The 113023-nt window shown below is 70.7% G+C and carries 104 protein-coding genes, 1 tRNA gene and 1 pseudogene (1 of these 106 cut by a window edge); 29 read left to right on the forward strand and 77 right to left on the reverse strand.

The window, feature by feature from the left end; genetic code table 11:
• Nucleotides 1–109 precede the first annotated feature (109 nt).
• The gene (locus AQJ66_RS26350) at nt 110–1513 is read left to right on the forward strand and encodes a maltokinase N-terminal cap-like domain-containing protein (RefSeq protein ID WP_208611464.1); all 1404 of its coding nucleotides are present in this window, start codon (nt 110–112) and stop codon (nt 1511–1513) included.
• A gap of 243 nt (nt 1514–1756) precedes the next feature.
• A complete protein-coding gene (gene glgB, locus AQJ66_RS26355) occupies nt 1757–3964 on the forward strand; it encodes a 1,4-alpha-glucan branching enzyme (RefSeq protein WP_061927316.1) in 2208 nt (735 codons plus the stop codon).
• 52 nt (nt 3965–4016) lie between these two features.
• Here the strand turns inward: glgB and AQJ66_RS26360 are convergent, their stop codons facing one another.
• From AQJ66_RS26360 to AQJ66_RS26370, 3 genes are all read right to left on the reverse strand, one after another.
• The gene (locus AQJ66_RS26360) at nt 4017–6248 is read right to left on the reverse strand and encodes a HelD family protein (protein WP_208611465.1); all 2232 of its coding nucleotides are present in this window, start codon (nt 6246–6248) and stop codon (nt 4017–4019) included.
• Between the two features lie 193 nt (nt 6249–6441).
• The gene (locus AQJ66_RS26365) at nt 6442–6774 is read right to left on the reverse strand and encodes a thioredoxin family protein (RefSeq protein WP_061927022.1); all 333 of its coding nucleotides are present in this window, start codon (nt 6772–6774) and stop codon (nt 6442–6444) included.
• Nucleotides 6771–7199, reverse strand: coding sequence for a MerR family transcriptional regulator (locus tag AQJ66_RS26370; RefSeq protein WP_061927024.1), 429 nt, complete (start codon nt 7197–7199; stop codon nt 6771–6773). The genes AQJ66_RS26365 and AQJ66_RS26370 overlap by 4 nt, the downstream gene beginning before the upstream one ends.
• A 123-nt stretch (nt 7200–7322) precedes the next feature.
• On the opposite strand from AQJ66_RS26370, the gene AQJ66_RS26375 reads away from it, so the two are divergent.
• Nucleotides 7323–10058, forward strand: a complete 2736-nt coding sequence (locus tag AQJ66_RS26375; RefSeq protein WP_061927026.1) for a P-loop NTPase fold protein — start codon at nt 7323–7325, stop codon at nt 10056–10058.
• On the opposite strand, the gene AQJ66_RS26380 is transcribed toward AQJ66_RS26375, so the two are convergent.
• Nucleotides 10048–10812 carry a DUF2127 domain-containing protein gene (locus AQJ66_RS26380; RefSeq protein WP_061927028.1) on the reverse strand — a complete coding sequence of 255 codons (765 nt, stop codon included), beginning with the start codon at nt 10810–10812 and terminating at the stop codon, nt 10048–10050. The two genes, AQJ66_RS26375 and AQJ66_RS26380, sit on opposite strands and share 11 nt — an antisense overlap.
• Before the next feature lie 98 nt (nt 10813–10910).
• Nucleotides 10911–12584, reverse strand: coding sequence for an MFS transporter (locus tag AQJ66_RS26385; protein WP_061927030.1), 1674 nt, complete (start codon nt 12582–12584; stop codon nt 10911–10913).
• Nucleotides 12585–12725: 141 nt separating this feature from the next.
• On the opposite strand from AQJ66_RS26385, the gene AQJ66_RS26390 reads away from it, so the two are divergent.
• Nucleotides 12726–13349, forward strand: coding sequence for a TetR/AcrR family transcriptional regulator (locus AQJ66_RS26390; protein ID WP_061927032.1), 624 nt, complete (start codon nt 12726–12728; stop codon nt 13347–13349).
• Nucleotides 13350–13466: 117 nt separating this feature from the next.
• Here the strand turns inward: AQJ66_RS26390 and AQJ66_RS26395 are convergent, their stop codons facing one another.
• A complete protein-coding gene (locus tag AQJ66_RS26395) occupies nt 13467–14855 on the reverse strand; it encodes a cation:dicarboxylate symporter family transporter (protein WP_061927034.1) in 1389 nt (462 codons plus the stop codon).
• 150 nt (nt 14856–15005) lie between these two features.
• Between AQJ66_RS26395 and AQJ66_RS26400 the strand changes: the two genes are divergently transcribed.
• The 3 genes from AQJ66_RS26400 (at nt 15006) to AQJ66_RS26410 (ending at nt 18141) form a co-directional block, all read left to right on the forward strand.
• Nucleotides 15006–16634 (forward strand): sensor histidine kinase, encoded by a 1629-nt coding sequence (locus AQJ66_RS26400; protein ID WP_061927036.1) that lies wholly within the window; start codon nt 15006–15008, stop codon nt 16632–16634.
• Nucleotides 16631–17329, forward strand: coding sequence for a response regulator (locus tag AQJ66_RS26405; RefSeq protein ID WP_061927038.1), 699 nt, complete (start codon nt 16631–16633; stop codon nt 17327–17329). The genes AQJ66_RS26400 and AQJ66_RS26405 overlap by 4 nt, the downstream gene beginning before the upstream one ends.
• 107 nt (nt 17330–17436) lie before the next feature.
• Nucleotides 17437–18141, forward strand: coding sequence for a helix-turn-helix domain-containing protein (locus AQJ66_RS26410; RefSeq protein ID WP_061927040.1), 705 nt, complete (start codon nt 17437–17439; stop codon nt 18139–18141).
• Here the strand turns inward: AQJ66_RS26410 and AQJ66_RS26415 are convergent.
• A complete protein-coding gene (locus AQJ66_RS26415; protein ID WP_061927041.1) occupies nt 18135–19160 on the reverse strand; it encodes an ATP-dependent 6-phosphofructokinase in 1026 nt (341 codons plus the stop codon). The two genes, AQJ66_RS26410 and AQJ66_RS26415, sit on opposite strands and share 7 nt — an antisense overlap.
• A gap of 191 nt (nt 19161–19351) precedes the next feature.
• Between AQJ66_RS26415 and pta the strand changes: the two genes are divergently transcribed.
• From pta to pyk, 3 genes are all read left to right on the forward strand, one after another.
• Nucleotides 19352–21442, forward strand: a complete 2091-nt coding sequence (pta, locus tag AQJ66_RS26420) for a phosphate acetyltransferase (RefSeq protein ID WP_061927043.1) — start codon at nt 19352–19354, stop codon at nt 21440–21442.
• On the forward strand, nt 21439–22677 hold the full coding sequence (locus AQJ66_RS26425) for an acetate kinase (protein ID WP_061927045.1): 1239 nt from the start codon (nt 21439–21441) through the stop codon (nt 22675–22677). The genes pta and AQJ66_RS26425 overlap by 4 nt, the downstream gene beginning before the upstream one ends.
• 82 nt (nt 22678–22759) lie before the next feature.
• Nucleotides 22760–24184 (forward strand): pyruvate kinase, encoded by a 1425-nt coding sequence (gene pyk, locus AQJ66_RS26430; RefSeq protein ID WP_061927047.1) that lies wholly within the window; start codon nt 22760–22762, stop codon nt 24182–24184.
• A gap of 100 nt (nt 24185–24284) precedes the next feature.
• On the opposite strand, the gene AQJ66_RS26435 is transcribed toward pyk, so the two are convergent.
• From AQJ66_RS26435 to AQJ66_RS26450, 4 genes are all read right to left on the reverse strand, one after another.
• The gene (locus tag AQJ66_RS26435; RefSeq protein WP_208611466.1) at nt 24285–25613 is read right to left on the reverse strand and encodes a hypothetical protein; all 1329 of its coding nucleotides are present in this window, start codon (nt 25611–25613) and stop codon (nt 24285–24287) included.
• Nucleotides 25603–26157 (reverse strand): DUF6114 domain-containing protein, encoded by a 555-nt coding sequence (locus AQJ66_RS26440; protein ID WP_061927051.1) that lies wholly within the window; start codon nt 26155–26157, stop codon nt 25603–25605. The genes AQJ66_RS26435 and AQJ66_RS26440 overlap by 11 nt, the downstream gene beginning before the upstream one ends.
• Nucleotides 26158–26288: 131 nt before the next feature.
• Nucleotides 26289–26921 (reverse strand): DUF6230 family protein, encoded by a 633-nt coding sequence (locus AQJ66_RS26445; protein ID WP_061927053.1) that lies wholly within the window; start codon nt 26919–26921, stop codon nt 26289–26291.
• Between the two features lie 624 nt (nt 26922–27545).
• A complete protein-coding gene (locus AQJ66_RS26450) occupies nt 27546–28517 on the reverse strand; it encodes a tetratricopeptide repeat protein (RefSeq protein ID WP_061927055.1) in 972 nt (323 codons plus the stop codon).
• Nucleotides 28518–28728: 211 nt separating this feature from the next.
• Between AQJ66_RS26450 and AQJ66_RS26455 the strand changes: the two genes are divergently transcribed.
• Entirely contained in the window at nt 28729–29343 is a 615-nt protein-coding gene (locus AQJ66_RS26455) for a TetR/AcrR family transcriptional regulator (RefSeq protein WP_061927057.1), read from the forward strand.
• 752 nt (nt 29344–30095) lie between these two features.
• On the opposite strand, the gene icmA is transcribed toward AQJ66_RS26455, so the two are convergent.
• The 8 genes from icmA to AQJ66_RS26495 all read right to left on the reverse strand — a co-directional run bounded on the left by icmA (nt 30096) and on the right by AQJ66_RS26495 (nt 35815).
• Nucleotides 30096–31796 carry a coenzyme B12-dependent isobutyryl-CoA mutase large subunit gene (gene icmA, locus AQJ66_RS26460; RefSeq protein ID WP_061927059.1) on the reverse strand — a complete coding sequence of 567 codons (1701 nt, stop codon included), beginning with the start codon at nt 31794–31796 and terminating at the stop codon, nt 30096–30098.
• Between the two features lie 121 nt (nt 31797–31917).
• Nucleotides 31918–32256: a DUF3817 domain-containing protein gene (locus AQJ66_RS26465; RefSeq protein WP_061927061.1), complete on the reverse strand. Its 339-nt coding sequence runs from the start codon at nt 32254–32256 to the stop codon at nt 31918–31920.
• A 65-nt stretch (nt 32257–32321) separates the two neighbouring features.
• Nucleotides 32322–32831: a MarR family winged helix-turn-helix transcriptional regulator gene (locus AQJ66_RS26470; protein WP_061927063.1), complete on the reverse strand. Its 510-nt coding sequence runs from the start codon at nt 32829–32831 to the stop codon at nt 32322–32324.
• A 107-nt stretch (nt 32832–32938) separates the two neighbouring features.
• Entirely contained in the window at nt 32939–33604 is a 666-nt protein-coding gene (locus AQJ66_RS26475; RefSeq protein WP_061927065.1) for a TetR/AcrR family transcriptional regulator, read from the reverse strand.
• Nucleotides 33601–34281 (reverse strand): DUF4166 domain-containing protein, encoded by a 681-nt coding sequence (locus AQJ66_RS26480; protein WP_061927067.1) that lies wholly within the window; start codon nt 34279–34281, stop codon nt 33601–33603. The genes AQJ66_RS26475 and AQJ66_RS26480 overlap by 4 nt, the downstream gene beginning before the upstream one ends.
• Nucleotides 34278–35030, reverse strand: a complete 753-nt coding sequence (locus AQJ66_RS26485) for a hypothetical protein (RefSeq protein ID WP_061927070.1) — start codon at nt 35028–35030, stop codon at nt 34278–34280. The genes AQJ66_RS26480 and AQJ66_RS26485 overlap by 4 nt, the downstream gene beginning before the upstream one ends.
• 150 nt (nt 35031–35180) lie before the next feature.
• The gene (locus tag AQJ66_RS26490) at nt 35181–35474 is read right to left on the reverse strand and encodes an MTH1187 family thiamine-binding protein (RefSeq protein WP_061927072.1); all 294 of its coding nucleotides are present in this window, start codon (nt 35472–35474) and stop codon (nt 35181–35183) included.
• Nucleotides 35471–35815 (reverse strand): DUF3817 domain-containing protein, encoded by a 345-nt coding sequence (locus tag AQJ66_RS26495; RefSeq protein WP_061927075.1) that lies wholly within the window; start codon nt 35813–35815, stop codon nt 35471–35473. Before AQJ66_RS26495 ends, AQJ66_RS26490 begins: the two co-directional genes overlap by 4 nt.
• A gap of 168 nt (nt 35816–35983) precedes the next feature.
• Here AQJ66_RS26495 and AQJ66_RS26500 point away from each other — a divergent pair, with 168 nt between their 5' ends.
• From AQJ66_RS26500 to AQJ66_RS26515, 4 genes are all read left to right on the forward strand, one after another.
• Complete coding sequence (locus tag AQJ66_RS26500; protein WP_061927077.1) at nt 35984–36616, forward strand: AIM24 family protein; 633 nt, start codon at nt 35984–35986, stop codon at nt 36614–36616.
• Nucleotide 36617: 1 nt separating this feature from the next.
• Complete coding sequence (locus AQJ66_RS26505) at nt 36618–37268, forward strand: AIM24 family protein (protein WP_061927079.1); 651 nt, start codon at nt 36618–36620, stop codon at nt 37266–37268.
• Nucleotides 37265–38071 carry an AIM24 family protein gene (locus AQJ66_RS26510; protein WP_061927081.1) on the forward strand — a complete coding sequence of 269 codons (807 nt, stop codon included), beginning with the start codon at nt 37265–37267 and terminating at the stop codon, nt 38069–38071. Before AQJ66_RS26505 ends, AQJ66_RS26510 begins: the two co-directional genes overlap by 4 nt.
• A gap of 92 nt (nt 38072–38163) precedes the next feature.
• Entirely contained in the window at nt 38164–38640 is a 477-nt protein-coding gene (locus tag AQJ66_RS26515; protein WP_061927083.1) for a MarR family winged helix-turn-helix transcriptional regulator, read from the forward strand.
• A gap of 88 nt (nt 38641–38728) precedes the next feature.
• Here AQJ66_RS26515 and meaB read toward each other — a convergent pair whose 3' ends face one another.
• Together meaB and AQJ66_RS26525 are read right to left on the reverse strand one after the other, a co-directional pair.
• Nucleotides 38729–39685 carry a methylmalonyl Co-A mutase-associated GTPase MeaB gene (gene meaB, locus AQJ66_RS26520; RefSeq protein ID WP_061927085.1) on the reverse strand — a complete coding sequence of 319 codons (957 nt, stop codon included), beginning with the start codon at nt 39683–39685 and terminating at the stop codon, nt 38729–38731.
• Between the two features lie 31 nt (nt 39686–39716).
• Nucleotides 39717–40916 (reverse strand): acetyl-CoA C-acetyltransferase, encoded by a 1200-nt coding sequence (locus AQJ66_RS26525; protein WP_208611467.1) that lies wholly within the window; start codon nt 40914–40916, stop codon nt 39717–39719.
• 150 nt (nt 40917–41066) lie between these two features.
• Between AQJ66_RS26525 and mce the strand changes: the two genes are divergently transcribed.
• The 6 genes from mce to AQJ66_RS26555 all read left to right on the forward strand — a co-directional run bounded on the left by mce (nt 41067) and on the right by AQJ66_RS26555 (nt 49377).
• On the forward strand, nt 41067–41507 hold the full coding sequence (gene mce, locus AQJ66_RS26530; protein WP_061927089.1) for a methylmalonyl-CoA epimerase: 441 nt from the start codon (nt 41067–41069) through the stop codon (nt 41505–41507).
• Nucleotides 41508–41715: 208 nt separating this feature from the next.
• Entirely contained in the window at nt 41716–45564 is a 3849-nt protein-coding gene (gene scy, locus AQJ66_RS26535) for a polarized growth protein Scy (RefSeq protein ID WP_061927091.1), read from the forward strand.
• Between the two features lie 184 nt (nt 45565–45748).
• Nucleotides 45749–46684 (forward strand): coiled-coil domain-containing protein, encoded by a 936-nt coding sequence (locus tag AQJ66_RS26540; protein ID WP_061927093.1) that lies wholly within the window; start codon nt 45749–45751, stop codon nt 46682–46684.
• A 159-nt stretch (nt 46685–46843) separates the two neighbouring features.
• On the forward strand, nt 46844–47119 hold the full coding sequence (locus AQJ66_RS26545) for a DUF3253 domain-containing protein (protein WP_061927319.1): 276 nt from the start codon (nt 46844–46846) through the stop codon (nt 47117–47119).
• Between the two features lie 111 nt (nt 47120–47230).
• Nucleotides 47231–48496, forward strand: a complete 1266-nt coding sequence (locus AQJ66_RS26550) for an ABC transporter ATP-binding protein (protein ID WP_061927095.1) — start codon at nt 47231–47233, stop codon at nt 48494–48496.
• Nucleotides 48493–49377: an ABC transporter permease gene (locus tag AQJ66_RS26555; RefSeq protein ID WP_061927103.1), complete on the forward strand. Its 885-nt coding sequence runs from the start codon at nt 48493–48495 to the stop codon at nt 49375–49377. The genes AQJ66_RS26550 and AQJ66_RS26555 overlap by 4 nt, the downstream gene beginning before the upstream one ends.
• Nucleotides 49378–49396: 19 nt before the next feature.
• Here AQJ66_RS26555 and AQJ66_RS26560 read toward each other — a convergent pair whose 3' ends face one another.
• Nucleotides 49397–49732, reverse strand: a complete 336-nt coding sequence (locus AQJ66_RS26560) for a hypothetical protein (RefSeq protein WP_061927105.1) — start codon at nt 49730–49732, stop codon at nt 49397–49399.
• Nucleotides 49733–49954: 222 nt separating this feature from the next.
• Between AQJ66_RS26560 and AQJ66_RS26565 the strand changes: the two genes are divergently transcribed.
• The gene (locus tag AQJ66_RS26565) at nt 49955–50983 is read left to right on the forward strand and encodes an LLM class flavin-dependent oxidoreductase (RefSeq protein WP_061927107.1); all 1029 of its coding nucleotides are present in this window, start codon (nt 49955–49957) and stop codon (nt 50981–50983) included.
• Between the two features lie 116 nt (nt 50984–51099).
• Here the strand turns inward: AQJ66_RS26565 and AQJ66_RS26570 are convergent, their stop codons facing one another.
• Complete coding sequence (locus AQJ66_RS26570) at nt 51100–51492, reverse strand: SCO5389 family protein (RefSeq protein WP_014675028.1); 393 nt, start codon at nt 51490–51492, stop codon at nt 51100–51102.
• Between the two features lie 299 nt (nt 51493–51791).
• Between AQJ66_RS26570 and nucS the strand changes: the two genes are divergently transcribed.
• Entirely contained in the window at nt 51792–52463 is a 672-nt protein-coding gene (gene nucS / locus AQJ66_RS26575) for an endonuclease NucS (RefSeq protein ID WP_061927109.1), read from the forward strand.
• Nucleotides 52464–52513: 50 nt separating this feature from the next.
• Here the strand turns inward: nucS and AQJ66_RS26580 are convergent, their stop codons facing one another.
• From AQJ66_RS26580 to AQJ66_RS26590, 3 genes are all read right to left on the reverse strand, one after another.
• Complete coding sequence (locus tag AQJ66_RS26580; protein ID WP_061927111.1) at nt 52514–54973, reverse strand: ATP-binding protein; 2460 nt, start codon at nt 54971–54973, stop codon at nt 52514–52516.
• Nucleotides 54974–55243: 270 nt separating this feature from the next.
• Nucleotides 55244–55567 carry an STAS domain-containing protein gene (locus tag AQJ66_RS26585; RefSeq protein ID WP_061927113.1) on the reverse strand — a complete coding sequence of 108 codons (324 nt, stop codon included), beginning with the start codon at nt 55565–55567 and terminating at the stop codon, nt 55244–55246.
• 193 nt (nt 55568–55760) lie between these two features.
• Nucleotides 55761–56609, reverse strand: a complete 849-nt coding sequence (locus tag AQJ66_RS26590) for a 3-hydroxyacyl-CoA dehydrogenase family protein (RefSeq protein WP_061927115.1) — start codon at nt 56607–56609, stop codon at nt 55761–55763.
• Nucleotides 56610–56927: 318 nt separating this feature from the next.
• On the opposite strand from AQJ66_RS26590, the gene AQJ66_RS26595 reads away from it, so the two are divergent.
• A complete protein-coding gene (locus AQJ66_RS26595) occupies nt 56928–57500 on the forward strand; it encodes a cob(I)yrinic acid a,c-diamide adenosyltransferase (RefSeq protein ID WP_061927117.1) in 573 nt (190 codons plus the stop codon).
• 38 nt (nt 57501–57538) lie between these two features.
• Here AQJ66_RS26595 and AQJ66_RS26600 read toward each other — a convergent pair whose 3' ends face one another.
• The 4 genes from AQJ66_RS26600 to AQJ66_RS26615 are packed head-to-tail and all read right to left on the reverse strand — an operon-like array spanning nt 57539 to nt 60390.
• Nucleotides 57539–57754 (reverse strand): hypothetical protein, encoded by a 216-nt coding sequence (locus tag AQJ66_RS26600; protein WP_061927119.1) that lies wholly within the window; start codon nt 57752–57754, stop codon nt 57539–57541.
• Complete coding sequence (locus AQJ66_RS26605; RefSeq protein ID WP_061927121.1) at nt 57754–58170, reverse strand: hypothetical protein; 417 nt, start codon at nt 58168–58170, stop codon at nt 57754–57756. The genes AQJ66_RS26600 and AQJ66_RS26605 overlap by 1 nt, the downstream gene beginning before the upstream one ends.
• Nucleotides 58171–58225: 55 nt before the next feature.
• Entirely contained in the window at nt 58226–59689 is a 1464-nt protein-coding gene (locus AQJ66_RS26610) for a sensor histidine kinase (RefSeq protein ID WP_061927123.1), read from the reverse strand.
• Nucleotides 59686–60390: a response regulator transcription factor gene (locus AQJ66_RS26615; RefSeq protein ID WP_061927125.1), complete on the reverse strand. Its 705-nt coding sequence runs from the start codon at nt 60388–60390 to the stop codon at nt 59686–59688. The genes AQJ66_RS26610 and AQJ66_RS26615 overlap by 4 nt, the downstream gene beginning before the upstream one ends.
• A 207-nt stretch (nt 60391–60597) precedes the next feature.
• On the opposite strand from AQJ66_RS26615, the gene AQJ66_RS26620 reads away from it, so the two are divergent.
• Nucleotides 60598–62421, forward strand: coding sequence for a glycoside hydrolase family 18 chitinase (locus tag AQJ66_RS26620; protein WP_061927127.1), 1824 nt, complete (start codon nt 60598–60600; stop codon nt 62419–62421).
• A 20-nt stretch (nt 62422–62441) separates the two neighbouring features.
• Here the strand turns inward: AQJ66_RS26620 and AQJ66_RS26625 are convergent, their stop codons facing one another.
• From AQJ66_RS26625 to AQJ66_RS26750, 26 genes are all read right to left on the reverse strand, one after another.
• The gene (locus tag AQJ66_RS26625) at nt 62442–62888 is read right to left on the reverse strand and encodes a DUF2550 domain-containing protein (RefSeq protein WP_061927129.1); all 447 of its coding nucleotides are present in this window, start codon (nt 62886–62888) and stop codon (nt 62442–62444) included.
• Between the two features lie 151 nt (nt 62889–63039).
• Nucleotides 63040–63417 (reverse strand): F0F1 ATP synthase subunit epsilon, encoded by a 378-nt coding sequence (locus AQJ66_RS26630; RefSeq protein WP_061927131.1) that lies wholly within the window; start codon nt 63415–63417, stop codon nt 63040–63042.
• A gap of 112 nt (nt 63418–63529) precedes the next feature.
• Nucleotides 63530–64966 (reverse strand): F0F1 ATP synthase subunit beta, encoded by a 1437-nt coding sequence (gene atpD, locus AQJ66_RS26635; protein ID WP_061927133.1) that lies wholly within the window; start codon nt 64964–64966, stop codon nt 63530–63532.
• Nucleotides 64967–65884, reverse strand: coding sequence for a F0F1 ATP synthase subunit gamma (locus AQJ66_RS26640; protein WP_061927135.1), 918 nt, complete (start codon nt 65882–65884; stop codon nt 64967–64969). It abuts the gene before it with no gap.
• Nucleotides 65885–65905: 21 nt separating this feature from the next.
• Nucleotides 65906–67498 carry a F0F1 ATP synthase subunit alpha gene (atpA, locus tag AQJ66_RS26645; RefSeq protein WP_061927137.1) on the reverse strand — a complete coding sequence of 531 codons (1593 nt, stop codon included), beginning with the start codon at nt 67496–67498 and terminating at the stop codon, nt 65906–65908.
• A 119-nt stretch (nt 67499–67617) separates the two neighbouring features.
• Nucleotides 67618–68433, reverse strand: coding sequence for a F0F1 ATP synthase subunit delta (locus AQJ66_RS26650; protein WP_061927139.1), 816 nt, complete (start codon nt 68431–68433; stop codon nt 67618–67620).
• Nucleotides 68430–68981: a F0F1 ATP synthase subunit B gene (locus AQJ66_RS26655; RefSeq protein ID WP_061927141.1), complete on the reverse strand. Its 552-nt coding sequence runs from the start codon at nt 68979–68981 to the stop codon at nt 68430–68432. The genes AQJ66_RS26650 and AQJ66_RS26655 overlap by 4 nt, the downstream gene beginning before the upstream one ends.
• 39 nt (nt 68982–69020) lie before the next feature.
• Nucleotides 69021–69260 carry an ATP synthase subunit c family protein gene (locus AQJ66_RS26660; protein ID WP_003992984.1) on the reverse strand — a complete coding sequence of 80 codons (240 nt, stop codon included), beginning with the start codon at nt 69258–69260 and terminating at the stop codon, nt 69021–69023.
• Between the two features lie 74 nt (nt 69261–69334).
• The gene (gene atpB / locus AQJ66_RS26665; RefSeq protein WP_482255551.1) at nt 69335–70153 is read right to left on the reverse strand and encodes a F0F1 ATP synthase subunit A; all 819 of its coding nucleotides are present in this window, start codon (nt 70151–70153) and stop codon (nt 69335–69337) included.
• Between the two features lie 225 nt (nt 70154–70378).
• A complete protein-coding gene (locus AQJ66_RS26670) occupies nt 70379–70816 on the reverse strand; it encodes a Cg1360 family ATP-synthase-associated protein (RefSeq protein ID WP_061927145.1) in 438 nt (145 codons plus the stop codon).
• 280 nt (nt 70817–71096) lie between these two features.
• Nucleotides 71097–72434 carry an MraY family glycosyltransferase gene (locus AQJ66_RS26675; protein WP_061927147.1) on the reverse strand — a complete coding sequence of 446 codons (1338 nt, stop codon included), beginning with the start codon at nt 72432–72434 and terminating at the stop codon, nt 71097–71099.
• Between the two features lie 172 nt (nt 72435–72606).
• Complete coding sequence (locus tag AQJ66_RS26680; RefSeq protein ID WP_061927149.1) at nt 72607–73845, reverse strand: serine hydroxymethyltransferase; 1239 nt, start codon at nt 73843–73845, stop codon at nt 72607–72609.
• 627 nt (nt 73846–74472) lie between these two features.
• Nucleotides 74473–75150 (reverse strand): arsenate reductase/protein-tyrosine-phosphatase family protein, encoded by a 678-nt coding sequence (locus AQJ66_RS26685; protein WP_061927151.1) that lies wholly within the window; start codon nt 75148–75150, stop codon nt 74473–74475.
• Nucleotides 75147–75794: an L-threonylcarbamoyladenylate synthase gene (locus AQJ66_RS26690; protein WP_061927153.1), complete on the reverse strand. Its 648-nt coding sequence runs from the start codon at nt 75792–75794 to the stop codon at nt 75147–75149. The genes AQJ66_RS26685 and AQJ66_RS26690 overlap by 4 nt, the downstream gene beginning before the upstream one ends.
• 52 nt (nt 75795–75846) lie before the next feature.
• Entirely contained in the window at nt 75847–76692 is an 846-nt protein-coding gene (gene prmC / locus AQJ66_RS26695; RefSeq protein ID WP_061927155.1) for a peptide chain release factor N(5)-glutamine methyltransferase, read from the reverse strand.
• Between the two features lie 52 nt (nt 76693–76744).
• Nucleotides 76745–77812 carry a peptide chain release factor 1 gene (prfA, locus tag AQJ66_RS26700; protein WP_061927157.1) on the reverse strand — a complete coding sequence of 356 codons (1068 nt, stop codon included), beginning with the start codon at nt 77810–77812 and terminating at the stop codon, nt 76745–76747.
• A gap of 105 nt (nt 77813–77917) precedes the next feature.
• Nucleotides 77918–78139 (reverse strand): 50S ribosomal protein L31, encoded by a 222-nt coding sequence (gene rpmE, locus AQJ66_RS26705; protein ID WP_059301453.1) that lies wholly within the window; start codon nt 78137–78139, stop codon nt 77918–77920.
• Nucleotides 78140–78281: 142 nt separating this feature from the next.
• Nucleotides 78282–79412 (reverse strand): LCP family protein, encoded by a 1131-nt coding sequence (locus tag AQJ66_RS26710; protein ID WP_061927159.1) that lies wholly within the window; start codon nt 79410–79412, stop codon nt 78282–78284.
• Nucleotides 79413–79608: 196 nt separating this feature from the next.
• Nucleotides 79609–81321: a trypsin-like serine protease gene (locus tag AQJ66_RS26715; RefSeq protein ID WP_079060455.1), complete on the reverse strand. Its 1713-nt coding sequence runs from the start codon at nt 81319–81321 to the stop codon at nt 79609–79611.
• 223 nt (nt 81322–81544) lie between these two features.
• A complete protein-coding gene (gene rho / locus AQJ66_RS26720; RefSeq protein ID WP_061927161.1) occupies nt 81545–83557 on the reverse strand; it encodes a transcription termination factor Rho in 2013 nt (670 codons plus the stop codon).
• A 404-nt stretch (nt 83558–83961) separates the two neighbouring features.
• Nucleotides 83962–84879, reverse strand: a complete 918-nt coding sequence (thrB, locus tag AQJ66_RS26725; protein ID WP_061927163.1) for a homoserine kinase — start codon at nt 84877–84879, stop codon at nt 83962–83964.
• A 320-nt stretch (nt 84880–85199) separates the two neighbouring features.
• On the reverse strand, nt 85200–86258 hold the full coding sequence (gene thrC, locus AQJ66_RS38535; RefSeq protein ID WP_061927165.1) for a threonine synthase: 1059 nt from the start codon (nt 86256–86258) through the stop codon (nt 85200–85202).
• Nucleotides 86259–86264: 6 nt separating this feature from the next.
• Nucleotides 86265–87614 carry a homoserine dehydrogenase gene (locus tag AQJ66_RS38540; RefSeq protein WP_061927167.1) on the reverse strand — a complete coding sequence of 450 codons (1350 nt, stop codon included), beginning with the start codon at nt 87612–87614 and terminating at the stop codon, nt 86265–86267.
• Between the two features lie 158 nt (nt 87615–87772).
• Nucleotides 87773–89164, reverse strand: coding sequence for a diaminopimelate decarboxylase (gene lysA, locus AQJ66_RS26740; protein ID WP_061927169.1), 1392 nt, complete (start codon nt 89162–89164; stop codon nt 87773–87775).
• A 50-nt stretch (nt 89165–89214) separates the two neighbouring features.
• Nucleotides 89215–90192 (reverse strand): ArgS-related anticodon-binding protein NrtL, encoded by a 978-nt coding sequence (nrtL, locus tag AQJ66_RS26745; RefSeq protein WP_061927171.1) that lies wholly within the window; start codon nt 90190–90192, stop codon nt 89215–89217.
• Nucleotides 90193–90294: 102 nt separating this feature from the next.
• A complete protein-coding gene (locus AQJ66_RS26750) occupies nt 90295–90795 on the reverse strand; it encodes a response regulator (RefSeq protein WP_061927173.1) in 501 nt (166 codons plus the stop codon).
• Nucleotides 90796–91033: 238 nt separating this feature from the next.
• On the opposite strand from AQJ66_RS26750, the gene AQJ66_RS26755 reads away from it, so the two are divergent.
• Nucleotides 91034–91105 (forward strand) — tRNA-Arg (locus AQJ66_RS26755).
• A gap of 332 nt (nt 91106–91437) precedes the next feature.
• Here the strand turns inward: AQJ66_RS26755 and AQJ66_RS26760 are convergent.
• From AQJ66_RS26760 to AQJ66_RS26825, 15 genes and pseudogenes are all read right to left on the reverse strand, one after another.
• On the reverse strand, nt 91438–92334 hold the full coding sequence (locus tag AQJ66_RS26760; protein WP_061927175.1) for a hypothetical protein: 897 nt from the start codon (nt 92332–92334) through the stop codon (nt 91438–91440).
• Between the two features lie 211 nt (nt 92335–92545).
• Nucleotides 92546–92854, reverse strand: coding sequence for a putative quinol monooxygenase (locus tag AQJ66_RS26765; RefSeq protein ID WP_061927177.1), 309 nt, complete (start codon nt 92852–92854; stop codon nt 92546–92548).
• Nucleotides 92855–93048: 194 nt separating this feature from the next.
• Nucleotides 93049–94422, reverse strand: a complete 1374-nt coding sequence (locus AQJ66_RS26770) for a tyrosine-type recombinase/integrase (protein WP_061927179.1) — start codon at nt 94420–94422, stop codon at nt 93049–93051.
• Nucleotides 94419–94613 carry a helix-turn-helix transcriptional regulator gene (locus AQJ66_RS26775; protein ID WP_061927181.1) on the reverse strand — a complete coding sequence of 65 codons (195 nt, stop codon included), beginning with the start codon at nt 94611–94613 and terminating at the stop codon, nt 94419–94421. The genes AQJ66_RS26770 and AQJ66_RS26775 overlap by 4 nt, the downstream gene beginning before the upstream one ends.
• Nucleotides 94589–95965 (reverse strand): replication initiator, encoded by a 1377-nt coding sequence (locus AQJ66_RS26780; RefSeq protein ID WP_061927183.1) that lies wholly within the window; start codon nt 95963–95965, stop codon nt 94589–94591. The genes AQJ66_RS26775 and AQJ66_RS26780 overlap by 25 nt, the downstream gene beginning before the upstream one ends.
• Before the next feature lie 99 nt (nt 95966–96064).
• Nucleotides 96065–96370: a hypothetical protein gene (locus AQJ66_RS26785; protein WP_061927185.1), complete on the reverse strand. Its 306-nt coding sequence runs from the start codon at nt 96368–96370 to the stop codon at nt 96065–96067.
• A 20-nt stretch (nt 96371–96390) separates the two neighbouring features.
• On the reverse strand, nt 96391–96546 hold the full coding sequence (locus AQJ66_RS38545; RefSeq protein ID WP_107119057.1) for a hypothetical protein: 156 nt from the start codon (nt 96544–96546) through the stop codon (nt 96391–96393).
• Nucleotides 96547–96561: 15 nt separating this feature from the next.
• On the reverse strand, nt 96562–96741 hold the full coding sequence (locus AQJ66_RS26790) for a mobile element transfer protein (RefSeq protein WP_061927187.1): 180 nt from the start codon (nt 96739–96741) through the stop codon (nt 96562–96564).
• Nucleotides 96742–96754: 13 nt separating this feature from the next.
• Nucleotides 96755–97468: a DUF2637 domain-containing protein gene (locus AQJ66_RS26795; protein ID WP_061927189.1), complete on the reverse strand. Its 714-nt coding sequence runs from the start codon at nt 97466–97468 to the stop codon at nt 96755–96757.
• Between the two features lie 88 nt (nt 97469–97556).
• Nucleotides 97557–98923, reverse strand: a pseudogene (locus AQJ66_RS26800) (FtsK/SpoIIIE domain-containing protein).
• Nucleotides 98924–98928: 5 nt separating this feature from the next.
• Nucleotides 98929–99276 carry an SCO3933 family regulatory protein gene (locus AQJ66_RS26805; protein ID WP_061927191.1) on the reverse strand — a complete coding sequence of 116 codons (348 nt, stop codon included), beginning with the start codon at nt 99274–99276 and terminating at the stop codon, nt 98929–98931.
• A 178-nt stretch (nt 99277–99454) separates the two neighbouring features.
• Complete coding sequence (locus AQJ66_RS26810) at nt 99455–100276, reverse strand: hypothetical protein (protein ID WP_061927193.1); 822 nt, start codon at nt 100274–100276, stop codon at nt 99455–99457.
• Entirely contained in the window at nt 100273–101124 is an 852-nt protein-coding gene (locus tag AQJ66_RS26815; RefSeq protein WP_061927195.1) for a sigma factor-like helix-turn-helix DNA-binding protein, read from the reverse strand. The genes AQJ66_RS26810 and AQJ66_RS26815 overlap by 4 nt, the downstream gene beginning before the upstream one ends.
• Nucleotides 101125–101299: 175 nt before the next feature.
• Nucleotides 101300–101692, reverse strand: a complete 393-nt coding sequence (locus tag AQJ66_RS26820; RefSeq protein ID WP_061927197.1) for an ATP-binding protein — start codon at nt 101690–101692, stop codon at nt 101300–101302.
• Between the two features lie 98 nt (nt 101693–101790).
• The gene (locus AQJ66_RS26825) at nt 101791–102642 is read right to left on the reverse strand and encodes a helix-turn-helix domain-containing protein (protein ID WP_079060440.1); all 852 of its coding nucleotides are present in this window, start codon (nt 102640–102642) and stop codon (nt 101791–101793) included.
• 558 nt (nt 102643–103200) lie between these two features.
• Here AQJ66_RS26825 and AQJ66_RS26830 point away from each other — a divergent pair.
• Nucleotides 103201–104421 carry an IS110 family RNA-guided transposase gene (locus AQJ66_RS26830; RefSeq protein ID WP_061927199.1) on the forward strand — a complete coding sequence of 407 codons (1221 nt, stop codon included), beginning with the start codon at nt 103201–103203 and terminating at the stop codon, nt 104419–104421.
• A gap of 312 nt (nt 104422–104733) precedes the next feature.
• Here AQJ66_RS26830 and AQJ66_RS26835 read toward each other — a convergent pair whose 3' ends face one another.
• The 4 genes from AQJ66_RS26835 to AQJ66_RS37785 all read right to left on the reverse strand — a co-directional run bounded on the left by AQJ66_RS26835 (nt 104734) and on the right by AQJ66_RS37785 (nt 107591).
• Nucleotides 104734–105366, reverse strand: a complete 633-nt coding sequence (locus AQJ66_RS26835) for a hypothetical protein (protein WP_159052643.1) — start codon at nt 105364–105366, stop codon at nt 104734–104736.
• Nucleotides 105344–105811 (reverse strand): hypothetical protein, encoded by a 468-nt coding sequence (locus AQJ66_RS26840; RefSeq protein ID WP_159052644.1) that lies wholly within the window; start codon nt 105809–105811, stop codon nt 105344–105346. Before AQJ66_RS26840 ends, AQJ66_RS26835 begins: the two co-directional genes overlap by 23 nt.
• 397 nt (nt 105812–106208) lie before the next feature.
• On the reverse strand, nt 106209–106658 hold the full coding sequence (locus AQJ66_RS39050) for a hypothetical protein (RefSeq protein ID WP_159052645.1): 450 nt from the start codon (nt 106656–106658) through the stop codon (nt 106209–106211).
• Nucleotides 106659–106664: 6 nt separating this feature from the next.
• The gene (locus AQJ66_RS37785) at nt 106665–107591 is read right to left on the reverse strand and encodes a ParA family protein (protein ID WP_079060441.1); all 927 of its coding nucleotides are present in this window, start codon (nt 107589–107591) and stop codon (nt 106665–106667) included.
• Nucleotides 107592–108175: 584 nt separating this feature from the next.
• Between AQJ66_RS37785 and AQJ66_RS26845 the strand changes: the two genes are divergently transcribed.
• Nucleotides 108176–109153, forward strand: coding sequence for an HNH endonuclease (locus tag AQJ66_RS26845; protein ID WP_244162944.1), 978 nt, complete (start codon nt 108176–108178; stop codon nt 109151–109153).
• A gap of 485 nt (nt 109154–109638) precedes the next feature.
• On the opposite strand, the gene AQJ66_RS38550 is transcribed toward AQJ66_RS26845, so the two are convergent.
• Together AQJ66_RS38550 and AQJ66_RS26850 are read right to left on the reverse strand one after the other, a co-directional pair.
• Nucleotides 109639–110088: a very short patch repair endonuclease gene (locus AQJ66_RS38550; RefSeq protein ID WP_107119058.1), complete on the reverse strand. Its 450-nt coding sequence runs from the start codon at nt 110086–110088 to the stop codon at nt 109639–109641.
• Between the two features lie 311 nt (nt 110089–110399).
• Nucleotides 110400–111728, reverse strand: a complete 1329-nt coding sequence (locus tag AQJ66_RS26850) for a DNA cytosine methyltransferase (protein WP_244162945.1) — start codon at nt 111726–111728, stop codon at nt 110400–110402.
• A 493-nt stretch (nt 111729–112221) separates the two neighbouring features.
• On the opposite strand from AQJ66_RS26850, the gene AQJ66_RS26855 reads away from it, so the two are divergent.
• Nucleotides 112222–113023, forward strand: partial view of an ATP-binding protein gene (locus tag AQJ66_RS26855; RefSeq protein ID WP_061927205.1) — the beginning only. Its footprint extends 1571 nt past the window's final position; only the first 802 of its 2373 coding nucleotides appear in the window; it begins with the start codon at nt 112222–112224; the stop codon falls past the right edge of the window.

The raw sequence follows: 113023 nt of genomic DNA on the forward strand, positions 1-113023 counted from the left end.
TTGCGGCGCGACGCCGCGTAGACCAGGCCCGGTGGGGCGGTTTCCTCCGCCCCACCGGGGGCACGCAGTAGTAATACCCCCGACGACCCGGGGAAAGGACATGACGCCCATGGCGGAAACGGTCACCCCCTCCGGCACCACCACCGCGACCGGTCACCTGCTGGCCTCGCTCGACCCGCTGCTGCGCGAGTGGCTGCCGAGGCAGCGCTGGTTCGCGGGCAAGGGCCGCCCGGTCACCGGCTTCACACCGGTCGCGGTCACCGAACTGCTGCCCCCCGACGGCCGCATCGGCCTGTACCACCTGCTGCTGCGCGTCCACCAGCCGCCCGTGCTGGGCGCCCCGCCGCACCCCGGCGACTGCTACCAGCTCCTGATAGGCGTGCGCGAGGCGCTGCCGCCCCGGCTGGCGCCCGCGCTCATCGGGCATGTGACGGACGGGCCGCTCGCCGGGCGCACGGTGTACGAGGCCCTGTACGACTCCCGGCCCGCCGAGGTGCTCCTGGAGGCCCTGCGCACCCGGGCGCGCGTCGGCGGGCTGCGCTTCGAGCGGGACGCCGAGCAGGAGATCCGGGAGGGTCTCGTGGCCCGGCTGATGACCGCCGAGCAGTCCAACTCGTCGATCGTCTACGGCGATACGTTCATCCTGAAGCTGCTGCGCCGGGTGGTCCCCGGGGTCAACCCCGACCTGGAGATACCCCTCGCGCTGGCCCGCGAGGGCTGCCCCCGGGTGCCCGCGCCGACGGCGTGGCTGCACGCCGACGTGGACGCCGAGTCGTACGTGCTGGCCGTCCTGCAGCCGTTCGTGAACGGGGCGAGCGACGGCTGGGAGCTGGCGCTGCGCGAACTGGCCAAGGGCGAGGACTTCGTCGCCGAGGCACGGGCGCTGGGCCGCGCCACCGCCGAGGTGCACACCGCGCTCGCCCGCGCCCTGCCCACGGTGACCCTGGGCCAGGCCCAGCTGCGGTCGCTGGTGGACGGCATGCTCGAGCGGCTGGAGGCGGCCGTGCAGGCGGTGCCGGTCCTGCGGCCCTACGAGCAGGGGCTGCGCTCGGCCTTCACGGCGCTGGACGACCTGGCCGCCGAGGGCCGCACCTGGACCGCCCAGCGCATCCACGGCGACCTGCACCTCGGCCAGTGCCTGCGCTCGCCGTCCGGCCAGTGGTCGCTGATCGACTTCGAGGGCGAGCCGTCCCGGCCGCTGGCCGAGCGGCGCATGCCGCAGCCACTGGTGCGGGACATCGCCGGGATGCTGCGCTCCTTCGACTACGCCGCCCACTCGGCGAGCCCGCCCGCGCCGGAGTGGGCGCACCGGTGCCGGGCCGCCTACTGCTCCGGGTACGCGGAGGTCGCGGGCCGCGATCCGCGCACCGACCCGGTGATGCTGCGGGCCTACGAGACCGACAAGGCCGTCTACGAGGTGGTCTACGAGGCCCGCCACCGCCCCGACTGGCTGCCGGTACCGCTCTCGGCGATCCACCGCCTCGCCACGTCCGACCCGTCCGACCCGACCTGACCTCGCCCGGGAGACCCGTCCGTGACGTCCAAGAAGTCAGCCACCGCGAAGAACAAGTCCGGCCCGAACAAGTCCGGCCAGAACAAGGCGGACAAGAACAGGGCAGACACGACCAGGGGCGAGGAGGCCCGGGCCGGCCGGACGGCCGCGCAGGAGAGCGCCCGCGCCGGGATCCCCGGTGCCCGCAGCCCGGAGCCGGCCACCCGGCCGGCCTCCCCACCGGCCGCGCAGCCGGCCGCCCCATTGCCTCCGCTGGAGGTCGCGGTCTCGCCCGCCCTCGACGCCGGTGACCGGGAGCGGCTGCTGCACGGCACCCACCACGCCCCGCACGCCGTCCTGGGCGCGCACCCGGTGCCCGGCGGCATCGCCTTCCGCGCCTTCCGCCCGTACGCGCAGTCGGTCACCGTGGTCTCCGGCGAGCTGCGCGCGCAACTGCACGACGACGGCGACGGCTTCTTCTCCGGGCTGCTCCCGCTGACCGAGGTCCCGGCCTACCGGCTGCTGGTGACCTACGACGGCACCGAGCACGAGACCGAGGACGCCCACCGCTTCCTGCCCACGCTGGGCGAGCTGGACCTGCACCTGATCGGCGAGGGCCGGCACGAGCAGCTGTGGCGGGCGCTCGGCGCGCACGTCACGACCCACCAGGGCGTGACCGGCACCCGCTTCACCGTGTGGGCGCCGAACGCGCGGGGCGTGCGGGTCGCGGGGACGTTCAACTTCTGGGACGCGGGCGCCTTCCCGATGCGCTCGCTCGGCTCGTCGGGCGTGTGGGAGCTGTTCGTGCCGGGCGTCGCAGAGGGCGAGCTGTACAAGTTCGAGATCACCCGCCCGGACGGCTCGCGCACCCTGCGCGCCGACCCGCTGGCCCGCCGTACCGAGGTCCCGCCGGCCACGTCCTCGATCGTCACCGCCTCGCACCACGAGTGGGGCGACGCGGAGTGGATGGCCCACCGTGCCGACACCCCGGTGCACGAGGCGCCGTTCTCGGTGTACGAGGTGCACCTGCCGTCCTGGCGCCCGGGCCTCGACTACCGCCGGCTGGCCGAGCAGCTGCCCGCCTACGTCAAGGAGATGGGCTTCACGCACGTGGAGCTGATGCCGGTCGCCGAGCACCCGTTCGGCGGTTCCTGGGGCTACCAGGTCACCGGCTTCTACGCGCCCACGGCCCGGCTCGGCACCCCCGACGACTTCAAGTACCTGGTGGACAAGCTGCACCAGGCGGGCATCGGGGTGCTGATGGACTGGGTGCCGGCGCACTTCCCGCGCGACGACTGGGCGCTGGCCGAGTTCGACGGCCGGCCCCTGTACGAGCACCACGACCCGCAGCGGGCCGCCCATCCCGACTGGGGCACCCTGGAGTTCGACTTCGGCCGCCCCGAGGTGCGCAACTTCCTGGTGGCCAACGCCGTGTACTGGTGCGAGGAGTTCCACATCGACGGCCTGCGCGTCGACGCGGTCGCCTCGATGCTCTACCTCGACTACTCCCGCGAACCGGGCCAGTGGACGCCGAACGAGCACGGCGGCCGGGAGAACCTGGACGCGGTGGCCTTCCTGCAGGAGATGAACGCGACCGTCTACCGGCGCTGCCCGGGCGTGGTGACCATCGCCGAGGAGTCCACCGCCTGGGACGGCGTCACCCGGCCCACCCACCTCAAGGGCCCGAGCGGCTTCGGCGGGCTCGGCTTCGGGCTCAAGTGGAACATGGGCTGGATGCACGACTCGCTGGAGTACATGAGCCACGACCCGGTGCACCGCAGCTACCACCACCACCGGATGACGTTCTCGATGGTGTACGCCTACAGCGAGAACTACGTCCTGCCGATCTCCCACGACGAGGTCGTGCACGGCAAGGGGTCGCTCGTCTCCAAGATGCCGGGCGACTGGTGGCAGCAGCGCGCCAACCTGCGCGCCTACCTGGGTTTCATGTGGGCGCATCCCGGCAAGCAACTGCTGTTCATGGGACAGGAGTTCGCCCAGGGAGCGGAGTGGTCCGAGGCGCACGGGCCCGACTGGTGGCTGCTCGACCCGTCCTACGGCGCCGAGGCCGACCACAGGGGCGTGCGGAACCTCGTGGGGGACCTCAACGCCCTCTACCGCGCGGCCCCGCCGCTGTGGCAGCGGGACACCGACCCGGCGGGCTTCCAGTGGATCACCGGGGACGCGGCGGACGACAACGTCTTCGCGTTCCTGCGCCTGGACGCCGACGGCAACCCGCTGCTCGCGGTCTCCCACCTCGCCCCGGTGGTCCGCCACGACTACCGCCTCGGCGTCCCCGAGGACGTACCGGCCTGGCACGAGTCCCTGAACACGGACGCCGCCCGCTACGGCGGCAGCGACGTCACCGCCCCCGACATCGTCAAACCCGAGCCCCAGCCCTGGCACGGCCGCCCGGCGAGCATCCGCCTCACCCTGCCCCCGCTGGCGACGGTGTGGCTGCGGCCGGCCTGACCGGCATGCCCTTCGCAGGGGGCCTGGAGCGGTTGCTCCAGGCCCCCTGCCGTCATTCCGCCCCGGCCAGGCCCGGCGGCAGCGTCCCGGTGTGCAGCACCCCGAGCCGCTGCGTCGCCCGGGTCAGCGCCACGTACAGGTCGCTCGTGCCGTAGCGGCCGGGCTCGACCACCAGGACGGAGTCGAACTCCAGGCCCTTGGACTGGCGGGGGTCGAGGAGCACGACCGCCTGGGTCAGATCGGGCTCGGCGCCGGCCGTGACGCCGTCGAGCCGCGCGGCCAGCGCGCGGTGCAGCTCGCGCGGGGCGATCACCGCCAGCCTGCCCTCGGCCGGGGCGAGTTCGGCGACCGCCCCGGCGACCGCGCCGGGCAGGTCGCCGCCCGCGTCGCGCACCCAGGGCCGCTCCCCCGTCGACCGTACCGAGCTGGGCGGCCGGAAGGACGGGTCCTCGGCGCGGACCACGGCCGCCGCCAGGTCCATGATCTCGGCCGGGGTGCGGTAGTTGACGCCCAGGCGGGTGTGCTCCCAGCGGTCCTCGACGTACGGGGCGAGGATGTCCGCCCAGGAGCCGACACCGGCCGCCTCGGCGGTCTGGGCCGGGTCGCCGACCAGGGTCATGGAGCGGGTGGGGCTGCGCCGCATCAGCAGCCGCCAGGCCATCGGGGACAGCTCCTGCGCCTCGTCCACGATGATGTGTCCGAACGCCCAGGTCCGGTCGGCCGCCGCCCGCTCGGCGGCGCTGCGGTGGTCGGCCTCCTCCTGGCGCTCGGCGAAGCGTTCGGCGTCGATGATGTCGTGCGCGGACAGCACCTCGGAGGCCTCCGGGTCGCTGTCCTCCTTGTCGTCGAACTCGTAGGTCCGGGAGGCGTACGACACGTCGAGGACGCCCTGGGCGTAGGCGACCTGGGTCTCGCGCTCGCGCTCGGCCCGGGCCCGCGCCACCCGGTCGTCCTCGCCGAGGAGTTCGGCGGCCTCGTCCAGCAGGGGCACGTCGGCGACGGTCCAGGCGCGGGTCACCGGACGGCGGATCGCGTCGGCGTCCGCCTCGGGGAGGTAGCGGTCGGGTTCGGCGAGAAAGTCGGCGACCAGCCGCCGCGGGGTGATCCGGGGCCACAGCAGGTCGATGGCGGACCACACCTCGGGGTTCTCGGCGAGCTCGTCGCGGATCTGGGTGAGGTCGGCGGGGTCGAGCAGGCTGCTGCCGTCGTAGGGGTCGGTGCCCACGCGCTCGGCGTACAGCTCGGTGAGCGTGTTGAGGATGTGGCCCTCGAAGTGCTCGCGGGCCTCGTTGTGCGGCAGCCCGGCGGCCCGCGTGCGCTCGCGGGCGACGCGTACCAGGCCGTCGTCGAGCATCAGCACCTCGCGGTCGTGCTCCACGGTGACGACCGGGTCGGGCAGCGCCTGACGGTCGCGCACGACGGCGGCCAGCACGTCGGCCATGGCGGCGCGGCCCTTGACGGCGGCCGCCTCCGGGGTGTCGGTGGCCGTCGCCCGCACCCCGGGGAACAGCTCGCCGACGGTGGCCAGCAGCACCCCGGTCTCACCGAGGGAGGGCAGCACCTCGCCGATGTAGCCGAGGAAGGCCGGGTTGGGGCCGACGATGAGGACCGCCCGGCGGGCCAGCAGCTCCCGGTACTCGTAGAGCAGGTACGCCGCCCGGTGCAGCGCCACCGCGGTCTTGCCGGTGCCGGGACCGCCCTCGACCACCAGTACGCCGCGGTGCGGTGCGCGGATGATGCGGTCCTGGTCGGCCTGGATGGTCTGCACGATGTCGGTCATCCGGCCGGTGCGCGCCGAGTTCAGCGCGGCCAGCAGCACGGCGTCGCCCGTCGGGTCCTCGTGGCCGGTGCGGGTGGCGTCGCCGAGATCGAGGATCTCGTCGTGCAGGGACGTCACGGTCCGGCCCTCGGTGGAGATGTGCCGGCGGCGGCGCAGGCCCATCGGGGTGTGCCCGGTGGCCAGGTAGAACGGGCGGGCGACGTCGGCCCGCCAGTCGACGAGGACGGGCGTGCGCTCGGCGTCGTCCTCGCGCAGCCCGATCCGGCCGATGTGGTGGCTCGCGCCGCCCGCGAGGTCGATGCGGCCGAAGCAGAGCGAGCCGTCGACGGCGTTCAGCGCGGCGAGCAGCCCCGAGCGCTCGGCGACCAGGATGTCCCGCTCCAGCCGGGCCTGCATGGGCTTGTCGCCCTGGGCGAGCGCGTCCGCGACCGAGGACTCGGCCTCGCCGCGCAGCACGTCCACGCGCGCGTACAGCCCGTCGATGAATTCCTGCTCGTGGCGCAATTCATCGTCCCGAAAGTCGATGTTTGACAATTCCACTCCCGCCCGGATATACTCTGCTCAGTAAACTTCTTCGCGACTCGGCCATCAATTCCGAGTGAAGTCGCGAATCACTGAATATACGCAGAGAAATCCCCCGGGCGCAATTCGCTCGGGGGATTTCCTGTGGGACGGGACGGATTCCCGGCCGGGTTCCCTACAGCACGTCCGCCAGTTCCTCCAGCAGGCGCCGCTTGGGCCGCGCCCCGACCATCGACCGCACCGGCTCGCCGCCGCTGAAGACCATGAGGGTCGGCGTCGACAGCACCCCGTAGGCGACCGTCGTCTCCGGATTGCGGTCCACGTCCAGCTGCACGACCTTCAGCCGGCCGCCCTCCTCGGCGGCGATGTCCTTCAGCACCGGCGCCAGCTGCCGGCACGGCCCGCACCAGTCCGCCGTGAACTGCACCAGCACCGGCAGCCCCGCGTCGATCACCTCCGCCGCGAAGTCGGCGTCCGTCGCCTCGGCCAGTCCGCTCACCTTGCTCACCGCGTCATCCCTCCCAGCTCGCACCCGGGTTCCGGACCCCCCGGAACCAGCGCCTCGGCGGCCAGCTCGTCCCGGGCCCGCTCCGCCCGCCGCAGCTGCCCCGCGACCGTCTCGCGCACCGCGGTCAGCTGGCCGATGAGCGCGTCCAGCTCGTCCAGCTTGCGCCGGTAGACCACGAGCGAGGCCGGGCACGAGTCGCCCTCCGGGTGACCGGCCCGCAGGCACTCCACGAACGGCCGCGTCTCCTCCAGGCCGAACCCGAAGTCCTGCAGCGTCCGGATCTGCTCGAGCAGCCTGAGGTCGCCCTCGTCGTAGGTCCGGTGCCCGTTGCCGTCCCGCCGCGCGGGCAGCAGCCCCCGTGCCTCGTAGTAGCGCAGGGTGCGGGTGGTGGTCCCGGCCCGCGCGGCCAGCTCGCCGATTCGCATGCCTGTGACCGTAGGCGTTGACGTGGGCGTCAAGGCAAGACCCGAGGACGACCCCGGCCTTCGCCACCCGGGTCCGGAGTGCGGGCTGTACGGTTCCGTTGCCGGCCGAGAGGGGAGCGGAGCATGGGGGAAGCGGAGCCGCGCGAGGACGGGTCGTCCGCGGAGGAACCCGGACGTGTCTCGTTCGAGGTGACCGACAAGCCGTGGGACCTGCCCGTCGACGCCGTCGTGCTGTCGGTCGGCGCGGGCCTCGGGAGGCTGGCCGTGGCGGTCCGGGGCCAGTTCCCCCAGGCGCCCTGGGACTCCGTGCCCTTCGACGAGATCACCCCGGACCGGCCCTGGCGCCTCCTCCTGCGCACCCGACGGACGCCCGGCGCGGGACCGTGGCTGGCGGTTCTGGCCACACCGCACGCGCAGGGGGGCAGCGCCCCCACACTTGACTCGATCGCGAGGGCCACGAAGACCGCGATACGGGAGGCCGCCGACGCCGGGGCCACCTCCGTAGGGGTCCCCATGCTGGCCACGGGAAGTCTCGGCCTTCCGATGAGCACGGTCGCCAGGGTGGCGGTGCCGACCGCGGTGTCCGCCTGCCGGCCTCCCCTGCGGCACCTGGTCTTCCTGGTCCAGGACGAGGAGGACGTGCCGGTCCTGACCGCCGCGCGGACGTCGGTCCCCCTGGCCGGCGGTACGTCGAGCGACTGGGTGGACCCGAACGCCGGCATTCCCCTGGCCGAAGACCACCTCGGCGTCGCGCCCTACGTGTCCATGCTCGCCGCGGTGATCAGCGACCGGACCACCCCCACCCCCCTGTCCGTGGGCGTCTTCGGCGAGTGGGGTTCCGGCAAGAGCTACTTCATGGGCCTGCTGCGCCATCAGGTGGACGAGCTGGCCGCGTCCGGCAGACCCGGCTACTGCTGCGACGTCGTGCAGATCGGGTTCAACGCCTGGCACTACGCGGACAGCAACATCTGGGCGAGTCTCGGGGATGAGATCTTCCGGCAGCTCGCCGGGCCGGGACCGACCTCGGAGGAGCGCCGCCGGCGGCTGCGCAGCGAACTGGCCGAGCGGCTGGACCAGCGCCGGGAGCACGACGCGATGACGCGGCAGGCCCGCCTGACGGCGGCGGCACTGCAGGCCGACGTGGAGGCCGCCGCCGCGGCCAGGAAGTCCCGGGTACGCGATCTGATCGAGGCACTGCGGAAGTCGCCGGAACTGGCCCGGCGGATGGACGCGCTGTGGCGAAAGCTGGGTGTCCGCGACGACGCCGAGAAGGCGAAGCTGCTCATGGGGCAGCTCCGGGGCACTCTCACGGAGGCCGACGTCCTGCGCCGCGCCCCGGTGGACCGAGCGGGACGGCTGGCCCTCGGGGCCGCCGCGTTCGCCGTGGCCGCCGGCCTGGTCCTGACCGGCTTCACACCCGAGGTCCGGGGCTGGCTCGAAGGTGCCGGCGGTGTGTTCACCGTGTTCTCCGGAGCCGCGCTGACCCGTGCCCGTGCGGGTCTGCGCACGCTGGGCTCGCTCGCGGAGGACTTACGCAGCGGCCTCGACCAGGCTGCCCAGGACCGCGCGGCACCGGAGGTCGCCGAGGCGCTCGACGCGCTCAGGCAGGCCGAAGCCGACCAGCGGGTGGCCGAGGCGCAGCTCGACGACGTCGTCTCCCACATCGGGGAGCTGGGCCGGCAGCTGACCGAACTGAGCCCGGGGCACCGGCTCTACAGCTTCCTGGCCGACCGGGCGCACGCCGACTCCTACACCGGCAACCTCGGCCTGATCTCCACGATCCGCAAGGACTTCGAGCAACTCGTCGCCCTGATGGCGGACTGGCGGGACCATCCCGAACAGGACGGCGGCGGGCACCGGCCGATCGACCGCATCGTGCTGTACATCGACGACCTGGACCGGTGCGGCCCCAGGCAGGTGGTCGAGGTGCTTCAGGCGGTGCACCTGCTGCTGGCCCTGGATCTGTTCGTCGTCGTGATCGGGGTGGACTCCCGGTGGCTGCTGCGGTCGCTGTCCAGCCACTACGCCGAGATCCTGGACGACGGCCCGAACGGTGCCCCCGCGACGGACCTCTGGCGGGTGACGCCCGAGGATTACCTGGAAAAGATCATCAACATCCCCCTCGTGCTGCCGGGCATACCGTCGGGAGGCCTGCGCCGGTTGCTGTCGTCGATCGTGGACGACGGGGCTGCCGCGACCGCCGCGCCGGCCGCGTCCACGACCCGGCGGACCTCCCCGGCACCGGCACCGGCGGGAGAGCGGGAACGCTCGCGGTTCGCGGCCGAGTCCGGCTCCGAGATCGGCGCCCAGGACGACCCGGCGTCCTGGGGCAGGCCACCGCAGCCGTTGACCGAGCGCGAACTGACCCTGCTGTCCGCGCTGGACGCACTGATCGACACGCCCCGCGAGGCGAAGCGGCTGTTCAATCTCTACCGCATGCTGCGGGCGACACGGGACCTCTCGCCGGCGTCCCGGTTCCTCGGCGAGGACGGCGAGCCCGGCGAGTACCAGGCGGTGGTCGTGCTGCTGGGACTGCTCACCGGGCACGCCAGGCTGTTCGGGCAGATACTGGACACCCCGCCCGACCCGGACGACGGCGTCACCGGCGGGCTGATGCGGCGCTCGCGGGACACCCCGTGGGAGCGGTTCGTGACGGACCTCAGGCCTCGGGGCGGGGCCAACCGCGTCGTCGGCGCGCTGCCCGAGGGTTCCGTGCCGGAATGGTCCCGGCTGTACACCGGCATGCTGCGGGTGTCGGCCGAGGTGACCCTCCACGACGTGTCGTGCTTCCAGCTGTGGGTCCCGAGGATCCGCCGTTTCTCCTACCTCCCGTCCCAGGAGTGCGCCCCTAGACGGTGACCCCCGCCGACTCCTCGACCTCCAGCAGGGAGGCGCTGTGCCGTTCCTCGTCGAACTTCCTGCGTCCGCCGCGCAGGCCGAAGAGGCGCTTGGCGAGGGCGATGTACAGGACGGCGAGGATGTTGAGGACGAGGGTGGCGATCTTCAGCCAGCTGATGTGCTCGGTGAGCTCGTAGATCTCCAGGGGGAGGAAGGCCGCGGTGGCGACCACCGTGAGGTATTCCGCCCAGCGCTTGGCGTACCAGAGGCCGACCGCCTCGACGAGTTCGATCAGGGCGTAGGCGAGGAGCAGGCCGGCGACCAGCAGCAGCGTGGAGTGCCGGTAGCCGAAGGCCTTCTGGATCGAGCCGACGACGGGTGAGTGGTCGAGGTCGTAGTGGAAGTGCCGGAAGACCGGGCGGAAGACGTTCAGGTTCTCGTCGAAGAGCCGCCGCACCGCGTCCTGGCTGTTGCTGAACCTCCACACCGCCACCGCGACCAGGACGATGAAGACGCCCCGGACCGCGCGCTCGACCGCCAGGAAGCGCAGGATGAACAGGTCGCGCAGCACCTTCCCGCGCGGCACGAGCGGCGCGTCGGCGGCCGGGCCCGAGCCGTGCGGCTCGCCCAGCACGAAGTCACCGCAGCGCAGGCAGCGCCACGCGTCCCCGAGCGCCGTCCGGGCGTGCAGCCGCAGCCGCAGCCGCGGATCGTCGGGCGCGTACGTCACGTGGCCCTTGCGCGCGCAGGTCCGCCGGTCCCAGTCCCTCTTCATCCCCCGTGCCTCCATGCAGGTACAGACGCCACGCACGAACGTGCCGTTCCGGTTCGGCCGGAACGGCACGCACGTTAGTGGATGGGAGCGCGGGTACGTCAGCGCGCTCCCGTGTCCGCCAGTTCCTTCTCCGCTTCCGCCACCTCGGGCACGGCGGCCTCGAGGCGCGGGAGCAGGAACGCCACCAGGACCGTGCCGACACCGAGGACCACCGCGCCGACCAGGCTGGTGTGGGCGACGGCGGAGGAGAAGGAGGAGCCGACGGCGTCGGCCATCTGCCGTGCCCCGGTGGCGAGTTCGGCGGCCTGCCGGTGGAGCTGCGCGGCCTGCCGGGGGTCGCCCGCCTGCGCTGCCTGCGCAGCCAGCTGGTGCGCCTTGGTGCCGATGCCCTGGGCGACGGCGTACCCGGCGCCGACCGAGTCGCGCGCGGTGTCCAGGGCGCCCGCCGGGAGCCTGCTGCCCGCCGTGGCGTCGGCGAGGTGGTCGCCGTAGGAGGTGGCGAGCAGGGAGCCGAGGATCGCGATGCCGAGCGAGCCGCCCAGTTCCAGCGAGGTGTCGTTGACCGCGCCGCCGACGCCCAGCTCGGACTCCGGGAAGGAGCCCATGATCGCGTCGGTGCAGGGCGAGAGCGCGAGACCGATGGCGAGGCCCAGGACGACGAGGGGCGCCACGAAGTCGCCGTACGTCGAGCCCGCGTCCACGCGGGTCAGCAGGGCCAGGGCGGTGGTGCCGCCGACCATGCCCGCGGTGACCGTCCACTTCATGCCGACGCGCGGGGTGAGCCGGCCGGTGAGCGCCGAGCCCACGAAGACGGCGCCGGCCAGCGGGAGCATGCGCACGCCGGTCTGCAGGGCGTCGTAGCCGAGGACGAACTGCAGGTGCTGGGTCAGGTAGTAGAAGGCGCCGAAGACGGCGAGGAAGAACAGCGCGACGGCGAGGTTGGCGCCCGCGAAGCGGCGGTCGGCGAAGCGGCGCACGTCCAGGATCGGCCGGGGGTGGCGCAGCTCCCAGGCGACGAAGGCGACGAGGCCCAGGCCGGCCACGACGGCGGCGGTGACGGCCTTGACGCCCCAGCCGAAGTGCGGGCCCTCGATGATCATGTAGACCAGCGAGCCCGTCCAGAGCACCGACAGCAGTCCGCCGACGTAGTCGACGCGGTCGTGGTGGCCGGCCTTCGACGGCGGTACGAGGACGAGGGCACCGACGGCGGCGACGGCCGCGACGGGCAGGTTGATGAGGAAGGTGGAGGACCAGCCGTGGCCGCGCAGCAGGGCGCCGGCGACGACCGGTCCGGCGGCGATGGCGAGGCCGGCGGTGGCGGTCCACAGGGTGATGGCCTTGGCGCGCTCGGCGCGCGGGAAGGTGGCGGCGAGCAGGGAGAGCGTGGCGGGCATGATCAGCGCGGCGCCGACGCCCATGACGGCGCGGGCCGTGATGACCGCCGTGGCGCTGTCGGCGAGGTAGCCGTAGACGGCGCCGCCGCCGAAGACGGCGAGGCCGAGGAGGAGTGCGCCGCGCCGGCTGTGCTTGTCGCCGATCGCGCCGAGCAGCAGCATCAGCGCCGCGTAGGGGACGGTGTAGCCGTCGATCACCCACTGCAGGTCGGCGCCGGTCAGGCCGAGGTCCTTCGTCATCGCGGGCGCGGCGACCGTGAGGGCGGTGTTCGCCATCACGATGATCAGCAGGCTCAGGCAGAGCACGAGCAGCGCCCACCAGCGCCTGGGGTAGGGGCGCTCGGTCGTGTCGACCGGTTCGGTCAGGACGAGTCGCATGGCAGGGGTCGCCTTCCTCGGTTCGCGACGGTTCTTGCACAGCACCGTGCAATTGCACAACACTGTGCAATGTACGACGCTGCACAACGCTGTGCAAGTCGAGTTGCACGGCAGTGCGCAAGACGAGGAGGAGCGGGCAGAATGGCTGCCATGACCACGGGTAACACCAGCCGCGCCGACGCCAACCGGCGTCGCATCCTCGACGTCGCTCTCGCCGAGCTGCTGCGCGACCCCGACGCCTCCATGGACCAGATCGCGCGCGCCGCGGGGGTCGTACGGCGGACGGTGTACGGCCACTTCCCCAGCCGCGAGGCGCTGGTCGGCACGCTCGTCGACGAGGCGGTGGCGGCGCTGGCGGAGGCGGACGCGGGCGCCCGGGACGGCGTGGCCGACCCGGCTGAGGCGGTGGCCCGGTCGGTGCTCGCCCTGTGGCCGATCGCCGACCGCTACCGGCTGCTGATCGCCCTGGCCCAGCGCACGGTCACCGTGCAGGGCATCCGCGAGCGGCTCGCCCCGCTGCGCGAGACCCAGGTGCGACTGCTGCGGGACGGCCTGGAGCAGGGCGTGTTCAGCTCCCCGCTGCCCGCGCCGGCGCTGGGTTTCGTGCACGAGCAGATGCTGTTCGCGGTGATGGAGGCGGTGAACGACGGGCTGCTGGCAGCCGAGGAGGCGGGCCGCTCGGCCACGGTCGCGGTCCTGAGCGCGGCGGGTGTGCCCGTCACCCTGGCCACCGAGCTGGTGGCCGAGGTGAGTGCGCGGACGTGAGAGAGCCGGGCGACCGGGCATCGGGGGATGCTCGGCCGCCCGGCGGCGGTGGCCGGACGCCCGGCCCCGGTTCAGGCGGGGCCGGGCGTCCGGAGCGGGAAGGGGACGGCCTCGGGATCAGGCCTTGGCCAGTTCCTTCTCGCCCTCCTCGCGCGGGCCGGGCAGACCGGGGCCGCCGTGGCCGTCCGCGTCGTCCAGCAGCGTGGTCTCGTCGAAGGGCAGGTGCCCGTCCAGGACCAGCGCCACCCGGGCCTTGTCGATCTCCTTGGTCCACGAGCCGATCAGCACGGTGGCCACCGCGTTGCCCGCGAAGTTGGTCAGGGCGCGGGCCTCGCTCATGAAGCGGTCGATGCCGACGATCAGGCCGACGCCGTCGACCAGGGCGGGCCGGTGCGACTGGAGGGCGCCGGCCAGGGTGGCGAGACCGGCGCCGGAGACGCCCGCGGCACCCTTGGAGGCGACCATCATGAACAGCAGCAGGGTGATCTGCTCGCCCAGGTGCAGCGGCTGCCCCAGGGCGTCGGCGATGAACAGGGACGCCATGGTCAGGTAGATCATGGTGCCGTCGAGGTTGAAGGAGTAGCCGGTCGGCACGGTGATGCCGACGACCGGGCGGCTCACGCCCAGGTGCTCCATCTTGGCGATCAGGCGGGGCAGCGCGGTGTCGGACGACGAGGTCGACAGGATGAGCAGGAACTCGCGGCCCAGGTAGCGCAGCAGCTTCAGCAGGTTGACCTTGGCGACGAACCACAGCATCGGGCCGAGCACCAGACCGACGAAGAGCACGCAGGTGATGTAGAAGGCGAGCATGATCGTGCCGAGGGCCTTCAGCGCGTCCACGCCGGTCTCGCCGACGACGGCCGCGATGGCGCCGAACGCGCCCACCGGCGCCGCCCACATGATCATCGTCAGCACCCGGAAGACCAGCTTCTGGATGTGGCCGATGCCCCGCAGGATCGGCTCGCCGGACGAGCCCATCGCCTGCACCGCGAAGCCGACCAGCAGCGCGACGAGCAGCGTCTGCAGCACCACGCCACCGGTGAAGGCGGACACGAACGTGGTCGGGATGATGCTCAGGGCGAAGTCGACGAGACCCTCGCTGGCGGTCGCGGCCTGGGTGTGGCCGGCCTGCTTGGCCGCCTCGCTGAGGTGCATGCCCGACCCGGGATGCAGCACGTTGCCGACCACCAGACCGATGGCGAGCGCCACGAACGACATGCCGATGAAGTAGGTGAGCGCGAGGCCGCCGAGCTTGCCGACCTTCGCGGCGCTGCGGATCGAACCGACACCGGTGACGATGGTGCAGAAGATCACCGGCGTGATCATCATCTTGATCAGGTTCACGAAGCCCGTGCCGAGCGGCTTGAGCTGCTGGGCGAAGTCCGGCGCGGCGAACCCGACCGCGATGCCGAGGGCGACCGCGATGATCACCGCGATGTAGAGGAAATGGGTGCGGTCCCGCTTGGCTCGGGGTGCGGCTGGTGCCGTATCGGCTGCGCTGCTCACGGCGGCCCTCCTTGACGACGACGTCGGTGATCACCGGCGTGCGGCTCACGTCCGGGATTTCGGGGATGCGGTGACTATCTCCCGCCCTGTGAGGCCGGTCACCCTTCCGTTCATTTAGTTCACGCCAGAACGGAGAGGCAGACTTGCGGCATGCGTCTGACCGTCCTCCCGCGACCTCGCAGCCTGGCGGGCCAGCTGTTCGCCATGCAGGCCGTGCTGCTCGCGCTCGTCGTGGCCGGATACGCACTGTTCACCTTCGTCAGCGACCGCGACCAGGCCGTGGGCGCGGCCCGCCGGCAGGCCACGGCGGTGGCCCGCTCGATCGCCGACTCGCCGTCGGTACGCGCCGCGATCCACACCGCGCGCCCCTCGGCGACGCTCCAGCCGTACGCGCTGAAGGTGCAGCGGGACACCGGGGTCGACTTCGTCACGATCATGACCCCTGAGGGCATCCGCTGGACCCACCCGAGCCCGCAGGAGATCGGCAAGCGGTTCATCGGCACCATCGCCCCCGCCCAGCGGGGGCGGACCTTCACCGAGACCTACACCGGCACGCTCGGCCCGTCCGTGCGCGCGGTCACGCCCGTCGAGGAGCACGGGCACGTCATCGGCCTGGTCAGCGCCGGCATCAAGGTGGAGGCGATAAGCCAGCGGATCCAGCAGCAGGTCACGGCCCTGTTCGGGGTCGCGGCCGGCATCCTCGCGCTCGGCGCCGTCGCCACGTACGTGCTCAACGCCCGGCTGCGCCGGCACACCCACGGGATGAACGCCGCCGAGCTCAGCCGCATGCACGACTACCACCAGGCCGCGCTGCACGCGGTGCGTGAGGGGCTGCTGATGCTGGACGCGCAGTACCGGGTGGCGCTGATCAACGACGGCGGCCGGGAACTGCTGGGCGTGGCCGGTGCGGCCGGCGAGGCGGACCTGGTGGGCAGGTCGGTGGCGGACCTGGGCCTGCCGGCCCCGCTGACGGGCGCGCTGCTGTCGTCGGAGCCGCGCGTGGACGAGGTGCACCTGACGGCGTCGCGGGTGCTGGTGGTGAACACCTCCCCGGTCTCCGGCGGGCAGCGCCGGGGCACGGTGGTGACGCTGCGGGACGTCACCGAGCTGCAGTCCCTCATGGGTGAGCTGGACTCCGAGCGGGGCTTCAGCCAGGCCCTGCGCTCGCAGGCGCACGAGGCCGCGAACCGGCTGCACACCGTGGTCTCGCTGATCGAGCTGGGCCGGGCCGAGGAGGCGGTGGAGTTCGCCACGGCGGAACTGGAGCTGGCGCAGGCCCTGACCGACCAGGTGGTGACGGCGGTCGGCGAGCCGGTGCTGGCCGCCCTGCTGCTCGGCAAGACGGCGCAGGCGAACGAGCGGGGCGTGGAGCTGGTCGTGTCCGAGGACAGCCGGCTGGACGACGGCGTGCTCCCGGCCGGGCTGTCGGCCCGGGACCTGGTGACGATCCTCGGCAACCTGATCGACAACGCGGTGGACGCCGCGCAGGGCAGCGCGGGGGCGCGGGTGACCGTGACGGCGTACACCGGTGGCGCCGAACTGGTGCTGGGCGTGTCGGACACCGGACCCGGTGTCGACCCCGCCCACGCCGACCTGGTATTCCAGCGGGGGTTCTCCACTAAGCCGGCCGGCCCCGGCGGGCGGGGCCTGGGCCTGGCCCTGGTCCGTCAGGCGGTGACCCGGCTGGAGGGGACGTTGACGGTGGCCGAGGCCGAGGAGGGCGGAGCGGTGTTCGAGGTGCGGCTGCCGTTGCGCACGGCGGTGGGTGGCGGCGGATGACGCAGGAGCAGCGGGCCATCCGGGTGCTGGTGGTGGAGGACGACCCGGTGGCCGCCGACGCGCACGTGATGTACGTCGGCCGGGTGCCGGGATTCGTCGCGGTGGGCAAGGCGCACACCGGGGCGGAGGCACGGCGGATCCTGGACCGCACGCCAGTGGACCTGCTGCTGCTGGACCTGCACCTGCCCGACGTGCACGGGCTGCAGCTCGCCCGGTCGCTGCGGGCCGCGGGGCACCACGCGGACGTGATAGCGGTGACGTCGGCCCGGGACCTGGCGGTCGTCCGGGAAGGGGTCTCCCTCGGGGTCGTCCAGTACGTGCTCAAGCCGTTCACGTTCGCGACCCTGCGGGACCGGCTGGTGCGCTACGCCGAGTTCCACGCGGCCGTGGGCGAGGCGAGCGGCCAGGACGAGGTCGACCGGGCCCTGGCCGTCCTGCGGGCCCCCTCCCCCGCCGCGCTGCCCAAGGGCCTGAGCGGACCCACCCTGGAGCGGGTCACCGGGGCGCTGCGCGAGGCCTCGGAGGGCGTCACGGCGACGGGCGTCGCGGAGACCGTGGGCATCTCCCGGATCACCGCGCGACGGTACCTGGAGCACCTGGTCGAGGCGGGCCGGGCGGCGCGCAAGCCGTTGTACGGGCAGGTGGGGCGGCCGGAGCTGGTGTACCGGTGGGTGCGGGGCGACGCGGGCCGCTGAGCGGGCCGACGGAGGAACGAACGACCGGAACCGCGCGCGCCGTGCGTTCCTACAACCGGTGATCCTGTCGAAACGGACCGTAGCCACCGCCGGGCGGCGCCCCTAGCTTGTGCCGGGTGCGCCAAGCCCCCGCCCCGCTCCCGTTCGACGCCCGGGCCGCCCGCAGGCTGCGTGCCGCGCTCGGCATGGGCCCCGAGCACGTCGCCCACGGCATCCGCGCCTCGTACGGGCTGCCGTACGTCACGCCTGACCTCGTCGTCGCCTGGGAGCGCGGGGCCGCCCGTCCCGGGGACGCCGAGCTCACCGCCCTCGCGGGCGTGCTGTGGTGTTCGCCCGGCGACCTCATCGGCCGGCCCCGGACCCTGCGCGAGCACCGCATCGCCCGCGCCGTCGCGCCGCAGGACGTGGCCCGCGCGGTCGGCATGGACCTGCGCGCGTACCTGCGGGCGGAGGAGAGCGGGCAGTGGCGCGGCACCGAGCGGCAGGCGGCCGGGCTGGCCCGGGTGCTGGACCTCGCTCTGCCGGACCTCGTGGCCGTCACGGGCCGCGAGGAGCGGCTCGCCGGGCTGCTGCACAGCGCGGTGACCACCCGCTGGCAGGCGTACGTACGCCCGGTGGCGAGGCTCACGGGCCTCGACCGGGGCGTCCTGGCGGGCGCCCTGCGGGGACTGCACGAGGACTACCAGGGCCACATGGCCGCCACCCTCGGCTGGGGTGGCGGCGGCAGCGGCGCGAGCGAGTCCGGGAAGGCGTTCCTCGACCGGATCGTCGAGAACTTCTGGACGGCGGTCGGGGCCGGGGCCGGTCAGTAGACCGACTCGGCCTCGATCATCCGGTCCTTGGGCACCGTCTTCAGCTCGGTGACCGCCTCGGCGAGCGGCACCATGACGATGTCGTTGCCGCGCAGCGCCGTCATCCTGCCGAAGTCGCCGCGATGGGCGGCCTCGATCGCGTGCCAGCCGAAGCGGGTGGCGAGGACGCGGTCGTAGGCGGTGGGGACGCCGCCGCGCTGGACGTGGCCGAGGATGACCGGCTTGGCCTCCTTGCCCAGGCGCCGCTCCAGCTCGTAGGCCAGCGCGGTGCCGATGCCCTGGAAGCGCTCGTGGCCGTACTGGTCGATCTCGCCCTTGCCGTAGTCCATGGTGCCCTCGGTGGGGTGGGCGCCCTCGGCGACGCAGATGACCGCGAACTTCTTGCCGCGGGCGAACCGCTCCTCGACCATCTTGACCAGGTCGGCGGGGTCGAAGGGGCGCTCGGGCAGGCAGATGCCGTGGGCGCCGGCGGCCATGCCGGACTCCAGGGCGATCCAGCCGGCGTGCCGGCCCATGACCTCCACGACCATCACCCGCTGGTGGGACTCGGCGGTGGTCTTCAGGCGGTCCATCGCCTCGGTGGCGACGCCGACGGCGGTGTCGAAGCCGAAGGTCCGGTCGGTGCTGGAGATGTCGTTGTCGATCGTCTTGGGGACCCCGACGACCGGCAGACCGGCGTCGGAGAGCATGCGGGCCGCGGTCAGTGTGCCCTCGCCACCGATCGGGATCAGGACGTCGATGCCGAACTCCTCGGCCATGTCGGTGGCCCGCTCGCAGGCCTCGCGCAGCCGGTCGCGCTCCAGGCGGGAGGAGCCGAGGATCGTGCCGCCCCGGGCCAGGATGCCGCTGACCCCGTCCAGGTCGAGGGTCCGGTAGTGGCGGTCGAGCAGACCCCGGTAACCGTCCTCGAAGCCGATGACCTCGTCGCCGTACTGCGCCACCGCCCGGTGCACGACCGAACGGATCACGGCGTTCAGGCCGGGGCAGTCGCCGCCTGCGGTGAGAACTCCGATGCGCATCGTGCTGTGTCTCCTGCTCGCTGTCGGTGCCGGTGAGCCGATGTCGATTCTTTCACGTCCGCCAGTGGGGTGACGCCCTGACGGGCGCCTTATCCGGCACGCGGGGTATTGTCAAGAGGGATCTGCTCACCTTGGTGGGCGATTTTTATGCCGACGGCAGCCGCACCCGACATGAGGAACGGAGTCGACACGTGACGCGCAGCGTGTACGTGACCGGGATCGACCGCGGCGACGGCCGCCAGGTCGTGGAGCTGGGGTTCATGGAGCTCCTGACCCGGCAGGTCGACCGGGTGGGGGTCTTCCGCCCACTCGTCCACGACGGCCCCGATCGCCTGTTCGAGCTGTTGCGGGCGCGGTACCGCCTCGCGCAGGACCCGGCGACCGTCTACGGCATGGACTACCAGGAGGCGTCCGCCCTCCAGGCCGACCAGGGTACGGACGAGCTGGTCTCGACGCTCGTCGACCGCTTCCACCTGGTGGCCCGGGACTACGACGTCGTACTCGTCCTCGGCACCGACTTCGCCGCCACCCAGCTGCCGGACGAGCTGGCGCTGAACGCCCGCCTCGCCAACGAGTTCGGCGCCTCCGTGATCCCGGTGGTGGGCGGCCGCAAGCAGACGGCGGAGTCCGTGCTCGCCGAGACCCGCAACGCCTACCGCGCCTACGACTCACTCGGCTGCGACGTGCTGGCCGTGGTCACCAACCGGGTGGCCCGCGAGGAGCGCGACGAGATCGCCGCGCGGCTCGAGGGCCGCATGCCGGTGCCCTGCTACGTCGTTCCCGACGAGCCCGCGCTGTCCGCGCCCACGGTCTCCCAGATAGCCCAGGCCCTCGACGCGAAGGTGCTGCTCGGCGACGACTCGGGACTGGCCCGCGACGCCCTGGACTTCGTCTTCGGCGGCGCGACGCTGCCGAACTTCCTGGCCGCCCTGACCCCGGGCTGCCTGGTGGTGACCCCGGGCGACCGCGCCGACCTGGTCGTGGGCGCGCTGGCCGCGCACAGCGCCGGCACCCCGCCGATCGCCGGGGTGCTGCTGACCCTGGACGAGGTGCCGCGCGAGGAGATCCTCGCCCTGTCCGCCCGCCTCGCCCCGGGCACCCCGGTGATCTCGGTGTCCGGCAACAGCTTCCCGACCGCCGAGCAGCTGTTCTCCCTGGAGGGCAAGCTGAACGCGGCCACCCCGCGCAAGGCGGAGACCGCGCTCGGCCTGTTCGAGCGGTACGCCGACACCGCGGAACTGGCCCGCCGGGTCTCGGCGCCGAGCAGCGACCGGGTCACCCCGATGATGTTCGAGCACAAGCTGCTGGAGCAGGCCCGCTCCGACCGGCGCCGGGTGGTGCTGCCGGAGGGCACCGAGGAGCGCGTGCTGCACGCGGCCGAGGTGCTGCTGCGCCGGGGCGTGTGCGACCTGACGCTGCTGGGCCCGGTCGACCAGATCCGCAAGAAGGCCGCCGACCTGGGCCTCGACCTCGGCGACAGTCAGTTGATCGACCCGGCCACCTCCGAGCTGCGCGACGCCTTCGCCGAGCTGTACGCCCTGCTGCGCGCCCACCGGGGCGTGACGGTGGAGCTGGCGTACGACGTGGTGAGCGACGTGAACTACTTCGGCACGCTCATGGTCCAGGAGGGCCTGGCCGACGGCATGGTGTCCGGCTCGGTGCACTCCACGGCGGCCACCATCCGGCCCGCCTTCGAGATCATCAAGACGCGGCCGGACGCGTCCATCGTCTCCTCGGTCTTCTTCATGTGCCTGGCCGACAAGGTGCTGGTCTACGGCGACTGCGCGGTCAACCCGGACCCCGACGCGCGGCAGCTCGCGGACATCGCCGTGCAGTCGGCGGTCACGGCGGCCCGGTTCGGCGTGGAGCCGCGGATCGCGATGCTGTCGTACTCCACGGGGACGTCCGGCTCGGGCGCCGACGTGGACAAGGTGCGCGAGGCCACCGAGCTGGTGCGTGAGCGGCGCCCCGACCTGAAGATCGAGGGGCCGATCCAGTACGACGCGGCCGTGGAGCCGTCCGTCGCCGCCACCAAGCTGCCCGGCTCGGAGGTGGCCGGACAGGCCACCGTGCTGATCTTCCCGGACCTCAACACCGGCAACAACACCTACAAGGCCGTGCAGCGCTCGGCCGGCGCGATCGCCGTCGGCCCGGTCCTGCAGGGCCTGCGCAAGCCGGTCAACGACCTGTCCCGCGGCGCGCTCGTCCAGGACATCGTCAACACCGTCGCCATCACGGCGATCCAGGCCCAGCACCCGAGCGAGAAGGCGTCCGAGCAGTGACCTCCCCCACCCGAGTCCTCGTCCTCAACTCCGGCTCCTCCTCGCTGAAGTACCAGCTGCTGGACATGCGGCACGACAGGCGGCTGGCGGTGGGCCTGGTCGAGCGCATCGGCGAGCAGACCTCCCGCCTGGAGCACACCTGCGTCACCAGCGGCGACACCCGCGAGCAGGACGGGCCGATCGCCGACCACGACGCTGCGCTGAAGGCGGTCGCCGAGGAGCTGTCCCGGGACGGCGTGGGCCTGGACTCCCCGGACCTGGCCGCGATCGGGCACCGGGTGGTGCACGGCGGCATGTTCTTCACCGAGCCGACCGTCATCGACGACGCCGTGCTCACCGAGATCGAGCGGCTGATCCCGGTCGCGCCGCTGCACAACCCGGCCAACCTCACCGGCATCCGCACCGCGCGGAGCCTGCGCCCCGACCTGCCCCAGGTGGCCGTGTTCGACACCGCCTTCCACACGACCATGCCGGAGTCGGCGGCGCGCTACGCGCTCGACCCCCGGATCGCCGACCGGTACCGGATCCGCCGCTACGGCTTCCACGGCACCTCCCACGCGTACGTCTCCCGGGAGACCGCGCGGCTGCTGGGCAGGGACCCGGCGGACGTGAACGTCATCGTGCTGCACCTGGGCAACGGCGCCTCGGCCTCCGCGGTCCGCGGGGGCCGGTGCGTGGACACCTCCATGGGGCTGACGCCCTTGGAGGGGCTGGTGATGGGTACGCGATCCGGTGATCTGGATCCGGCGGTCATCTTCCATTTGGAGCGTGTTGGCGGAATGTCCATGGACGAGATCGACACTCTTCTCAACAAGAGGAGCGGGTTGTTCGGTCTGTGCGGGGACAATGACATGCGGGAGATCCGCCGCCGGATCGACGAGGGCGACGAAGCGGCCGCACTCGCCTTCGACATTTACATTCACCGGCTCAGGAAGTACATCGGCGCCTATTGCGCGGTGCTCGGCCGGGTGGACGCGGTCGCGTTCACGGCCGGCGTCGGGGAGAACGCGGCGGCGGTGCGGGAGGCCGCGATCGCGGGCCTGGAGAGCATGGGCCTGGCGGTCGACGCCGGGCTGAACGCCGTCCGGAGCCGGGAGGCGCGGCTGATCTCGCCCGCCTCCGCGCGGGTCGCGGTAGCGGTGGTGCCGACGGACGAGGAACTGGAGATCGCCACGCAGACGTACGCACTGGTGGGAACCGGCGGGAAAGAAGAGCTGGGCAATACATCGGAGTAACACGCCTGAGCGCGCGTCCGCCCATTTGTATCTTCCGCCAGACGGAATATTCCGCAGCGAAACAAACCGATAGGATCGCCCCATGCGCCGTTCGAAAATCGTCTGTACTCTCGGCCCCGCGGTCGACTCCCACGAAAAGCTCGTCGCCATGATCGAGGCGGGCATGAACGTGGCCCGCTTCAACTTCAGCCACGGCTCCCACGCCGAGCACCAGTCGCGGTACGACCGCGTCCGGGCCGCCGCCAAGGAGACCGGCCGGCCCATCGGCGTCCTCGCCGACCTGCAGGGCCCGAAGATCCGCCTGGAGACCTTCGCCGAGGGCCCGGTCGAGCTGGAGCGCGGTGACGAGTTCGTCATCACGACCGAGGACGTGCCGGGTGACAAGCAGATCTGCGGCACGACGTACAAGGGCCTGCCGGGCGACGTCTCGCGCGGCGACCAGATCCTGATCAACGACGGCAACGTCGAGCTGAAGGTCGTGGACGTCGAGGGCCCGCGGGTGAAGACGATCGTCATCGAGGGCGGCGTCGTCTCCGACCACAAGGGCATCAACCTGCCCGGTGCGGCCGTCAACGTGCCCGCGCTGTCCGAGAAGGACGTGGAGGACCTGCGGTTCGCGCTGCGCATGGGCTGCGACATGGTCGCGCTGTCCTTCGTCCGGGACGCCAAGGACGTCGCCGACGTGCACCGCGTGATGGACGAGGAGGGCCGCCGGGTCCCGGTCATCGCCAAGGTGGAGAAGCCGCAGGCGGTGGAGAACATGGAGGACGTCGTCGCGGCGTTCGACGCCGTGATGGTGGCCCGGGGCGACCTCGCCGTCGAGTACCCGCTCGAGAAGGTCCCCATGGTGCAGAAGCGCCTGATCGAGCTGTGCCGGCGCAACGCCAAGCCGGTGATCGTGGCGACCCAGATGATGGAGTCGATGATCACCAACTCCCGGCCGACCCGCGCCGAGGCCTCCGACGTGGCCAACGCGATCCTGGACGGCGCCGACGCGGTCATGCTGTCCGCCGAGTCCTCCGTGGGCGCCTACCCGGTCGAGACGGTCAAGACCATGTCGAAGATCGTCACGGCGGCCGAGCAGGAGCTGCTCTCCAAGGGCCTGCAGCCGCTCGTGCCCGGCAAGAAGCCGCGCACCCAGGGCGGTTCGGTGGCCCGTGCGGCCTGCGAGATCGCCGACTTCCTCGGCGGCAAGGGCCTGATCGCCTTCACCAAGTCCGGCGACACCGCCCGCCGCCTGTCCCGCTACCGCGCGGCGCAGCCGATCCTCGCCTTCACCACCGACGAGGCCAGCCGCAACCAGCTGACCCTCAGCTGGGGCGTGGAGCCGCACGTCGTCCCGTTCGTGAACAGCACCGACGAGATGGTCGACCTGGTCGACCAGGAGGTCGTCAAGCTGGGCCGCTTCAACCCCGGCGACATCGTCATCATCACCGCCGGCTCGCCCCCCGGCGTCCCCGGCACCACCAACATGGTCCGCGTCCACCACCTGGGCGAGACGGGCTGACGCCGGCCCGAGGGCACCGCGCAAGGCCGTGGCCCGGCTCTCCCGCCAGGGGAGGGCCGGGCCACGGTGTTGCGGCTCCCGGAAGGGCTTGTGCGACCGCTCAGTCGGTCACGTACTGACGCATACCGGGGATGGTCAGGTTGCCGCCGAACTGGGCCGCCTGGACCACGTGGACCTTGGTCATGTAGATCAGCGGGATGTTCAGCGGGGGCGGGCTGTCGGGACTGAAGGTGACGTGGACCAGCCCCAGCAGGTTCCCCGAGATGCTCTCGGTGTACATCACGGTGTCGCCCCCGCGGATCTTCGACGTGGAGCCCTCCGCCGCCTGCACGTGGTACGTCTTGCCCGACTGCTTGTCCTTCACGATCTGGTGCAGGTCATCGATGTCGGTGCCGCCCGAGATGACGTACTTGAGCACCTTCTTGACAGCGCCGCTGGCGGTCCTGACCTCAACGATGCCCTTGTAGTCCGCGCCCTTGAGCGTCAGCGCACTGGCGTCCAGGTACCACGGGTCGTCCGCCACCCGCACCTTGTTGTCGACGCCGCCCACCGCGTCGGTGGCCACCGGGCAGTCCGCCGCCGGCGTCGTGGAGCTCGCCGAGGGGCTGGGCGTGGCCGAGGCCGCCGCGTCCTTGACCGCCTGGGTGGTGTCCTGGGCCGTCTTGGAGACCTTGTCGGTGGTGCCCTTCACGGTGTCCCCGACCGTCTTGGCCGCCTTGGAGGCGGTGTCCTTGACGGTGCCGGTGACACTGCCCGTGCCCGAGGACGAGGAGTCCGGCGAGGACGACGTGGCGGACGCCGACGGGGACGGGGACGCGGACGGCGTCGGGCTCGCGGTCGTACCGGAGTCCTTGGTGCCGCCGGTGAGCACGTTGCCGATCGTGTCGCCGATGGTGTCCAGCAGGCCGCCGCCGCCGCTCTGGGACGCCGAGGGGGTCGGCGTGGCCGTGTCGCCGGAGCCCGAGGAGCCCGAACCCGGGTCGGAGGACCCGGAGGTCGCCGTCGGCTCGGGGGTGGACTTGTCGCCGGAACCTGAATCCGGCGAAGAGGTCCTGCCCGAGTCCTTCGTGTCCTTGGAGGTCGTCGGGGCCTTGGTGGCGGCGCTCGCCGTGGGGGTCGGCGTCGCCGTGCCACCGGACTCGCTCGCGGACGGCGACGGCGAGGACGAGGAGTCCAGCGCCTTGACGCAGTCCGTGTAGTCCGCGGCCTTCTGGCTGTTGGACGTCCCGGCGCTGTCCGCGATCGCGAGCGACGACGTGAAGCCCAGGCCCATCAGCACGGCCGTCGGCATCGCCACGGAGGCTATCGCCTTGCCGGCCGGCATGTGGAACCTGACGAACAGCGGCCTCCTGGGGGCCGCGTGGCGGGGCCCGGTTCTCGCACGGGAGCCGTCCACATCGGCCCCGTGGGTCACCTCGTCAGCCGGCACTGTGCCTCCCGTTCGCCCCGTTGGCCGGGCTCGTTCCTGACAGGTCGTTCGACTCTTCCACCACGCCCTGGTCCTGGTACGACAGCGGTGCGGCCTCGGGGGCGGCGCCCTCGCCCGGTTCCGCCCCGGCCGGCGGCTCCGGCTGCGGCGGCGCGCCCGGCGCCCAGGAGACGGCCAGCGCGCCGCCCACGAGGGCCAGGAGGAAGCCGACGATGAAACCACCGAAGTTGGACACGGGAAGGGACACCAGCGCCAGCAGGATCGCGGCCACGCCGGCGAACGTCCGCACGTGCTTCTGGAACCAGAGGGTGAAGCCCAGGACGATGAGCAGCACGCCGATGATCAGGGACCCGGCTCCCGCAGTGGTGGACATCGCAAGCGTCAGATGACCGAGCTGGAGGTGGTAGTACGGGAAGTAAATGATCGGAAAGCCGCCGAGCATGACGAACAGGCCGGCCCAGAACGGCCGGGTGCCCCGCCAGGCGCGGAACTGCGACCTCCGGCGATCGAACTGGCCGGATGCGGCAGGAGTCTCGGCGCTCATGGAAAGCTCCCTGGTGCGGCTTGCTGTATTGGGGGGTCGTACGTGCGACGGAGATGTGGGGGGCGCGTGCAGACGCGGGTGACGGTGCAACGGGCGGGAGGTCCGTCGGCCCCCCGCCCGTCACGCCCTGCTCAGTGCAGCTGGCACTCGTCGGTGCCCGACGACAGCGCCATGTGCAGACCGCTGAGCTTGAACGTCGCCGCCGTGGTGGCCCACGCGTGCTGGCTCACGTCGGTCAGCACCGCCTCGTCGGCCTGCTGGGCGAAACCGGCCGGGTTCGCCTTGTCACCCGGGTGTATGCCCTTGGTGGTCTCCCCCGCAGCAACACCGATGTCGATGTTGCTGAAGGTGGCGTTCGCATCGAGGTCGTTGACGTCGATGTAGAGGTTCTCGGCATGCACCGGCGTCTTGCTGCCGGCGGTCAGCTTCAGGGTGACCGTACCCACGAACGGCAGGTTCGGCGTGACCACGGACTGGCACATGTCCGTGATGTCCGCGGAGCTGAAACCGGACACGGCCACCGCGTGAGCGGCGTCCTTCTTGCCCGACATGCTGTAGCCGGTGTCGATGGCCCCGTACTGGACGAAGTCCTTGCCGTCGAGCTTCGAGGCGGTGACCTTGAACTCCTGGCCCGACACACTGAACGACGCGGCGAGCGCGCCCTGCGCGAGTGCCACACCGACACACGCCGTGGCGGCGACGCTGGGCACCATGACCACAGCGAACCGCTTCCATCTGGTCCCGCCACGCACCTGGGACTCCATATTTCCTCCTTCTCGGACGTACATCTCCTGACCCTGACTCGCCCCCCGAGTAGGCGGCTCAGCCAGGCAGGGATGGGAGAAGTGCTACGTCCTCGGGAAGGGGAGCGCCCGTACTCGGAGGCGCGAACCGCGCCCGAATCACCGGCGATCACCCCCGAGCGACAACCACTGGTCGCGCCTGACACACATCACGCACAACCTTCTGGACAGGCTCCACCGATCCGGCGAAGACCCCCCTGCCCTAGAGCCGGCGCCACTGCCGCCGGCTCTGCCCGGTGGGGACCCAGAGTCCCCGCGACCCGGCCGGCTGCCGGGGTACGGGAATGGACCGAGCGTCGCCGATCGTGGTGCATTCTCGGCCCGGACACAAGGGGGTTCGTTACTCGCTAGTAACGGCCGGATAACCGAAGGGCGACCCACTGATCTCGAACGGCGACACTCGGTGGCACCCGAGGGCAGAGCAAAGCCGTTGATCTCTGGACGAATCCAGACAGATCAACGGCCTTGTCTTACTCCGAGTAACAGTCGCCGCTATTACCAAGATTTGGTAAAGCGGGGTCGCCCTGACAGGTCGTCGGCCAATCTTTCACCCCGGCATCACAAGCCGTGGCGTTTAGTGACTGGTCAGAACAGGGCGCGGGCGAGCGCCCGGCGCGCGCCCACCACGCGCGGGTCCTCGGGACCCACGACCTCGAACAACTCCAGCAGCCGGCGCCGTACCGCGTCCCGGTCGTCACCCGCCGTGCGCCGCACGGTGTCGATGAGCCGGCCGAAGGCGTCGTCCACGTGACCGCCCACCAGGTCCAGGTCGGCGGCGGCGATCTGCGCCGCGACGTCGCCCGGCTTCTCGGCGGCCTCCTTGCGCACTTGCTGCGGGTCGGCGTCCTGCACCCGCTGGAGCAACTCGGCCTGCGCGAGGCCCAGTTTGGCCTCGGTGTTGCCCGGGTCGTCGGAGAGGACGTTCTTGTAGGCCTGCACGGCCCCGCCCAGGTCCCCGGCGTCCAGGGCCTGCACGGCGGCCTCGAGCAGGGCGTCGTACGGCCCCGCGGGCGCCTCCTGGCGTACGGGCGCGCCCGGCTGCGCGTCCGGGTCGACGGTCAGGCCGGTCAGCCCGAAGCGCTGCTCGGCCACCTGCACCAGCTGGTCCAGGGTCTGCCGGATCTGCTGCTCGCCGGCGGCACCCTGGAAGAGGGGCAGCGCCTGTCCGGCCACGACGGCGAACACGGCCGGGATGCCCTGCACCCCGAACTGCTGCATCAGCATCTGGTTGGCGTCGACGTCGATCTTGGCGAGGAGGAAGCGCCCGTTGTACTCGACGGCCAGCCGCTCCAGGACCGGGCTCAGCTGCTTGCAGGGCTGACACCACTCGGCCCAGAAATCGATGACGACGGGGACTTCGGCGGACCGCTGCAGGACATCCTGCTCGAAGCCCGCCTCGTCGACGTCGATGACGAGATCGGCCGGGGAGACGGCCCCCGCGCCGCCCTGCCGGGCGGACTCGGCGCGCGCCTGCTCTGCCTTGGCCTTGGCTTCCTGGGCCGCCTTCACCGCGGCGAGGTCGACCACACCGCTCATGGACATGTTCCGTGGCTGCATGCGTCTATCCTCCCCCGTTCCCGCGCATGAAGAAAAAACCGGTGTGGGTGCGGCGCCGGGTCCCCACCCCACGCCAGTGGTCGTCGCCCGTGTACGTCCCTCACGAGCTTTCGCTACGACCCGTAGCGTAATGCCCTGCGGACACCCGGCGACACCACATCCCGGTGATCTCCCTCACGACCGCACAGATCCCGCCGGTTATGGTCGGGACATGCAGAGTCGTACGCCCGCCGGCCGCACCGGACGCCCGCGCAGCGCCGCCGCGGACGCCGCGATCCTGGCGGCCACGCGCCAGGCGCTGGTGGAACTGGGCTGGTCACGGCTCACCCTGGGGGACGTCGCGACCCGGGCCGGGGTGGCCAAGACGACCCTGTACCGCCGCTGGGCGGGCAAGCACGAACTCGTGGTCGACGCGGTGGCGGAGCTCTTCGACGAACTCGAACTGCCCGACAGCGGCAGTCTGTCCGCCGACATCGAGGGCGTGGTGCTGCAGTTCGCGGCGATCCTGGCCCGCCCCGAGGCGAAGAGTGGCCTGATGGCGGCGGTCGCCGAATCGACCCGCGACGACGCCCTGCGCGAACGCGTCCGCACCTCCATCGTGGAACGCCAGAAGCGCCTCGTCATGGAGGGCCGCTCCCGCGCCCAGAGCCGCGGCGAACTCCCCCCGGAACCCGACCCGGCGGAGGCCGCCCGCACGGCCGACCTGATCTTCGACATGGTGGCCGGAGCGGTGGTCCACCGCACCCTGGTGAGCGGCCAGCCGGCGGACGAGGAGTGGGTACGCAGCTTCACCCGGGTGCTGCTGCAGGGTCTGGCTTCGGCATAGGCCTGCGCTCAGGAACCGTCCCCGGCTCCGACCGAAAGGCAGGGCTCGACTCGGGCTCGGGGGTCGTTCCCGGCGCCCCCTGGAAGGCAGGGCTCAGCTCGGGGCCGGGCCCAGGGTCGTCCCGGACGCGCGCCCGGAAGGCAGCGCTCGGCCCGAGGCTGAGCGTTCCTCCCGGACGCCACCCAAAAGTCATGACTCGACCCGGGCCCGTGGCTCGAGGGTCGTCCCGGACGTCACCCGAAAGGCAGCGCTCGGCCCGAGGCTGAGGCTCCCTCCCGGACGCCACCCAAAGTCAGGACTCGGCCCGGACCCGGGGCCCAGGGCTTCTCCCGGACGCCACCCGAAAGACAGGGCTCGGCCCGGCCCCGGGGCCCAGGGCTTCTCCCGGACGCCACCCGAAAGACAGGGCTCGGCCCGGACCCGGGGCCCAGGGCTTCTCCCGGACGCCACCCGAAAGACAGGGCTCGGCCCGGACCCGGGGCCCAGAATCCCGCCCAAGCGCCCGCCCGGCCGCGGTCGCCACCGGGCCCGGGCCCGGTGGCCAGGGTCCGTCCCACCCAGGCGCCCGCACGGCTGGGGTCGCCGCGGGCCCGGCCCCCGATGGCCGGGGTCCGGCCCAGGCGCCCGGGAGGCCGCGGCGGCACGCGCCCGGGACCAGGGGGCCAAGGACCGGTCCAGGCGCCCGCAAAGGCGTCTGGACCGGGGTCAGGGGGCCGGAGCCCCCTGGGTCGCCCGTGGCGGGCGCCGGGCGGCTAGAAGCCGGCCGGCTCCGTGTACACGCCCCACTCGTCCCGCAGCACCCCGCAGATCTCCCCCAGCGTCGCCTCCGCGCGGACCGCGTCCAGCATCGGCTCGATCATGTTGGAGCCGGTGCGCGCCGCGTCCAGCATGGCGTCCAGCGCCGCACGCACCGCGGCGTCGTCCCGCGCGCCCTTGCGCTCGCCCAGGATGCGGACCTGCTCGCGCTCCACCTCGTGGCTGACCCGCAGGATCTCGAGGTCTCCGGTGACGGACCCGGTGTGGACGTTGACGCCCACCACCCTCTTGTCACCCTTCTCCAGGGCCTGCTGGTAGCGGAACGCGGACTCCGCGATCTCGCCGGTGAACCAGCCGTCCTCGATGCCCCGCAGGATCCCGGAGGTGATCGGGCCGATCGGGTGCCGCCCGTCCGGGTGAGCCCGAAGGCCCCGCTCCTTGATCTGCTCGAAGATCTTCTCCGCGTCCGCCTCGATCCGGTCCGTCAGCTGCTCGACGTACCAGGCGCCGCCCAGCGGGTCGGCGACGTTGGCGACGCCGGTCTCCTCCATCAGGACCTGCTGGGTGCGCAGCGCGATCTCCGCGGCCTGCTCGCTCGGCAGGGCGAGGGTCTCGTCCAGCGCGTTGGTGTGCAGCGAGTTGGTCCCGCCGAGTACGGCGGCCAGCGCCTCCACGGCCGTGCGCACCACGTTGTTGTACGGCTGCTGGGCGGTCAGCGAGACGCCCGCGGTCTGCGTGTGGAAGCGCAGCCACTGCGCCTTCTCGCTCCGCGCGCCGTAGACGTCCCGCATCCACCGCGCCCAGATGCGCCGGGCGGCGCGGAACTTGGCGATCTCCTCGAAGAAGTCGAGGTGGGCGTCGAAGAAGAAGGACAGTCCGGGGGCGAACACGTCCACGTCCAGGCCGCGGCTGAGGCCCAGCTCGACGTACCCGAACCCGTCCGCGAGGGTGTACGCCAGTTCCTGGGCGGCCGTCGCGCCCGCCTCACGGATGTGGTAGCCGGAGACGGAGAGCGGCTTGTAGGCGGGGATGCCGGCCGCGCAGTACTCCATCAGGTCGCCGATGAGGCGCAGATGGGGCTCGGGCTGGAAGAGCCACTCCTTCTGGGCGATGTACTCCTTGAAGATGTCGGTCTGCAGCGTGCCGTTGAGCACCGACGGGTCCACGCCCTGCCGCTCGGCGGCGACCAGGTACATGCAGAAGACGGGGACGGCGGGGCCGCTGATCGTCATCGACGTCGTGACGTCGCCGAGCGGGATGTCCTTGAACAGGACCTCCATGTCGGCCGCCGAGTCGATGGCCACCCCGCAGTGCCCGACCTCGCCGAGCGAGCGCGGGTCGTCGGAGTCGCGGCCCATGAGCGTCGGCATGTCGAACGCCACGGACAGGCCCCCGCCGCCCGCGGCGAGGATCATCTTGTAGCGCTCGTTGGTCTGCTCGGCGTTGCCGAACCCGGCGAACTGCCGGATCGTCCAGGTCCGCCCCCGGTAGCCGGTCGGGTGGAGCCCGCGCGTGAACGGGTACTCCCCGGGCCAGCCGATCCGCTCGAACCCCTCGTAGGCGTCCCCCGGCCGGGGTCCGTACACCGGCTCCACGGGGTCGCCGGAGAGCGTGGTGAAGTCTGCGTCGCGCTTGCGCGCGGCGTCGTAGCGGGCCTGCCAGCGCCGGCGGCCCTCCTCGATCGCGTGAGCGTCCATACCCTCGAATTTACTTGGACGTCCTAGTAAATGTCGATGGGCCCCTGCCACTCGGTACTCGAGTGGCGCTGGAGCGACGCCTGTGCGGGTGCCCCGGGCGGGCACCCGGCGACGCGGCGGGTCAGGCCTCGGCGACGGCCGCGGCGGGGTCGGCGACGCGGCCCTCCAGCTCGCGGCTGACCTTGCGCTCGACGAAGAAGGCGGCCGTGGGGACCGTACCGGCCAGCAGCACCCACAGCTGCTTGCCGACCGGCCACTTCGCCTTGGAGCCCAGGTCGAAGGCGAAGACCAGGTAGACGACGTAGAGCCAGCCGTGCGCGATGCCGACGAAGGTGGTGAACTTGTCGGCGCCGTCGATGTGCAGCCCGTACTTGGCGATCACGCCCAGGGTCAGCAGGACCAGCAGCACGCCGGTGACGTAGGCCATGACGCGGTAGCGGGTGAGCACGCTCTTCTTCATGCCGTCGAGCGTAACCGCCCGTTCCGGGAGATCTTGCCCCGGGTCACCCCGCCGCGGGGCCCGTGTCAGCCCTCGTCGAAGTCGTGCGCCGCGATCCGCAGCGGCCGCAGGATGGCGAAGATCTCCGCGCACTCCTCGGCGTCGTAGACCCCCAGGCCGAAGTCCATGGCCATCAGGTCGCGGGTGGCCGCGTCGACCACCTCGCGGCCCTTGTCGGTGATCACGGCGAGGGTGCCGCGGCCGTCGTTGGGGTTGGGGCGCTTGGCCACCAGGCCGGAGCGGACCAGCCGGTCCACGGTGTTCGTCACGGACGTGGGGTGCACCATCAGACGCTCGCCGATCTTGGACATCGGCAGCTCACCGGCCTTGGAGAAGGTGAGCAGCACCAGCGCCTCGTACCGCGCGAAGGTCAGCCCGTACGGCTTGACGACCGCGTCGACCTCGGCCAGCAGGATCTGCTGGGCCCGCATGATCGAGGTGATCGCGGCCATCGCGGGCACGTTTCCCCAGCGCTGCTTCCACAGCTCGTCGGCACGCGCGATGGGGTCGAAGGGGAGGCTGAGTGGCTTCGGCACGTCACCAGACCCTACCCGCCGGTCATATGCCGGTCAGCCCTGTCTCGGGTTTCGGTCGCCCGGGGCCGTCCGGGTGATGTGTGTCACACCCTTCGTGACCTGCCGGCTCAGCGGCGGTTCGTGCGGCGCAGGTGGTGGCGTACGGCGCGCTGGGCGACCGGGCCCAGCTCCTCCAGGGCCGCGACCAGGGCGCCCAGCTGTTCCAGGGCGTCCAGGGCCGCGTGCGCGCCCGCCCCGTCCACGCCCTCGTACAGCTCGATGCCGACGAAGGAGGCGGCGAGGGCGCGGGCGAGTCCGGCCGGGTCGGTGAACTCGCCGAACGGGGTGGTGGCGAGCACCCGGCGCAGCACCTGCTCGATCTCGGCGATCCACAGCTCCAGACCGGCCGCCGTCGCGGGGCCCAGCGCGGCGTGGGTCTGGGCGCCGGCCAGCAACTGGCCGAGCAGGGCCACGTGCCCTCCGGCCCGTTCCTCCTCGTGGATCTCCCGGCCGACGGCGAGGAGCTCGGAGAGCGAGGCGACCGAGGCGAGGCGGGAGCGGTGGCGGGCCACGGAGTTCTCGGCGCCGTAGCGGCAGGCGGCGGCGAGCAGCTCGTCGACGGAGCCGAAGTGGTAGAAGACCAGCGCCTGGTTCACCCCGGCCGCCGAGGCGACCGTACGGGCGGAGGCCTTGGCGATGCCCTGCTCGGTGAGCGTGCGCAGCGCCCCTTCGAGGAGTTTGACCTTGGTCTCCTGGGACTTGGCCGTCTCGGCCTTGGCCCGTTCCGGGGTCATGCGCGCGCCTCCTCCCGCACCGGGCGCAGCCCGGGCCGGACGCCGCACGTGCGCAGGTCGGTGTACGACGCCGTGAAGCTGCCCTCGTAGCCGAAGAGCGGCCCGAAGCGGCGGTTGACCACGCGGACCCGGATGCGGAACCGGTCCGCGGCGTCGTCGTAGGACTCGCGCACCTCCGCCGCGGCGCCGACCAGCTCGGGCACGCGCACGTCCACCGGGCCCTCGCGGAAGCGGTGCTCACCGGAGCGGACGAGGAGGGAGCCGTCGGGTTCGGCGGAGAAGTGCAGCTCGCTGGCGAGGTGCTGGTGGGTGCCGAGGTAGTCGAGGATGCGGTCACCCCGGGGGCCGAGCACCATCTGGGCGTCGAAGCGGCGGGAGCGGCCGGGCAGGTAGAAGGTGCGCACGAACGTCACCGTCTCACGGCCGAAGGTGTCGGTGTACGGCACGTTCTCGATGACGAAGGGCACGTCGCGGCCGGCGCGCGGCAGGAGGATGTTGCGGGTGGCGCCGAGGGCCAGGAACGGCTTCACGAACGCCGGGCCGTGCCAGATCCGGTGCATCACGCCCCGGCCGGTGCAGGCCTCGCCGCTCGCCAGCCCCACCGAGAAGCGGCGCCGGAGCTGGGGGTGGAGGCGGTCGAAGGCGTCGCCCATCGCGGTGCGGAAGATCGAGGTCATACGGGCTTCTCCAGGGTGCACAGGACGCGCGGCGCGCGCGTGGCGGTCACCGGGGCGCGCAGGCAGCGGCGGGCGGCCGGAGTGGCGGCGAGCGGGGCCTTGAACAGGGCCAGGGAGAGGGCGACGACCAGGAGCAGCGGGCAGAAGTAGGCCAGGGCGGGCGCGAGGGAGCCGAAGGGGCTCAGGGAGGGCTCGAGGACGAGGCCGGCCAGGCAGCCGGCGAGCACGAGCGTGCGCACGGCCAGTTCGGCCAGCCAGTTGACCAGGGCGCGCTCGGGGGTGATGCCCCGCTCCAGCCACAGCCGCAGCCTGTCGAAGGACCAGGCGGTCGCCCAGCCCATCAGCGGCCGGAACAGCAGCCGGTCGGCGACGGCGCCGAAGGCGCCCCAGCGGGGGCGGTAGTCGTAGCCGGTGAGGAAGCGGACCCCGTCGGACTCGGGGACGTAGCGCCAGTAGCCGCTGCCCTCGGCGAGCAGGGAGAGGGGGTGCGGGCAGGAGAAGCGCAGGGCGGAGGTGCGGGTGCCGTCGGGGCGCTGCTTCTCGCCGGCGGCGACGCCGGTGCCGGACAGGGTGAGCAGCGGCAGCACGCGCGTGGCGTACCGGAAGCGCCGCGGTCCGCCCTCCGCACCGGGGAGGTAGGTGATCTCGGTGAACCGCAGGTCCCAGCGCTGGTGCTGGGCGGGGTCCTGGGTGCGCGCCCAGAGGTCGTCCAGGTCGGCGCCGATACGTGTCTCTATGTAGAGACCCATGGTGTTCCCCCACGTCAGGATCCTCTTTGAGCGACCGCTCAAATGCTCTGCCGGAGAAAGGTACACCTCTTTGAGCGATCGCTCAAAGAGGTGGGACGGGAAAACCCCGGCCCACGAGGGGCCGGGGTTCGGTGTCGCGGCGCCCGCCGGCTACCGCGCCAGGTGCCGCTCGACGGTCTCGACCTTGGAGGTGAGGCCGCCGGTCACGCCGGGCCGGATGTCGGCCTTGAGGACGAGCGAGACGCGCGGGGCGCGCTCCTCGACGGCGGCGACGGCGCGCCGGACCACGTCCATGACCTCGTCCCACTCCCCTTCGACGGAGGTGAACATGGCGTCGGTGCGGTTCGGCAGTCCCGACTCGCGCACCACCCGGACGGCCTCGGCGACGTACTCCCCCACGTCCTCGCCGACGCCCAGCGGTGTCACGGAGAAGGCGACGATCATGCGTTCACGACCCCTTCCTTGCGGGCCCGGGAGGCGATGACCGCGTCCTCGGCCTCGCGGCGCAGCCGGCGTTCGGCGAAGAAGCCGCCGGTGGGCAGGACGGAGAGGACGAAGTACAGGGCGGCGGTGCCCAGCGGCCACCTGGCGCGGTTCCAGGCGTCCGCCCAGAAGACCAGGTAGAGGATGAACAGCACGCCGTGGACCGCGCCCATCACGGGCACCGCGTTGAAGTCCGTGGTCCGCTTCAGGACCGAGCAGACGAGCAGGACCAGGAAGGACACGGCCTCGGGCGCCGAGACCAGGCGGAGGCGGCGGAGGGAGGTGGCGGTCTTGATGTCCACGGATCACCTTCGGTGGGAGTCGCGACGACGGGCTGTCGTTTGTGAATGCACGCACAAGCGTTCGTCCATTGTGGCAAACGAAGCCCGTAAGGGTGCGCTCAGGGTCGTTCTCCACCCGCCGGGCCTGTTCCCTCCACCCGCTCGGCCGCTACGTTTCGCAGCGTGGCGATGTTCCGACTCCAAGGCAGCAAGGTCCTCGCCGTCGACATGACCGGGGACGCCGTGAAGGCGAAGAACGGCTCGATGGTCGCGTACGACGGGCAGATGGCCTTCAAGAAGTTGACCGGTGGCGGCGAGGGGCTGCGCGGGATGGTGACCCGGCGGCTCACCGGCGAGCAGATGACGGTGATGGAGGTGAGGGGGCAGGGGACCTGCTGGTTCGCGGACCGGGCGTCCGAGATCAACCTGGTCAGCCTGCGGGGCGACAGGCTCTGCGTCGAGTCGAGCAACCTGCTCGCGACCGACGCCGGACTGCGGACGGGGACGACGTTCACCGGGCTGCGCGGCGCCTCGCAGGGCAACGGGCTGTTCACGACGACCGTCGAGGGCCACGGGCAGGCGGCGATCATGTCGGACGGGCCGGCGGTGGTGCTCCGGGTCAGCCCGCAGTACCCGCTGGTCGTCGACCCCGGCGCGTACATCGCGCACCAGGGCGACGTACGGCAGTCCTTCCAGTCCGGTGTGACCTTCCGCACCTTCTTCGGCGAGGGCGGCGGCGAGGCCTTCCAGATCCGCTTCGAGGGGGACGGGCTGGTCTACGTCCAGCCCAGCGAGCGGAACACGATCGCGGGGGACCTGTGAGATGAGCTTCAGAGAGATCAACTCCAAGATGGTCGAGGCGACCGTGCTGCCCGGGCAGCGGCTGTTCAGCCAGCGCGGGGCGATGCTCGCCTACCAGGGGGACGTGTCCTTCACGCCCAGCATCCAGGGGGGCCAGGGCGGGCTGATGTCCATGATCGGGCGCCGCGTGGCCGGCGAGGCGACGCCGCTGATGACCGTGGAGGGCAGCGGCACGGTCTTCTTCGGGCACGGCGGCCACCACGTCCACGTCATCACGCTCTCCGGCGACACGCTGTACGTCGAGGCGGACCGGCTGCTCGCGTTCGAGGGCACCCTGCGGCAGGGGACGATGTTCCTGGGCTCCCAGGGCGGGGTGATGGGCATGGTGCGCGGCCAGGTCACCGGGCAGGGGCTGTTCACGACCACCCTCCAGGGCCGGGGCTCGGTGGCCGTGATGGCGCACGGCGGCGTCTTCGAGATCCCGATCACGCCCCAGCGCCCGGTCCACGTGGACCCGCAGGCGTACGTCGCGCACCACGGCGACGTGCGCAACAAGCTGTCCACGGCGCTCGGGTGGCGTGACATGGTGGGCCGCGGCTCCGGCGAGGCGTTCCAGCTGGAGCTGAGCGGCAGCGGCACGGTCTACGTCCAGGCCTCGGAGGAGAAGCTGTGAGCGCGTACGGAACCCCCGGCGGACCCGTGGTGCACGACCCCATGACGCTGCCCGCCGACGACAACGTGAACGCGTACACGTTCTGCGTCGAGCTCAAGGCCGGGCAGTGGTTCCTGCAGAAGGGGAAGATGATCGCCTACTACGGGGCGATCGAGTTCAACGGCATCGGGCACGGGCGACTTGACCGGCTTGTCCGTACGTCCTTCCATTCGCCACTGCACGCGAGCGACTGGGTCGTCGCGGAGGGTTCGGGCAAGATGCTGCTCGCCGACCGGGCCTTCGACGTCAATTCGTACGACCTGGACGACGGGAACTTGACCATTCGCGCGGGCAATCTGCTCGCTTTTCAGCCAAGTCTCGCACTCAAGCAGTCGATCGTGCCGGGTTTTCTGACCCTTATCGGAACCGGAAAGTTTGTCGCCGCATCTAACGGTCCGGTGGTGTTCATGGAACCTCCCCTCCGGGTGGACCCCCAGGCACTCGTCGGGTGGGCCGACTGCCCGTCGCCGTGCCACCACTACGACCACGGGTACCTCACGGGTGTCATGGGCGGTCTACGTGCGATGACGGGCCTGGGCGGGGCTTCCGGCGAGGAGCACCAGTTCGAGTTCGTCGGCGCCGGGACGGTTCTGCTGCAGTCGAGCGAGGCCCTCATGGCGGAGCAGCCGACGGGGGCCGTTCCGTCCGCGCCGGGTGTGCCCGGTGGTGGCGGAGCGGCACCGGGTGGACACGGTCCGCAAGCGTCGGGTGCACCGCGCCTTCCCGGACAGCTGGGAGACCTCCAGCGTCGCTTCGGGCTGTGAGCGGTAGTCTGCGGAGTGTGACGTCGAACGCGTGCGCACTGTCACACCACCCGAAGTAGTTCGTCATTCAACTTCTTAGGTAGACTTCACTCATGGAGACCGAGACGGCCACGCGCTGGCTGACCGATGCGGAGCAGTGCGCCTGGCGCACCCACCTGGAGGTCAACAGGCTGTTGACGTACCAGCTGGAAAAGGATCTGCAGCCGTTCGGCCTGACGATGAACGACTACGAGATCCTCGTCAATCTGTCCGAGTCGGACGACGTGCGGATGCGGATGAGCGACCTGGCCTCCGCGACCCTGCAGTCCAAGAGCCGGCTCTCGCACCAGATCACGCGGATGGAGAACGCGAACCTGGTGCGGCGCGAGAACTGCGAGTCCGACCGGCGGGGGCTGTACGCCGTGCTGACCGAGCACGGCATGGAGACGATGAAGAAGGTCGCGCCGCACCACGTGGCGTCGGTGCGGCGGCACTTCATCGATCTGCTGTCGCCGGACACGCTGATAGAACTCGACAAGGCGCTGAAGCCGATCGCCGAGCACCTGCGGGGACAGCGGGGGCGTCTCTGAGAGCCGGCCGGAGCCTCCAGGGCGCCGGGTGACCGGCCCTGGGGGCCGCCCGGCCCTCCGGGCCCCCGCTTCGGCCCCCGGACGGGCCTCAGCCCTGTGTCAGCCCCGCCACCAGCTCGTCCGCCGCGCGGTAGGGGTCCAGTTCGCCCGCCACTATGCGCTCGGCCAGGGCGCTGAGCCGGCGGTCGCCGTGCAGGTCGCCGATGCGCTCCCGCAGGGCCGTGACCGCGATCGTCTCGACCTCGCGGGCGGCGCGGGCGCGGCGGCGCTCGGTGAGCACGCCGCGCTCCTCCATCCACGCCCGGTGCTTCTCCAGGGCCTCCACGACCTCGTCGACGCCCTCGGCGCGGGCCGCGACCGTCTTGACGATCGGGGGCCGCCAGTCGCCGGGCCCCCGGGACTCGCCCAGGCTCAGCATGTGGTTCAGCTCGCGCGCGGTGGCGTCGGCGCCGTCGCGGTCGGCCTTGTTGACGACGTAGACGTCGCCGATCTCGAGGATGCCCGCCTTCGCCGCCTGGATGCCGTCGCCCATGCCCGGAGCCAGGAGGACGACGGAGGTGTCCGCCTGGGAGGCGATCTCCACCTCCGACTGGCCCACGCCGACCGTCTCGACCAGGATCACGTCGCAGCCGGCCGCGTCGAGGACGCGGATCGCCTGGGGGGCCGCCCAGGCGAGGCCGCCCAGATGGCCTCGCGTGGCCATGGAGCGGATGTAGACGCCGGGGTCGGAGGCGTGCTCCGACATCCGGACCCGGTCGCCGAGCAGGGCGCCGCCGGAGAACGGGGAGGAGGGGTCGACGGCCAGGACGCCGACCCGTTTGCCCTGTTTGCGGTACGCGGTGACGAGCGCGGAGGTCGAGGTCGACTTGCCCACGCCCGGCGAGCCCGTCAGGCCGACCACGTAGGCGTTGCCGGTCAGCGGCGCGAGCGTCCGCATGACCTCCCTGAGCTGCGGGGACGCCCCCTCGACGAGGGAGATCAGCCGGGCCACGGCCCGCGGCCGGCCTTCCCTGGCCTGGTCCACCAGAGAGGAGACGTCCTGCATCACAGCTCCGTTCACTCGTGAGAAGTAAGGCTCAGGCCTTCGGTACCCGCACGATCAGGGCGTCGCCCTGGCCGCCGCCACCGCACAGCGCGGCCGCGCCGACCCCGCCGCCGCGCCGCTTGAGCTCCAGCGCCAAGTGGAGCACGAGACGGGCGCCGGACATGCCGATCGGGTGGCCGAGGGCGATCGCGCCGCCGTTGACGTTCACCTTTTCCGTGGACACGCCGAGGTCCTTCATTGACTGCACGGCGACCGCGGCGAAGGCCTCGTTGATCTCGATGAGGTCGAGGTCGGAGACCTCCAGGCCCTCCTTCTTCAGGGCGTGCCGGATGGCGTTGGACGGCTGGGACTGGAGGCTGTTGTCCGGGCCGGCCACGTTGCCGTGCGCGCCGATCTCGGCGAGCCAGGTCAGGCCGAGCTCCTCGGCCTTGGCCCGGCTCATCACGACCACGGCCGCCGCACCGTCCGAGATCTGCGAGGAGGAGCCGGCGGTGATCGTGCCGTCCTTGGTGAACGCCGGGCGCAGCTTGCCCAGGGACTCCGCGGTGGTGTCGCCGCGGATGCCCTCGTCCTTGCTGAACAGGACCGGGTCGCCCTTGCGCTGCGGGATCTCCACCGGGGTGATCTCGGCCTCGAAGATGCCGTTCTTCTGCGCGGCGGCGGCCCGCTGGTGCGACAGCGCGGCGATCTCGTCCTGCTCGGCGCGGCCGAGGCCGAGGCGGGTGTTGTGCTTCTCCGTGGACTCGCCCATGGCGATGTTCTCGAACGAGTCGGTCAGGCCGTCGTAGGCCATCGCGTCGAGCATCTGCACCGCGCCGTACTTGAAGCCCTCGCGGGACTTCGGCAGCAGGTGGGGGGCGTTCGTCATGGACTCCTGGCCGCCGGCGACGACGATGTCGAACTCGCCGGCGCGGATCAGCTGGTCGGCCAGCGCGATGGCGTCGAGGCCGGACAGGCACACCTTGTTGATGGTGAGCGCCGGGACGCTCATCGGGATGCCGGCCTTGACCGCGGCCTGGCGGGCCGGGATCTGGCCCGCCCCGGCCTGGAGCACCTGGCCCATGATCACGTACTGCACCTGGTCGCCGCCGATCCCCGCACGGTCGAGGGCGGCCTTGATCGCGAAGCCGCCGAGGTCGGCTCCGGAGAAGGACTTCAGAGAGCCCAGCAGTCGTCCCATGGGCGTACGCGCGCCCGCGACGATCACTGAGCTGTTCGTTCCAGAAGGCATGAGCTGCGATCCCCTTACCGGCCTGCCCAGGCCGAGGAGTGAACGAGGGTTTACTTCGAATGTACTGAGTGGCACTCCGTGCCGTCATCGGCCCGTCAGTGTGATCGCGCGCACGTTGCGTAACCACCGCGGTGGCGCTGCACTGAGAACATGCTGACGCGAATCGACCACATCGGGATCGCCTGCCACGACCTCGACGCGACCGTCGAGTTCTACCGGGCCACGTACGGCTTCGAGGTGTTCCACACCGAGGTCAACGAGGAGCAGGGCGTGCGCGAGGCCATGCTCCGGATCAACGGCACCTCGGACGGCGGAGCCTCCTACCTCCAGTTGCTGGAACCCACCCGCGAGGACTCCACCGTCGCCAAGTGGCTCGCCAAGAACGGGCAGGGTGTCCACCACATCGCCTTCGGTACGGCGGACGTCGACGCCGACTCCGAGGAGATCCGCGGCAAGGGCGTACGCGTTCTGTACGACGAGCCACGACGCGGCTCCATGGGGTCGCGGATCACCTTCCTGCACCCCAAGGACTGCCACGGTGTCCTGACAGAACTGGTCACTTCGGCCCCTGTTGAGTCGCCCGAGCACTGACCCCCGTACATAAGGGCCGGTAGGGTTGGGGGCGGTCGTCCCTGTAGGCGGGGGACGGCCGCATGCCGGGGTCCGGGTTTCGGGGGACGAGCGTCGGGGCAGCAGCCCGTGCTCCGCCGTTGATCTGACACCATTCCCCGGGGGCCCCGTTCGGCGGATGGACGGAGCTCGTTGCAGAAGCCGACCAGGGGACGGATGGGACCGCGCAGTGCGGGGCTACGAGAGCCAGGAGCGAGAGCCGGCGGCTGACGTCGACCACCTCTCACGGTTCGAGGCCGAGATGAAACGGCTGAGGACCGAGCGGGAGAAGGCGATCCAGCACGCCGAGGACCTCGGCTACCAGGTCGAGGTGCTGCGCGCCAAGCTGCACGAGGCGCGCCGCACCCTGATGACCCGGCCCGCCTACGACGGCGGTGACATCGGCTATCAGGCCGAGCAGTTGCTCCGCAATGCCCAGATCCAGGCCGACCAGCTGCGCCAGGACGCCGAGCGGGAGCTGAGCCAGGCCCGGGCGCAGACCCAGCGCATCCTGCAGGAGCACGCCGAGCAGGCCGCCCGGCTGCAGGCCGAGCTGCACCAGGAGGCGGTCACCCGCCGCCAGCAGCTGGACCAGGAGCTGGCCGAGCGCCGGCAGACGGTCGAGTCGCACGTCAACGAGAACGTGGCGTGGGCCGAGCAGCTGCGCGCCCGCACCGAGCAGCAGGCCCGCCGGCTGCTCGACGAGTCCCGCGCCGAGGCCGAGCAGGCCCTGGCCGCCGCCCGCGCGGAGGCCGAACGGCTGACCCGGGAGGCCCGCGAGCGGCTGCAGAGCGACGCCGAGACGGCCCGCGCCGAGGCCGAGCAGATCCTGCGCCGCGCCCGCACGGACGCCGAGCGGCTGCTGAACGCGGCCTCCACGCAGGCCCAGGAGGCCACCGACCACGCCGAGCAGCTGCGCACCTCGACCGTCAGCGAGTCGGACGCCGTGCGCCGCCGGTCCGCCGAGCTGAGCCGGGCCGCCGAGGAGCGGATGGCGCAGGCCGAGGAGGCCCTGCGCAAGGCGCAGTCCGAGGCGGAGACGCTGGTCACGGAGGCAAAGGAGGCCGCCGCCAAGGCGCTGGCCGGCGCCGAGGCCGCCAACGAGACCCGCACCCGGACCGCCAAGGAGCAGGTCGCCCGCCTGGTCGAGGAGGCCACCAAGGAGGCCGAGACCACCCGGGCGGACGCCGAGCAGCTGGTGGCCGACGCGCGCGCCGAGGCCGAGAAGATCGTCGCGGAGGCCGCCGAGAAGGCCCGCACCATCACGGCCGAGGAGAGCGCGACCCAGCTGTCCAAGGCGGCGAAGACCGCCGAGGACGTGCTCGACAAGGCCGCCGAGGACGCCCGGCGGACCACCCGGGCCGCGGCCGAGGAGGCCGAGCGGATCCGCCGGGAGGCCGAGGCCGAGGCGGACCGGCTGCGCGCCGAGGCGCACGACATCGCCGAGCAGCTCAAGGGCGCGGCGAAGGACGACACCAAGGAGTACCGGGCCAAGACGGTCGAGCTCCAGGAGGAGGCCCGCCGGCTGCGCGGCGAGGCCGAGCAGCTGCGCGCCGACGCGGTCGCCGAGGGCGAGTCCCTCCGGGCCGAGGCCCGCCGCGAGGCCGTGGTGCAGATCGAGGAGGCGGCCAAGTCCGCCGAGGAGCTGCTCGCCAAGGCCAAGGCGGACGCCGACGAGCTGCGGCAGAAGGCCACGACGGACAGCGAGAAGGTCCGCACCGAGGCCATCGAGCGGGCGACGGCGCTGCGCCGGCAGGCCGAGGAGGTCCTGGAGCGCACCCGCGCCGAGGCCGAGCGCTCCCGCGAGGAGGCGGTGGGGCTCGCCGAGACCATCACCTCGAACGCCGAGCAGGCCGCGCGCGAGCTGCGCGAGGAGACCGAGCGCGCGGTCGAGGCCCGGCGCGGCGAGGCCGCCGAGGAGCTGGCCCGGCTGCAGAGCGAGGCCCAGGAGCGCCTGGCGTCGGCCGAGCAGGCGCTGGCCGACGCCCGCGAGGAGGCGGCCCGGATCCGCCGGGAGGCCGCCGAGGAGAGCGAGCGGCTGCGCGCGGAGTCCGCCGAGCGGATCCGTACGCTGCAGCAGCAGGCCGAGGCCGAGGCCGACCGGCTGCGCGACGAGGCCGCGTCCGACGCGTCCGCCTCGCGCGCCGAGGGCGAGGCCGTCGCCGTACGGCTGCGCTCGGAGGCCGCCGCCGAGGCCGAGCGGCTCAAGGCCGAGGCGCAGGACACCGCCGACCGGGTCCGCGCGGAGGCGCAGGCCGCCGCCGAGCGGCTCGGCACCGAGGCGTCCGAGACGCTGGCCGCCGCGCAGGAGGAGGCCGCCCGGCGCCGCCGCGAGGCCGACGAACTGCTCGGCGCGGCGCGCTCGGAGGCCGACCAGGAGCGCGAGCGGGCCCGCGAGCAGAGCGAGGAGCTGCTGGCCTCGGCGCGCAGGCGCGTGGAGGACGCGCAGGCCGAGGCGGTCCGGCTGGTGGAGGAGGCCGACCGGCGCGCCACCGAGATGGTGGCCGCCGCCGAGCTCCACGCCCAGCAGGTCCGCGACTCCGTCGCCGGACTGCACGAGCAGGCGCAGGAGGAGATCACCGGGCTGCGCTCGGCCGCCGAGCACGCGGCCGACCGGACCCGCCGGGAGGCGCAGGAGGAGGCGGACCGGGTCCGCGCCGACGCCTACGCCGAGCGGGAGCGGGCGAGCGAGGACTCCTCGCGGCTGCGCCGGGAGGCGAGCGAGGAGACGGAGGCCGCCAAGGCGCTGGCCGAGCGGACGGTCGCGGAGGCGATCGCGGAGTCCGAGCGGCTGCGCTCGGAGGCCGGGGACTACGCCCAGCGGGTGCGTACGGAGGCGTCGGACGCGCTCGCGGAGGCCGACCAGGCGGCCGCGCGCACCCGGGCGGACGCCCGTGAGGACGCCAACCGCATCCGCTCGGACGCGGCCACCCAGGCCGACACCCTGATCACCGAGGCCCGCTCCGAGGCGGAGCGGCTGCAGAACGAGACGATCGCGGAGGCGGACCGGGTCCGGGCCGAGGCCCTCGCGGCCGCCGAGCAGCTCGTCGCGGACGCCACCGGCGACGCGGAGCGGCTGCGCGCCGAGGCCGCCGAGACGGTCGGCACGGCGCAGGCGCACGCGGAGCGGCTGCGCGCGGAGGCCCAGCGGCTCCGGGCGGACGCGGAGGCGGCGGCCGAGCGGCTGGTCGGTTCCGCGCGCGAGGAGGCCGAGCGGCTCCTCGACGAGGCCCGCAAGGACGCCAACAAGCGGCGCTCGGAGGCGGCCGAGCAGGTCGACACGCTCATCAACGAGACCGCGGCCGAGGCCGACAAGCTGCTCACCGAGGCGCAGGCGCAGGCGCTGAAGACCACCGCGGACGCCGAGTCGCAGGCCGACACGATGGTCGGCGCGGCCCGCAGCGAGGCCGAGCGGATCGTGTCCGAGGCGACCGTCGAGGGCAACTCCCGGGTGGAGAAGGCCCGTACGGACGCCGACGAGCTGCTGGTGGGCGCCCGCCGGGACGCGACCGCCATCCGGGAGCGCGCGGAGGAGCTGCGCGACCGCATCACGGCCGAGATCGAGGAGCTGCACGAGCGGGCCCGCCGGGAGGCCGCCGAGACGATGAAGTCCACCGGCGACCGCTGCGACGCGCTGATCAAGGCCGCCGAGGAGCAGCTGGCCAAGGCGCAGGCGAAGGCGAAGGAGCTGGTGTCGGAGGCCAGTTCCGAGGCGGGCAAGGTGCGTATCGCCGCCGTCAAGAAGGCCGAGGGCCTGCTGAAGGAGGCCGAGCAGAAGAAGGCCTCGCTGGTCAAGGAGGCCGAGGAGCTGAAGGCCGAGGCGATCCGCGAGGCCCGGCGCACGGTCGAGGAGGGCAAGCGCGAGCTGGAGATCCTGGTGCGCCGGCGCGAGGACATCAACGCGGAGATCTCCCGGGTCCAGGACGTGCTGGAGGCGCTGGAGTCCTTCGAGGCCCCGTCGGCCGGCAAGGACGGCGCGGTCAAGGCGGGCGCGACGGTGGGGGCACCCCGATCGGGTGGCAAGTCGTCGGACGGGTAGCGCGGGAGCGGTGTTCCGGTGTCTTCTGGGGAGCTTTGTCCCACTCGTTGGCAAGCCGTCCGGCGGTCAGCCACTCAAAAGAGGTGTCATTCTCCAGATCAAACACGTATCCGCTCGATGACACACCGCTTCGGCCCCTAGGATTTCCCCTATCACCTCACCGGTCTCTTTCGACAGGAACCCCATGAGCGACACTTCCCCCTACGGCTTCGAGCTTGTGCGGCGTGGGTACGACCGCGCTCAGGTGGACGAACGTATCTCCAAGCTCGTCTCCGACCGTGACAGCGCGCTCTCCCGCATCACCGCTCTGGAGAAGCGCATCGAGGAGCTCCACCTCGAGACCCAGAACGCCCAGGCCCAGGTCACCGACGCGGAGCCGTCGTACGCCGGTCTCGGCGCGCGGGTCGAGAAGATCCTGCGCCTCGCCGAGGAAGAGGCGAAGGACCTGCGGGACGAGGCCCGGCGCGCCGCCGAGCAGCACCGCGAACTCGCCGAGTCGGCGGCCCAGCAGGTCCGCAACGACGCCGAGTCCTTCGCCGCGGAGCGCAAGGCCAAGGCCGAGGACGAGGGCGTCCGGATCGTCGAGAAGGCCAAGAGCGACGCCTCCCAGCTGCGTTCCGAGGCGCAGAAGGACGCGCAGTCCAAGCGCGAGGAGGCGGACGCCCTCTTCGAGGAGACCCGCGCCAAGGCCGCGCAGGCCGCCGCCGACTTCGAGACCAACCTGGCCAAGCGCCGCGAGCAGTCCGAGCGCGACCTGGCCTCGCGTCAGCAGAAGGCCGAGAAGCGGCTCGCCGAGATCGAGCACCGCGCCGAGCAGCTGCGCCTGGAGGCCGAGAAGCTGCGCACCGACGCCGAGCGCCGCGCCCGCCAGACGGTGGAGACGGCCCAGCGCCAGGCCGAGGACATCGTGGCCGACGCCAACGCCAAGGCCGACCGCATCCGCTCGGAATCCGAGCGCGAGCTCGCGGCCCTCACCAACCGCCGCGACTCCATCAACGCCCAGCTGACGAACGTCCGCGAGATGCTCGCCACGCTGACCGGCGCCGCCGTGGCCGCCGCCGGCTCCCCCACCGAGGACGAGCCGATCTCCCGCGGGGTTCCGGCCCAGCAGTCCCGGTAGTTCCGGCAGCTCCGGTAGCCGTACGACGCCGTGAGGGGCGGCGGGACCAGGTCCCGCCGCCCCTTTCGTGTGCGCAAAGGCCCGCGGCACGTAGCCTGGAAGCGGAGTACGGGTTCCGGTCGCGGCCGGAAATCGCCGCCGGAGCGGGGAGTGGTCTCCATGCGCGTCACCGACCGGTCCCTGGAGGACGCCGTCCTGGACCTGCTCGGCCACCGGGCGCCGGGCGCCTCGGTGTGCCCCTCGGAGGTGGCCCGCGCGGTGCACGGCTCCGGCGACGAGGGATGGCGGGAGCTCATGGAACCCGTCCGGCGGGCCGCGGCCCGGCTCGCGGCGCGCGGCCGGGTGGAGATCACCCAGCACGGTGCGCCCGTCGATCCCGCCGAGGCCCGCGGGCCGGTCCGGATCCGCCGGCCGGCCCGGGACCCCGCTCCCTGAGCAGGCGCAGCTTTACTTTCTCTTGAGCGGAACCGTCAGCGCCCGGATATCCTCCTAACCCTTACGGGGGCGTGTGCCCCGCTGTCCTGAACCTTTCGATGGGTGCGGAGCATGATCGAGGCTGTAGGCCTGACCAAGCGCTACGGCGACAAGACCGCCGTGTACAACCTTTCCTTCCAGGTGCGTCCGGGAGCGGTGACCGGCTTCCTCGGGCCCAACGGCTCGGGCAAGTCGACCACCATGCGGATGGTCCTGGGGCTGGACAACCCGACGTCCGGCACGGTGACCATCGGCGGCTACCCGTACCGCAAGCTGCCCAACGCCCCCCGCCAGGTGGGCGCGCTGCTCGACGCCAAGGCGGTGCACGGCGGGCGGTCCGCCCGCGCCCACCTCCTCAGCCTCGCCCAGCTGTCGGGCATCCCGGCGCGGCGCGTGGACGAGGTGCTCGGCGTCGTGGGCCTGCAGGAGGTGGCACGTAAGCGCTCCAAGGGCTTCTCGCTCGGCATGGGCCAGCGGCTCGGCATCGCCGCCGCCCTGCTCGGCGACCCCCAGGTGCTGCTCTTCGACGAGCCGGTCAACGGCCTCGACCCGGAGGGCATCCTGTGGGTGCGCAACCTGATGAAGGCGCTGGCCGCCGAGGGCCGCACGGTCTTCGTCTCCTCCCACCTGATGAGCGAGATGGCGCTGACCGCCGACCACCTCATCGTGATCGGGCGCGGCCAGCTGCTCGCCGACATGAGTGTGAAGGACTTCATCTCCGCCAACTCGGCCGACTTCGCGCGCGTGCGCACGCCCGACAGCGAGCCGCAGCTGCGCGAGAAGCTGTCCGCCGCGCTCACCGAGGCCGGCGGCCACGTGCTGCCCGAGCAGGACGGCGCGCTGCGCGTGACCGGGCTGCCGCTGCCCCGCATCAGCGACCTCGCGCACGAGGCGGACGTCCGGCTGTGGGAGCTGTCGCCGCACCAGGCCTCGCTGGAGGAGGCGTACATGCGGATGACGCAGGGGGTCGTCGACTACCGCTCGACCATCGACCAGAAGGCGGGCCTGCAGCAGCAGCTGCCGCCCGGCGCCCAGCCGCCCATGCCGGTGCCCGGCCAGGGCCAGCCGGGCTGGTACGCCCCGCCGCCGCCCCAGCAGGGCGGGCAGCCGTTCGGCATGCCGGCGGGTCCCTCCGGGCCGTACGGCGGCGCCCCCGCGGGCCCGTACGGCGCTCCGGGCGCCGTGGGCCACCCCAACCCGTACGCCGCGCCCGCCGCGCCGCCCGTCCAGGCCGCGCCGCCCGCGCCGGTCCCGCAGCCGCAGGCCGCCCAGGAGCAGCCGCCGGCCGCCCCCGCCTCCGCCCCTGCCGACAAGACCCAGCCCGAGGACGCCCGATGAGCACCCACCAGCCCCCGATGCCGCAGGCAGCCGCCGCCGCGCCCGACCGGCAGGCGGCGCCCGGCGGCTCGTACCCCGGTTACAGCTCGCCGATCCCCGTCGTGCGCACCCACCTCGGGCACGCGCTGGCCTCCGAGTGGACGAAGATCAAGTCGGTCCGTTCGACGATGTGGACGCTGGGCGTCTTCGTGCTCCTGGTGATCGGCATCGGCCTGCTCACCGGCTTCGCGGTCGAGTCCAGCGCCGGCGACGCGGACCTGGCCGGGGAGAACCCGCTGTCGTTCGGGTTCTTCGGGGTCCTGCTCGGCAGCATCTGCGTCATCACGCTGGGCGTGCTGACCACGGCGTCCGAGTACGGCACGGGCATGATCCGCACGACGATGACCGCGTGCCCGAGCCGGGGCCGGGTGCTCGCGGCGAAGGCGATCGTGTTCTTCGTCGTCGCCTTCGCCGTCACCCTGGCCGCGGTGTCCTTCGTGGCCATGGTCCACTCGTCCATGCTGAGCGGCACCGCGGCGGAGAAGCCGTCCGGCGGGACCTGGTTCAAGGCCACGGTCGGCGTCAGCCTCTACATCGCGCTGCTGGGGCTGCTGTCGCTCGTCATCGGCTCGATCATCCGGCACTCGGCGGGCGCCATCACCATCATGATCGGTGTGGTGCTGGCCCCGCTGGTGATCGCCCTGTTCATGGCCGCCTCCTCGCTGCACAAGGTGCAGCAGTGGCTGCTGGAGTACTCGATCCCGAGCCAGCTGAGCGTCTTCTACGACAACTCCCTGACCCAGTCCGGCCCGTCGGGCTGGGACCCGCTGTGGATCATGCTGGGCGTGACGGCGGCGGCGTACGCCGGCGCCTACGCGCTGCTGCAGAGCCGGGACGTGTGAGGCCGGCGCCCCACGGACCCTAGAACCTCGGCGCGTTACGGGACCGCTGCACCCGCGTGGTGCGGCGGTCCTTCGCGTTCCAGCACGCCTTGTGCCAGTGGCGGCGGTCGTCGACGCCCGCGTGCTCGGGCCAGGCGACCACGTGCGGGACGCCGGAGGCGATCATCTGGTCGCAGCCGGGGCAGCGGTAGGTCTTGCCCTGGGCGCTCGCCCCCGCGACGTGGCGCACGCTCCAGTCCTCGCCCTGCCAGCTCTCCGTGGACTGCCAGCCGCCGTACCGGCCGGCCCGGTCGTCCTCGGCGCTGTGGCCGGACGACGCTCCGGCTGCCTTCGGTCGGTTGCGACGCGGGGACACGGGACACCTCTCGGGGCTATACAGGGAGCACGGGCCGCATCCAGCCTACGCGGCGCCCAGCGGGGTACGCGTAGCGCTCCAACCCGCACAAGTCACCCTCCATCGCGTCCGATTCTGCAGACAATCCGGAAATTACTTCGCCAGGCCGTGACCTCGGCACGTGTCAGACGGTTATGCCGGGTGGGGGAGCTCCGGGTCGGAGCCAAGGAAGCAGGAAATGCGATGCACGTAGGAAGTTTTGTGCTGGCGGCCCAGTTCCCGGGCCAGGGCCACGGCGAGGCACTGCACCGGGCGGTCCGCGCGGCGGAGGTCTCCGAGGAGGCCGGTCTGGACGCGGTATGGCTGGCCGAGCACCATTTCGTGCCGTACGGCACGTGTCCGTCCGCCGTCACCCTGGCCGCCCTGCTGCTCGGCCGCACCCGCCGCGTCCGGGTGGGTACGGCGGTCAGCGTACTGCCCACCGCGCACCCGGTCGCCCTCGGCGAGCAGGCCGCGCTGCTGCACCTGACGAGCGGCGGGCGGTTCACCCTGGGTGTGGGGCGCGGCGGGCCGTGGGTGGACCTGGAGGTGTTCGGCGCGGGCCTCGGGGCGTACGAGCACGGGTTCCCGGAATCACTCGATCTGCTGGTGCGCTGGCTGCGCGAACCGTCGGTCGCGGCCTCCGGCGAGCGGTACTCCTTCCGTGAAGTGCCCGTCGTACCGCGCCCGTCGGAGGCGCTGACGCAGACGCCGGGGCCGGAGGTCGTCGTTGCCTGCACCTCGCCCTCGAGCGTGCGGCTGGCCGCGGAGCGCGGGCTGCCGATGCTGCTCGGGATGCACGTGGGCGACGAGGAGAAGGCCGAGATGGTCGCCCTGTGGCGGCGGTGCGCGCGGGCCGCGGGGCGGACGGGCGAGGAGATCGCGGGCGCGGCCCATGTCTCGGCCGGGGTGTGCCAGCTCGCGGACCGGCGCACGGACGCGGTGGAGACGCTGCTGAAGGCGATGCCGGGCTGGCTGAAACAGGGCCTCGAGGCCCATGTGACGGTCGACTCCCGGGAGCGCCGCATGCGCGATCCGCACGCCTACACCGAACTGCTCTGCGGGCTGCACCCGGTGGGCACCCCGCGGCTCGCCGCCGACCGGCTCGCGGCCACGTCGGAGCGCACCGGGATCTCCCGCTTCGCCCTGCTCGCGGAGGGCTCGGGCGACCTGGCGGCGACGGAGGAGAACCTGCGGCGCCTGGGCGCCGAGGTGCTGCCGCAGCTGCGCTGACGGGCAGCCCGACTCCCCTGTGCCGTGGGGGGCTTGCCGCCCCAGTAGGAATGCACCTCCTGCGGGTGGAGCGGCAAGCGGACGGCTCACTGCGCCGGCGGGCCGGGAGCTGCGGGTCAGCAGTCCCGGAGCTCCGGCGACTGGTTCAGCAACTGGTTGCGCACCGAGGTGAAGCGGGCCAGCGTCTCGTCGACCGAGGCGTCCAGCGGGAACACCGCCACCCGGTGGCAGTTCTGGAAGGCCAGCCGCACACCGAAGTGCCGCTGCAGCGCGCCGCGTATGGCGTCACTCGCGAGCGCGCGCAGCAGCTGACCGCGTGCCTGCTCGTCCGGCGGGGGCGTCTGGTTGTCGGCGAAGGGTCCGCCGTCCACCTTCAGCTGGGCCACCAGGGAGCTGATCATCTCCCACGCATAGGGCAGGGAGGTCCGGACGCAGTCGACGAATGCTGCTTCGTCGACCTCGCCTCGCTCGGCCTGTTCGAGTAGGGCCGGTGAGACGTCGAGCGACATGGGTTCTCCTCTCGCACCCCCGACGAGCAGGGGTTGCCGGACAGATGGGGGAGTCCGCGATGCCGGACACACTCAGTACACGGACCGCGACCTCCCGTTCTCTACGGTAGGCAACCGTCGGTGACCACACCAGCAGAATGCGTATATGGAACGGTCCCTTTGGGCACACAATCGGCCAGAGATGAACAGGAGTTTCCAGGGACAAAAGGGTGGACCACCGGGTCCGCACGGAAGCGTGGTGCGGGGCGCGAGGAGGGCGAATCGCGTCGACCCGTGGGTGTCGAGTAGCGTTGCCGACCATGCGTCTCGTCATTGCCCGATGCTCGGTCGACTACGCCGGCCGGCTCACCGCCCACCTGCCCTCGGCGCCCCGACTGATCCTGGTCAAGGCGGACGGCAGCGTCTCCGTCCACGCGGACGACCGGGCCTACAAGCCCCTGAACTGGATGTCGCCGCCCTGCACCCTGAAGGAGGGCGCGGGCGAGGACGAGGGGGTGTGGACCGTCGTCAACAAGGCGGGCGAGAAGCTGATCATCACGATGGAGGAGATCCTGCACGACTCCTCGCACGAACTCGGCGTGGACCCCGGCCTGATCAAGGACGGCGTGGAAGCGCACCTGCAGGAACTGCTCGCCGACCGCATCGAGACCCTCGGCGCCGGCTACACGCTCGTCCGGCGCGAGTACATGACGGCGATCGGCCCGGTGGACATCCTCTGCCGTGACGCGGACGGCGCGACCGTCGCCGTCGAGATCAAGCGGCGCGGCGAGATCGACGGCGTCGAGCAGCTCACCCGCTACCTCGAGCTGCTCAACCGCGACCCCCATCTCGCCCCGGTGCGCGGCGTGTTCGCGGCCCAGGAGATCAAGCCCCAGGCCCGCGTCCTCGCCACCGACCGCGGCATCCACTGCCACGTCCTCGACTACGACGCGCTGCGCGGCATCGAGGACGACAAGCTGCGGCTGTTCTGACCGGCGGGGCCCGGCCGGTCCGCCCCCGCCGCCGGAGGATCCCCCGGTCGCTACAGGATCCCCTCGCCGCTGCCCGGCGCGCTCGCCGCGCTGCTCGACGCCGCGGGGACGCCGGACGCCGGGCCGCTGGCCGAGGTGGAGGTGGCCGGGGACGAGGACGTGCCGGAGGACGGGGACGACGACTGCGACGGGCTCGGCGACGGCGGGTTGCTGGACGGCGGGCTCGACGGGCTCCTGCTCGGCGTCGGCGACGTGCTGGGCCTCGTCGTCCGCGAGTGGGACGGCTTCGGCGTCGTGCTGCCGCCGCCCGAGCTCTTCGTGCCGCTCGGCTGCGACGAGGGGGTGGTCGCGGACGGCGTCGGGTCGTCCGTGGTCCCGTAGGTGCCGTCGGGGCCCGGGTCCGTCGGGGAGCTGCTGGGCCTGCCGGGAGCGGTGCTGGTACCGGTGTCCTGCTTCGGGTCCGCGCCCAGGCTGCCGTCGTCCGGGCCCTGGCTCGCGGACGGGTTGACCCCCACCGTGCCGGCCGGGTTCCGGCCGGCGTCCTGGTCGGACGTCATGCCGAGGGTCACCACCGTGCCGAGGACGGCGGCGAGCAGCGCGCCGGAGCCGGCCGCGACCAGATTGCGGCGGGCCACGCGGCGGATGCCGCCCGGGGCCTTCCCGTCGGCGGGCGGCTGGTGCGTGACGACGGTGCCGGTGCCGGTGCCGTACAGCGGCGGGTAGGCCGCGAATCCCCCGCCCGGCGGCGACGCGGACTCCTCGTGCCGGGCGTCCGGCACCTCCTCGCCGGCCGTCGCCGCCGCTCCCGGCACCTCACCGGCGAGATCGGCGACCAGGGCCAGGGCGCGGCGCCCGGCGACGGCGCCGCGCTTGTCGGCGAGCGCCCCGCGCAGCCCCTGCGAGGTCTCCAGCTCGGCACGGGCCTGGTCCAGCTGCCCGCCGCAGAGCGCGAGGATGCCCAGCTCGTGGTGGAACCAGGCCTGGTCGGCGACCTCCCCGGACAGCCGGGCGGCTTCCGCGCCGGAGCGCAGCGCGCGCTCCCAGGCGCCCCAGTGCAGCCCGGCGGCGAAGGCGGGCGCCGCGGTACGGGCGAGCCGTGCCGCCAGGCTCTCCTCGCCCTCCACGGGCGGCAGCGTCTCGGGCGTCACGACGGCGAGCGCGGCCAGCACCGCGTCGGCCTCGGCGCACACCCGTTCCGGGGTGACGGAGGGGTGACCGGCCCACCAGGTGTAGTGCTCGGCGGCCGCGCGGGCCCGGTCGGAGGCGTCCGCGTCGTACCCGGCGGCCTCCAGCTGGGTCAGCACGCCGGCCGCGAGGCGGTAGCGGGAGCCGACCGGGGAGACCAGTCCGCAGCCGGCGAGTTCGCCGAGCGCGGCGTCGGCGTGGGTGTCGCCGACCAGCGCGGGCAGGTGCGCCTGGTGCGGCACCTCACCGCCGAGGGCGACGGCGAAACGGAGCGTGGCGCGGGCGGAGGCGCTGAGCCGGGAGGCCAGCAGGGGGGCGGGCGCGGCGGCCTCGCCCAGGGAGGGCAGCGGGACCTCCTCCTGACTGTCCAACGGCGCCTCGACGGGCGGCAGTACGTCCTCGAACACGCCGTACTCGTCCACCGCGCCGGTGCTGGCGCGCAGTTCGTCGCGCTGCCGGAGCAGGGCGCCGGCCTGCACGAACCGCAGCGGCAGGCCCTCGGACTCGAACCACAGGTCGCCCGCCCAGTTGGCCTCCTCCTCGGTGAGCACCCGGCCGACGGCCCGCTCCAGGATCTCCACCCCGGCCGCCCGGTCGAGGCCGGTGAGGAAGACCTCCTCGACCTCGGAGTCGGCGGAGGGCGCGGGGATGTCCGGGGTGGCGCCGAGCAGGAAGGCGCACTCGGGTGTCGCGTCGAGCAGTTCGTCGAGGGCCGCGCCGCCGAACTCGAGGTCGTCCACGACGACGACGGCACCGATCTCCCGGACCAGGTCGCGCAGTTCGTCCGGTTCGGGCCGGTGGCGCGGGGCGTCGTGGACGGCGTGGAAGAGGTCGTGGAGGAGCTCGTCGGCGGTGCGGTGGAAGCCGGAGAGGCGGACCACGCCGTCGGGGGCGAGGTCCAGGCAGTCCTCGGCGACGAGGTCGAGCAGGGCGGTGCGGCCGGAGCCGCCCGGGCCGGTGAGGCGGACGGAGCGGCCGCGGGCCAGCAGCCGGACGAGGCGTTCGCGGTCGTCCTGGCGCTCCAGCAGGGACAGCGCGGGCCGGCCCGGTCCCGGCGGCACCGCGGGCCGCGCGGCGCGCTCGGCCTCGGCGCGCTCGGCGGGCGTGCGCTTGCCGGGCCGGCCGGGCCGCAGGTGGGGCGGACAGGACTCGATCTCGGTGCCGTCAACGGGGTTGACGGTCAGCAGGAAGTCGCCGGAGACCAGCTGCGCCGTGCGGGCGGGCGCGGGCGCGCCCGGGCCGAAGTCGGCGGTGAGGGAGTCCCGGGGCGGGCGGCGGCTGAGCGCCTGGCCGTGCTCCTCGGGTCCCGGAGTGATCGGGTCCATGGGTTCAAGCCCCCCAAAAGCGTCGTGTGCCCTGACGTACCGGCCCCTCCCGGCCTGCTGCACACCGTGCTGTCGCTTCTGGTCCGGGCCCGCTCGAGGGTTCTTGGGTAAGCGGGCGTCCGAACCCTAAACCTTCGCACAGTATCTCCGACAGAGCGGGGCGGCACGCGGCCCGAGACGTCACAGTCCGGTGAGGATTGCCCTCGTGGTCCGGCAAGGCGGCTGCGCCCGAGTCTCCCCGGTCGCCCCTTTCACACCTGACCGGGCGGGTTACACCCGGGGCAGCGACTCGACGCCGATGCCGCCCTCGATGGCGAGGATGCGGTGCAGCCGGGTGGCCACCAGCAGGCGCTGCATCTGCGGCGGGACGCGGCGCAGCACCAGGCGGCGACCGCAGCGGCCGGCCCGCCGGTGGGCTCCCATGATCACCCCGAGTCCGGTGGCGTCCCAGGAGTCCAGCTCGGACAGGTCGAGCACCAGATCGCCGACCCCGCGGTCGACGGCCGTGTGCAGGGCCGTACGGGCGTCCGCCGCGCTGCGGACGTCGAGGCGGCCCCCGACGACCAGCTCGGCGTGGTCGCCCCTGATGTACATATGCGCTCCCCGTTGAGTGCGAGTGGCGTACTCCGTGACGGTGCTGGTGTTGTGCAAGCTCTGACTGCGGGAGGGCCAGAGTGGTTGCTGTTTGTGAGCGAACCGATACCGAATTCACCCCTGGGAGTGACCCTCCCAGGGAGATCGTCCGGATCTGTCAGCAGTTCTGCCCGTGCTTCTGCCAGTACCGCCGTCAGTACGTGTAGAAGCCCTGCCCGCTCTTGCGGCCGATGTCACCGGCGTCCACCATCCGGCGCATCAGCTCCGGAGGGGCGAACTTCTCGTCCTGCGACTCGGTGTAGATGTTGCCGGTGGCGTGCAGCAGGATGTCCACGCCGGTCAGGTCCGCGGTGGCCAGCGGGCCCATCGCGTGACCGAAGCCCAGCTTGCAGGCCAGGTCGATGTCCTCGGCCGTGGCGACCCCGGACTCGTAGAGCTTGGTCGCCTCGACGACGAGGGCGGAGATCAGCCGGGTGGTCACGAACCCGGCGACGTCCCGGTTGACGACGATGCAGGTCTTGCCGACGGACTCGGCGAACTCCCGCGCGGTGGCGAGGGCTTCGTCGCTGGTCTTGTAGCCGCGGACGAGCTCGACCAGCTGCATCATCGGCACCGGCGAGAAGAAGTGCACCCCCACCACGCGCTCGGGGCGCTCGGTGACCGCGGCGATCTTGGTGATCGGGATGGCGGAGGTGTTGGAGGCGAGCACGGCGTCCTCGCGCACGAGCTTGTCGAGCGCGCGGAAGATCTCGTGCTTGACCTCCAGCTTCTCGAAGACGGCCTCGACGACGACGTCCGCGTCGGCGGCGGCGTCCAGGTCGGTGGTCGCGGTGATGCGGGCGAGGGCGGCCTCGGCGTCCTGCGCCTCCAGCTTGCCCTTGCTCACGAACTTGTCGTACGAGGCCTTGATGCCGTCGGTGCCACGCCTCAGCGCCTCGTCGGTGACGTCGCGCAGCACGACGTCCCAGCCCGCCTGTGCGGCGACCTGGGCGATACCGGACCCCATGAGACCGGCCCCGATGACGGCAAGCTTCCGTGCCACTCCGACTCCCCTTACGCGCTGTTTACGTATGCCTCTCGGCGGACGATAGCGCTCCGGAGCCGCTGTGTGACCGGTAAGTAATGCGCGTCACGTCTCATTTGACGGACGTCACACCGGCAGGGGTCGGACCGCGCCCCGGACGGCGTAGTTGGGGCCTCCCGGCCCGCACCGGGCCGATCTGACCGGCCATCAGGTGGGACGGGCGGGCGTCCGCGGGCGCCGTCGGACACGGCGTGATCGCGGGCCGTCCCCCGGGACGCGCCGTGACAGTGGGCACACGGGTGCTCCGGACGGCCGGGGCGTAACTACGCTGGCCATATGGTCAATCTGACGCGCATCTACACCCGGACCGGCGACAAGGGCACCACAAACCTCGGTGACATGAGCCGGGTCGCCAAGACCGACCTCAGGATCTCCGCGTACGCGGACGCCAACGAGGCCAACGCGGTGATCGGCACCGCGATCGCACTGGGCGCCCTGCCGGAGGACGTCGTCGAGGTGCTCACCCGCGTGCAGAACGACCTGTTCGACGTGGGTGCGGACCTGTCGACGCCGGTCGTGGAGAACCCGCAGTACCCGCCGCTGCGGGTCGAGCAGTTCTACGTCGACCGGCTGGAGGCGGACTGCGACCGCTTCAACGAGCGGCTGGAGAAGCTGCGCTCCTTCATCCTGCCGGGCGGCACCCCGGGTGCGGCCCTGCTGCACCAGGCCTGCACGGTCGTACGGCGGGCCGAGCGCTCCACCTGGGCGGCCCTGGAGGCGCACGGCGAGACGATGAACCCGCTCACGGCCACCTATCTCAACCGGCTCTCCGACCTGCTGTTCATCCTGGCGCGGGTGGCGAACCAGGCGACCGGGGACGTGCTGTGGGTACCGGGCGGGGAGCGCTGAGCGGCACGCCCCGGCCCGGCCGGCGAACCCTGTCCTGATCAGCGGTCGGCGTCGCTCGCCGCGTCCCGGTCGGCCGCGGCGGCCGCGGACTGCGCGGCGTCGACCTTCTTCAGCATCTCGGCGTAGCCCGAGGGGGTGGGCGAGACCTTCCCGGGTGTGGCCCCCGCGGACGGGCCGTCGTGCGGGGCGCAGCCCGCGGTGAGCGCGGCGAGCAGCGCCAGGGCCGGCAGCGCCGCCGCTCCCCCGGTCCGCATCAGCTCGCCGCCCCGCCGCTGCTCTTGCCGTTGTCGTTGGCCTGGCACCAGGTCCTGACGTCGGTCAGATCCTTGCGCCGCTTCTCCAGGCTGGTCCGCAAAGAGGTGCGGAAGTCCAGGCGGTCCTGGAGGAACGTGGCGATCTCCGTGTGGCCCGCCTTCTTCGCGTTCTCGACGCGCTGCTGGAGCCGGGCCACCGAGCCGCGGGTGCCGGCGCCTGCGTCGAGCCGCTTCAGGGCCCGCTCGATGCGCCGGTCGATCCTCGGCACCCGCTTGCACAGCGCGTGGGCCCCGTCACCGGCGGGCCGGTGGGCGGGCGCGTGGCCGGCCGCGGCCGCCGTGCCCGCCGTGGTCGCGAGGACGGCCGTCGCGGCGAGTCCCGCGAGCAGCGTGCGGGTCCGTCGTCGTGCGTGCATCTGCCTCTCCGTTCACTGTGCGGACGGCCCCGTGGTCCGTCCGTCGCGCCGGAGGCTAGGGACCTTCTTTGGGGAAACCTTGTGACCGGTTCGTCCCGGCCGTGCCGATCAGCCAGTCCCGCCGGCCGGGCAGGGCGCCGCCGTCCGAGGGCAGCCGCACCTCGAAGCGGGCGCCCCGGCCGTCCGGCCCGTCGGTCACGGTGACGCTCCCCCGGTGCAGCGCCGCCTGCTGGGCGACGAGGGTGAGGCCCAGCCCGGAGCCCGCGCTGTCCGGGCCCCGCCGGAACCGCTCGAAGATCCGGCCGCGGGCCTCCGGCGGTACGCCGGGCCCCTGGTCGTCCACCGTGATGACGACGTGGTCCGGCCTCCCGTGCACCCCCAGCCGCACCCGTGCCCGGCCCTCGGTGTCGCGGCCGTGGGCGAGTGCGTTGCCGAGCAGGTTGTCCAGCAGCAGCCTGAGGCCCGGCTCCCAGCCGTGCACCGTGACGCCCGGGTCCGTGTCCAGGACGAGGTCGGCATCCGGGGCGCGGCGGCGGGCCTCGGCGACGGCCGCGTCGGCGACGTCGGCGACGTCGACGGTGCCCAGCGCCTCCGCCTCGACCAGGTCCCCTCGCCCCAGCTCGCGCAGCATCACCAGCAGCCCCTGCAGCCGCGCGTGCTCGCGCCGCAGGTCGGCGAGGACCTCGGTGCGGTCGGATGCGGGCAGGCCGGGGTGGCCGGCGAGGATGTCGAGGTTGGTGCCCATGCTCATCAGCGGGGTGCGCAGTTCGTGCGCGGCCGCCGCGGAGAAGGAGCGGGCGGTGTCCAGTGCCTCGCTGGTGCGGGCGGCCTGTTCGTCGTAGCGGGCGAGGACGGTGCGCAGGGTGGCGGCGAGGTCGTCGACCTCCGTGACGCCGGTCGGCCGGTGGTCGAGCCGGGTGCCGCTGGTGCGCGGGTCGAGGCCGGCGGTACGGCGGGTGAGCCGGGCCAGAGGGGTGCTCGCGCCGGCCGCGAGGCCCCAGGCGAGCAGGCCGGACAGGGGCGCGGCGAGCAGCGCGGTGAGGAGCACGCGGCGGCGTACGAGCCGCAGTTGGGCGCGGTCGGCGGTGTCCGGGGCGAAGACCCACAGGGTGCCGGTGGCGGAGGCGCCCCGGACGGGGCGGGCCAGTGCCCGCCAGCCGCGGGTGCCGTCGTGGACGGTGACCGGGCCCGCCGTCCGCTCGGGCAGGGTCACCGACGGGCCGGGCTGGGGGCCGCCGCTGAAGGCGGTGTCCGCTCCGACGACGCGGACGCCGACGTCGAGCGCCGCGCTGTACAGCCGGCGTTCCCTGGTGTCGGCGGCCTTGGGACGGCCGTTCTCCGAGGCCCGTAGCAGCGCCCGGGCGTCGGGCAGGACGGCGGCGGCCCGCTGCCGCAGGTGCTGGTCCTCGGCGCGGTGCAGGTCGCGGGCGACCAGGTGCAGCAGCAGCCAGCCCGAGGCCAGCACCAGCAGCGGGACGGTGCAGCCGACGGCGAGGCCGATGCGGGTGGAGAGTCTCACGGCGCGTCCCGGGGCTCGCGGAGCACGAAGCCGACTCCGCGCACGGTGTGGATCAGCCGTGCGCCTCCCGCCGCCTCCAGTTTGCGCCGCAGGTAGCTGACGAAGGTGTCGACGGTGTCGGTGCGCACGTCGAAGTCGTAGCCCCAGACCCGGTCCAGGAGCTGGTCGCGGGTGAGGACGAGGCCGGCGTTGCGGGTGAGGACGACGAGGAGTTCGAACTCGCGGCGGGTCAGCTCCAGTGGCCGTCCGTCGCGTTCGGCGGTGCGCGCCGCCGGGTCGATGACCAGCCCGGCCGCCCGCAGCACCGTCCGGTCGGCGGGGGGCCGGCGGCGCAGCAGCGCGCGCAGCCGCAGCACCAGTTCCTGCAGGGCGAACGGCTTGACCAGGTAGTCGTCGCCGCCCGCCTGGAGCCCGGCGATCCGGTCGGCGGTCTCGTCCAGCGCGGACAGCATCAGCACCGGCAGGTCCTGGCCCTCGGCGCGCAGTCGGGCGCAGACCTGGATGCCGCTCATGCCGGGCATCGACACGTCGAGCACCAGGACGTCCGGTGGCGTCCGCCGGATCGCGGCGAGCGCCTCGGGTCCGTCGGCGGCGGTGCGCACGGCGAAGCCGTCCAGTGCGAGGCCGCGTTCGAGGGAGCGGCGGATCGCGGCGTCGTCGTCGACGACCAGGACCGCCCCCGGGCCCGTCGTGTCCTCCATGCGTCCTCCTCGTCGCCCGGTCGGACCGGTCAGACCGGTCAGGGTACAAGCGGCCGCTGTGCGGGGTGAGTTGAGGATCAAGCAACCCGGGAACGCGAGTGGTCCAGACCTATTGACCTGTGGTCCAGACCTTTCTACTCTCGCAGCACCGTGGGCGTGAAGGCTCAGTCACGCCCGTGACACCCCCGATGACGAGGGAGGCGCAGCATGCGCTTCAGACACAGAGCCGCGGCAGGGTTCGCGACCCTGTTGCTCCCCCTGGCCGGTCTGGTAGGTCTCGCGAGCCCCGCCCAGGCCGCGACGAACACCACGGCGAGCTTCACGAAGACCAGCGACTGGGGCACCGGCTTCGGCGGCCAGTGGACCATCAAGAACACCGGCAGTACCGGCATCAGTTCCTGGACCGTCGAGTGGGACTTCCCCTCCGGCACCTCCGTGACCTCCGCCTGGGACGCGGACGTGACGAACTCCGGCACCCACTGGACCGCGAAGAACAAGTCCTACAACGGCACCGTCGCCCCCGGAGCCTCGGTCTCCTTCGGCTTCAACGGCGCCGGACCCGGCTCCCCCTCCAACTGCAAGCTGAACGGCGACAGCTGCGACGGCACCACGGTTCCCGGTGACGCGGCGCCCTCCGCCCCCGGCACCCCGACCGCCTCGAACGTCACCGACACCTCCGTCAAGCTCGCCTGGAGCGCGGCCACCGACGACAACGGCGTCAAGAACTACGACGTGCTGCGCGACGGCAAGGTCGTCGGCACCGTGACGACCACGTCTTACACGGACTCCGGCCTGAGCGCCGGCACCGACTACTCCTACACCGTCCAGGCCCGCGACACCGCCGGCCAGACCGGCCCGGTCAGCGGCGCCGTCAAGGTGCACACCACCGGCGGCACCACCACTCCCCCGCCCACCGGCGGCGACAAGGTCAAGCTCGGCTACTTCACCGAGTGGGGCATCTACGGCCGCAACTACAACGTCAAGAACCTGGTGACCTCCGGCTCCGCCGCGAAGATCACCCACATCAACTACGCCTTCGGCAACGTCACGAACGGCCAGTGCGCCATCGGCGACTCCTACGCCGACTACGACAAGGCGTTCACCGCCGACCAGTCCGTCAGCGGCGTCGCCGACACCTGGGACCAGCCGCTGCGCGGCAACTTCAACCAGCTGCGCGAGCTGAAGGCCAAGTACCCGAACATCAAGGTCCTGTGGTCCTTCGGCGGCTGGACCTGGTCCGGCGGCTTCGCCCAGGCCGCCGCCAACCCGGCCGCCTTCGCGCAGTCCTGCTACAACCTGGTCGAGGACCCGCGCTGGGCCGACGTCTTCGACGGCATCGACATCGACTGGGAGTACCCGAACGCCTGCGGCCTGAGCTGCGACACCAGCGGGGCGGCGGCCTTCAAGAACGTGATGTCCGCGCTGCGCGCCAAGTTCGGCTCCAAGGCCCTGGTCACGGCCGCGGTCACCGCCGACGGCTCCTCCGGCGGCAAGATCGAGGCCGCCGACTACGCGGGCGCCAGTCAGTCCGTCGACTGGTACAACGTGATGACGTACGACTTCTTCGGCGCCTGGGACGCGAAGGGCCCCACCGCCCCGCACTCCCCGCTCACCTCGTACTCCGGGATCCCGAAGGCCGGCTTCACCACCGCCGACGCCATCGCCAAGTACAAGTCGATCGGCGTCCCGGCGTCCAAGCTGCTCCTCGGCATCGGCTTCTACGGCCGCGGCTGGACCGGCGTCACCCAGGACGCCCCGGGCGGCACGGCCACGGGCCCGGCGGCCGGCACCTACGAGCAGGGCATCGAGGACTACAAGGTCCTGAAGTCGTCCTGCCCGGCCACCGGCACCGTCGCCGGCACGGCGTACGCGCACTGCGGCAGCGACTGGTGGTCGTACGACACCCCCGCCACCGTCAAGTCCAAGATGGCCTGGGCCGACAGCCAGGGCCTGGGCGGGGCGTTCTTCTGGGAGTTCAGCGGTGACACCGGCAACGGCGAACTGGTGAGCGCCATCAGCGACAACCTGTAGAAAACCGAGCTGCAAAGCGCCTAAGCGACGTTGACGCGCTGACCGGGCGGGGCTGCCTCCAGCCACGCGAGGAAACCGGTCAGCGCGTCTTCGCTCATGGCGAGTTCCAGGCGCGTGCCCCGGTGCGTACAGGCGAGGACCACCGCGTCGGAGAGCAGCGCCAGCTCCTCCTCGCCGTCGGGCAGCCGGCGCCCGGCCACCTCGATGGCGGCCCGCTCAAGAGTGCGGCGCGGCCGGGGGGCGTAGGAGAAGACGCGGTACCACTCGATGCGGTCGCCGTTGTAGCGGGCGACGCCGTAGCTCCAGCCCTTGCCGCCGGTGTCCGCCCGCTCGGGCACGTCCCAGCGCAGCGAGCAGTCGAAGGTCCCGCCGGAACGCTGGATCAGTCTGCGGCGCAGCCCGAACAGGAAGAGTCCCACCACCACGAGCGCGATCACGACTCCGCACACAGTCAGAGCGAGGACCATCGACACCGACCTCCTCGTCTCCTGGTAGTCGAACTAGGCTCGAACTAGGTAATGGAACGGAAAAAACACCCACATCTGCCTCAGCCGCGACCGGCACCGGATTGCTCCGGGCCGGCCGCGGCTGAGTGACGTCCTCACACGGCGCGTCGTGTCAACGCGCCGCCGTCGCCGCCCGCAGACGGACGTCGGCGCGGCGCTGGGCCTCCGCGTCGTCCTCCGCCTTCGCGCGCTCGAGCTCGCGCTCGGTGCGCTGGACATCGATCTCGTCCGACAGCTCGGCGATCTCGGCCAGCAGCGACAGCTTGTTGTCCGCGAACGAGATGAAACCGCCGTGCACCGCGGCGACGACCGTTCCACCATCACTCGTACGAATGGTCACCGGGCCCGACTCCAGCACACCGAGCAGCGGCTGGTGACCGGGCATGACGCCGATGTCGCCGGAGGTGGTGCGCGCGACGACCAGGGTGGCCTCGCCGGACCAGACCTGGCGGTCGGCGGCGACCAGCTCGACGTGCAGCTCAGCAGCCAAGGGTGGCTCCTCGGGTCACCACCCGGCGGTTGTGCCGGGTGTTGGGGTTGATTCTAGTGGGCGTGGACGAGGGGGCGGGACGGACCCGCCCCCTCGACGGAACTCAGGGAGTTCAGGAGACGCCCAGCTCCTTCGCGTTCTTCTTCAGGTCCTCGAGACCACCGCACATGAAGAACGCCTGCTCGGGGAAGTGGTCGTACTCGCCGTCGCAGATCGCGTTGAACGCGGCGATCGACTCGTCGAGCGGCACGTCCGAGCCGTCCACGCCGGTGAACTGCTTGGCGACGTGGGTGTTCTGGGACAGGAAGCGCTCCACGCGACGGGCACGGTGGACGACGAGCTTGTCCTCCTCGCCGAGCTCGTCGATACCGAGGATCGCGATGATGTCCTGGAGATCCTTGTACTTCTGCAGGATCGTCTTCACCCGCATGGCCGCGTCGTAGTGCTCACGCGTGATGTAGCGCGGGTCCAGGATCCGGGACGTGGAGTCCAGCGGGTCCACGGCCGGGTAGATGCCCTTCTCCGAGATCGGACGGGAGAGCACCGTCGTCGCGTCGAGGTGGGCGAAGGTGGTGGCCGGGGCCGGGTCGGTCAGGTCGTCGGCGGGGACGTAGATCGCCTGCATCGAGGTGATCGAGTGACCGCGGGTCGACGTGATGCGCTCCTGGAGGAGGCCCATCTCGTCGGCCAGGTTCGGCTGGTAGCCCACCGCGGACGGCATGCGGCCGAGCAGCGTGGAGACCTCGGAACCGGCCTGCGTGAAGCGGAAGATGTTGTCGATGAAGAACAGCACGTCCTGCTTCTGGACGTCACGGAAGTACTCGGCCATGGTCAGGCCGGCCAGCGCGACGCGCAGACGGGTGCCCGGGGGCTCGTCCATCTGACCGAAGACCAGCGCGGTCTTGTCGATGACGCCCGAGTCCGACATCTCCTCGATGAGGTCGTTGCCCTCACGGGTGCGCTCGCCGACACCGGCGAACACGGAGACACCGTCGTGGTTGTTGGCGACGCGGTAGATCATCTCCTGGATGAGCACCGTCTTGCCGACGCCGGCACCGCCGAACAGACCGATCTTTCCACCCTTGACGTACGGGGTGAGAAGGTCGATGACCTTGACGCCGGTCTCGAACATCTCGGTCTTCGACTCGAGCTCGTCGAAGTTCGGGGCCTTGCGGTGGATGGACCAGCGCTCGCCCGTGTACTTCTCGTCGACGTTCAGCACCTCACCGAGAGTGTTGAACACCTTGCCCTTGGTGAAGTCGCCGACCGGCACGGTGATGCCGTCGCCGGTGTCGACGACCGGGGCCTGGCGGACCAGGCCGTCGGTCGGCTGCATGGAGATGGTGCGGACCAGGCCGTCACCCAGGTGCTGGGCGACCTCCAGGGTCAGCGTCTTCTTCTCGCCGGCGTTGGCCGGGTCGGCCACCTCGACGTGCAGCGCGTTGTAGATGTCCGGCATCGCGTCGACGGGGAACTCCACGTCGACGACCGGGCCGATGACCCGGGCGACGCGGCCCGTAGCCGTCGCGGTCTCAACAGTGGTGGTCATTTATCGGTCACTCCCCGCGGTCGCGTCGGCCAGGGCGCTGGCGCCACCGACGATCTCGCTGATTTCCTGGGTGATTTCGGCCTGGCGGGCCGCGTTGGCAAGACGGGAGAGCGTGTTGATCAGCTCGCCCGCGTTGTCGGTGGCCGACTTCATCGCGCGCCGCGTGGCGGCGTGCTTCGAAGCGGCCGACTGGAGCAGCGCGTTGTAGATGCGGCTCTCCACGTAGCGCGGCAGCAGGGCGTCGAGGACGTCCTCCGCCGACGGCTCGAAGTCGTACAGCGGGAGGATCTCGCCCTTGGGGGCGACCTCCTCGGCGACCTCTTCGAGGCGCAGCGGCAGCAGCCGGGCGTCGAGCGCCGTCTGCGTCATCATCGAGACGAACTCGGTGAAGACCATGTGGAGTTCGTCGACGCCACCCTCGGCCGTGTCCTTCTCGATGGCCTCGATCAGGGGCGCCGCGACCTTCTTGGCGTCCGCGTACGTCGGCTCGTCGGTGAAGCCGCTCCACGACTCCGCGATCTTGCGCTCACGGAAGTTGTAGTGCGCGACACCGCGCCGGCCGACGATGTACGTGTCGACCTGCTTGCCCTCGCGCTCCAGGCGCGCGGTCAGCTGCTCCGCGGCCTTGATCGCGTTGGAGTTGAAGGCGCCGGCCAGACCGCGGTCGCTCGTGAGGAGCAGGACCGCGGCACGGGTCGGGTTCTCCGTCTCCGTGGTGAGGGGGTGCTTGGTGTTCGACCCGGTGCCGACCGCCGTGACCGCGCGGGTCAGTTCCTGCGCGTACGGCGTGGAGGCCGCCACCTTGCGCTGCGCCTTGACGACGCGCGAGGCGGCGATCATCTCCATCGCCTTGGTGATCTTCTTGGTCGCGCTGACGGATCGGATGCGACGCTTGTAGACCCGGAGCTGGGCTCCCATGAGTCAGGTCCCTTCCTTACGTCACTTGGCGGCAGCGGCAGGGGTGTCCTCGCCGAGCAGCTTGCCGTCGCTCGTCTCGAACTGCCTCTTGAACTCCGCCACGGCGTCGTCGATCGCCTGGATGGTGTCGTCCGACATCTTGGCGCCCTCGCGGATGGAGGTCATCAGCGGCTGGTGCTTGCGGTGCAGGAACTCCAGGAGCTCCCTCTCGAAGCGGCGGATGTCGGCGACCGGGACGTCGTCCATGCGGCCGTTGGTGCCGGCCCAGACGGAGACGACCTGGTCCTCGGTGGCCATCGGCTGGTACTGGTCCTGCTTCAGCAGCTCGACCATGCGCGAACCGCGCTCCAGCTGGGCCTTCGAGGCCGCGTCCAGGTCGGAACCGAAGGCGGCGAACGCCTCCAGCTCACGGAACTGGGCGAGGTCGACCCGCAGACGGCCGGAGACCTGGCGCATCGCCTTGTGCTGCGCGGAACCACCGACTCGGGAGACGGAGATGCCGACGTTCAGCGCGGGGCGCTGACCGGCGTTGAACAGGTCCGACTCCAGGAAGCACTGGCCGTCGGTGATGGAGATGACGTTGGTCGGGATGAACGCCGAGACGTCGTTGGCCTTGGTCTCGACGATCGGCAGACCGGTCATCGAACCGGCACCCATGTCGTCGGAGAGCTTGGCGCAGCGCTCCAGCAGACGGGAGTGCAGGTAGAAGACGTCGCCGGGGTAGGCCTCACGGCCCGGCGGGCGGCGCAGCAGCAGCGACACGGCGCGGTAGGCGTCGGCCTGCTTCGACAGGTCGTCGAAGATGATGAGGACGTGCTTGCCCTCGTACATCCACTGCTGACCGATGGCCGAACCGGTGTACGGCGCCAGGTACTTGAAGCCGGCCGGGTCGGACGCCGGGGCGGCGACGATGGTCGTGTACTCCAGGGCGCCGTTCTCCTCCAGCGCGCGGCGCACGCCGGCGATGGTGGAGCCCTTCTGGCCGATGGCGACGTAGATGCAGCGGACCTGCTTCTTCGGGTCGCCGGTGCGCCAGTTGTCGCGCTGGTTGATGATCGTGTCGACGGCCAGGGCGGTCTTGCCCGTCTGGCGGTCGCCGATGATCAGCTGACGCTGACCACGGCCGATCGGGGTCATCGCGTCGACGGCCTTGTAGCCGGTCTCCATCGGCTCGTGCACCGACTTGCGCTGCATGACCGTGGGGGCCTGCAGCTCGAGGGCGCGGCGGCCGGACGTCTCGATCTCGCCGAGGCCGTCGATCGGGTTGCCGAGCGGGTCGACGACGCGGCCGAGGTAGCCCTCGCCGACCGCGACGGAGAGGACCTCACCGGTACGCGTGACCGGCTGACCCTCCTCGATGCCGCTGAACTCACCGAGGACGACGGCACCGATCTCGCGCTCTTCCAGGTTCAGCGCGAGACCGAGGGAGCCGTCCTCGAACTTCAGCAGCTCGTTCGCCATGGCCGAGGGCAGACCCTCGATCTTGGCGATACCGTCGCCGGCGACGGTGACCGTACCGACCTCCTCGCGCGAGGCCGCGTCCGGCTTGTACGACTGGACAAAGTTCTCCAGCGCGTCCCGGATCTCCTCCGGCCGGATCGTGAGCTCCGCCATCTGGGTTCCCTGCTCTCCTTGTTGGGCCCGAAGTTTCACTTGGGGGGTCTGGGGGCGACCCCCAGGAATCCTCTGCACGGCCCAACCAGGGCCGTAGGTACGTACTGCTTGTTGAGTTGCTAGCTCGCCATGCGGCGGGCGGCGTCGTCCAGCCGGTCCGCGAGGGAGCCGTTGATGACCTCGTCACCGACCTGCACCCGGATCCCGCCGATCACGTCGGGGTCCACGTCCAGGTTGAGGTGCATCCGGCGGCCGTAGAGCTTCGCCAGGGCGTCGCCCAGGCGGCGCTTCTGCGGGTCGCTCAGCGGCACCGCGGAGGTGACGGTCGCCACCAGCCGGTCCCGGCGGTCGGCGGCGAGCTTGGACAGGGACTCGAGTCCCGATTCCAGGCTACGTCCCCGCGGCGCGGTCACGAGGCGGACGACCAGTCGCTCGGTGGCGGGCTTGGCCCGGCCGCCGAGGAGCCGGTGCAGCAGCTCGACCTTGGCCGAGGTGCTCGCGGCGCGGTCGGTGAGCGCGGCGCGCAGCTCGGTGCTGGAGGAGACGATCCGGCCGAACCGGAACAGCTCGTCCTCGACGTCGTCCAGCGTGCGGGCCTTCTCCGCGGCGGTGAGGTCGGCGGTGTCCGCCAGCTCCTCCAGCGCGTCGACCAGGTCGCGCGGCTGCGACCAGCGGGAACGGACGAGTCCGGACACCAGGTCGGCGGTGGTGCCGCTGACCTGTCCGCCGATCAGGCGCTGGACGAGGGCCGCCTTGGCCTCTCCGGACTGCGCCGGGTCGGTGAGGACCCGGCGCAAACCGGCCTCGCGGTCGAGCAGCGCGGTGACGGCCGCCAGCTCGTCGGCGAGCGCGACCGCGTCCACGGACGTGGAGTCCGTCAGCGCGTCGAGACGCTCGCGTGCGGCTGCCAGGGCCTCGCGGCTCGCTCCGTTCATCGCGTGGCCTCGGCCTTCTCCTCGAGGTCGTCGAGGAAGCGGTCGATCACACGGCTCTGGCGGGCGTGGTCCTCGAGGGACTCGCCGACGAGCTTGCCGGCCAGTTCGGTGGCGAGCTTGCCGACGTCCTGCCGGAGCGCGGACGCGGCGGCCTTGCGGTCGGCCTCGATCTGCGAGTGGCCGGCGGCGACGATCTCCTCGCGCTGCCGCTGACCCTCGGCCCGCATCTCGGCGATGAGCGCGGCACCCTGCTCCTGCGCCTCCTGGCGCAGACGCGCGGCCTCGTGCCGGGCCTCGGCGAGCTGGGCCTTGTACTGCTCAAGGACGCTCTGGGCCTCGACCTTCATGGCCTCGGCCTCTTCGATTCCGCCTTCGATCGCCGTGCGGCGCTCCTCCAGAACCTTGTTGATGTTCGGAAGCAGCTTCTTCCAGAAGAAGAAGAACACGATGGCGAAGGCGATGGTGCCGATGAGCAGCTCGGGACCGGCGGGGACGAGCGGGTTCTGCTTCGTCTCCTCGGCCGCCAGCTGTGCCAGGTTGGCGATCACATCAGTGCCTTTCGTCGAAACGTGTCGGTGGGGGAAGCCTTACTTCACACCGAACACGAACGGCATGACGATGCCGATGAGGGCGAGGGCCTCACAGAAGGCGAAGCCGAGGATCTGGTTGGCACGGATCAGGCCGGCGGCCTCGGGCTGGCGGGCCAGGGCCTGGGTGCCGTTGCCGAAGATGATGCCGACGCCGATGCCGGGGCCGATGGCCGAGAGGCCGTAACCGACCGAACCGATGGAACCGGAGACAGCGGCGAGGGTCTCAGTGGCAGCCATGCTGAATCTTCCTTCTCTTTACGGACCGGTGGGGGTTGGCCACCGGACGACCGGGGGTGGGGTAGGGCTGTGGCTCAGTGGTGCTCGGCGAGAGCGCCCTGAATGTAGGAGCAGGCCAGCAGGACGAAGACGTACGCCTGGACGGCCTGGACGAAAAGCTCGAAGCAGATCATGGCCATCGTCATCACGAAGGAGACGCCGGCGGCCGGGATCATCCAGCTGTTCAGCAGGTACCAGGAGGCGACGGTGAACATCACCAGCATCAGGTGACCGGCGAACATGTTGGCGAAGAGTCGCACCGCGTGCGTGAACGGGCGGACCAGCAGGTTCGAGAAGAACTCGATGAGCATCACGAGCGGCAGCACCGCGCCGAGCGACTTGTCGTAGCCCGTGATGTTCTTGAAGAAGCCCACGAAGCCGTGCCGCTTGAAGGTCAGGGAGATCCAGGTGATCCAGACGATGGCGGCCAGCACCATGGGGACGGCGATGACCGACGACACCGGGAACTGGGCCAGCGGGATCACGGACCAGACGTTCATGATCCAGATGAAGAAGAACAGCGAGACCATGAAGGGGACGTACTTCTCGCCCTCGCGCTTGCCGAGGGTCTCGTAGACGATGCCCCGGCGCACGAAGTCGTAGCCGGCCTCGCCGATCATCTGCAGCTTGCCCGGGACGACCTTGGCCTTGCCGAAGGCGGCCCAGAAGAAGCCGATGACGAGGAACGTGGTGATGAGGGTGAGCAGCATCACCTTGTTGAACTCGTAGCCGCCGACCGTGAAGAGCGGCTGGAAGAGGAACGAGTGCAGGCCCGGAGCCGGGAAGCCGCACCCGTTGTCGGACATGATCCGGCAACTCCAGTCAAAGGCGAGCTGGGTCTGGTCAGCACTCACCGCGGGCTCCTTCGGCGTGACGCATGGGTACGGCAACCTCGTTGTGTCGGCGCGGCACATGGCCGCGGATCGGCACCGGACTGGTGTAACGAACGTGGGGGCGGCTGGAGGGCATCGAGCCTCGCGATCTAGCAGGCGTCAGCTCAGGTGCCCGCGCCCGCGATGCCGCAGTTGGCACCGGACGATAGCAGGAGATCTCACAAGCCTTTATCCCGGCCCTACCCCTCACGAGGACGGGCCCGTCTTCTCGCGCTTCTCGCTCTTCTCGGAGTCCGGGTCGATGTAGAAGATCTTGGCCTTCATGTGGGCGCGCGCCTGCGCGGCCATCCACACGACGGTCGTCACGACCAGCGCTACGGCGAACGCCTTCGGATTGAAGAACGAGGTGCCCTTGAAGACGGCGACGAAAATGAGGAGCAGCAGCAGCTGGGCCATGTAGAGCATGAGGCCCATCGCCTGGAACAGCTGGGGCAGCGTCCTTGCCGTCCACTGCAGCACGTACAGGCCGACTCCCATGAACAGGACGGCCAGCAGCGTGCCGACGGCCGCGCCGAGCGCACCCTTGCCTCCGGCGACCGCGGCGCTCACGGCGACGGCGATCGCACCCGCAGCCGCTGCGGGCACAGCGATCTGCAGAAGGTTCCGGGCGTCTTTGGACGGCATGGCGGCAACTCCGCTTTCACAGGGGGGCAGGTGTCGTCATGGACGAGCGTAGTCCCGGGCCGAGAAGGCGAGACCTCTCACCAATGGACCGTCGCACTACGGTCCTTCGGTTCTATCCGGGGTTCTCGTGAACCGTATCACAAACTATTTGATGAGGTCTTTACCTGATGGGTGTGCTTGCTGTCACACATGAGAGTGACAGTGCCCGTCTGTGCAAAAACCGCGCCTGTTTGTCTGGTATTGGGAGACTTTACTCCCCCACGAGATGGCAATGCTCTAGTCAGATTCTTACCTTACGACCTTTGGCCGTACGCGAACGGGGACCGATCGCCGTCGCCCCGTTGACCCCGGTCGTACCGGCGGTCACGGGAGTGCGGTCGTCAGCCGGCGCGGATTCCTCGCCGGAGGCGGCCTCCAGCGCCTCGACGGCCTCCTCGGCCCCGGCGGACCGGCGCCTGCGGTACCGCGGCGGCACGAAGGCCTGGGCCCACAGCGGGGTGCGCGGCGTGAAGCGCGGCAGCAGGAGCAGGACCAGGCCCACCGCGCTGAGGAAGACGACGCCGAGGACGATCCACATCGACGCCGAGTTCACCGAGTACGCCAGGGCGCCGAAGGCGATCAGCGCCGACCAGAAGTACATGATCAGCACGGCCCGGCTGTGCGAGTGGCCGATCTCGAGCAGACGGTGGTGCAGGTGGCCGCGGTCGGCGGCGAACGGCGACTGGCCGCGCCAGGTGCGGCGGACGATGGCCAGGACCAGGTCGGCGGCCGGCACGGCGATGATCGTCAGCGGCAGCAGCAGCGGGATGTACACCGGCACCGTCTGGTGCACCGCCGCCTTCTCGGAGCCGGTGAACAGCGCCAGGGCGTCGGGGTCGACCTGGCCGGTGATCGAGATGGCGCCCGCCGACAGCACCAGGCCGATCAGCATCGAGCCGGAGTCGCCCATGAAGATCCGGGCGGGGTGCATGTTGTGCGGCAGGAAGCCCAGGCACATGCCCATGAGGATGGCCGCGAACAGGGTGCCGGGGGCGGCGGCCTCGATGCCGTACGAGTACCAGATGCGGTAGGCGTACAGGAAGAACGCGCCGGCCGCGATGCACACCATGCCGGCCGCGAGGCCGTCGAGGCCGTCCACGAAGTTCACGGCGTTGATCGTGATGACCACCAGCGCCACCGTCAGCAGGGTGCCCTGCCACTGGGTCAGTGCCACGTTGCCGACGCCCGGGATGGGCAGCCACAGGATCGTCAGGCCCTGCATGACCATGACGCCCGCGGCGATCATCTGGCCGCCCAGCTTGATCAGCGCGTCGATCTCGAACTTGTCGTCGAGGACGCCGATCAGCCAGATCAGCGCCGCGCCGGAGAGCAGCGCGCGCGGCTCGTTGGACTTGGCGAAGACCTCGTTGAGGTTGGTGAGGTGGTCCGCGACCAGCAGGCCCGCGCACAGGCCGAAGAACATCGCGATCCCGCCGAGGCGCGGAGTGGGTTCCCGGTGCACGTCACGTGCCCGGATCTCCGGCATGGCTCCGGCCACGATCGCGAACTTCCGTACCGGCCCTGTCAGCAGATACGTCACCGCGGCCGTGATGCAGAGCGTCAGCAGGTATTCACGCACGGGCTTCCCCACAGGTCTCGCTGGCCATCACAGCCCCACACCCTAGCGACGCATGCATATGAGTGAGGACTTCCGGGTAGCGACGATGGTTGCACGGAGGGCTGTGCGGCACAGCGCGGATCGGGCGTACGAGGGTGCACACAGGGAGTACGGACCCGTCGCCTACCCCGGTTCAGCCCGGATACGGCGGAAATCTTCCGGCCAGTTCGCGCACCTCCTCCCGGGCCCTGGCCGGTTCCGTCCCGCCCCGCAGGACGCCGGCCATGAGCGCGGCGATCCGGACCATCTCCGGCTCCCCCATGCCCTGCGTGGTCACCGCCGCCGTACCGAGGCGCAGGCCGCGGCCGTCGCCGTGGGGCAGCGCACAGCAGTCCAGGACGACGCCCGCCGCCGCGAGCCGGCCGCGCGCGGTGCGGCCGTCCACGCCGAGCGGGGCGGTGTCGGCGGTGATCAGGTGCGTGTCCGTGCCGCCGGTGGTGACGACGAGGCCCTCCGCGGCCAGGTGGCCGGCCAGCACCCGGGCGTTGGCGACGACCTGGTGCGCGTACGCGCCGAACGCCGGGGTCGCCGCCTCGCCGAACGCGACGGCCTTGGCGGCGATGGTGTGCATCTGCGCACCGCCCTGGGTGAAGGGGAACACCGCCCGGTCGACCCGCTCGGCCAGTTCCTCGCCGCACAGGATCATCCCGCCGCGCGGGCCGCGCAGCACCTTGTGGGTGGTGGCGCACACGATGTCGGCGTACGGCACCGGGTTCGGCGCCGCTCCCCCGGCGACCAGGCCGATCGGGTGCGCGGCGTCCGCGATCAGGTACGCGCCGACCTCGTCGGCGACCTCGCGGAAGAAGGCGTAGTCGAAGTGGCGGGGGTAGGCGATGGACCCGCAGACGACGGCCTTGGGCCGGTGGTTGCGGGCGAGGTGGCGGACCTGGTCGTGGTCGACGAGCCCGGTCTCGGCGTCGACGCCGTAGCCGACGAAGTCGAACCAGCGGCCGGAGAAGTTCGCGGGCGAGCCGTGGGTGAGGTGGCCGCCGTAGGGCAGGCCGAGGGCGAGCACGGTGTCGCCGGGGCGCAGCAGGGCGGCGTAGGCGGCCAGGACGGCCGAGGAGCCCGAGTGGGGCTGGACGTTGGCGTGCGCGGCGCCGAAGAGGGCCCTGGCGCGGTCGACGGCGGCGCGTTCGGCGACGTCGACGATCTCGCAGCCGCCGTGGTACCGGTGGCCGGGGTAGCCCTCGGCGTACTTGTTGGACAGCGCCGAGCCGAGGGTGGCGAGCACGGCCGGGGAGGTGAAGTTCTCAGCGGCGATCAGCTGCAGCGTCGTCGACTGCCGCGCCAGCTCCCCGAGCAGGAGATCGGCGAGCTCGGGGTCCTGCTGCCGCAGGACGTCGGTCTCGAGGGCAGGGGTGACCGCCATGGTGGGCTCCCGGGCGTCGACGGTGACGTAGGACCAATGTAGGCCGGGGAGGTACGGAACGCCCGGTATGCCCGCCTCAAAAAAGCCCCACGAGCCCTGCCGCACGCCGGTACCCACCGACGCCGGACGAGAGCCCCCGCGGCTGCGCCGGGCGCAAGGACACCGTGACGGCTCCGACCGGCGGCCGGTGCGGACGGGGCGCCGGTGGAGGCGAGGCCTGCGGTACGGCTGCGACCCACGCTGCTGGTGTGGCTCACGGTGTCCGCGCGGCTTGCGGCACTCGTGGGGCTCCGGCGCCGATGCGGGCCTCCTGGGCGCCGGCACGCTCACGGCGTGCGCGGCCAGGCACGGTCGCGCGGACGCATCGGGGCTCGCTCCCGACACGCCTCTCGCAGCCACCGCTCGGCCCTGCTCCACGACGAACGCCGCGCCACCGTCCGGCGCCACCGGCCACCGCCGCCCCCGCCCGCACCGGCCACCGGGCGGAGCCGTCACAGCCGGGCACGGCTCTCGGCAGACCCCGTCGCGGCGCTCAGCCCCGTCCGGTGCCGACCGCCGCAGCCGGCTCCGCCACGCAGAGCCGCCGTTCAGTGCCCCGCGCGCACCGCCCAGCCCCGGCGGCCGGCCTCATGCGCGTGTCGGTACGCCCGTCAGTGCCGTCATCACCGGGTCCAGGGCCTGGTGTATCTCGTCGCCGATGGAGCGGAAGAACGGCAGGGGCGCCCCGTACGGGTCGTACACCTCGTCCGCCTCCGCCGTCGGCGCGAGCAGCCACCCGCGTAGAGCGGCCGCCGCGCGGACCAGGGCGCGTGCCCGGGCGACCACGCCGTCCTCCAGCGGGGGCAGCGTCGCCGGGTCTATGGCGCGCACCAGGCGGGTGAACTCCTTCAGCGTGAAGGTGCGCAGGCCCGCCGAATGGCCCATGGAGATGACCTGGGCGCGGTGGTCGCGGGTGGCCGTCAGGACCAGGTCGGCCCTGATCACGTGCTCGTCGAGGAGTTCCCGCCCGGTGAAGCCGGAGGCGTCCGCGCCGAACTCGGCCAGTACGGCCTCGGCGTTGGCCTCCATGGGCGCGCCCTCGTGGCCCCAGGTGCCCGCGCTCTCCACGATCAGCCCGCAGCCGAGCACGCCGAGCCGCTCCGCCAGGAAATGGCGGGTCAGCCGCTCGGTGATCGGCGAGCGGCACACGTTGCCGGTGCTGACATGGAGGATGCGGAAGGTGTCGCGCGGAAACCCGAAGGTCGTGGTCTGCTCCGCCGCACGTTCCCCGTTGCCTATGTCACGCCCCGCCTCAGGGGCCGTCAATTGGCCACCTCGAGGTCGGGTACGACCTTCCGCAGCTCCTCGGGGGACAGGGCGCCCTGGCGCAGCAGCACCGGCACCTCGCCGGAGACGTCGACGATGGAGGACGGCACGTTGCCCGGGGTGGGCCCGCCGTCGAGGTAGACGGAGACGGAGTCGCCGAGCATGTCCTGGGCGGCGTCGCAGTTCTCCGGCGCGGGGTGCCCGGTGAGGTTGGCCGAGGACACGGCCATGGGGCCGACCTCGGTGAGCAGCTCGATGGCGACCGGGTGCAAGGGCATGCGCACGGCGACCGTGCCCCGGGTGTCGCCGAGGTCCCACTGCAGGGACGGCTGGTGCCGGGCGACGAGCGTGAGGGCGCCCGGCCAGAACGCGTCGACCAGCTCCCAGGCCAGCTCGGAGAAGTCCGTGACCAGGCCGTGCAGGGTGTTCGGGGAGCCGATGAGCACCGGGGTGGGCATGTTGCGGCCCCGGCCCTTGGCGGCGAGCAGGTCGGCGACGGCCTCGGAGGAGAACGCGTCGGCGCCGATGCCGTACACCGTGTCGGTCGGGAGCACCACCAGCTCGCCCCGGCGGACGGCGGACGCGGCCTCGCGCAGACCCGTCACGCGGTCGGTCGCGTCATTGGTGTCGTATCGCCGTGCCATGTCTAGCGGGCCTCCTCGTACACGTACTGCCGGGTTGTCGTCTCACGGGTGCTCACGGCAGCGCCTTGCGCGCGGTCGCGAAGCGGGGGCGGTTGTTGAGGTCGGGGTGGTCGGCGGCGTCGGCCCAGCCCCGCTCCTCGGTGAAGATCCACGGCACCTGGCCGCCCTGGGTGTCGGCGTGCTCGATGACGACGACCCCGCCGGGGCGCAGCAGCCGGTGCGCGGTGCGCTCGATGCCGCGGATCAGGTCGAGTCCGTCCTCACCGGAGAACAACGCCAGCTCGGGGTCGTAGTCGCGGGCCTCCGGGGCGACGTACTCCCATTCGGTGAGCGGGATGTACGGCGGGTTGGAGATCACCAGGTCGACCTGGCCGTCGAGGTCCGGGAAGGCGGTGAGGGCGTCGCCCTGGCGCAGGTCCACGCGCGAGCCGGCCATGTTCTTCCGCGTCCACACCAGGGCGTCCTCGGACAGCTCCACGGCGTGCACGCGCGAGCGCGGCACCTCCTGGGCGAGGGCGAGCGCGATGGCGCCGGTGCCGGTGCACAGGTCGACGATGCACGGTTCGACCACGTCCATGGCGCGCACGGCGTCTATGGCCCAGCCGACCACCGACTCGGTCTCCGGCCGGGGCACGAACACACCGGGCCCGACCTGGAGCTCCAGGTAGCGGAAGTAGGCCCGCCCGGTGATGTGCTGCAGCGGCTCGCGCTGCTCGCGCCGGGCGATGACCTCCCAGTACCGGGCGTCGAAGTCGGAGTCCTTGACGGAGTGCAGCTCGCCCCGCTTCACGCCGTGCACAAACGCGGCGAGCTCCTCCGCGTCGGTGCGCGGCGAGGGCACGCCGGCGGCGGCCAGCCGCTGGGTGGCCTGGGCCACCTCCGCGAGCAGCAGGTTCACGCAAGTCCTCCGTGGTGTTCCGTACGTACCTCGTACGTGCCGATGTCGCCTGTTACGCGGCCGCCAGCTTCGCCGCGGAGTCGGCGTCGACGCAGGCCTGGATCACCGCGTCGAGGTCGCCGTCCAGGACCTGGTCCAGGTTGTACGCCTTGAAGCCGACCCGGTGGTCCGAGATGCGGTTCTCCGGGAAGTTGTAGGTGCGGATCTTCTCCGAGCGGTCGACCGTGCGGACCTGGCTGCGGCGGGCGTCGGCGGCCTCCCGCTCGGCCTCCTCCTGCGCCGCGGCGAGCAGCCTGGAGCGCAGGATGCGCAGCGCCTGCTCCTTGTTCTGGAGCTGGCTCTTCTCGTTCTGGCAGGAGGCGACGACACCGGTCGGCAGGTGCGTGATGCGCACGGCGGAGTCGGTGGTGTTCACGGACTGGCCGCCCGGCCCGGAGGACCGGTAGACGTCGATGCGCAGGTCGTTCGGGTTGATCTCGACGTCCACCTCCTCGGCCTCGGGGGTCACGAGGACACCGGCCGCGGAGGTGTGGATGCGGCCCTGGGACTCGGTCGCGGGCACCCGCTGCACGCGGTGCACCCCGCCCTCGTACTTCAGCCGCGCCCACACGCCCTGGCCGGGTTCGAGCTGCCCGCGGGCCTTCACGGCGACCTGGACGTCCTTGTAGCCGCCCAGCTCGGACTCGGTGGCGTCGATGATCTCGGTCTTCCAGCCGACGCGCTCGGCGTAGCGCAGGTACATGCGCAGCAGGTCGCCCGCGAAGAGGGCGGACTCGTCGCCGCCCGCGCCCGCCTTGATCTCGAGGATGACGTCCTTGTCGTCGCTGGGGTCGCGCGGGACCAGCAGCAGGCGCAGGCGCTCGGTGAGGTCCTCGCGCTGCTTCTCCAGGTCCTTGACCTCGGCGGCGAAGTCGGGGTCGTCCGCGGCGAACTCGCGCGCGGTCTCGACGTCGTCGCCGGTCTGCTTCCAGGAGCGGTACGTGGCGACGATCGGGGTCAGCTCGGCGTAGCGCTTGTTCAGCTTGCGCGCGTTGCCCTGGTCGGCGTGGACCGACGGGTCGGCGAGCTTCTTCTCCAGGTCGGCGTGCTCTGCGACGAGCTCCTCGACGGCCTCGAACATCTTTCGGCTCCTGTACTGCGGTGAGGGGAAGGGCGGCGACCAAAAACGCCGGTCCCGGGCACACCCGGGCGGGGGTGCGGCCGTGGACCGGCGAAATGGGGCTCGCTACTTCTTGGAGCCGGCAGCCTTGCCGAAGCGGGCCTCGAAGCGGGCCACACGGCCACCGGTGTCGAGGATCTTCTGCTTGCCCGTGTAGAACGGGTGGCACTCGGAGCAGACCTCGGCCCGGATGGTGCCGGACTGGATGGTGCTGCGAGTCGTGAACGACGCGCCGCAGGTGCAGCTGACCTGCGTCTCGACGTACTCGGGGTGGATGTCGCGCTTCAAGGTGTCTCCTAGGTATCGGGAGGGCGCCGGGTCGCCGCCGCGGGGTGCGGGTGCGTGAACCGGAGCCGACGGTCCAGTCTGCCAGGACTGGCGCCATCTCCCAAAACCGGGGGTGGGGCGGTTCTATTCCGCTCCGTCGCGCTCAGCCGGTGACGACGCCCTCGGCCTCGCCGGTGGCCGTGCCCCGGGTGGCCGACGCGGGGATCGGCCGGTCGTTCTTCAGGGCGGTCCAGACCTCCTGGGCCTTCGTCTTCTTCATGATCACGCGGTTGGGGTCGGCCGGGTCGTAGCGGACCGGCATGGTGATCATGTGCATCCGGTTCGCGCCGATGCCCTTGAGGCCGTCCGCGAAGTCGATGAGGGAGTTGACCGAGCCGAGGTCGGAGTCGGTGGTGACGGTCTTGGTGGCGGTGTCGGCCAGGTCGTACAGCTTCTTCGGGTCGGAGAACACGCCGACCTGCCTGACCTGGGTGAGCAGCGCCTTGACGAAGGCCTGCTGGAGCTGGATGCGGCCGAGGTCGGAGCCGTCGCCGACACCGTGCCGGGTGCGCACCAGGCCGAGGGCCTGGCGGCCGCCGAGGGTGTGGGTGCCGGCCCTGAGGGTCAGGTGGCTCTGCGGGTCGTCGATGTTCCTGGTCGTCGTGACCGGGACCCCGCCGAGGTCGTCGATGAGCTTCTGGAAGCCGGCGAAGTCGACCTCCAGGTAGTGGTCCATGCGCAGCCCGGTCAGGGACTCGACGGTCTTGACGGTGCAGGCCGCGCCGCCGGTGGAGTACGCCTCGTTGAACATGACCCCGTGGGCCGCCGGGTGCTGCGCGCCCTTGGTGTCGGTGCAGGCGGGGCGGTCGATGAGGGTGTCCCGGGGCATGGAGACCACGGCGGCCCTCTGGTGGCCCCGGTAGACGTGGACGATCATCGCCGTGTCGGAGCGGGCGCTGCCGTCGTCGGTGCCGCCGCCGAGCCTGCGGTTGGCGCCGGATCGGGTGTCCGAGCCCAGGACCAGGATGTTCTCGGAGCCGTTGTCGGCCTTCTTGGGCCGGTCGGCGCCGAGGGCCTGGTTGATGTCGACGCTGCGGAGGTTGCCGTTGAGCTTGAAGTAGACGTATCCGGCGCCGGTACCGCCCAGCACGACGATGCCCGCGGCCGTCCAGGCCGTGACGAGCAGGGCCTTGCGGCGGGTGCTGCGGGTCTTGCGGCGGCCCTCGGCCCGGCCGTCCGGGCCGGTGGCGTCCGGCTCCGGTATGCCGGGCTGGGGCGTGCTCTCGGCGGACACGTCACTCCTAGGTCTCGTCGGTCGGGTACCCCCCGCGGTCGGGATCAGGCGCGGTCGTCACCGCTCCATCGTCGCCCCGCCCGCAAGGACGGGGAAACCCGGGACAGGGTTGCACGACGGACGGTGCCCGCCGCGTCGCGCGATGGGCACCGTCCGTCGTCGGGTTACCGCTGGTGAGCGCCGCTCACCTGGGGTTTCAGCCCCAGAGGTCGTACTGCTCGAAACCGGTGCCGGCCGAGACCCTTGTGGCGAAGATCTCGCTGGTCGCCTTGCCGGTGCCCTTGTACAGGTAGAGCGTGCCGCCCTTGGTGCGGGCCAGGAAGTCGGCCTTGCCGTCCCCGCTGACGTCGCCGACGGCGTCGAAGGCGTTGTAGCCGGTCCAGGCGCTGCGCACCTTGATCCGGCTGGAGAAGGCGCCGGATCCGGACTTGCCGGTGCCCTTGTACAGGTACAGGTCCCCGGTGCTGGACTTGCGGGCGATCAGGTCGGCCTTGCCGTCGCCGGTGAAGTCGCCGTGGCCGCGCACGGTGTTGTACTGGTTCCAGCCGGTGCCGACCGAGACGCGCGAGCCGAAGGTGCCGTTGCCCTTGCCCGGGTAGATCCACAGCGTGCCGCCGGAGTCCACGGAGAGGACGTCGGGCAGGTAGTCGCCGGTGACGTCGCCCGGCACGATGATCCGGGTGCGGGTCTTCCAGCCGGAGAAGATCTTCGTGTCGGTCCAGGAGCCGTCCGTGCGGGCGCTGTTGAGCACGAAGTGCTCCCAGTACACGTCACCGGTGGAGGAGACCCGGTAGACCAGGTCCTGGTAGCCGTCCCGGTTCAGGTCGGTCTGCAGGACCAGGTTGACGCCGCCCCAGTTGCCCCAGGAGATCCGGGTGGCGAAGGAGCTGCCCTTGGAGTCCTTCTCGTAGCCGGTCTTCGTGGACGAGTTGCGGACGAAGAGGTCGGCCTTGCCGTCGGTGTAGCTCAGGTTGCCGTCGTCGAGCTGCGGACAGGCGGCGCCGACGTACGCGGAGACCTTGCTGAAGACGCTGTAGGCGCCCTTCGACACGCAGTCCTGGACGCCCCAGGAGACGATGCCGGCGATCCGGCCGTTGACCACGAGCGGGCCGCCGGAGTCGCCGTTGCAGGCGGAGGTGGTGCCGGTGTCGCTGCCGGTGGCGGGCGCGCCCGCGCACACCATGTGGCCCTTGATGAAGTCGCTGCCCCAGTAGCCCGAGCAGGTGGTGTCGGACTGGATCGGCAGCGTGGCCGTCTTCAGGGTGTCCGAGATGTCCTGGCTGGTGGAGCTGGTGCGGCCCCAGCCGTAGACGGTGGCGTCGTTGCCGGCCGTGTAGGAGGCGGTGTCGCCGGAGGTGACCATGCGGATCGGCGTGGCCTTGACCGGGACGGCCAGGGTCAGCACGGCGATGTCGTTGTTGACGGTGGCCGGGTCGTACGACGGGTTGTTCCACTGCCGCAGCACGCCCGTGGCCTGGCCGCCGTGCAGGTCGGTGGTGCCCGAGGTGTCGGTGGTGGGCAGCTGGGCGGTGCCGGTGACGACCGCGCCGTCGGCCTTCCAGTTGTAGGCCTTGCCGTTCTCGTCGCGGACGCAGTGCGCGGCGGTGAGGATCTTCGTCGGCGAGACGACCGAGCCGCCGCAGAAGAAGCCGATGTCGTCGCTGGTGCTGGTGGTGCCCTTGTCGTCGTAGTACCAGAGCTGCGCCATCCACGGTGCCGAGGAGATGGTCGTCGTGTTGCCACCGATGATCTTCGGGGACACGGCGGACGGGCTGCTGGTCCTGTCCGTGCTGTCGGTGCCGGAGGCGCCGGCGATGCGCTTCTCCAGCGTGGCCTGCGACGGCTGGCCGACCACCGGCTGGGTGCCCGGCTTGGGCAGCGCGGTCGCGGCGTTCGCCGAGGAGGTCATCACCGCGGCGGCGACGGCAGCGGCGACACCGGCGGCGGCGAACGGCAGCGCGAGGCGTATACGCCGTCTGTGCCGCCCGTTCTTGGGCGTGGTCAAGGAGGTCCCCCCAGGGAGAGGTGAGTGAAGAGGGACGCGTGATGCGTCCCGTACCTCTCAGCGCCAAAGGCCCGCCCCCCGTCACTGTGCGACGGGGGGCGGGCCTCTGTACCTCAGGATCGAACCGTCAGTCCCCGTTGCCGGGGGCCGGCGTCGTCTTCTGAATCTGCATCAGGAACTCGGCGTTCGACTTCGTCTGCTTCATCTTGTCGAGGAGCAGTTCGACCGCCTGCTGCTGGTCGAGGGCGTGCAGCACCCGGCGCAGCTTCCAGACGATGGCGAGCTCGTCGGGGGCGAGCAGGATCTCTTCCTTACGGGTGCCGGACGCGTCGACGTCCACCGCCGGGAAGATGCGCTTGTCGGCGAGCTTCCGGTCGAGCTTGAGCTCGGCGTTGCCGGTGCCCTTGAACTCCTCGAAGATCACCTCGTCCATGCGGGACCCGGTGTCCACCAGCGCGGTGGCGAGGATGGTCAGCGAGCCGCCGTCCTCGATGTTGCGCGCCGCACCGAAGAACCGCTTCGGCGGGTAGAGCGCGGTCGAGTCGACACCACCGGACAGGATGCGGCCGGAGGCGGGCGCGGCCAGGTTGTAGGCGCGGCCCAGACGGGTGATCGAGTCCAGCAGGACGACGACGTCGTGGCCCAGCTCCACCAGGCGCTTGGCGCGCTCGATGGCGAGCTCGGCGACCGTGGTGTGGTCCTCGGCCGGGCGGTCGAAGGTCGAGGAGATGACCTCGCCCTTGACCGACCGCTGCATGTCGGTGACCTCTTCCGGACGCTCGTCGACCAGGACGACCATCAGGTGGCACTCGGGGTTGTTGTGCGTGATCGCGTTGGCGATCGCCTGCATGATCATGGTCTTGCCGGTCTTCGGCGGGGCCACGATCAGACCGCGCTGGCCCTTGCCGATCGGCGAGACCAGGTCGATGATCCGGGTGGTGAGCACGCCCGGGTCGGTCTCCAGGCGGAGCCGGTCCTGCGGGTAGAGCGGGGTCAGCTTGTTGAACTCCGGGCGGCCGCGGCCGTGTTCGGGCGCCATGCCGTTGACGGAGTCGAGGCGGACCAGCGCGTTGAACTTCTCGCGGCGCTCGCCCTCCTTGGGCTGGCGGACCGCGCCGGTGACGTGGTCGCCCTTGCGCAGGCCGTTCTTGCGGACCTGGGCGAGGGAGACGTACACGTCGTTCGGGCCCGGCAGGTAGCCGGAGGTCCGGATGAAGGCGTAGTTGTCGAGGATGTCCAGGATGCCCGCGACGGGGATCAGGACGTCGTCCTCGGCGACCTGCGGCTCGGCGATCTCGTCGCGGCCGCGGCGGCCGCGGCGGTCCCGGTAGCGGCCCCGACGGCCCCGGCGGCCGCCCTCGAAGTCGTCGTCGTCCTGCGGGCCGGTGTTGCGGTCCTGGCGGCCGCCCTGCTGCTGGCCCTGCTGCTGACGGTCCTGACGGCCGCCGCCCTGCTGGTCGTCGCCCTTGTTGCGGCGGTCACCACGGTCGCCGCGCTCGCGGTCCCCGCGCTCGCCGCGGTCGCGCCCGCGCTCACGTCGGTCGCGGCGGCCGCGGCCCTCGCCGTCACCGGCGTCGCCCTGCTGCGGCTGCTGGGACTGCTGCTGCGCGGGCGTCTCGGCCTTGGGCTCGCTCTTCGCCTCGGCGGCGACGGTCTCGGCGCCGCTCGCGGTCGGGCTGCCGGCCTCGGCGGTGGCGCGGCGGCGACGGCGCTCGGTGGGGGCGTCGTCGGAGGCCGGCTGGCCGGGGATCTCGATCTGCTGCTGGGCCACGGCCTTCTCGGCGGGGGCCTGCACCGCCTTGTCCGCCTTCTCGGCGGCGTCCTCGCCCGTGCGGGCCTTGGAGGTGGCACGGCGCTTGGGCTTGGTCTCGGTGGCGGCTGCCTCGGCCTTGGGGGCGGCGCCCCCTCCGGCCTGCGCCTCCTTGATGACCTCGATCAGCTGGCTCTTGCGCATCCGCGCGGTGCCCCTGATGCCGAGGCCCGAGGCGACCTGCTGCAGCTCGGCCAGCACCATGCCCTCGAGGCCGGTACCGCGGCGCCGCCGGGAGCCGGCACCGGCGGCAGGCGCGGAGGCGTCCGTGGCGGGCGCGGCAGCGGTCTCCTCGACACGTGCGCCCATCAGATCGGTGGTGTCGCTCACGAAGGGTCCTTCCCTGGAGCGGACGTCGGCCTGTCTGGCTCGGCGACCGGTTGTGCTGTCCGGCTACGGTCCTGTCTTGGTGAACCGTGCCGGGGCGGTGGTCCGCCAAAGCGGCGGAAGAGAATTTGCTGGTGATGGCGCTTCCGCGAGCCGTGGCACCCAGTGTCACGTGGTGTGGTAGCACCGATTCCGGAGCGTGCCCGCTGTCCCGCTCAGTGTCCGCGTACGACGTAGTGCCCAGGTACGGCGCACAGAACACGGAGTGGTGTGGGAGGCTCCCGGAAGGATGTCTGTCCCGGACGGGGACACGAGGCACCTCGCCATGGTGGGGTCGGGTGCAGACTTGAGATTAACACTACCGGATCCAACAAACATTCCCCCTCTCCAAATCCGGCAACCGTGTCTCAGGTCGCAAGCGGCAGCACGCTCGCTCCCTGGACGTCGAGATCCAGCCGGTTCGCGGCCCAGCCCTCGCCCGCGAGGTGGGACACCTTGTCGGCGGTGCCGGCGTCGGCGAGGGCCATGACGGTGGGTCCGGCGCCGGAGATGACGGCCGGGATCCCGTCGGCCCGCAGTCGCTCCACCAGCGCGGCGCTCTCCGGCATGGCCGGGGCGCGGTACTCCTGGTGGAGGCGGTCCTCGGTGGCGGGCAGCAGCAGCTCGGGGCGCCTGGTCAGGGCCTCGACGAGCAGGGCGGCACGGCCCGCGTTGGTGGCGGCGTCGACGTGCGGCACGGTGCGCGGGAGCAGGCCGCGCGCGGTCTCGGTGAGGACCGGCTTCCCGGGAACGAAAACCACCGGAACGATGGAATCACTGGGGTCCATCCTGATGGCCCGGGCCCCGCCGGCCTCCATCCAGGACAGGGTGAAGCCGCCGAGCAGACAGGCCGCCACATTGTCCGGATGGCCCTCGATCTCGGTGGCCAGTTCCAGCAGCGCGGCGTCGTCGAGCCGGGCCTCGCCGCCTATGGTGACCGCGCGGGCGGCGACGATGCCGGCGCAGATCGCGGCGGAGGAGGAGCCCAGGCCCCGGCCGTGCGGGATGCGGTTGGCGCAGACGATCTCCAGGCCGCGGGGCTGTCCGCCCAGCAGGTCGAAGGCGGTGCGCAGGGACCGGACCAGCAGGTGGCTCTCGTCGCGCGGGAGGGTCTCGCCGCCCTCGCCCGCGATGTCGATGTGCAGCCCGGAGTCGGCCACCCGGACGACGACGTCGTCGTAGAGCCCCAGCGCGAGGCCGAAGGCGTCGAAGCCCGGCCCGAGGTTGGCGCTGGTGGCGGGGACGCGCACCCGGACGGCGGCGGCGCGGAAGGCGGGACCGGCCATCGCTCGAAGACTCTCCTTGAGCTGCGTGACTGTCGAAGACACTCGATGGAGTCGAATGCCGTTCGCGGTGTTCGATGGACATTCGATGACGTACGAAGACCCGTCGGAGCGCGGAGACGACGCGGCCCCGGGCCCACACGCGGGGGCATATGCGGTAGGCGGGTTCAGTACAGCCTATCGAAGGAAGGTTCTGCGGCGACATAGGGCGCACAGGAGGCGCACGATGCGTGTCGCAAGCCCCTTGTGCACCCTTGCCAGGGAGAACCCGGGACACCGGGGGGACCGGCCGGTATCCGGTCCCGGGTGCTCCCCCGGTGCGCTCAGGCCAGGCCCAGCCGCTCGGCCGCGGTGGCCGCGTCGACGGGGACGGTGACCGGCTGCGGCGCGCCGGCGACGGCCCAGTCGGGGTCCTTCAGGCCGTTGCCGGTGACGGTGCACACGATGCGCTGGCCCGGGTCGACCTTGCCCTGCTCGGCGGCCTTGAGCAGACCGGCCACGGAGGCGGCGGAGGCGGGCTCCACGAAGACGCCCTCCTGCGCGGCCAACAGACGGTAGGCGCGCAGGATTTCACGGTCCGTCACCTCGTCGATGGCGCCGCCGGACTCGTCGCGGGCCTGGAGGGCGTAGCTCCAGGAGGCCGGGTTGCCGATGCGGATGGCGGTGGCGATGGTCGAGGGGTCCTTGACGACCTCACCGCGCACGATCGGGGCGCTGCCGGAGGCCTGGAACCCCCACATGCGGGGCGTCCGGGCGGCGATGCCGTCGGCGGCGTACTCCTGGTAGCCCTTCCAGTAGGCGGTGATGTTGCCCGCGTTGCCGACCGGGAGGACGTGGATGTCGGGGGCGTCGCCGAGCATGTCGACGATCTCGAAGGCGGCCGTCTTCTGGCCCTCGATGCGCACCGGGTTGACCGAATTCACCAGCGCCACCGGGTAGTTCTCGCTCAGCGCGCGGGCGAGGGTGAGGCAGTCGTCGAAGTTGCCGTCCACCTGGAGGATCTTCGCGCCGTGCACCAGGGCCTGGCCCATCTTGCCGAGCGCGATCTTGCCCTGCGGCACGAGCACGGCGGAGACCATGCCGGCCCGCACGCCGTAGGCGGCGGCGGAGGCGGAGGTGTTGCCGGTGGAGGCGCAGATGACCGCCTTGGCGCCCTCCTCCTTGGCCTTGGAGATCGCCATGGTCATGCCGCGGTCCTTGAAGGACCCGGTCGGGTTCGCGCCCTCGACCTTGAGGTGGACCTCACAGCCCGTGCGCTCGGAGAGCACCTGCGCGGGCACGAGGGGCGTGCCGCCCTCGCGGAGCGTCACGACCGGCGTGCTGTCGGAGACCGGCAGCCTGTCCCGGTACTCCTCGATGATTCCGCGCCACTGGTGGGTCATTGCTGGTTACTCTCCTTCAACCCGCATGATGCTGGCGACACCCCGCACGGTGTCGAGCTTGCGCAGCGCCTCGACGGTCCCGCTCAGGGAGGCGTCGGAGGCCCGGTGGGTGACGACGACGAGAGATGCCTCGCCGCCCTCCCGTCGCCCGCCGCCACCCTGTTCGAAGGCGACTGCGTCGCCGCTGCTCTGATTTCTGCCCTGCTGGCGCACCGTATCGATCGATACGCCGTGCTCGGCGAACACGGTGGCGACCTGGGCGAGAACACCCGGTTTGTCCGCGACGTCGAGGCTGATGTGGTACCGCGTGACGACCTCGCCCATGGACGAGACGGGCAGCGCGGCGTACGCCGACTCGCCGGGCCCCGTGGCGCCGTTGAGCCGGTTGCGGCAGACGGCGACCAGGTCGCCGAGCACGGCGGAGGCGGTGGGCGAACCGCCGGCGCCGGGGCCGTAGAACATCAGCTGCCCGGCGGCGTCGCTCTCGACGAAGACGGCGTTGTACGCGCCGCGCACGGAGGCGAGCGGGTGGCTGAGCGGGATCATGGCGGGGTGCACGCGGGCGGTGACCGAGCCGCCGTCCGCCGCGCGCTCGCAGATGGCGAGCAGCTTGATGGTGCAGCCCATCTCCGCGGCGGAGCGGAAGTCGGCGGCGGTGACCTCGGTCATGCCCTCGCGGTAGACGTCGTCGAGGCGCACGCGCGTGTGGAAGGCGATGCCGGCGAGGATCGCGGCCTTGGCGGCGGCGTCGAAGGCCTCGACGTCGGCGGTCGGGTCGGCCTCGGCGTACCCGAGCGCGGTGGCCTCGTCGAGCGCCTCCTGGTAGCCGGCGCCCGTGGAGTCCATCTTGTCGAGGATGAAGTTGGTGGTGCCGTTGACGATGCCGAGCACCCGGTTGACCTTGTCCCCGGCGAGGGACTCGCGCAGCGGCCGGATCAGCGGGATGGCGCCGGCGACAGCGGCCTCGTAGTAGAGGTCCCGGCCGTGCTCCTCGGCGGCGGCGTGCAGGGCGGCCCCGTCCTGGGCGAGCAGGGCCTTGTTGGCGGAGACGACGGAGGCGCCGTGCTCGAAGGCGGTGGTGATGAGGGCCCGGGCGGGCTCGATGCCCCCGATGACCTCGACGACCACGTCGATGTCCCCCCGTTTGACGAGGGCGGTGGCGTCCGTGGTGACAAGGGCGGGGTCGATGCCCTCGCGCACCTTGCCGGGCCGCCGGACCGCGACGCCCGCGAGCTCGACGGGGGCGCCGATCCTGGCGGCGAGGTCGGCGGCGTGCGTCGTCATGATGCGCGCGACCTCTGAGCCGACCACTCCACAGCCCAGCAGCGCCACCTTCAGCGGACGCGTACGCATCATCCGACCTCGTTTCCTCTCACCGTCTACGGTTGGTCCAGTCTCACTCACCGGACGGGAGTTTCTACCCTTCGTCCGGATCGTGAGACATCTATTTCATTTGTACGGGGGTGGGTGACCGCAGATCTTCCACCTGCGGTCTTTTCACCCCTGGGCGCGTGTCACCCGACGTCGAGCCGCAGGAGGTCCTCCTCCGTCTCCCGGCGGACGATGACCCGGGCTTCCCCGTCCTTCACGGCGACGACCGGGGGCCGCAGCACGTGGTTGTAGTTGCTGGCCATGGAGCGGCAGTAGGCGCCGGTGGCGGGCACGGCGAGCAGGTCACCCGGTGCCAGGTCGGCGGGCAGGAACGCGTCCTTGACCACGATGTCCCCGCTCTCGCAGTGCTTGCCGACGACACGGGCGAGCATCGGCTCCGCGTCGCTGGCCCGGGACACGAGCGCGACGCTGTACTCGGCGTCGTAGAGCGCGGTGCGGATGTTGTCGGACATGCCCCCGTCGACGGAGACGTACGTCCGCAGCCCCTCGAGCGGCTTGACGGTGCCGACCTCGTACAGCGTGAAGGCGGTGGGCCCGACGATGGCCCGCCCCGGCTCGACGGAGATGCGGGGCGTGCGCAGCCGGGCGGCCTCGCACTCCCGCCCGACGATCTCGGTCAGCGCCTTCGCGATCTCGTGCGGCTCGCGCGGGTCGTCGGCGCTGGTGTACGCGATGCCGAGCCCGCCCCCGAGGTCGATCTCGGGCAGCTCGACCCCGTGCTCGTCCCGGATGTCCTTGAGCAGCCCGACCACCCGATGGGCGGCCACCTCGAACCCGGACATGTCGAAGATCTGCGACCCGATGTGCGAGTGGATGCCGATGACCTCCAGCCCGTCGAGCTGCAGCGCCCGCCGCACGGCCTCGGCGGCCTGCCCGCCGGCCAGCGGAATCCCGAACTTCTGGTCCTCGTGGGCGGTGGCGATGAACTCGTGCGTGTGCGCCTCGACCCCGACGGTGATCCGGATCTGCACCCTCTGCCGCTTGCCCAGCGACTGGGCGATGTGCGCGACCCGCACGATCTCCTGGAAGGAGTCGAGCACGATCCGCCCGACCCCGGCCTCGACGGCGCGGTGGATCTCTTCCGTGGACTTGTTGTTCCCGTGGAAGGCGATCCGCTCGGCGGGCATCCCGGCGGAGAGCGCGGTGGCCAGCTCCCCACCGGAGCAGACGTCGAGATTCAGCCCTTCTTCGTCCAGCCACCGCACGACGGCCCGGGACAGGAACGCCTTGCCCGCGTAGAACACGTCGGCGTCGGCACCGAACGCGGTGCGCCAGGCGCGCGCCCGGGCGCGGAAGTCGGCCTCGTCGAGAACGTAGGCGGGGGTGCCGTACTCCTCGGCGAGCGTCTTGACGTCGACGCCGCCGACGGTGACGACACCGTCGTCGTTCCGGCCGACGGTCTGCGCCCAGACCTTCTGGTCGAGGACGTTGAGGTCGGCGGGCGGGGCCGAGTAGTGCCCCTCGGGAAGGACGTCGGCGTGACGGGGCCCGGCGGGGTGGGCGGAACGGCTCATGACGTGGCTCTCAGACTCTCTGTCTCTCTCCGGGCGTCCTGGGGGCTGCCTCAGAGGTGTTCGGGTGCGTCGATGCCGAGCAGGGACAGGCCACCGGCCAGCACCGTCCCGGCGGCTTCGGCGAGGGCGAGCCGGGCGCGGTGGGCGGCCGAGGGTTTCTCCTCGCCGCACGGCAGCACGGTGGGCACGAAGGGCAGGACGGCATCGGCGACGGTGACGAGATGCCGGGCAAGCCGGTCCGGGGCGCGATGGGTGGCGGCCGCGGTGAGCATGCGGGGATGGTCGGCGAGGGCACTCAGCAGCCGCTGCTCCCCCGCCACCGGCCCGGGTTCGGCGGCGAACCCGAGGCGGACGGCGTTACGGCTGACGGACCGGACGCGGGCATGGGCGTACCGCACCCGGAACAGCGGATTGCTCTCCCGCTGCACCAGATGATCGGCGGTGACACGCGGCCGGTCGTGCGCGGCGGGATACAGCAACGCCCACTGCGCGGCGTCGGCCCCGAGCGGAGCGGGATCCTCGGGGGCGGGAACGGGCCGCAGGGTGACGGGCTCCCGGTGCTCGACCTCGCCGCGTGCCCCCTGGGTGGCGAGAATTCTGACGACGGCGTCGGCGACGACTTCGGCCCGCGCCTCGTAGGGAACCCGCAGCACGACCACCTGCCCGGCGAGGGCCTGGCCGTGCCCGTACGCGGAGCCGGCGGCGCGGATGTCCCGGACGAGGGAGGTGGCGAGGTCGGAGGGGTCGCCGGTGAGGCAGATGTTGAGGAACCCGGGCCCGGTGACGACGACGTCCCGGATGCCGCGGGTGGTGATGAGATGCGGCCGCAGAATCTCGGCGACCCGCTGCGCGGAGGTCCCGGCGGGCCGGGCGAGCTGCAACGCGATGCTCGTCGCGTAGTCCCCGCACCCCCCGGGCCCCGGCTCGGTCACGACGACCCGCTCAGGGACGGTCACTGCTAGCTCCCCCTGGTCGACGGCACGCCGCACCGCGTGCAGGACGGTGCGGGAAAGCTCGACGGGGGTCACGGGACAAGGGTAGGGGAGGTGGGGGGTGGGGAGGCGAGGTGGTTTTGAGGGGTGGGACGGGGGTGGGGCGAGGCGGGGTCGGCACGGGGCTTGGTGGACGGCTCAGGTACCGGAGGGGACGCCGTCGGTCACCTGACCGGAAACTCCGTCACTGCCCCCGTCGCCTTCGCTGCTGTCATCCCCATCACCGTCACAGCCGCCATCGCCCTCTCCCCCGCCCCCATGCCCCTGCCCCTGCTCCGCACTGCTGCCTCCGGGCCTCCGCCCGAGGAGCTGCTTGACGATCCGGACGAGCTCTTCGGGTTCGAAGGGCTTGGCGAGAAAGGCGTCGACGCCGACGTCGAGTCCCGTCTCCACCTCCTTCTGCGTACAGGCGCTGATGATCGCGACGGGAAGATCCTGCGTACGGGGATCGGCGCGAAGCCGAGCGGCGGTGCGCAGTCCGTCGAGCCGGGGCATCACGACATCGAGCGTCACGACATCGGGCTGCACCTCGTGCACGACATCGAGACACTCGGCACCATCGGCCGCGGTCACGACCTCAAGCCCCTCAAGCTCGAGGTTGACCCTGATCAGCTGCCGGATGACCTTGTTGTCGTCCACAACAAGCACCCGACCGGACGCGCCTGGCACAACTTGAGGGTAGGTCCGCACCGGCTACCGCGTCCGGGTTTTCCCTACTTCCGCCCCGGGTGGGGGATGGGGCTCCGGCCGGCGGGCGGCCGGTTCCGGCCCTGGGTCCGACTCGGCTGCTCCGCTCCACGAAACCCGTTCCTGATCACCCCGCCGGACCTGCTAGTGTTCTACTCGTCGCCGGGAGCGAGCAGCCCCCAACCGACACGCCCCCGTAGCTCAGGGGATAGAGCAACGGCCTCCGGAGCCGTGTGCGCAGGTTCGAATCCTGCCGGGGGCACCCAGCATGAGGTGCCCAAAGACCCCGTCACCAGCGGAAACGCTGAGGCCGGGGTCTTCGCGTATGTGCAGGCGTGTGCGGCCTGGAGCGGCCGTATGCCGGGGTCTGTGGACTATTCGTGGACAGGATCTTGGGGCGTCTGCCCAGGTCAGCCCGACAAATGAGAGGGCCGGCGACGTCGACCCACCACGGGCCAGGCCCTCGCTAGCGCTGTGACTGCATAGGTTCGCCGGGTTGCAGGTCGGAGCGGCTGGGTGGGCAGCGACGTCGATGCCGAGAGCCCGGCAAGCCAGTTCAGAGTGCGTCAATAACCCGTCACGAGCCGGGGTGTTTCACTCTTGCGTGGGATCAGCCGGGTTCGGATGCCCGGTCGGGTTAGTTCGATCGTCGGTGTAGTTGATCGTGCCGGTGTCCCCGAAAGTGACGGCGGTGGCCCGTACGTCTCCGCTAAATGTGTAGATGTGCCCGGTCGTGGGCTGACGGGACCGGAACAGTACGTCGCGCAGCGCCCGGGCTGTGGGTGCGAGATGCGGGACGACCGCGGCGAGGAAGCTCGCACTTAGGAACGCTGCGGCCAGTTCTCCGAAGAATCCGAAGGCGGAGAACACCGGCGGGACGGTGAACAGCAGGAAGGACAGCGAGAAGAAGGCGGGCATGTGCTCACGGTCGTCCTTCATACGGGCGGCCGACCGCTCGCGCAGGTCGACGTCCCCCAGCGGGTTGTGCGGAATGACTTCCCAGCTGCCGGAGTCCCGGCCGGAGGCGAGCAGCCGGAAAGTCACACGCTGCCCGCGCTCCAAGTGGCCGATGGCAAAGACCGCTTCCCTGCGGCTTTGTTCGAGATCCGGGCGTCGCTGCACGCCCCACTCGGCCTCGTGGGAGGAGGTCGCGGCGGCGTCGAGGACCTCGCTCCCGTCGGCGAACCGGAATCGCAGCTGCTGCTGCTGGACAACGCGGTTCCCCGTGTTCTCCACGGTGAACGCGACGGAGCTGAGGTCCTCGACGTTCCTTCCGTTGTAGGTGAGCCCGAGCCGGGGCCGCACCTGCTCGTCGGCGGAGACGATGGCCGTCCGCGTCTCGGCGTCGTAGGAGAGCCGCTTGCTCGGCTCACGGCGGGCCTTCACGTACTCGATCGCCATCGTGCCGAGCACGCCGACGAGCCCACCCGCGAGGGCGATGATCAGGTCCCGCTGGAAATCGGTCAGTGTTGCCTCTGCGGCCCAGTTCACCGTAGCCCCCCGTCGATCATTGAGGAGTCACCTTAGCCGCGGAGGATGCCGGTACACAGCGGAATCCGGTGCTCGTGGACGGTCCCATCGCGTACCCGCACAGGTTCGGTCACCACACCTCCAGCAGTCGCAACGGACGTCCCTGCCCACTCGACCGCTCCGACCTCCAACCCGACGACACCTATGCGGTCACAGCAGCAGCCGGTAGCGCTCAGCCCTCCACACCCTTGCCAGAGACGAAGTCCAGGCGATCAACCTCCGTGGCAGAGAGGTACCTCTCCCGCTTAGAGAGGAAGGCACGTACGTAGTCCTTCGACTCGTGCTCATCGAAAGCCGCCTCGTCCCGATAGAGCTCGTAGAACGCACGCTGCAACGGACGGCCATCAACACGGTGTACCGCGTAAATCACTGTTCCAGGCTCGTTCGCCCGGATCTGTTCACCAGTCCGCGCCGCCAACTCATCGAACGCGGTGGCGGCTGCTTCGTCCTTGCACGTGAATCGCACAAACAGCCCGAACATGCCTAGTCTCCTCTCCCATCGGCATCCGGTCGGCGCCTGCCCCTCATGATGCCCGCGCAGCGCACCCTGCCGTTCAACACGGCCGAGAGTTGATGGCGCACGTTGGCGAGTGTCTACACCTTCTTGGGGAGTCCCGAGCAAAGCGAAGGTCCCCGGACTCATCCAGGGACCTATGAATCGAGCAACGCCGGCGCCTACTCGTATTCGCGCAACAGCTCCTCGATCTTCCGGTTGACGATCTCCTGCCGTCCATCGATGCACTTGGCATAACGGCTCAGCAGGACCTCGACGCTATTGCCCGCACGCTCGGCGACCTCGGTCGGGTCCACCCCTGAGTTGAGCCAGGTCGACAGGGCCGAGTGCCGGAGGTCATACGGCCGAGCAGCGAGCGGTGAGGCGACCGCGGCCGGCGGGAGCGCCAGCGCACGGGCCTCCTGCCAGACGCGGTAGTACGTGGACGAGCCCACCACTCCCCCACGCTCGTTGGTGAACAGCCGCCCGTCCTCGGCGGTGCCGAAGGTGTCGAGGTGTTGCCGGAGGATGGCGACGAGCTGGGGCGGGATCGGCACGATGCGGACCTCCTCCGCCGGCCGGTTCTTCAGGCCCCGGTCGTCATGGGTCTCGCCGGAATCCGTCCACTGCTTGCCGACACTGGGACGCGTCCGATTTAGCAGGGCGGTCCCCCAGCCGACCTCGGGCAGCTTCACGTCCGCGCTGGTAAGGCCCACGGCCTCAGCGGGACGCAAGGCGCCGTAGTACATGCAGGCGAACAGGCCGACGAGCCGACGGCCACGCGCACGGCTGTACCCACCGACGTACGAAACCGCGGTCAGCAGGGAACGAGCCTGCTCGGGATTGGCGACCACCCGAGGATCGACCTCTCCGGCGACCTTCGGCTTCTTCCAGCGGATACCCGTGATCGGGTTCTCCTTGAACTCCCCCAGGTCCACCGCGTAGTGCAACGCGTTGACGAGCGTCCGACGCTTGCGCCGGACGGTCTCCGCGGCTGCCGCCGTCCCGTCGAGCTTGAGCCTGAGCGAGTCCAGGACGGCCCTGCCGATAGCGGCGTCCCCGAGGTCCGAGAGCGGGCGCGACGCCTTGGCCACCCAGTGCAAGACGTTCGCGACCTCGGTCGGCAATTCACGCTCGTCCGGACCGGGGAGGACAAAGGCCCAGTTGCGAAGCACCTTCCTGACCAGTTCCTCGGACGGCTGCCCCGGACGCTCGTCGAGAAGGGCCATCGTCACGGCAGTCAGCGCTTCATTGACCCCGTTGCGCGTGTTCGGCGCCGCGTGCGGCCACTTCATGGCGAGGTACTTCAGAGCGAAGGCGTACCAGGTCATCGATGCCGCCTTCTCGACCATCGATTCCGGCAGCCCCGTCACCGTGTCGAACTCTTCGCCGGCATGGGTAGCGCGGAGCAACTTGGAGCGGTAGTGGTCCGCCAGTCCTTTGGTGCGGAATTGCTCGGAGAAGACCTTTCCGGCGACCATCCAGCGGACGTCATAGGACGGGTTCTTGGTGTTCCGCTTTCGGACGCCCCACACCTTCACGTCGAGAGACTTCACGCCGCTGCCTCCAACTGCCGAAGCCAAGCGGCGAAGTCAGCACGCCACACCCGGAGTTCGCCGTTGGGCAGCTTGAAAGCAGCCGGACCCTGGCCCAGTTCACGCCAGCGGTAAAAGGTGCGGCGAGACACTCCACCCAGCTCCGCGAGGATCTGCGGGACGGTCATCAGTTCGTCGCGCCGGTGGTCCATGTCAGTGCTCCTTCCGTGTCGTCGTCTGCCTGGCCTGCTGGGGCGCCAGTGCCGTGAGTGATGAGGTGTTCTGCTGCAGTTAGGCCCGTGCCGGCGAACACCCAGTGGGAGAGGACGAGGACGGTGTCCGGGTCGGGCAGCGGGTGGCCGGCCTCAGCCGCGCGTTCGCGGGCCAGGGCTTCGTTGTGGTCGGCGCGCTCCTGGCGGAGGGCGCTGAGGGTGACGGAGTACGCGTGGGACTTGGTGGAGAAGTGGCCGCAGAAGCCGAGCATGTGCGCCCACTTGCGCAGGCGCAGGGGCTCGAGTTCGGGCAGGGCGCCGAGGTGCCAGCAGGTGAGGATCATCTGTCGGGCGTGGTCGGTGACGCCCGAGCCGATCAGGTCAGTGATCGGATTGCGGATAGGGCGGTCCAGAGTGCCGGCGGTCTCGGCACCCTTGGTGGCGTACTTGGCGATGTAGGCGGCCACGGCGCGGCTGGACAGTTCCGAGGTGCCCTCGAAGTCGGCCGAGCGGATGGGGCGGATGTCGAGCTGGTCGCCGAAGCGGAATGCGTAGTCCTGGCCGTCGAGGACGGGGCCGGGTGCCTCGGCGAGGCTGACAGCGGAGCGGATCGCGTCGGTGAGCAGTTCCGTGGTGGCCCAGGCCGGCGGGGCATCGTCGGCGCCGTCCGGGCCGTCGAGGCGGATGACAGCGTGGAAATGGACTGCGCCGCGCCGCTGGTACTCGGCGACCTTGGCGTAGGAGACCTTGAGGTAGTGGCGCAGTTCCGTGCGCTTGATACCTGCGCGGGAGGCGAGGTGCTGGCGCAGGTAGGTGGTGAAGCGGGCCCACAGTGCCCCGGCGTGCGCGTTCCACAGGACGGCCGCGCCGTAGTCGTAGCGGTCCGGGTCGAGTGGAGTGCCGAGGGCGGGGTCGTCGTCGGGGTGGAGGCGTCCGCAGCGGCACCGGCCGCCGCCGGGCCGGTTGTGGACGGAGCCGAAGGACGGGGCGGTGAAGGTGGCGAAGACGCGCGGGTGTTGGGCGACGGCCGGGCCGATGCCCTTGCCGCCGCTCAGTCCGGCGGTGACCAGGTGGAAGGTGTCTTTGCGGTAGATCTCGGCACAGGAGGCGCATCGGGTTGCGCGGCGGTTGTTGCATCGGATGAGGAGCTGTCCGGCTGGGAGGTCGCGGTCGGCGATCTCGCGGACGATCTCCCCGGTGGCGGCGTGGACGTCGAGCCGGTGGCCCTCCATCCGGACGGGCCGCTCGCAGCCGCCGAGGCGCTGGATCTGGCGTGCGTAGGAGCTGAGGTCGCCGTGCTGGGCGAGTGCTGCCAGCTGGCGGATGGCTGCGGTGGGAGTCGCAGGGCGCATGTGCGGGTTCCTCCTTGCAGGGCCGGACATTCGGGCAGGCACTCGACCTGTCAAGGGGGCTAGACAGTGAGGGCAGGCCGAGTGCGCGGAGCGATGAGGTCAGCGGCGGGTGAGGATGGAGCGGATGACGACGGCGCAGCCAGCCACGGACGTGGCGGTGATGGCGACGGCAAGGAGCATGCTGACCAGGACGGCGCCGACGACCAGGACCACGGCGGTGCCGCCGCCGACGAGGGCGAGCGCGGTGCCAGGCGTGAGCCGGTTGGCCGAGCGGAACGGGGCCGGTGCTGCGATGGCCGGCGGCGGAGCCAGAACGCTCGGCGCGATGGTGGTCGGTTCGACCACGGCGGACGAGACGACGAGACCGGTGGGCTGAGGCATGGTCGGGACCTTCGGACGGAACATGAACGAATCTCCTTCGCGGGTCACTTGAGGAAGCTGTTGATGACGGGGGCGAGCAGGCTGTCGGCGAGGAGGTAGCCGCCGAGGAGCAGGACGGCGATGAGCCACCAGGGCGGGCGGATGAGCTTGACGCCGAGGACGCCGACGACGAGCAGGGCGAGCCAGAGCGGAACGTTCATTGCGGTGGTCTCCTGTCAGGCCGGGCAGCGGTGGGTACGGGCGGCGAGTTCGGCGGCGGCGCGGCTGTCGTACTCAGCGGAGAAGTCACAGCGGGGCGCGGTGCAGGCGGCCAGGTGACGGTTGCGTCCTCGGTCGACGTAGGAGGCGACGTTGACGGGGCCTATGCGGCGGACGTTGCGGAAGCGCCGGTTCACGGTGGTGCTCCTCTCAGAGGTGCGCGGCGACGGACGGGGTCATGGACGGAGGCAGGCCGAGCCGAGCGCGTACGGCGTCGGGGTCGGCCGGGTGACCCGTGGCCGAGCGGTGTTCCTCGGCCAGGGCCCGGACGCGGTCGACGAGGGCGGGCGGCAGGGAGGCGGCGACGGAGGGAACCGGGGGTGGAGTGACGACCGGTTCGGTGATGGCTTCCACAGCCGGTTCGAGGCCGGAGGGAGGCAGCGGAAGTGCGTCGTGGTCGGGCCCGTCGACGGCCGCCGGGGCGGGGTGCGGTTCCACATCCGTGTCCGTCATCGAGGAGGGGGCCGGGGCCGCCGGCGCTTCCGCGCCAGGCGAAGCGTGGGCCAGCAGAGTTCCACCGAAGAAGGCGACGGCGGGCCAGCCCGCGACGACCACGCGGAGCGAGGCCGGTACGTGGTCCAGGTCGAGGAGCCCGGCGGTGGCGACGTTGGCGCCGAGGGATGCGGCCAGGGCCACCAGGAACCACAGCCGCGGGCTCCCTGCCGCCTGCCCCGCTTGCTGCTGCTGGCGCATCCGCCGCCAGGCTGCGACCAGCAGCAGGTCGACACTCACCGGGTAGGCCCACGCCTTCCAGCCGCCCTGTCCGGCCGCGGCGGCGAGGTCGTGCAGGTGGGAGAAGGACAGGGCGCCCGCGATGACGGCCTGGACGACCACGGCATCCACTCGGGCCAGGTGGGCTCGCATCGGCTCGGCTTCCTTCCTGTTTCGGGCATGGCAGGCGTAGGGACGTGGCGCGAGGCGGTCACGCCGACCGTGGGAGAGGGAGAGCGCGTTACTCGGTCACCGGGCGAGCGGTGGGCGCGATAGGTGCGGCCGGGGAAGGACCGGCAGCTCTTTGGCGACGACGGGCCGGAAGGAGTCGAGCCGGGGCAGTTCCGGCACCAGGCCCGAAGTGTCGCGGCAGACGGCCGCCGCGTCGTTGAGGGTGAGGTGGGGCGAGCGGACGCGGGACCAGCCGCCGGAGGAGTCGCCGACGACCGCGACGCCGGGCCGTTGGGCCGGGATGGAGGTAGCGGCAAGCGCCGCTTCGGGTGCGATGTCGCCGAGCGCCATGTTCGCGGAGGTCTCGTCGTTGACGCGGTGGCAGACCCGGCCGGTGAGCTGGGCGCGGAGCATGGTGGCGCCCTTGCCGAGTTCGGCGCCGAAGCGCTGTCCGCACACCTCCAGGTACATGCCGGCTGCCCGGCCGAGCTGGGCGAGGCGGATGAGCTTGGTGACCATGGCGTCCCGCCGCTTCTCGTCGTCCTTGCTCGCGGCGAGAAAGAGTTCGGCGACCTCGTCGACGACAACCACGACCGGCACCGGCCGCACCTTCTCCGGCAGGCCCCACACGTCCGAGGTGAGCACGGCGTCCGGACCGGCCCCACCCGTCATGCCGATCAGACGGAACCGCGCTTCCATCTCCTCCACCAGGACGTCAAGGAGGTCGTTCGCACGGTCCGGCGTATCGGCGAGCGCCGACAGACGGGGCGCGAACGGGGCCAGTTCGACGCCCCATTTGCAGTCGATGCCGACGAGCGCGACGGGCTGCCGGGCCAGCCCACACAGCAGGTTGCGCAGGTACACGGACTTGCCCGACTGCGTGGCGCCGAGGATGAGTTCGTGCGGCACGGTGCGGAAGTCCCGGACGTGCCAGTGTCCGTCCTCACGCAGTGCCAGCGGTAGGGACAGCGGTCCGGTCTGCAGCCACCGACGAGCGGGCCGGACGTCGGCAAGGACGTCCCAGCCGACGAGCCGCAGCTCCAGCCGTCCCGGCTTGGTGGGGCGGACGTGCACGGCGTGCGCGCCCCAGGCGTGCCGCAGTCGGTCGGCCGAGGCGGTGAAGTCCTCGGGTGCCTGCCCGGCCGCCATGCGCAGCCGCATGACGAGCCCGGACCCGGTCGGCCGGGGCAGCGACCGGCGCGGCGGTACAGGGGCCGCCTGCCGCCCCATCATCCGGGCGGTGGCCCGGCGGACGGCCGAGGCCGGCACCGTCAGGCCGCAGGCGTCCATGGTGGCCCGGTACGAGGTGAGCACCCGGAGCGTGACGACCGGATACCCGACCAGCCACCAGAACAGGACCGGCAGCCGACGGCGCACCGGGACCAGCACGGCCGCCGCGAGCAGTAACAGGATCAGAACCCACAGGGCCTCGGTCATGGCACTCAGCCCCGCGCCGCCGCCGGGGTACCGACCATGACGGCGTCAGCCCGGTAGGCGATGCCGTGCCGGGTGCGGCCGCCGAACTCGCTCTCCCACGGCCGTGCCACCAGACCGGACAGGAAGACCGGCGAACCCATGACCAGGCCCTCACCGATGCCCTTTTCGGGAACGGTGACCTTGATCATGTCCGAACCGCCCTCTGCGATGAACACCAGCTCCAGGACCATGAGCCGGTCGTTGGTCACCGGGTCCACGGCCACCTCACCGGTCTGCCGGTCCTTGACCTTGACGTCGGGCAGCTTCGTGACGAGCAGAGTGGCGGCCGAGGTGTCGACGGGGATGACGCGCATGGTGTGAACCTCACTTGAGTCGGGCGCCCTTCATGGACACCGAGCCGAATTGGATACCCCCCTAGACAGCGAGGGTGAACCCGCCCGAACTGTCTAGGGGGGTTGACGACTACCGTAATCGACGCCCCGTCAACTGTCTAGGGGGGTATACGAGCGTGTCTCGAAGCTGCGGGGTGCGCTAGGACATGACCCAGTGGAGCGCGGTCGCATCATCGCGGGTCTTCCCCCGCGGCCAGTGCCGACCGTTGGGATCGTCGGCCTCGGCTGCGCGAACGCGGCGGATCAACCCATCCGGCCCTGATGAGTTGAGGATGCCCAACGCCTCTTTCCAGTCAGCAAGTTCGAAGCTGTCGACGAGTCGTGTCGCGCCATCGCTCAGCAGCGTTACGGAGGCCAGTGAATCGAGCGGCACCGTCCCCGTCAGGGCATGCTCGGCCGCTCGCGGGTCGGGGCCGGCGATCCAAAAACCGCCTGGCCGGTTACGCAGGCTGGTAAGTGCATCCCGGTATTCCGCGAGGGCAGCGGAGTGTTCGGTTGAGCCGGTGGGCAGTGCGTCGACCGCTCCGCGCAACCACTTACCCACGTCGTCCAAGCGCTGGTCGGTGATGGCGGCCGTACTCCCGTCCGTCTCGGCGAGGAGGAGGGTCGAGTCACCGAGGACGAGGTACTCCAGAGCTCCCGCCTCGGCCCGGACAGCGACGACCGTACTGGTCGGACTGGCCCGATAGGCCAGGTCGCATGTGTCCTCGTGCAGGGAGCGGACCGCTCTGATCGAGTCGGCGAGACAGTCGGCGAGCGGCCGGGCGGGGTGCGCCGCGATGTCAGCCAGCAGCAGCCCGCCCAGCGTGGAGGAGAACCAGGCGATGCCGTGCACGCATCCGGTCTCCGCCCCGGCCACGCCGGCACCGTCGAGGAGAACGGCCGCGCCGAAAGAGGCGGCGGCGAAGTCCTCGTTTTCCCGTCCCGAGTCGGCCGGCTGCGAGCCGAGGATGACGTTCACGCCGTCGCCTCCTCGTCGTGCAGGTAGAGGGGGCAGAGCAGTTCCACGGATCGTGGCTCGTCGGTCTCGGGGTCGTACTCGACGCTCACCAGCGTGGAGAAGTGGCGCTCGCCCACCTGTCCCCAGAGCGTGTTGAGGTCCGAGGTGAGCAGGTGGACCACGCCGAGGGAGCCTGCCGTATGGATTCCGGCAATGGCGAGCACCGAGCCGTTGCCGTCCGGTCGGGGCAGCCTGCCGAGGTATCCGACGTCGTGCGGGCGGTGCGGCTCGATGTCCGCTCCCGCGTGGTACTTGGCGCCGGTGCGCCGGTCCACCAGAGCCCACGGTTCGCCCTCCGTACGCTCCCAGCCGAGTACCGGATCCTGGGCGTACAGGTCACTCATGGCCTGGGACATGGCCGGCCCACAGACGACGATCAGGCCGTCTCGGTTCAGGTCGATCTCACCGCTCACCAGCACGTGACCGGAGCTAACAGCAAGCCCGTAGGACTTGGCCAGCTCCTCCAGTCGCTTGCCGGAGTTCATGTCGGCCATGGCGACGACCGGACGTTTCTTCTCGCCGTCCCACCGGAGCGGAGTCACGACAGTGACGGCGCCCATCCCCAGGAAGGCCCCCTCCGGTGCCGGGCCGGTGTGCCGGATCTGGTGGATCCGCCCACGGCTCAGGCCTGCCTTCTCGGCGATCTGCGCATAGGACAGCCCTTGCGCGTGGAGGTCCTGGACCACACGGCGGCGGAGCCGGGCAAGCTCGGTCACCTCCTGCTGTGCGTCGGCCAGCCTCTTCGTGACCTCACGCAGGAGCAGGTACGGATCATCGATCGCGGTGATCCGTTGCAGCTCGTCCGACATGACCGCACCTCCTAGAAGTAACCAGGAGTCTAGGGCCCTAGACGGAATGGGCGGGAGGTGCCGTCCTGTACGAACGCTGATCACGAAGAATCGGGACCGCCGCCGAGGCACACCCCGTGGACTCACCCGCCACCGCCCACCGAGTGACCGCCGACCGCTGACGAACAGAGCGCTATCACGCCCCTTCCCGCGCCAGCTCGGCCCAGACGGAACGCCCGTCGGGCCAGTTCTTCACGCCCCAGTCCTTGGCGCAGGAGGCGATCAGCAGCAGGCCGCGGCCGCCCTCTTCCTGACTGGTCACGTCACACAGGTGCGGCACGCGTTCGCCGCCCTGGTCGACCACCTCGATGCGGACGAGATCGTCGCCGCCGAAGCAGACGACCACGAGGAACCAGCCGCCGGCCGAACCACTCAGCGAGTGCCGTACGGCATTGGTCGCCAACTCGCTCACGACCAGGACGGCATCCTCGACGGGGCCGCGCCCGTCGAGCAGGGCAGCGACGAAGTGACGGGCATGTGCCACCTCTTCAGCCACACCAGGAAAGGCACGGCACCACTTGGACCGCATAGGAGACTCCTCCACCATCGTCTAGGGGACTAGACAGCGCAGCGGCAGAGTATTCCCATGAGCGACTCACAGGCCAGGCATCTGGAGGAATTATTCCTCTAAGGAGTGAGAGTGTCTCCCAAGTCGCGGAACTCCTTCATCACCTGCAACAGCAGCTCCCGCACCTCCCCACCGAAGACCGCAGCCCCCTCGAAGCGGCCGAACGTCTCCTCGTACGAGGCCACCTCGGCGGAGTCGGCCGACACACGCTCAGCGCCGAACGTCTCGACCACGACCGCTCGCCGGTCGCACAACATGAACCCATGGCGAGGCAGGACCGGCACCGGCCGACGCCAAGGGATGACCCCGAGCCGCACGGTGCTCAGACTCTCGACGGCCAGCAACCGGTCCAGCTGAGCGAGCATCAGCGCCGGGGTCCCCGGCCACGTCCGCAGCACAGCTTCGGTCAGCACGAACACCGACTCCCGCCCCGGTTCGTACAACACGCTCTGACGCTCCACACGGGCAGCAACAGCCCGCCCGACCGACTCCGGCGTCGCGGCCGGAGCACTCTCGAAGACGTGCCGGGCGTACTCCGCGCTCTGGAGCATGGCCGGCAGAACGACGCACTGGAACGAGCGCACGAGCCGAGCGGAGCGAATCTCTTCATCACCGGCGGCACCAGCCGGGATCGCGGTGTCTTCGAGTTGGCCGGAGTCCGCAGCCGCCTCAACCGCGGCCAAGAGGTCACGCACCTCACGGGCGGTCGACTTATCCAGGCCGAGGGCACGCGAGAGCCGATCCAGCACATCAAGGCTCGGAACCATGCGCCCGGTCTCGACCTTGGACACAGTCGGCTGCCCCACATGGGCCCGCTGCGCCAGCACAGCACCTGTCAGGCCGGCTTCTGCACGAAGCGCACGAAGACGGGTTCCAAGCACCCGCATCCGCTCTCGCCGTTCACTCCCCATGCCAAGGGTTCTACACCACGAGCCAGCAGACACCAGGACCACCAGCAGCAACAGCCAGCAGTCCGAGCACGATTCAAACTTTCCCTACTGGTTCAAGGCGGCTCGCTCCGCTCCCCGCGCGCGGCCCGGCCCCCGGCCGGGCCTGCGCTCCTAATGGTGCCGTAACCGGGTGGGCATGTGGTGATCCGTAGTCGCTCCCGAGGCCTGATCTCTCAAGACAGAGTCGGCCCCACATGCCTTCCCGCTCTGTGAAGCAGCGCCGGGGGTGGCGGGGCCGGTCCGCGCTCCTGCCTTCGTCCCGCGCGGACCGGCCCCGCCACCCCCGCTCGCACACAAACAGCGGCATCGTTACCTCTCGTGGTCCAAGCCGCCGCCAGGGAACACCTCTCACCGCTCGGCGAACGCCCTCAGTTCCGCAGCTGACCGAGACCCCTGGCGACCGCTGGGATTGCGAACGGCTAATCGGATGACGGGCCTATGAGCCCTGCCATTAGGGAGACGCGCAACCCCGCCACGGCGACGACCTCACACCACCGCCACCCATCCAAGGACACCACCATGACCAGTGTGTTCTGCGGCATCGACTGGGCCACCGACCACCACGACATCGCACTGCTCGACGAAGCCGGCGCCCTCTTGGACAAGCTCCGCATCGACGACACCCCTACCGGCCTCAGCCAGCTCCTGGACTTGCTGGCCCAGCACGGCGACAGCCCAGAGAACCCGATCCCGGTCGCCATCGAGACCTCTCACGGACTCCTGGTCGCCTGCTTACGCGCCACCGGCAGACCCATCTACGTGATCAACCCGCTCACCGCCGCTCGCTATCGCGACCGCTACGCACTCAGCCGCAAGAAGTCCGACCACCTCGACGCCAAGGTCCTGGCCAACATCCTGCGCACCGACCTCGCAGAACACCGGCCCCTGCCCGCGGACAGCCACCTCGCCCAGGCCATCACCGTCCTGGCACGAGCCCACCAGGACGCCGTCTGGGACCGCGTCCAAACCGGCAACCGCCTCCGCTCCCACCTGCGCGAGTACTTCCCCGGCTTCCTCACCGTCTTCCGCCACTTCCGCGAAGGCCTCGCCTCATCCGTCACCCGCACCCTGCTCGCCACGGCGCCCACACCCACCCAGGCCGCCCAGCTCACCCGCCCGCAACTGCGAGCGATCCTGAAGAAGGCCGGCCGCCAACGGGAGATCACCGGTGAAGTCGAGCGTCTCCACACCCTGCTCCGCGAGCCGCAGATGCATCAGCCGCCCGTGATTGAGCAGGCCATGGGCACCAAAACCCTCGCTCTGCTGCGTCAGTTCAACGCGGCCTGCGCCAGCGCCGACGACCTGGAAGCAGCCACCACCACCGCCTTCGCCACCCACCAGGACTCCGAGATCATCACCAGTTTCCCCGGCCTCGGCGCACTGACCGGCGCCCGCGTCCTGGCCGAACTCGGCGACGACCACACCCGCTTCACCAGCCCACGCGCACTCAAGGCCTACGCCGGATCCGCCCCCATCACCAGATCCTCCGGACGCAAGACCACCGTCCTGGCCAGGCACATCAAGAACCAGCGCCTCGCCTCAGCCGGCTACATCTGGGCCTTCGCCGCCCTCACCGCATCCCCCGGAGCACGAGCCCACTACGACCGCCGCCGCCAAGCCGAAGACCGACACGTCGCAGCCCAACGCAACCTCTTCAACCGGCTCCTGGGCTGCCTGCACCACTGCCTCACCCACCGCATCCCCTACGACGAGCAGACCGCCTTCCCCAGCACCGCTTGACGATCAACCGCATCGGATGTCTGTCTCCGCCCCGCTCCAGCCCGGCCGGCCCCCGGGCCGCGACCTATGTAATCGGTCGCCTAACGCCAAAGAGGAGGCACGTCGTGGCTGGGGGCTCCACGGCTTTAGCCACCTCCCCGATCCGGGGCCCGCGTCGAGCAAGACCAGGGGGCCACTCGTGCACATTGCGGTCAGGCCCAAAGCCTGCCCGAGTTGCCAATCAGCGTACGGCCCCCTGATCATGCTCGACCCCAGACCGGGCAGGCCACCGGCCAAACCCGCTCCGCCGTCCGCCAGTGTCCCTAGCGGGCCCTAGCCATGAGTGGCGCTGGCGAAGTCACGGTTGAGCCCGTCACAAGCGGACAAGCACCGATCGCAGCAGAGCTGTACGCCGGGGCGGAACTTTGGGCCCAAAGCGGCGCTTAGTTCCGCCGGCGTCCCAGCCGGGATGCTGGTAGGCCTGGTGACCAGCTGCCGGGGGTTGGCCACGATGGCCAGGGCCGTCATCTCGGCCTTGGTGATCACGCTCCTGCACTCTCGGCCGTCGTACATCTCGCCGGGCAGGTGATCGCAGTCCTCCGGGTCGAGGTTGCAGATTGAACACTTCGACTCCAGTACTCGGACCTCAGGGCTCAGGCCCACCCGCTGATGGGCGAGATCCACCGGGCACTCGCGGTAGTAGGCGCCGTCGCGGTAGGGCAAAGTACAGGAGTCGGAGTAGTGACGACGGAGAAGCGCGCCTACCTCATCCACGAGTTCGTGGGCTGACTCGAAGAGGGCTGAATCGCGAAATTCAGAGCGATCCATGATCTCCTGGAGTTGGCTACGCAGTGCGAGCAGGGTCTCTTTCGCTGCAGCATCGGGGTGTTGAGCTGTCCGCGCGTTTCCCACCTTGGCGAGGCAGCGCTCGTACAGTTTCTGCTCAGTCTTCGGAGAGCTGACCACGTTCACTCCCTCCGCGCCAGTCGATCTCCTCGATCGCCTTCAGCACTGCCTCGGGCGTTCCATCGAGCCGCAGGTTGGTCCGGTCGCCTTCCCTGATGACCTCAAGGTGCAGGATTACCGACGGAGGAGTGAGCTCCTCGGGGGCTGGCGCGTCGGCCCTCCCCTGTCGCTTCACGATATAGCGAGTGATCATCGCAGTCGCTGCTGTGACGACGACGTCCTTGCCTACATCCCTGGCGAACTCAATGACGGGCAGCCAGATGTCGGCCGAGTCGTGTGTGTGGTAGTCCCGATCCGTCTTAGCGTCCTCGAACTCGACCGTCACACCGGCAGTCCGAAGGACCTTGGCCACGGTGATCGCCTCATACGGGTAGTTCCCCCGTTCGCCCTGGCGGGGAACGCTCGGAAGCCCCGAGATCCCCCGCCTGATCAGTACATCGGCCATGATGACCCCTTCCGTGATCATTGCTAAGAGTTAATGCGCGGCATCTTGTCGGCCCTGGTGAGCTGGGTCAGTTGAAGAGAGTCAGGACTTCAACCACCAGGATCACAGAAGCGCAAAGGCACCACCCTGGAGCAGGTGCCTGCCAGCACACGGCTGACCCAACAGGCCCTTCCCACAAGCGTTCCCTGCAAGAGGCGGGGTTGCCCCAATCGACGAGGCGCCCCAGCTTTCGGCGCAGGCAGTCCGCACCGCTACCAGTGCCTTTCGCGAAGTAGACGGCACCCATGGCACCCGGGCCTCAGAGGCCGATGACCCATATCCGCCACCCGGCAAACCCGTACCGCGTCTCGAAGGCGGCGGTCTCGTCGACGTCGTGGTTCTCCTCGATCTACGGCGCCTAGTCGAGAGTGCCGTGATCGACACGTCGGGGCGCGGGCCCGTCCATGACTGCGGGGGCGCTACCACGAATTGCCTCAGAGCGAAGCCTGTAGCCAATAGTTGCCTCAATGATTCGATCTTTCACCCTATCGGCAGTATCGGATCGCGGCATGGGCAGGTCGAGATTTGAGGCTAGCCGCCGCAGCTCTTCCTTATTGAGTCCGAGCTCTCCAAGATACGAATATCCCGCCTCTCGCGAGTCCATACCAGTAAGGGCAGCCTTGATTTCCTCCACGTGCGGAAGTTCCCGGACTGCGGACTTCTTCGCAGAGGCCCTCTTTGCGAGCGGTTCACAAACTAGTTTAGCTTGCCCGTTCGCCAATTTCTCAATTTCCTCAGGCGTTAGACGCCTAAGTAGAGCCGCCACCTGCTTCAGAACTTCAAGCGGCACAGCGATTGATGAGTCCATCGACACTCAAATCCCCAATTTATTCGAAATCTCGTTAACGAGCGCCTCAAGTTCGCTAACGATGACCTTTCCCATTCCGGCACTAGGCTTCATTACGACCGGGACGCCTTCTCGAGGGGCGTCGCCGTAAAGCGTTTTATTCTCTCGAACGTAGTTCGCGAATACCTGAACTCCTAGAGACGAGGTCTGGTTCATGTATTGCCTCTGTGCAGCGATCGGGCGATCTGCATACATTTGAGTCATGGTGAAGACGACACCAAGGATGTCGGGATTGATCTTCTCTACATCTGCGCCGCCGTCTTCGAGCTCCGCGTACTCATTGTAATTGGCAACCAGCTCATCGAGGCTGGTAATTAGGAAGTCAATACCCATAGTTGACAGGTAGTCGGGTTTGGCCGGGATTAGTACGTATTGACTAGCCACGATGGCGGTCTTGGTTACCACATTGAAGTTGGGCGGGCAGTCAATCAAGATTACATCATATCGATCGAAAGACGACTCTAGGAGCCCCTCGGAAAGCCGGCGATGCACCCGCAGATATTTCAGCTTATTCTGCTTCAGGGTTCCCCCGCCAAGCTCAGTGGCAAGCTCTAGGTCCACATTGATCAGACCGAGGTGCGACGGGATGAGGTGAAGCAATCCACCATTTACCGGAAGCGCCCGCTTCAACTTCGGGGGTTCGAAGATGAGGCTAGACAGTTCCAAACTTGCGCCCGAGGCAAGCGAATCGTACCAGCGCTTGATAGTTTTATTGGGAGCTAGTTTATCCCGCCAATAATCCGGCTCAACCAGGGAGAAAGTAAGGCTTGCCTGCGGGTCCAGGTCAATAAGAAGAACCTTTTTTCCGCGAAATGCTAGCTCCGCGCCGAGATTCGCCGTCAGAGTAGTTTTACCTACCCCACCCTTATAGTTAATTACTGATACTACAGGCATACTTCCCCCTCCAACGCAAGTAATGCAACGCTATTTCCACAAGATACCCTACTAAGCGCCCACCTGACATGAATTGTGGCGAACCGCTTAGCTCGCCGGCAGTTTCGTGGTATACGGCAACGAGGCGTGGTCGTTGCCGGCTCCAAGAGCCTGATCAAGGCATCGCCACGGGGCTGCCTCAGGCGTCCGTCGGCTGCGAGTGGCCGTCTGACATGCCAGGCGTGCGTCAACGCTCGTCCAGCCGGTGGTTCCCGTCAGGGGGCAACCTGACGCACGGACTGCGTGGAACGCCGTCCTCAACCGATGGACGGCACCCTGCCAGCGTGACTTGGTCACCGAGACCGTCCAATCCGAGTGCTGCTTCCACGCGGAGGACTCCCCCTCTTCGGCTAGCCCATGCACAGACGAGGCCGCCCTCGAGTACGTGGTGGCAGCTAGACGCCGTAACCGTCTGCCGGTTGGATGGCAAACCTGATACTTCGCGAGGCGTTGTCAGTAGCGCCCGCTATGTTGACAACACGCGCTGGCGCGGTGCCGTGTCGCGCAGCGTCCGTGTAGTCGGTGTGTCTTTTGGGAGGGGCTCGATGGCGGCGTGGTTGGTGCTAGCGAAGGCCGGGAGCAAACGGATCAGCGAAGGTTACGACGACAGCCCCGCCACCCACTACAGCTGGGACAGCACCGTGAACAACCACGCCAAGCTGAAGGTCGGTGACGTAATCGCGTTGTGGGACGCCACCGAGCTGTTGGGGCTGTCGGTGATCGAGGACATCGAGACCGGCCAGGGTGAGAAAGAGACCCCGTACTGCCTCGCTTGTGGCAAAGCAGATGTCGCGCTGCGGAAGAGGAAGCTCCCCCGGTTCGTGTGCTGGAACCAGGAGTGCAAGCACGAGTCGGACGAAGTTGGTTGGAAGCGCAAGGAGATCACCACGTACCGCAGCCGGCACGAAGCCGGTTGGATCGACGCACGCGGAACCCTTACTGCGGCAGAGGTACGAGCCCTGTGCGTCCAACGGGCCTCGCAGAACAGCCTGCGGGAGCTGCGTTGGCACGACTTCCACCACGCCCTAACGCATGGCGGTGTGCCGCTGCCGTTGCGTGTCATCGACACCACCCAGAAAGCCATCACTGATGGTCATGGCACAGCCACCATCCGCGTCCGCAGGGGGCAGCCCGCCTTTCGTAAGCACCTACTTGAGGTGTTCGGCGAGGTATGCGTATTCAGCGGGCCGGCCCCGGTGCAGGCGTTGGAAGCGGCACATCTGTACAGCTACGCAGCCAACGGCAAGCACCATAAGGGTGGTGGTCTCTTGTTGCGTCGCGACTTGCACCGTCTCTTTGACCTCGGGCTGATCGCCGTCAACCCGAGGACTAAGACTTTGCACCTGGCTGGAGAGCTCAAGGCGTACCCGGACTACGCGCGGTTGGACGGCGCCAAGCTCGCAGTGCCTGTGACGCCCGATCACGTCAAGTGGATGGCAAAGCACTGGGAGATGCACCGCGCGAACGTGCCAGACGACCTGATGCCCCGGCAGGTCGGCCCCTCTCACGTAGCTATCGTCTAAAGATCAGTGACCGTGCGAGGGCAAGCCGAAGGGCAGCACATGGATGAGCAGTGACGACTCAAGCGTCGCCCGTTCACCGCGGTGCGAGCAACCATCCTGATCGCTCACGATGACAGCTGCACTACCGAGAGACCGAAGACGCCCAGCGAACCGTACTGAGCCGCGAAGGTCACGCTCGCAGTACGGATTCCACGTCGATCTCGCAGCGCTTAGGGCACTACGGCGGCTGATGGGCTCGCCATCGGCCGCCATTCGCTTCTCAAGAGAGATCTCCTGTGGCCGACAATTCGTTCATCGCGTCTTCCGTGCGACGTAGTACTACGCGTCCATCACCGCTGCTGTAAGCGATCAGCTCAGAGCCCGGAGTGATGCCTGCCTCGGCGAGAAGGCCGAGGGGAAGTTGAACTTGACCATCGGGGCCCAGGACGAGTTGTACGGGTTCTCGAAGCATATTGGAAGCCTCTCACAGCTAGGTACATAGACAGCTACCCATTGAGGGCCCCGATAACCTTAGCCGCCGCCACGTCAGCAGCCTCGTGCTCCCAAATTCTGATAACCGTCCAACCCTCCTCGCATAGACGGGAGTCAGTATCGGCATCACGAGCTTGGTTCCGTTGAATCTTCGCGCGCCACCATTCGGACCGCTTCGTCGCAGGCCTGTAATGCTCGGGGCAGCCATGCCAGTAACAGCCGTCGACGAAGACAGCGACGCGCGCCTTAAAAAATACGAGGTCAGCCGTGCGTCGAAGATCAGGCAGTGGTCGAGCGTTGACACGATAGCGGAACCCCTGGCGATGGAGGACCGACCGGAGAAGCCGTTCCGGCTTGGTGTCACGGCTCTTGTTAGCTGTCATGACGGCGCGAACGGCCGTCGATGACGCTTTCGAGTCGACAGGCAATACCTCGTCCCGGATGAGCCCGGCAGCACGAGCCATCGTCCATGCCTGCTTGAGATTCGCCGCCCGGGTTGTGCAGTCGACCTCTCCAACGTATCGCTCACGGGTGCGGCCTTGCTCGGACCATCTAAGGTACGCCCGGATGCGTCGGGTTCGCCGATACACACGCAAAGCAATTGAGCCAGTAGCCCGTTTATCATCACCCAGGACGACGACCCGGCGGTGACGACCTCCAGCCGCACGATCTTGTTCGGCGGAGCGGAGGGCCCGAGACGTGCCCGGGCGCGGCTTCCAGGACCGTTCCGGCGGGAGTCGATCACTCCAACCATGCTGGCCGCTGGTCGGGTCCTTCACGCCAGTCCCTCAGCATCGTCCAGCGCAGCCCGGACGGCCTTAGCGAAAACCTCACCGAGCCTGACCGGGACCGCGTTGCCGAGTTGGCGCATCTTCTCACCACGCGGCCCAGCGAGGGACCAGTCATCAGGGAAAGTCATCACTCGAGCGGTCTCACGGACGGTCATGTATCGGTAGCCGCTGCCGTCGAAGTTTGGATCATCGTGCCGCATCACGGATTCACCACCAGGCACACCGTGAACTCCTGCCTTAACGGTCTTGGCTGGACGGTCTAGCTCATTGGCGGTGTGTCCGGTGTAGACACGGGCACCGGGCCAACCCACGTGATCAGGAACGTCGCCAACAGTAAGGCGGCCATGGACAGCCTCGAGCGGAACGTCAGGCAGGCGCTTTCCCTCGTTATCATCAATGCCGGCGATTGCGTCCCGTAGTGTACGCCATGGCTTAGTACCATCATCAAGGTCGAGGTTAAGCGGCACAGGAGGGAGGTTGGCCATAACGCTTTCTCGTACACCGTCAATTCCTGGAACATCGTCATGACGCTTCCAGTATGTCCCGTCGTACATCGATCGTCTAAGCGCCTCTAGTGAAAACTCCTCCTTCGGACGATGCCGCTCCCAGTTCACGCCAAGGTCTGAACGGAAGGCAACGATGATGACCCGCTGACGAATCTGAGGCACACCGTAGTTCGCTGCGTTCACTGGTATGGGATCAACTACATACCGTTCAGACGGATCACTGAAGCTTTTACGGCTGGCCGCCTGAAGTACCGCGTCGTGTTCCTCCCAGGTCGCGCCCGGAGCCCTTTGAATAAACGGCATCTCCATCTCACGGATGATGTAGTTGAAGTAGGGCTCGAACGAAGGCCGGAGCAAGCCGCGCACATTCTCGCAAATTACGGCCTTGGGCCGCATCTCGCGGACAGCCCGGAACATCTCCGGGAACATGTTTCGCTCGTCCCCCGTGCCCTTGTGGGCACCGCCCAGACTGAAAGGCTGGCACGGCGGGCCGCCTGCGAGTACATCAACCTCGGCATCTCTCAAAAACTCAAAGGAAGGGATATTTCGAATGTCTCCCGGAACCAGGGGCCAGTCGGCAGCCCTACGCCCAGGGCACCCCCCACCCATGTCAGGCATGGACATGTCTTCAGGGTCACGCAGCGTCGCCCCGTTCGCGACCAGCGTCTCCACAGCTCGCTTGGCGAACTCGTTGACCAGGAGCGGCCGAAAGCCCGCGTTGTGGACGCTCATCGCCAAACCGCCGCCACCGGCAAAGAGCTCCACCGAAGTCCGCTGTGTAGGCTTTCGTTTCACCTGCTCAAACATGCCCAAAGCATACCGCGGAGCGGTTGATCGGGCACCGAAACGGTAGAGGCTTGCCCCGGTGACAGTGCGGGGTGGTGCCGTCCAGTCCTGGTTTTGGGAGGTCTGAGGCTTGGTCCCACGCCTCGGTCACGGTTGCATCCGAAGCCTCTATACCGGTTGGGTGAACGGACCCAAGTGAGGCAGCCTACCCCGACCTGAGCCGCAGAGTCTCGGAAAGCTTTCGCTCAGCTCTCGGCCGTGGGTACCACGGACCCGCCCCTGTGGCTCGGGAACAGGCTCGCTGGCACGCAGCTCGCAGCCGGCGCAGGTGGAGGTGTCCAAACTCAGTGCCCTACACACCCACCCCAGACGCCAAACTGAGAGCTACGCCACCGACCTAGCCGATCTTCCCACTATGGTAGTTCGCGCACGACTTCTTCACGGAGTCGACGGCGCGGTCTACGGGGAGGTGGCCACGCCGGGCACCGAAGCCTGGGACGCTGGAGGGGGCCCCATGAAGATCACTCCATCCTCGCGCGTACTGCGCATGCTCGGAGAGATCGAGTTCGACGAGTGGCAGTGCATCGCCGAACTGGTCGATAACGCCTTCGATGACTTCACTGAGGTCTACGACTCAGGTCGGCCCTGGGTGGGGGGCTTCCGGGTCACAGTCCAGTTGCCTCGGGCAGTCGGGGACGACCTGGTGGTCGCTGACACTGGCCGCGGTATGACGTATGAGCAGCTCGAGAGCTCCGTCCGCGCTGGCTGGAGCGGCAACAACATGCATGACAAGCTGGGTCTCTTCGGCATGGGCTTCAACGTGTCCACAGCCCGGCTGGGGCGTCGAACCAGAGTGCTAACGACGCGTCAGGGAGATGCCGAATGGATCGGTGTCGAGATCGACCTCGACCGGATCAAGGACGACTACGAGGCCGAAGACATCACCGAGCCGAAGAGCGATCCCAACGAGCACGGCACCCGCATCATCATCAGCGGCCTGCGCCCGATGCGCGCCGACTGGCTGCGCCGTAACGGCGCTTCCCTGCGGACCACTCTCGGCGGCGTCTACTCGTGGCTGCTGGAGAACCGACCATTTGAGCTATGGGTCGGGGGGCAGAAGGTCAAGCCAGTGCGGCACTGCCGCTGGGGCGACGACCGATTCGCGCTCTACAACGGCAAGGAGCCCATCCCCGCGTACATCCCCATCAAGGAGGAGCTAGAGGCCGCCCTAGTCTGCTTTGACTGCGGTCAGTGGCAGGGTACGGACCAGACGGAGTGCGAGAACTGCGGTGGGAAACGGCTGAAGGCCCGCGCGC

It is taken from the genome of Streptomyces bungoensis (assembly GCF_001514215.1).
In the GTDB taxonomy this organism is placed as follows: Bacteria; Actinomycetota; Actinomycetes; order Streptomycetales; family Streptomycetaceae; genus Streptomyces; species Streptomyces bungoensis.

Excerpts from the sequence above, each read along its gene's own strand:
- AQJ66_RS26350 (WP_208611464.1), top strand. The coding sequence starts at position 110 with ATGGCGGAAACGGTCACCCCCTCCGGCACCACCACCGCGACCGGTCAC.
- AQJ66_RS26370 (WP_061927024.1), bottom strand. The coding sequence starts at position 7,199 with ATGCGAATCGGCGAGCTGGCCGCGCGGGCCGGGACCACCACCCGCACC.
- AQJ66_RS26375 (WP_061927026.1), top strand. The coding sequence starts at position 7,323 with ATGGGGGAAGCGGAGCCGCGCGAGGACGGGTCGTCCGCGGAGGAACCC.
- AQJ66_RS26380 (WP_061927028.1), bottom strand. The coding sequence starts at position 10,812 with ATGAAGAGGGACTGGGACCGGCGGACCTGCGCGCGCAAGGGCCACGTG.
- AQJ66_RS26385 (WP_061927030.1), bottom strand. The coding sequence starts at position 12,584 with ATGCGACTCGTCCTGACCGAACCGGTCGACACGACCGAGCGCCCCTAC.
- AQJ66_RS26390 (WP_061927032.1), top strand. The coding sequence starts at position 12,726 with ATGGCTGCCATGACCACGGGTAACACCAGCCGCGCCGACGCCAACCGG.
- AQJ66_RS26400 (WP_061927036.1), top strand. The coding sequence starts at position 15,006 with ATGCGTCTGACCGTCCTCCCGCGACCTCGCAGCCTGGCGGGCCAGCTG.
- AQJ66_RS26405 (WP_061927038.1), top strand. The coding sequence starts at position 16,631 with ATGACGCAGGAGCAGCGGGCCATCCGGGTGCTGGTGGTGGAGGACGAC.
- AQJ66_RS26415 (WP_061927041.1), bottom strand. The coding sequence starts at position 19,160 with ATGCGCATCGGAGTTCTCACCGCAGGCGGCGACTGCCCCGGCCTGAAC.
- pyk (WP_061927047.1), top strand. The coding sequence starts at position 22,760 with ATGCGCCGTTCGAAAATCGTCTGTACTCTCGGCCCCGCGGTCGACTCC.
- AQJ66_RS26440 (WP_061927051.1), bottom strand. The coding sequence starts at position 26,157 with ATGAGCGCCGAGACTCCTGCCGCATCCGGCCAGTTCGATCGCCGGAGG.
- AQJ66_RS26445 (WP_061927053.1), bottom strand. The coding sequence starts at position 26,921 with ATGGAGTCCCAGGTGCGTGGCGGGACCAGATGGAAGCGGTTCGCTGTG.
- AQJ66_RS26450 (WP_061927055.1), bottom strand. The coding sequence starts at position 28,517 with ATGCAGCCACGGAACATGTCCATGAGCGGTGTGGTCGACCTCGCCGCG.
- AQJ66_RS26455 (WP_061927057.1), top strand. The coding sequence starts at position 28,729 with ATGCAGAGTCGTACGCCCGCCGGCCGCACCGGACGCCCGCGCAGCGCC.
- icmA (WP_061927059.1), bottom strand. The coding sequence starts at position 31,796 with ATGGACGCTCACGCGATCGAGGAGGGCCGCCGGCGCTGGCAGGCCCGC.
- AQJ66_RS26465 (WP_061927061.1), bottom strand. The coding sequence starts at position 32,256 with ATGAAGAAGAGCGTGCTCACCCGCTACCGCGTCATGGCCTACGTCACC.
- AQJ66_RS26475 (WP_061927065.1), bottom strand. The coding sequence starts at position 33,604 with ATGACCCCGGAACGGGCCAAGGCCGAGACGGCCAAGTCCCAGGAGACC.
- AQJ66_RS26480 (WP_061927067.1), bottom strand. The coding sequence starts at position 34,281 with ATGACCTCGATCTTCCGCACCGCGATGGGCGACGCCTTCGACCGCCTC.
- AQJ66_RS26485 (WP_061927070.1), bottom strand. The coding sequence starts at position 35,030 with ATGGGTCTCTACATAGAGACACGTATCGGCGCCGACCTGGACGACCTC.
- AQJ66_RS26490 (WP_061927072.1), bottom strand. The coding sequence starts at position 35,474 with ATGATCGTCGCCTTCTCCGTGACACCGCTGGGCGTCGGCGAGGACGTG.
- AQJ66_RS26500 (WP_061927077.1), top strand. The coding sequence starts at position 35,984 with ATGTTCCGACTCCAAGGCAGCAAGGTCCTCGCCGTCGACATGACCGGG.
- AQJ66_RS26505 (WP_061927079.1), top strand. The coding sequence starts at position 36,618 with ATGAGCTTCAGAGAGATCAACTCCAAGATGGTCGAGGCGACCGTGCTG.
- AQJ66_RS26515 (WP_061927083.1), top strand. The coding sequence starts at position 38,164 with ATGGAGACCGAGACGGCCACGCGCTGGCTGACCGATGCGGAGCAGTGC.
- meaB (WP_061927085.1), bottom strand. The coding sequence starts at position 39,685 with ATGCAGGACGTCTCCTCTCTGGTGGACCAGGCCAGGGAAGGCCGGCCG.
- AQJ66_RS26525 (WP_208611467.1), bottom strand. The coding sequence starts at position 40,916 with ATGCCTTCTGGAACGAACAGCTCAGTGATCGTCGCGGGCGCGCGTACG.
- mce (WP_061927089.1), top strand. The coding sequence starts at position 41,067 with ATGCTGACGCGAATCGACCACATCGGGATCGCCTGCCACGACCTCGAC.
- AQJ66_RS26540 (WP_061927093.1), top strand. The coding sequence starts at position 45,749 with ATGAGCGACACTTCCCCCTACGGCTTCGAGCTTGTGCGGCGTGGGTAC.
- AQJ66_RS26545 (WP_061927319.1), top strand. The coding sequence starts at position 46,844 with ATGCGCGTCACCGACCGGTCCCTGGAGGACGCCGTCCTGGACCTGCTC.
- AQJ66_RS26550 (WP_061927095.1), top strand. The coding sequence starts at position 47,231 with ATGATCGAGGCTGTAGGCCTGACCAAGCGCTACGGCGACAAGACCGCC.
- AQJ66_RS26555 (WP_061927103.1), top strand. The coding sequence starts at position 48,493 with ATGAGCACCCACCAGCCCCCGATGCCGCAGGCAGCCGCCGCCGCGCCC.
- AQJ66_RS26565 (WP_061927107.1), top strand. The coding sequence starts at position 49,955 with ATGCACGTAGGAAGTTTTGTGCTGGCGGCCCAGTTCCCGGGCCAGGGC.
- AQJ66_RS26570 (WP_014675028.1), bottom strand. The coding sequence starts at position 51,492 with ATGTCGCTCGACGTCTCACCGGCCCTACTCGAACAGGCCGAGCGAGGC.
- nucS (WP_061927109.1), top strand. The coding sequence starts at position 51,792 with ATGCGTCTCGTCATTGCCCGATGCTCGGTCGACTACGCCGGCCGGCTC.
- AQJ66_RS26580 (WP_061927111.1), bottom strand. The coding sequence starts at position 54,973 with ATGGACCCGATCACTCCGGGACCCGAGGAGCACGGCCAGGCGCTCAGC.
- AQJ66_RS26585 (WP_061927113.1), bottom strand. The coding sequence starts at position 55,567 with ATGTACATCAGGGGCGACCACGCCGAGCTGGTCGTCGGGGGCCGCCTC.
- AQJ66_RS26595 (WP_061927117.1), top strand. The coding sequence starts at position 56,928 with ATGGTCAATCTGACGCGCATCTACACCCGGACCGGCGACAAGGGCACC.
- AQJ66_RS26600 (WP_061927119.1), bottom strand. The coding sequence starts at position 57,754 with ATGCGGACCGGGGGAGCGGCGGCGCTGCCGGCCCTGGCGCTGCTCGCC.
- AQJ66_RS26605 (WP_061927121.1), bottom strand. The coding sequence starts at position 58,170 with ATGCACGCACGACGACGGACCCGCACGCTGCTCGCGGGACTCGCCGCG.
- AQJ66_RS26615 (WP_061927125.1), bottom strand. The coding sequence starts at position 60,390 with ATGGAGGACACGACGGGCCCGGGGGCGGTCCTGGTCGTCGACGACGAC.
- AQJ66_RS26620 (WP_061927127.1), top strand. The coding sequence starts at position 60,598 with ATGCGCTTCAGACACAGAGCCGCGGCAGGGTTCGCGACCCTGTTGCTC.
- AQJ66_RS26625 (WP_061927129.1), bottom strand. The coding sequence starts at position 62,888 with ATGGTCCTCGCTCTGACTGTGTGCGGAGTCGTGATCGCGCTCGTGGTG.
- atpD (WP_061927133.1), bottom strand. The coding sequence starts at position 64,966 with ATGACCACCACTGTTGAGACCGCGACGGCTACGGGCCGCGTCGCCCGG.
- AQJ66_RS26640 (WP_061927135.1), bottom strand. The coding sequence starts at position 65,884 with ATGGGAGCCCAGCTCCGGGTCTACAAGCGTCGCATCCGATCCGTCAGC.
- atpA (WP_061927137.1), bottom strand. The coding sequence starts at position 67,498 with ATGGCGGAGCTCACGATCCGGCCGGAGGAGATCCGGGACGCGCTGGAG.
- AQJ66_RS26650 (WP_061927139.1), bottom strand. The coding sequence starts at position 68,433 with ATGAACGGAGCGAGCCGCGAGGCCCTGGCAGCCGCACGCGAGCGTCTC.
- AQJ66_RS26660 (WP_003992984.1), bottom strand. The coding sequence starts at position 69,260 with ATGGCTGCCACTGAGACCCTCGCCGCTGTCTCCGGTTCCATCGGTTCG.
- AQJ66_RS26670 (WP_061927145.1), bottom strand. The coding sequence starts at position 70,816 with ATGCCGTCCAAAGACGCCCGGAACCTTCTGCAGATCGCTGTGCCCGCA.
- AQJ66_RS26680 (WP_061927149.1), bottom strand. The coding sequence starts at position 73,845 with ATGGCGGTCACCCCTGCCCTCGAGACCGACGTCCTGCGGCAGCAGGAC.
- AQJ66_RS26690 (WP_061927153.1), bottom strand. The coding sequence starts at position 75,794 with ATGGCACGGCGATACGACACCAATGACGCGACCGACCGCGTGACGGGT.
- prfA (WP_061927157.1), bottom strand. The coding sequence starts at position 77,812 with ATGTTCGAGGCCGTCGAGGAGCTCGTCGCAGAGCACGCCGACCTGGAG.
- AQJ66_RS26715 (WP_079060455.1), bottom strand. The coding sequence starts at position 81,321 with ATGACCTCCTCGGCGAACGCCGCGACCGCGCTGCCCAAGCCGGGCACC.
- thrB (WP_061927163.1), bottom strand. The coding sequence starts at position 84,879 with ATGGCCGGTCCCGCCTTCCGCGCCGCCGCCGTCCGGGTGCGCGTCCCC.
- thrC (WP_061927165.1), bottom strand. The coding sequence starts at position 86,258 with ATGACCCACCAGTGGCGCGGAATCATCGAGGAGTACCGGGACAGGCTG.
- AQJ66_RS38540 (WP_061927167.1), bottom strand. The coding sequence starts at position 87,614 with ATGATGCGTACGCGTCCGCTGAAGGTGGCGCTGCTGGGCTGTGGAGTG.
- lysA (WP_061927169.1), bottom strand. The coding sequence starts at position 89,164 with ATGAGCCGTTCCGCCCACCCCGCCGGGCCCCGTCACGCCGACGTCCTT.
- AQJ66_RS26765 (WP_061927177.1), bottom strand. The coding sequence starts at position 92,854 with ATGTTCGGGCTGTTTGTGCGATTCACGTGCAAGGACGAAGCAGCCGCC.
- AQJ66_RS26775 (WP_061927181.1), bottom strand. The coding sequence starts at position 94,613 with ATGGACCACCGGCGCGACGAACTGATGACCGTCCCGCAGATCCTCGCG.
- AQJ66_RS26780 (WP_061927183.1), bottom strand. The coding sequence starts at position 95,965 with ATGCGCCCTGCGACTCCCACCGCAGCCATCCGCCAGCTGGCAGCACTC.
- AQJ66_RS26785 (WP_061927185.1), bottom strand. The coding sequence starts at position 96,370 with ATGTTCCGTCCGAAGGTCCCGACCATGCCTCAGCCCACCGGTCTCGTC.
- AQJ66_RS38545 (WP_107119057.1), bottom strand. The coding sequence starts at position 96,546 with ATGAACGTTCCGCTCTGGCTCGCCCTGCTCGTCGTCGGCGTCCTCGGC.
- AQJ66_RS26795 (WP_061927189.1), bottom strand. The coding sequence starts at position 97,468 with ATGCGAGCCCACCTGGCCCGAGTGGATGCCGTGGTCGTCCAGGCCGTC.
- AQJ66_RS26805 (WP_061927191.1), bottom strand. The coding sequence starts at position 99,276 with ATGCGCGTCATCCCCGTCGACACCTCGGCCGCCACTCTGCTCGTCACG.
- AQJ66_RS26815 (WP_061927195.1), bottom strand. The coding sequence starts at position 101,124 with ATGTCGGACGAGCTGCAACGGATCACCGCGATCGATGATCCGTACCTG.
- AQJ66_RS26820 (WP_061927197.1), bottom strand. The coding sequence starts at position 101,692 with ATGCGGTCCAAGTGGTGCCGTGCCTTTCCTGGTGTGGCTGAAGAGGTG.
- AQJ66_RS26825 (WP_079060440.1), bottom strand. The coding sequence starts at position 102,642 with ATGGGGAGTGAACGGCGAGAGCGGATGCGGGTGCTTGGAACCCGTCTT.
- AQJ66_RS26830 (WP_061927199.1), top strand. The coding sequence starts at position 103,201 with ATGACCAGTGTGTTCTGCGGCATCGACTGGGCCACCGACCACCACGAC.
- AQJ66_RS26840 (WP_159052644.1), bottom strand. The coding sequence starts at position 105,811 with ATGGCCGATGTACTGATCAGGCGGGGGATCTCGGGGCTTCCGAGCGTT.
- AQJ66_RS39050 (WP_159052645.1), bottom strand. The coding sequence starts at position 106,658 with ATGGACTCATCAATCGCTGTGCCGCTTGAAGTTCTGAAGCAGGTGGCG.
- AQJ66_RS37785 (WP_079060441.1), bottom strand. The coding sequence starts at position 107,591 with ATGCCTGTAGTATCAGTAATTAACTATAAGGGTGGGGTAGGTAAAACT.
- AQJ66_RS26845 (WP_244162944.1), top strand. The coding sequence starts at position 108,176 with ATGGCGGCGTGGTTGGTGCTAGCGAAGGCCGGGAGCAAACGGATCAGC.
- AQJ66_RS38550 (WP_107119058.1), bottom strand. The coding sequence starts at position 110,088 with ATGGCTCGTGCTGCCGGGCTCATCCGGGACGAGGTATTGCCTGTCGAC.
- AQJ66_RS26850 (WP_244162945.1), bottom strand. The coding sequence starts at position 111,728 with ATGTTTGAGCAGGTGAAACGAAAGCCTACACAGCGGACTTCGGTGGAG.